The following is a 114,360-nucleotide window of genomic DNA, read 5'->3' on the forward strand; positions in this document are numbered from 1 at the left end:
CCTACGCTGACCCCTCAATATATTTTTATGTATACCCGGGGCTGCCCGCCGGCCGCCTACGCCCCCCACCGGTGGGGCGGCGGTTATCCCCGCCCGCACCTTTTTGTCCGAGCATCGGATTGCCAAAACCGCTTTGGACTTGGGTCAGCTGGAAATAACCGGAGACGATCATGTCGCGCATCGGAATCCACTCATTCGTCTGGTCGGCGAGCTCGGCGCAGGGCGACCTCGAGCGGACGCTGGCCAACACCAGGGAAGCCGGCTTCGACCTGATCGAATTCTCCTATCTCGACCCCGCCAATGTCGACATTGACGGCTTGGCCAAGCGGATCGCCGATCTCGGCCTCGGCGTTGCGATCAGCATTGGACTGCCGGCCGACGGCGATATTTCGAGCGCCGACAAAACGATTGCCGCGCACGGCGTCGAAATCCTGGAACGTACGATCGCGCTGACCCGCGATCTCGGCGGCCAGAAGGTTGCGGGCATACTCAGCACCAGCCACGGCTTGCAGAGCGAGGCGCCGACGCGTGACCAGTGGAACCGCAGCGCCGGCACGCTGGCCGAGGTGGCGGACACGGCAAAATCAGCCGGCGTCACCCTCAACCTCGAAATCGTCAACCGCTTCGAAAGCAATCTGCTCAACACCGCCGCGCAAGGCATGGCCTTCATCGCGGACAGCGGCTCCGACAACATCTTCCTGCATCTCGACAGCTTCCATATGAACATCGAGGAGGCCGATGTCGGCCTGGCCATTCGCAATGCGGTCGGGAAGATCGGCTATGTCCATATCGGCGAGAGCCATCGCGGCTTCCTCGGCACCGGCAATATCGATTTTGCCGCGATATTCGACGCGCTGACCGCCATCGGCTACAGCGACGACCTCAGCTTCGAATCTTTCTCGTCGGAAATCGTCGACGAGAACCTGTCGCGGAAAACCGCGATCTGGCGCAATCTGTGGACCGACAATATGGAGCTGGCCAAGCATGCGCGCCGCTTCATTGCGCTGGGACTGGAGACGGCGCGACGCAAGGCCGAGCTTGTTTCCGCAACGCACCGGCCCTGAGCCCTCGCAGTTCCGAAATCGATCTGGTTAGGCCAGAGGCGCTATATTAGCCGGCAAAACGCGGCCCAAGTTCCTCGATGCGGCGGATCATCGCCTGGAAATCCTCCAAAATGCGCTGGTGCAAGTGAACCGCCAGTTCCGGGTATTCCTCGAGGATGCGGCGGAACATCTTGCGGCTGAGCCGCAGCACTTCCGAATCGATTTCGGCGGAGGCGCTGGTCAGCCGGTTGGTGTCGGCGATCAGCGCCAGTTCGCTGAGTATGGTGCCGGGGCCGGCGGTGCCGATCGGGATGCGCTCGCCGTCGTGCTCGCGGTAGAGGACGATGCGGCCGCTGACCACGATGTAGGCCGAATCAGCCTCGTCGTCCTCGCGGTAAAGCTTGTGGTCGGCTTTCAACATGGTGGTTTCGGCGCCGAAGGCGAGCAGACGCAGCTGTTCCTGCGTAAAGCCCTCGAAGAGCCTCACGGTGGACAGGATGCGGATGTCGTCATCCAGCGCCATCTAGCTATGTCCCCGAACCGTCAGTCCGACTCCTCCCCTACGAGGCCGATCCAAAACCACCTCCAGCCTCAGGACCGTACCCGAAAAGCGCCCCGCCCGGATCGCTTATTTGAATAATGAAATGTTTAAGGAACCAGCTTGTAGCCGCCGCTTTCTGTCACGAGAATTTCCGCGTTGGAAGGATCGCGCTCGATCTTCTGGCGCAGCCGGTAGACGTGAGTTTCGAGCGTATGCGTGGTGACGCCGGAATTGTAGCCCCAGACTTCCTCCAGCAGCACGTCGCGGGTCACCACCTTCTGGTCGGCACGGTAGAGATATTTGATGATCGAGGCTTCCTTTTCGGTCAACCGCACCTTGGCGCCGCGCGGGTCGATCAGAAGCTTCTGGCTGGGCTTGAACGTGTAGGGGCCGACCGAGAAAGTGGCGTCCTCGCTCTGTTCGTGCTGGCGCAACTGCGCGCGGATGCGGGCCAGCAGCACGGCAAAACGGAACGGCTTCGTCACATAGTCGTTGGCGCCGGCCTCGAGGCCAAGGATGGTGTCGGAATCGGTATCATGGCCGGTCAGCATGATGATCGGCGCCTTGTAGCCGCCCTTGCGCAATATCTTTACCGCCTCGCGGCCATCCATGTCGGGCAGGCCGACATCCATGATGAGCAGGTCGATGAGCCCGCCACGCGCCGTGGCGACGCCTTTGGCGGCGGTCGCTTCCTGCAGGACATCGAATTCCTCATAAAGCGACAATTGCTCGACAAGGGTGCCGCGCAGGTCGTCATCGTCGTCGACGATCAGAATGGTGCGTGAAGTCATGGATCAATCCGTTGTTTTGAAAAGAGATTTCAGTTGACCGCTGCCTGTTTATGCGGAAGCTGACCGGCACAACAGCCGTTCACAGTGATTTGTTCCGTGGCACGATCATACAAGAAAAAACACGATCGCAATGCAGTCGGCGCAATTTTGCCGAAAGGGCTCACCGTGCTCACCGTGCGCGCGCGCCCCGGCCAACCCAGCCAGGGCTTTCTGCAGGCCGGCAAACTCGTGTTTCCATGTGCGCTGGGGCATGGCGGCATCTCGGCCGGCAAGCGCGAGGGCGACGGCGCCACGCCGCTTGCCTCGATGCGGATATTGTCGGGATATTTTCGCGGCGACCGTTTTGCCGGCGGCCGCCGGACGCGGCTGGCGATGATGCCGATCGGCCGCGACCTCGGCTGGTGCGAAGTGCCTGGGGACCGCAACTACAACCGCCCGGTCAAAATCCCCTATGGCGCCAGCCATGAGCGGATGCTGCGCACCGACGATCTCTATGACGCCTGCCTGGTGCTGGACTGGAACATTGTGCCGCGCCGGCGCGGGCGCGGCAGCGCCATCTTCTTCCACCTGGCGCGCCCCGGCTTCGCGCCGACGCAAGGCTGCGTCGCGGTAACGGCCCGCACCATGGCACGGCTGCTGCCGCTGCTGTCGGAGCGGACGGTGGTAAGGGTGGTGAGGTAGTGAATAGTGAATAGTGAATAGTGAATAGTGAATGGTGAGTGGTGAGAAGCGATCGATAGGGACATGTGCAGGCGCACCGCCTAGCTTCCCATTCACCATTCACCATTCACTACTGCCCTATCCGCTTCCTCGGCCTCTGCCACCCTATGTCGAGAAGGCCGAGCCGGCCGAGTTCGCGGTCCATGGCGCGTGCGATGTCCTTGCGTTCGCCGCCGATGTCGCGCAGCTGGCGATCGGAGAGATCCTCGACATTCTCGCAGGGGAGATTGACGGCGATTTTTGCATGGCGAAACCAGTCAAGCACGGCGCGCAGCCAGGCCGGGCGGAGGGTTACCGAGCGCAAGGCGATGTCAGACATGGTGCAATCCGCTTCTCCGGACATCAAATCCGGTTTGATGTTTCTTCGATGCTCAGAGCATGGCGGATTGAAATTCAAACGGGAAACGAGTAGTTTTTTCTACATCTTCAAGTTTTGTTTGATGATTGGAATGCTCGACCGAACCCTCCTCGTCTGGCACTGATGGCGCGCCTGCTGCCTGGAACCCGTGCGCTGCGGACGCTGGAGGCAGCGGCGCGGCACCTCAATTTCACCCGCGCCGCCGACGAGCTCGGCCTGACGCCGGCAGCGGTCAGCCATCAGATCAAGGAAATCGAGGATCAGCTCGGCATCGTGCTGTTCACACGCACCAGCCGCACGATCCGGCTGACCGAGGCTGGCGCGGTGCTGTTCGAAGCTTCGACCGATGCGCTCGACCTGCTTGGCCGGGCCGTCTAACGGGCGCAGAAGACGGCGCGCGGATCGGCGCTGCTGAAGGTCACCCTCGATGCGCAATTCGCGACGAAGTGGCTGATGCGGCGCGTCGACGATTTTCGCAAGCAGCATCCGGCAATCGAGCTGCGTTTCGACATCAGTTACGAGGTGCGCGACTTCGATCGCGACGACGTCGATCTCGGCATCCGTTTCGGCACCGGCAAATATCCGGGGCTTCGCTCGCACCGGCTGTTCGAAAACGTCATCATCCCCGTCTGCAGCCCGGCCTTGCTGCGGGCGGGGCCGCGGCTGAAAGAGCCGCGCGACCTGTTTCATCATACGCTGGCCCATATCGAGTGGTCGCGCCAGGGCGTCACCTGGCCCAACTGGAGCATGTGGATGGCGGCGGCGGGCGTCGACGATTTCGACGGCAGCCGGACCATCGTGTTCGGCAACTCGACCGATGCCGTCCAGGCCGCGCTCGACGGCAACGCGGTCGCGCTCGCCGATTTCGCCATGGTGGCAAACGACCTGTCCGAAGGCAGGCTGATCCGACCGTTCGAACTCGGCATCAAGGTGGCGCCTGAATTCGCCTATTTCCTGGTCTATCCGGAGACCGCGGCGAATGATCCGCGCATCGTCGCCTTTCGCGATTGGCTTCTCGAGGAAATCGCCAAGACGCCGAGCTGACGGTCAGCCCGCCGCCGCGCCGAACCAGCCGATCACCGCGCCGATGAGAAGCAGCACGCCGAGCCAGTGACCAACATCGATGAGCGTCAGATCCCAGCCGAAACCTTCGTAGCGATGGTTGACCGAAAGCGTGGTGGCGACGAACCCCAGCCAGAGAACGAAGCCGAAGATCACCCCGGCAAGCAGGCTCGGCTCGCCGCCGGTTACGGCGCCGATGATCAGCGACATGACCAGCGCCATGACGAGCTCCGCGATGAAGGAGACGACGAAGGGTAGCATCGATTTACTCATCGTCGCCGGATCAAGCTTGGCGGCCTTCAGCCACGGCTTGCTCAAGCCCATGTACCAGGCCGCGCCGAACAGCCACGCCACGACGGCAGCAACGATTACCGCCAGCCAATTGATTGCTGAAAAATCCATGGTTCCCTCCGGTCGATTGCGCGATGGAACGCCTGTTCGGCGATGCCGTCAAGCAAGGCGCCAGACGGTGGTGCGCTTGACCTCGGCGTCCTCCAGCGCCCGGGTCACCGCCACTTCATAGACGGCAAGCGGCTCCAGCCCGGTCTTCGGCAGATAGGAACGGCCGGGATCGCCGACGAGAATGTCGCCGCCGCGCGCCTTCAGCGCGACGAACCACGGCATCAGCCTGTCGGCGAAAGTTTTGTCGTAGAAGACGTCGCCGGCCAGCACCAAGTCCCAGCCGGCATCGCTGCCGATGCAGTCGCCGATGAGGAATTTTATCTCGGTCCCATTTGCCTCGGCATTGAGGCGGATCGCGGTCGCGCAGAATGGGTCGATATCGGCGGCGATCACCTCGGCAGCTCCGGCCTTCACCGCGGCAATGGCGACAAGGCCGGAGCCGGAGGCGAAGTCCAGCACGCGCTTGCCGCGCACCGCCGCCGGATTGTCGAGGATGTAGCGGGCAAGGCCTTGGCCGCCGGCCCAGGCAAAAGCCCAGAAGGGCGGCGGCAGGCCGATTTCGGTCAGCTCGTCCTCGGTCCGCTGCCATAGTTCATGTGCCTCGTCGGCCAGGTGCAGGCGGATCTCCGGCACATGCGGCGGCGCCATCAGCGCCGTGTTGTCGAGGATGAATTTCCTGGCGCTGTCCGGCGTCAGCGCCGTCATGGCGCCGGCGTCAGGCCGCCCATGCGGCAAACCTCTTGCCATTCGGCCGGCGTCACCGGCTGCACAGACAGCCGCCCGAGCCGCACCAGCGCCATGTCGGCCAGCTTTGGATTGGCCTTGGCTTGCTCCAGCGTCACCGGCTTCGGCATGGCCTTGAAGGCGCGGATGTCGACGCACTCCCAGCGGGGATCGTCGGTGGTGCTGTCCTGATGGGCCAGAGCGCAGACTTCGGCGATGCCGACGATGTCCAGCCCGTCATTGGAATGGTAGAAGAAGCCGAGATCGCCGATCTGCATCGCCTTCATGTTGTTGCGCGCCGCATAATTGCGCACGCCGTCCCATTGCGTGCCGGCCTTGCCCTTGGCCTTGAGGTCCTCGAAGGAGAAGACCGAAGGTTCGGATTTGAACAGCCAGTAGTTCATTGTGTTGCTCCTCCTCAGGGTGCCGCCGCGACTAAAAGCGCGTCGCGTTCGACCGGCCTCATGCGACGCGCTTTAGGTTCTTGTTGTATGCATGTCGTTATCACAAAACCGCTGCACACTTTTGCGCGACATGCATCAGATATCCGCCGGCTTGTTGAAGCTCCAGTTCCACTGCCGGATTTCGACGCTTTCGAACAGCCCTGCCTTGGTATAGGGATCGGACGCCGACAGGGCTCTTGCCGCAGCCAGATCGGGCGCCTCGACAACGGCGAGAGCGCCGTTCGGCTTGCCGTCGGCGTCGAGGAACGGGCCGGCGAAGGCCAATTTCTTGTCGCCGTTCAGCCCTTCCAGGAAGGCAAGGTGCTTGGGCCGCGTATCGAGCCGCACCTGCAGCCTTCCTGGCTTGTCCTTGCAAATCAACGCAAACAGCATCTTTCCATCTCCGCAATCGTTCGCGATTACATGTCGGTTTCGGTCTTGAGTGGCCTTGTCATCAACGCCGACACAGCCTGGTCTATGGTTATGGTGCCGTCCAGTATGGCGGCGACGGCGGCGATGATCGGCGCGTCGATCCGGCGCTCGCCGGCGATGCGGGCGGCGATTGCCGCCGTCGGCACGCCTTCGGCCAAAGGCAGGCCGGCAAGCGGCTTGCCTTGCCCCAGCGCCAGCCCATAGGCGAAATTGCGCGACTGCGCGGACGAGCAGGTGAGCAGCAGGTCGCCGAGGCCGGAAAGCCCCATCAGCGTCTCCGGCTTGGCGCCAAAGGCGGCGCCGATGCGGCGCAATTCGACGAAGCCGCGCGTCACCATCGCCGCCTGGGCGCTGGCACCGAGCCCGGCGCCGGTGACGGCACCCGCGGCAATGGCAAAGACGTTCTTCAGCGCGCCGCCGATCTCGACGCCGATTAGATCGTCGCTCGAATAACAGCGCAGATTTTCCGCCGAAAAGCGGGCGGCAAGGTCGGTGGCCAGAGCCTCGTCGCGGGCGGCGACCACGACGGCCGTCGGCAGGCCCCTGGCGACGTCGGTGGCAAAGCTTGGGCCGGACAAAGCGGCGACCGGATTTGCCGGCAGTATTTCCTCGGTGATGGACGATAGCAGCGCGCCGGTGTCGCGCTCGATGCCCTTGGCGCAGAGGACCAGCGGGATGCCTTTCGGCATATGGCTGGACGCGGCCGTCAGCATAATCCGCAACGATTGCGCCGGCGCTACCGCCAGAACGCAGTCGGCACCGTCGAGCGCCGCCTCGATGTCGCTCGTCGCCACGATGCCGGGATCGAGCGCGATGCCCGGCAGATAGCGCGGATTTTCGCCACGGTCGACCGCCGCGACGGTCTCCGGGTCGCGCGCGTAGAGGCGGACGAAATGACCGGCGCGCAGCGTGGCCAGCGCCAGCGCCGTGCCCCAGGCGCCGCCGCCGAGCACGGCGACGCGCCAGCCGCTTGGCGCCTTGTGCCCGCTGCCGGTCATGCCTTGGCCCCACGCCGGCCCGAGCCGACCATCGGGGCCGAGACGCTGTCCAGCGGCCAGCGCGAGCGCGGCACGAAATCGGCGGCGTTTTCACCTGATATGCCGGCGCGCAAGCGCTCGATGCCGGCCCAGGCGATCATCGCCGCATTGTCGGTGCAGAGGTTGAGCGGCGGCGCGACGAAGCTGAACCCGGCCTGCTCGCACAGGCCCTGCAATGTCGCCTTGATGGTCCGATTGGCGGCCACGCCGCCGGCGACAACCAATGCAGGCTCGGCCTTGTCCGGGAATTGCTGACGGAACCGGGTCAGCGCCCGCGCAACACGGTCGCCCAGCGCATCCGCCACCGCCGCCTGGAACGAGGCGCAGATATCGGCAACATCCTGGTCGCTCAGCGGGGCGATCGCGGTGGCTGCCTGGCGGACCGCGGTCTTGAGGCCGGAGAAGGAAAAATCGGGCTGCACCGAGCCCTTCATCGGGCGCGGAAAGGCAAAACGGGCCGCATCGCCATTTGCCGCCGCCTTCTCGACATTCGGTCCGCCCGGATAGGGCAGGCCGAGCATCTTGGCCGTCTTGTCGAAGGCCTCGCCAAGCGCGTCATCGATCGTCGTCGCCCAGCGCTGGTAGTCGCCGACGCCGCGTACGGCGACGATCTGGGTATGGCCGCCGGAGACCAGCAGCAAGAGGTAGGGAAAGTCGAGCCCATCGGTCAATCTGGCCGTCAGCGCGTGGCCTTCGAGATGGTTGATGGCGATCAGCGGTTTTTTGGCTGCCGCGGCGATTGCTTTTGCCGTCATCAGGCCGACGATCAGCCCGCCGACAAGACCGGGACCGGCGGTGGCGGCAATCGCATCGATGTCGGCGAGGTCGACGCCGGAATCGGCGAGCGCTGCCTCGATGATGCCGTCGAGCGCCTCGACATGGGCGCGCGCGGCGATCTCCGGCACGACGCCGCCGAAAGCAGCATGCTCCTCGATCTGGCTGAGCACGATGTTCGACAGGATTTGCGGCGTGCTGCGACCGTCCAGCGTCACCACGCTGGCGGCGGTCTCGTCGCAACTCGTCTCGATGCCCAGAACGCGGATCAATTCGTCGCTGTCCAAAAATCGTACAGATTGTACTGTCGGCCTTTCCCCGATAGGAGAAAACCCGAAAACCTGCCGGGGGTTATCACGGACGGCGCGTCATGCAAACAACCTTGAAAATCGGAACACGCGGCAGCCCGCTGGCGCTGGCGCAGGCGCATGAAACGCAGGCGCGACTGATGGCGGCGCATGGCATGCCGGCGGAAGCTTTCGAGGTGGTCGTCATCTCGACCAGCGGCGACCGCATCCAGGACCGACCGCTGTCGGAAGCCGGCGGCAAGGGCCTGTTCACCAAGGAGATCGAGGAGGCGCTGCTGGCGCGCCGCATCGACATCGCCGTGCATTCGTCGAAGGACATGCCGACGCTGTTGCCCGAGGGGCTGGAACTGTCCGCGTTCCTGCCGCGCGAGGACGCGCGCGATGCCTTCATCGGCAAGGCGGCGCGAACGATTGCCGGCCTGCCGCAAGGCGCCAGGATCGGTTCGTCGTCGCTGCGGCGCCAGGCGCTGATCCGGCGGATGCGGCCGGACGTCGAAGTGGTGATGTTTCGCGGCAATGTGCAGACGCGGCTGCGCAAGCTCGACGACGGCATCGCCGACGGCACCATCCTCGCCTATGCCGGGCTGAAGCGGCTCGGGCTCGAAGACGTCGTCACCGACCTGATGCCGCTCGAGGTCTTTCCGCCGGCGCCGGGGCAAGGCGCGATCTGCATCGAAAGCCGCATCGGAGACCGCGACGTGGAACAGATGCTGGCAGCGATCCACGACGGGCCGACCGGCGAGGCGCTGGCCTGCGAGCGCGCCTTCCTGGCGGCGCTCGACGGGTCCTGCCGCACGCCGATCGCCGGACATGCGACGATATCGGGCGGAACGGTTTCCTTTGCCGGGCTGATCATCTCGCCCGATGGCACGCAGTCGCATGAAGTCAGGCTGCAAGGGCCGGCGCAGGAGGCGGCGCGCATTGGCGCGGAAGCCGCGGCGACCGTTCGGGCCAAGGCCGGCGAAACATTCTTCGATGGCTGGACCTGACATGCTCCGCGTCCTTGTGACGAGGCCCGAACCAGGCGCGTCGCGCACGGGGCGCCGGCTTGCGGATGCCGGCTTTCAGCCGATCCTGCTGCCATTGACCGGAACCGTGGCGCTGCCGGTCGATGCCGGCGCGCTCGCTGACGCCGCGGCGGTCGCGGTCACCAGCGCCAATGCCGTTCGCCATGCGCCGAAAGAGGTCATCGCGGCGTTCGCCGGCTTGCCGTGCCACGCCGTCGGCAGGATGACGGCGGAAGCCGCCCGCGCTGCCGGGTTTCTGTCGGTCAGCGAAGGCCCGGGCAATGCCGAGGCGCTGGCCGATGCGCTTGCTGGCGGTTACGCGGGGCAGACGATCGTCTATCTCTGCGGGCGGGTGCGATTTCCCGGCTTCGAGGAAGGGCTGTTGGCGTCGGGCGTTCAGGTCCGCGCCGTCGAGACCTACGACACCGTTGTCCTGGATTACTCCGATGAGGCCGTTCTTGCGCGCCTGTCCGCCCGGCCGGTCGAGGCGGTGCTGCTCTATTCGGCCAAGGCGGCCACCGCTATGCAGGCCCTGGCTAGCCGGCCGGTGCTGCGCGGTGTTTTTGAAAAAACGCGCTTTTTCGGATTATCGGGGCGCATCGCCGCGGCCTTGGGCGATGTCGCCGAGATCCGGATTGCGCCTGAGCCCAGCGAGGACGCGCTGCTGGGACTTTTGCAGGCGTCGCGCTGACCGGCATCCGCCGCTGCTCTGTGCCAGCTTGTTCCAAAGGTTGGCGCCGCCCCTCACCTGCCTGCCGGCATCGTCTCCCCGTATAGTGACGGGGAGAGGGTGCCTTCGCCGAGGATTTCGCCAACCTCCAGCGTTGCAGAAGAAGCGTCTGGACTCGTGAGAGCCCTTCTCCCCGTCACTATACGGGGAGAAGTGCCCGGCAGGGTGATGAGGGGCAGTGCCAACGTGGATGACTGCGCTCGGGCACATTTTGTTCTTGCTTTGTGCCGGCAGCTATGCTACTAATCTAGTTATGGTGCTAATTGGCTCCAACGACCCGCCCGCCGAGGCGGGTTTTTTGTGTGCCGAGCATGGGCCTTGGCTTGAAACGTGGATTCGGCCCTGCGGCGTTTTGCCAAAACTGAACTCCAGGCCGTGGCGTCATCACGCCGCCCCTTTTCACCGCTTGGTGATGTGCTAGACCCTTCAAACCATCCCGAAGCGAATTTTGCGGAGCCCGAGCATGGTCAAGACGCCGAAGATGCGGCATTCCAAGAGCCGCCGTGAGCCGGTGACCATCGAGCTTGAGCCTGGCGCCGTCTCGCGAGTCGCCGACGAACAGGATGCCGTGACCTCGCAGACCGACGAGGCGCGGGCCGAGGAAGCGGCGAACGCCTCGCAGCCGGAGCCACCTGAAGAGCCGGTGCATGCGGACCAGACCGATCTCGAGCCATGGGAACATGCCGACGCAGCCGCGCCGGCCGGCACGCAAGAGCCGGCGGATGCCGGCGTCGATTCTGCCAGGGAAGCGGAAACCCCTTATCCCGCCGGTTCGGATGCGCCGGCCGGGCGCTCCACGGTTTCCGACTACAGTTTCGAAGATGCATCCAGCGGAACCGGGGCCAACGAACCGGGGATCCCAGGTTCCGGCGAGAAGACAGCTGAGACGAGGGACGACCATATGGCAGCGCAGCCGAAGCGAAGCGGCATCAACGGCATCGCCGCCGGTATTATCGGCGGCGTCATCGCCCTCGCCGCGGCCGGCGGGCTGCAATTTGCCGGCCTGCTCGGTGCGCCGGGGTCGGGCGGCGTGTCGCTCGACGCGGTCAATGGTGAGATCGTTTCGCTGAAACGCGAGGTCGCGGACCTCAGACAGGCCGGCGCCAACAATGACGCATCGGCCAAGGTGGACGGGCTGTCGTCGGCGCTGGATCAGGTAAGGGCGGACGTTGCGACGTTGAAGTCGGCCGTCGAGCAAGGCGGTGCCGGCGGCAATGCCGGCCTGGCAGCACTTGGCGACAAGGTAAGGCAGATCGAGACGGCGGTTGCGGCCCTCGGCAAGGCCGGCGGTACGGCGCCGGTCGATCTCGGCCCGCTCAACGAAAGGCTGGCCGCGCTCGATGCGCTGGTGAAATCGGCCGGCGAGACGACAAAGGCGCAGGACAGCCGGCTTGCGGCCCTGGAACAGTCGGTTTCACAGATCTCGGGCAAGGTCGATGCACAGGCTTCGCAGCCGAAGATCGCACTGGCCATTGCCGCTTCGGCGCTCAAGGCAGCGCTCGACCGTGGTGCACCGTTCGGCGCCGAGCTCGAAACCTTTGCCGCGATCTCACCCGATGCGCCCGAGATCGCGACGTTGCGCACCTATGCCGAAAAGGGCGTCCCGATGCGCTCCGAGATCGCCGCCGAAGCGGACGGCGCCGCCAACGCGATGGTCGCTGCCGCGACGCCCATCGACCAGAATGCCGGCATCCTGCAGAAGCTGCTGTCCAGCGCCGAATCGCTGGTCAAGGTCAGGCCGATCGGCGCCGTCGAAGGCACCGGCGTTCCGGAAACCGTCGCGCGCATGGAGGTCGCGGTCAACCAGGGCGACTACGCCAAGGCGCTCAGCGAATACGAAACCCTGCCTGAGGCGGCCAAGGCCGCCGGCGCCGACTTTGCCGGCAAGCTGAAAGCGCGGATGGAGGTCGAGACGCAGATCGATTCGCTCATCGCCGGCGCGATGAAGGCGTGAGGAACCCAATGATCCGCATCCTCGCCTTCCTTGCCGTCGTCTTTGCGCTCGGGCTCGGCTTCGCCTGGCTGGCCGACCGGCCGGGCGAAATGCTCGTCACCTTCAACGGCTATCAATACCAGGTCAGCCTGATGGTCGCGGCGGTGGCGGTCGTTGCCGTGGTTGCCGCGGTGATGATCGTCTGGTGGCTGGTCAAGGCGCTGTGGAACAGCCCCTATACGATCTCGCGCTATTTCCGCGTGCGTCGCCGCGACCGCGGCTACCAGGCGCTGTCGACCGGGATGATCGCCGCCGGCGCCGGTGACGGCGCGCTCGCCCGCAAGAAGACCAAGGAAGCGGCAAAGCTGATCCGCTCCGATCAGGAGCCACTGATCCAGCTGCTCGACGCGCAGGCCTCGCTGCTCGAAGGCGACCATGAAGGCGCCCGCGAAAAGTTCGAGACCATGCTCGATGATCCCGAAATGCGGCTGCTCGGCCTGCGCGGACTTTATCTCGAGGCCGAGCGGCTCGGCGACCGCAACGCAGCCCGCCACTATGCCGGCCGTGCCGCGGCGGTGGCGCCGCAACTGGCCTGGGCGGCCGAATCGACGCTGGAAGACCTGACCGGACGCGGCGACTGGGATGGCGCGCTGAAACTGGTCGACGCCCAGAAGTCGACCCGGCAGATCGAGCGTGACGCCGCCAACCGGCGCCGCGCCGTGCTGCTGACCGCCAAGGCGCAGGCGCTGATCGACAGCGATGCCAATGCCGCAAGGGCGGCGGCGCTCGAAGCCAACCGGCTGCGGCCGGATTTTGCACCGGCGGCGGTCGTCGCGGCGAAATTGCTGTTTAGGCAGAACGACGTGCGCAAAGGCTCGAAAATCCTCGAGGCGGCGTGGAAGGCCGAGCCCCATCCGGAGATCGCCGAGCTCTACAGCCATGCCAGGCCGGGCGATGCCGTGCTCGACCGGCTGAACCGGGCAAAGAAGCTGCAGGAGCTGAAGAAGAACCATGCCGAGTCCTCGCTTGCCGTGGCGCGCGCCGCGCTAGATGCGCAGGAGTTTTCAACCGCCCGCCGGGAGGCTGAAGCCGCCATCCGCATCGATCGCCGCGAAGGCGCTTATCTGCTGCTGGCCGATATCGAGGAGGCCGAAACCGCCGACCAGGGCAAGGTGCGGCAGTTGCTGTCGAAAGCGGTGAGAGCGCCGCGCGACCCGGCTTGGGTCGCCGACGGCGTCGTCTCCGAGCGCTGGGCTCCGATATCGCCGATCACCGGCAGGCTCGACGCATTCGAATGGCGGGCGCCGATGGAGCGGCTCGGACAGTTGATCGACGGTCATGAGGATACGCCGGAGGCGCCGGTGCCGGCCATCGCGGCTCCAGCCAGGCCGGTACAGGAAAGAGCCGGGACGATCGAGCACACGGCGGAGACACCGGGCACAGCGACCGAGGAGAAGACGGACGACCGTGCCGGCGAGGATCATGTGACACCAATCACCGCGGCGGCGTTTGCCCAAGTGCCGGAAGATGCCGAGGCCGTCGAGCCGGCGCAGGAGCTGACGCGGCTGCCCGACGACCCCGGCGTCGATCCAGACGACGCGGCGGATAAATCGACGCGCCGGTTTCGTTTGTTCTGATCAGGGTCAAGTGGACCCGGGCTTATTGGGAATGATTTGATGTTCGAACGCGTTTTGTCGTTTCTAAGGGATCTGCCGTCCGGTGGTGGCGCCAGCCCCAGCGCCGACGATCCGCGCATTGCCGCGTCCGCCCTGCTTTTCCACGTGATGAACGCCGACGGGGTGCGACAGGATACCGAATGGGAACGGTTCAAGAAGGTGCTGGCTGAAAGCTACTCGATCAGCGGCGACGAACTCGACGCATTGGCGGCTGCCGGCGAGCGGGCCGACAATGAGGCGATCGACCTCTACGCTTTCACCAGCGTGCTCAAGCGCCATCTCGACGCCGAGGCGCGAAAGGCCTTCATCGGCCTGATGTGGGAGATCGTCTATGCCGATGGCGAGCTGCACGAGCTCGAGGACAATACCGTGTGGCGGGTCGCCGAGCTGATCGGCGTCGAACGTCGCGACCGTGTCGAGGCGCGCCTCAAGGCGGCCGCCGCGGCTCCTGGTGCCGCCGGAACCTCAAGCGACGAATAGACAGGATCCCGCCTTCCAATGCCGCCCAAGCCAAGTCCGAGACCAAAGATCCTGATCGTGCTGCATCAGGAGCATTCGAGCCCCGGACGGGTCGGCCATATGCTTATCGAGGAAGGCTTCGACCTCGACATCCGCCGACCGCCGCTCGGCGAGGCCTTGCCGCAGACGCTGGATGGCCATGCCGGCGCCGTGGTGTTCGGCGGGCCGATGAGCGCCAATGACGGCGACGAGTTCGTCCGCCGCGAGACCGACTGGCTCAAAATTCCGCTCAACGAGAACCGGCCGCTGCTTGGCATCTGCCTCGGCGCGCAAATGCTGGTCAAGCATCTTGGCGGCAGGGTCGAGGGCCATGGCGAGGGCCTCGTCGAAATCGGCTGGTATCCGCTGAAGGCGACCGAAGCGGGCAGCAGGCTGATGCATTGGCCGGAGATGGTCTATCAGTTCCATCGCGAAGGGTTTTCGCTGCCGAAGGACGCGACGCTTTTGGCGACGGCCGAAACCTATCCCAACCAGGCCTTCCGCTATGGCGACAATGCCTGGGGCATTCAGTTCCATGGCGAATTGACCCGGGCGATGATGCAGCGCTGGGTGGTGCGCGGCGCGCACCGCTTCGAACTGCCCGGCGCGCAGCCCGGCCGCGACCATCTCGGCGGCCGGCTGATCTGGGACATCCACCTCAAGCGCTGGCTCGGCGAGTTCCTGCCGATGATTTTCGGCAAGCCGGCGCTGCGGTAATCAGTTTCGCCCCCTGAGATGACGCACCTTGCGCAGCTGCGGGAACAGCACCGCCCATAGGCCGGCAACAGCGATCGCCCCGACACCCCCGACCACCACGGCCGGAACCGTGCCGATCAACGCCGCCATGGTACCGGCGCGGAATTCGCCGAGCTCATTGGAAGCGCCGACAAACACCTGGTTGACAGCGTTGACGCGGCCGCGAACGTCGTCCGGCGTCCACAGCTGGATCAGCGTCTCGCGGATATAGACGCTGAACATGTCGGTGGCGCCGAGCAGCGCAAGGGCCGCAATCGACAGCCAGGTGATGGTCGAGAGGCCGAACAGAACCGTGAACGCGCCGAACAGCGCGACGAAGCCGAGCATGACAAGGCCGGCATGGTTGCGGATCGGGTGTCCGGCCAGCCAGATGGCGACGCAGATGGCGCCGACGCCGGGCGCCGAGCGCAACAGGCCGAGCCCCCATGGGCCGAGTTCGAGGATATCGCGCGCGTAGACCGGCAGCAGCGCCGAGGCGCCGGACAGGAGCACCGCAAACAGATCGAGCGAAATCGCGCCGAGCACGATCTTTTCGCTCCAGATATAGCCGAAGCCGGCGAACAGGGTCTGTACCGTCGGCCTGTCGGTCCGGCTGCGCTGGGCAGGCTTAGGGATGGTGAAGATCAGCACGGCGGCAACCAGCATCAGCACGGCGGCGGTGGTGTACGCGGCTTCGGCTGAAAGCCCGTAGAGCAGGCCGCCGGCGACCGGCCCGACGATGGTTGCCGTCTGCCAGGCGGACGAGTTCCAGGCGATGGCGTTGGCGAAATCCTCGGGCGGCACCAGATTGGCGAACAGCGATGAGGAGGCCGGCCCGAAGAAGGCGCGCGCGATGCCGAACATGGCGAGCACGATGAAGACCGGCATCGGCCCGGAGAGGCCGCGTAGCGTCAGCAGCAGCAGGGCCAAGGCGCAGCCCGCCTCGACCAGCACCGCCAGCGCCATGATCAGCCGGCGCCCGAAACGATCGGCAACGTCGCCGGTGACCAGCACCAGCAGCAGCGAAGGCAGGAACTGAACGATGCCGACAAGGCCGAGGTCGAACGGGTCGCGGGTGAGATCGTAGATCTGCCAGCCGACGGCGACCGACACGATCTGGGTGGAGAATGTCGAGAGGAAGCGCGCCGCCCAGTAGCTCAGGAACGGCCGGTGGCGAAAGGCGGCATAGCGCTGGTCGGATGGTACTTGGGATTCTGTGGTCATGGAATAAGGCCCCGTGGCGGCGATGTCGGCCGGCGGGGCACTTCCACGATGGGCGCTGGTCCGGCCAAAAGAGCCTTTAGCGCAGTTCGGCCGGAGGCGCGCGCAAAAATCCGGCCTGGATCAACAATTTCGTCGTGGCAGATAACAAGCGCATGGCAAATTGCAAACCTTCGAGACTAGCCGAAACACCTCTCGCTTCGTCATCCCAGGGCGGAGCAAGGAGCGAAGCGACGCGGCGCAGACCCTGGGATCCATGCCGTTACCTCAGTCGAAGAATGCAGCGGTTCAGAACGGCACTTGTGTCGGCATTGGCGTCAGCTACCCTTCAACCATGACCGGCTATGTCTACATGACCGCGAGCCAGAAGCGCGGCACGATCTACATCGGCGTCACCAACGATCTCGGCCGCCGCATGCCGGAGCACAAGACCGGCCAAGGCTCGCGCTTCACCAGCCGCTACGGCGTGCAGCGCCTGGTCTGGTACGAGGAACATTTCGACATTCGTGACGCCATTCAGCGCGAGAAGTCGCTGAAGCGCTGGCCGCGGCAGTGGAAGATCGAGCTGATCGAGAAGACCAATCCAGAGTGGTTCGAGCTTTTTCGCGGGACGGGGTGGTAGCGTACGGTTCTGGTCCGCAGGCGCACTGCCGCGAGGTAACGGCATGGATCCCAGGGTCTGCGCCGCGTCGCTTCGCTCCTTGCTCCGCCCTGGGATGACGAAGTGGAGGGGTGTTCGGCCAATCTCGAAAGCTTGTAATTCGCCATCAATCGTCGTCCGATACACCGGACGAGCTGCCACTCTCCGACATCAGCGATTAGCCTTCAGCCATCCTTACCTTCGTCCTAGGGCGGAGCAAGGAGCGAAGCGACGCGGCGCAGACCCTAGGATGCTATGCCGTTAGCTTCGAGCGTCGCAGCTTCCGCTGAACACCAACAGACCGATCAGCAGAACGCGTTCAATGTGCATCCCGCTCGATCCAATGGTATCAAGCCGTCGCCTTGGCCTTCCTGCCCCGGCCCTTGACGGGCGCGGGCGGGGCGGCTTTGCGGCCGAGGCCGATCGCCTTGGCCAGTTGCGAACGCGAGGCCGCGTAGTTGGGGGCGACCATCGGGTAGTCCGACGGCAGGCCCCATTTGGCGCGATAGGCGTCGGGCGTCAGCCCGAAATGAACGCCGATATGGCGCTTCAAGGATTTGAACTTCTTGCCGTCCTCGAGACAGATGATGTAGTCCGGCGTCACCGATTTCTTGGGATTGACGGCGGGCGTCAGCGGCGCGGCGACCGGCACTGCCGGTTGCCCGAGCTCGCCTATGGCAGCGCTGACGCTGGCGATGAGGTCGCCGAGGCCGGAAGCCGGCAAGCGGTTCTTCTCGACATAGGCGGACACGATATGGGCGGTCAGCTCGAGCAGGTCGATATTTTTGCGAGCGTTGTTGCTGTCGTCGGTCAATCTATTTCTCCGTCCGTGGGGGTCGCAGAAATTCCTAGTCGGCAAATCTGCGCAATGCAATGACGCCGCACCACGTCACACATTATTTTGAATAATAATACTAACGGCAGCGCGGGATTAACAACCCTGAGCCGGTGCTCGATAATATCAGACAATCAGCAATATCAAATAATCAGGGATTTGTCGCGCCATAGTCGAAATCCGCCCTCGAAGGCGCGTGTGTTGTCGCCGCGTCTGCAATCGGCGGGCAAGTCGGTGAGTTCGTCGACATTGCCGCCGCCGATGACCACGTAATCCGGCTGCATGGCGGCGCGAAGCCGGTCGACCACGTCGAAGACGTGTTTGCGCCATTTCTTCTTGCCGCGCTTTTGCAGGCCGCGTTCGCCGACATAGTCTTCGAAACTGCCGCGCTTCTTGTAGGGAAGATGGGCAAGCTCCATCGGCTGGGCAACGTTATCAACGATCATCGCGGCCCCCAGGCCGGTGCCGAGGCCAAGGAACAGCATGCGGCCGCCCTCATAACTGCCGATGGCCTGCATGAGCGCATCGTTAACGACCTTGACCGGTTTGCCGAACTCGGCGGCGAAATCGCAGCCGACCCAGCCCTTGCCGAGATTGGCGGGTTCGGTCAGCGGCCGGTTGTGATGCACCGGGCCCGGATAGCCCATCGAGACGACATCGTAGTGCAGCCCTTCGGCGAGCGTCTTCACCGCCGCGACCATCTGCTGCGGCGTAAGCTCCGGTCCGGAAGCGGTCTTGCGCTCGTCGCCGCCGGCGCTGGTGCGGATCTTGACATGCGAGCCGCCGATATCGATCGCAAGCACGATCTTTTCTTCCTCCGATGCCGGTTGCTTCATCGCCTTGGCCATCGCTTTCGCCTCCCAGAAATCATTTCGCTGGATTGATCCAGCCGTTCTGCGGCCCGAATCCAGCCATGGCTTCGGCCGGCCCCCAGGTCTTTGGCGCGTAGACAAGGGGCGGCGTGGTGTCGCCGAGCACCGGGCCGACGATGCGCCAGGCGAGCTCGCTGGCGTCCTGGCGGGTGAACAGCTGGCCGTTGCCGTTCATGGCGTCGCCGATCAACCGCTCGTAAGGCGGCATGTCGCCCTTCGAATCGTCCAGCGCGGTGAGCTCGACCTGCTCACCGACCATGTCATCGCCGGGCGCCTTGCGCCGGGCTCCGATCGAGATCGCCACCTGAGGATCGATGCGGAAGCGCACGTGATTGCAGTCGCCGGGCTTGATCGGATCGAAGACGTCGAGCGGCGGCCGCTTCAGCCGCACGATGACCTCGGTGGCGTGCACCGGCAGGGATTTGCCGGCGCGAATGAAGAACGGCACATCCTGCCAGCGCCAGGTATCGACGAAAAAGCGCACCGCCGCGAAGGTCTCGACCGGCGAGTTCGGCGCCACGCCCGGCTCCTTGAGATAGCCGTCGAACTGGCCGCGCACCACATCGTCCCTGGTCAGCGTCCGGATCGCCCGCAGGACCTGCACCTTCTCGTCGATGAGATCGTCGGCCGAGCGGCCGACCGGCGGTTCCATGGCGAGCAGCAAGAGGATGTTGAGCAGATGGTTTTCGATGACGTCGCGAATGCAGCCGACCTCGTCATAGAAGCGGCCGCGGCCCTCGACGCCGAAATCCTCGGCCATGGTGATCTGCACGCTCTCGACGTAATTGCGGTTCCAGATCGGCTCGAGGAAGGAATTGGCGAAGCGGAAATAGAGCAGGTTCTGGATCGCCTCCTTGCCGAGATAATGGTCGATGCGGAAGATCGACTTCTCGTCGAAGACCAGATGCAGCACCCGGTTCAGCCAGCGCGCCGATTGCAGATCGTGGCCGAACGGCTTTTCCACCATCAGGCGCGCGCCCTGGGCGGCGCCCGACTGCTCCAGCCCCTGGACGACCACCTCGAACATCGCCGGCGGCACCGCCAGATAGTGCAGCGGCCGCTCAGCGCTGCCGAGCGCGGTCTTCAGCTTCTCGAAGGTCGCAGGCGCCCGATAGTCGCCGCTGACATAGCGCAGCAGCGATGCAAGCCTGGCAAAGATCTTGTCGTCGATGCTGCCCAAGGCGTTGACGATGCCGTCGCGGGCGCGCGCCTGCAGCTTGGCGAGGTCCCAGGGATCGAAGGCGACGCCGATCACCGGCTCGTTCAGCGTCCCTTTGGCCACCATGGCGTAAAGGGCGGGGAAGATCTTCTTGTGGGCGAGATCGCCGGTGGCGCCGAAAAGCACCAGCGTGTCCGATCGTTCCTGGCTCATGGGCGTGCCTCCCTGTCGCCCGTCACGAGCCGGCTTTGGGTTTTTCGACATGGCCGCCAAAGGCATAGCGCATGGCGGACAGAAGCTTGTCGGCGAATTCGGATTCGCCTTGCGAGGAGAACCTGTCGAACAGCGCCGAGGACAGCACCGGCGCCGGCACGCCGGTGTCGATCGCCGCCTTCAGCGTCCAGCGGCCTTCGCCGGAATCCGAGACCCGCCCGCCGAACTGCGTCAACGACGAATCGGCCTTCAGTACGCCGGCCGTCAGGTCGAGCAGCCACGAGCCGATGACGCTGCCGTGCCGCCAGACCTCGGCCACTTCAGCGATGTCGATGTCGAACTGGTAATATTGCGGGTTTTCCAGCGGGCTGGTTTCGGCGTCGGCGGTGCGCTGCCGTTTGCCGGCATTCGCCGACTTCAGGATGTTCATGCCTTCGGCATAGGCGGCCATGACGCCATATTCGATGCCGTTATGGACCATCTTGACGAAATGGCCGGCGCCGCTTGGTCCGCAGTGGAGATAGCCGAAGGGAGCGGTTCCGGCATCCTTGGCAGGGGCGGGCGAAGCGGCGTCGGCGCCCGGCGCCAGCGTTGCGAAGACCGGATCGAGATGCTGGACCGCGCTGTCGGGGCCGCCGATCATCAGGCAGTAGCCGCGCTCGAGGCCCCAGACGCCGCCGCTGGTGCCGACATCGACATAGCTCAAGCCTTTCAAGGCGAGGCGCGCGGCGTGGTCGACGGCCTCGTGATAATAGGAATTGCCGCCGTCTATGATGATGTCGCCCGGCTCCATCAGGGCAGCCACCTGGTCGACGATCTTGCCGGTGATCGCCGCCGGCAGCATCAGCCAGGCGCTGCGCGGCTTCGCCAGCTTGCCGACGAACTCCTCCATCGAGGCGGCTCCGACCGCGCCGGCGCTCACAAGCGCGGCGACGCTCGCCGGGTTAATATCGTAGACGACGCATTCGTGGCCATCACGCAGCAGGCGCCGAACCATGTTGGCGCCCATCCGGCCCAGTCCCATCATTCCTATCTGCATGGTCTCGTCCTGCCTTACTTGAGGGATCGATGATCTAGTGGCGCTGTGATTGAAGCATGATCTTTTCCGAAAACCGGTCTCCACTTTGCGGGATCATGCTCTATCCGGTATCGCCGATGCCGACAGAAAAGTCAGCATTCTCCCAATGGTCGCTATCGGGCCAGAAGAAAGTGAAGACAATGCTATTGCCCGGAGCAATCTCGGCAACCTGCAATTCCGCAAGATGGATGCCGAAAGCATTCGCGGTGGTCTCGGTGTCATGGACGGTTGCCCAATTGTCGCTGCTCCAATGAACCACCGCCCGGGCCAGAAGTTCGATGCGCAGCGCCTTGCCTGCCGGGATGGTACGGATCTTGTGGTTGAAGCGCCATGCCCTGAAGCGCGACACCGTCCTGCCCTCGATATAGCGCTTGACGCCTTGCGGCGGCATGTCGAACACCGTGCCGTCGCGCAGCGACCGCAGCAGCTTGATGTGCTCGGAATGCGCCCAGACCAGCGGCTTGGCGCTGCCGGAGGGCCCGCCATGCCGCAATTCGCGCTCCGGCATGTCGGGACCGTCCCAGACCTGCTCCGGTAGCAGGCCGCCCGGTCCGGCAGAGTTCTCGAACGTCCTGAGCAGGCTTGCCGCACTATCCCTACGGCCTGCCGCCAGCTCGTAATGAGCGCGCTCGCCGACCAGCAGCGGCCAGGGCCGGCCCCGGCCGGTTCCATCGAAGGGCGCGCCGTCGGCATGCTCGCCATAGCCATCGCCATTGTAGCGGTACCAGAGCGGGCCCTGCGGCAGTTCGCAGCGCAATTGCGCGTCGATGACCTTGACCGTGTCGAGGATGCGCGGATCGTCGGCTGCCCTGAGGCCGAAGCGGACCAGCGCCAGCGCATCGGGGCTGACGATCGCCTTGGCCGGCCGGTCCGTATCCGCCGGCGGGCGGTTCTTGATCGGGACGTAGCCGTCTTTCGGCGATGCCGCGCCGGCTTTGTCGGGCGGCGCAATGCGGACATAGTAGCCTTCGACGCTGGATTGCTCGCATGCGGCGGTGCCGGCGACGTAGGTCCAGCGTTCGATCTGATCGTTCCAGACATCGGCGGTTTCGCGCAGATAGTTTGCCGGCTCTGTTTTGCCGGCGGCATCGAAGATGTCCGCAGCCGCTAGCAATGCGGCGATCTCGACGGCAAGCGTGAACGGGCTGTAGCCGGCGTCCTCTTCCCAGCGGTCCTCGCCGGTGACCGGACCGTTGCGCACGACATAGGCGGCAGCGCGCTCGATCATCGGCATGAAGGAGGAGAGTGCGGCGGGCGGCAAATGGCCGGCGCGGCGCAGTGCGTCGGCAAGCAGCAGCGGGAAGGCGCATTCGTCCATCTGGATGCCCGGCCAATAGGCCGATCCGTCGAGCCAGGCGTTCTGCGGCCAACGGCCGTCCGGCTCCTGGATCGCGCGCAGATAGCCAAGGATGCGCAAGGCTTCCGCCGGGTCGCCGGCGGCGAGGAAGCCGCCGGCGGTTTCGACCAGATCGCGCGGCCAGACCAGGTGATAGCCGCCGAGGTCGTCGTCGCCCTTGTTGAAGCCCCACGGGATCGACAGGCTGGCGACGGCTGCTCCGGCAGACGACCGATGTGTCGCCAGCACCGCCGTGCTGAGGCGGTAGGGATTGAGGCCGGACGCCGCGTGCCGGTCCAGCGGCAGCAGGCCGGCCTGCCATTTGCGCCATTTTTCGATGTAGGATCTGGCCGCGGGCTCAAAACCTTGCCTCAGGCTGGCGAAAGCAGTTTCCGCCGCCTGTTGCGGCGTCGCGCCGAAGCCCAGTGCCAGCAATATTTTTGGGTTCGCAGCCGAAAAGGCGATCTCGCCGGTCAGCGCGACATTGCCGTCCTCGGCCCTGCGGCAGGCCGGATCGAGCCGGCCGCCTTGACGAAGCTGCTGCCAGCCGTCGGAGACGCCGACATAACCGGCCGAGCACGCCTTCCACGGCAGCGACGAGGCGAGCGCCAGGCAGGTGCCGCGTCCCGATGCAAACAGGACAGGCTGTCCTTCATGGTCGTCGATCCAGGCGGTGTTGCCCATGCCGGCGTTGACGAGGTGCGGTGCCAGCAGCGCGTAGACGCGGTAGTCGGCGGCCGCGCCTTTGAGCGGCGTGAACATAATCTCCTGCAGCAAGACGGGACGTTCCGGATCCGTCAGGATGCGCTTTTCGATCCTGTAGGTTCCATCGCTTGCGGTGTTGACCAGCCGGTAGGCAGGCACCCCGTCCGCCAGGGGTTCGATACTGTGTTCGGCGTCGCGTTTTTCTTCCGAGAAATAGCCGTCGGGTCCGGTGACGATCAGCCCCAGATCGCGGGTGCAGGCGCTGTCGAGGCGCGGGTAGTAGATCTCGTTGAGGATACCGTGGCTGATGGTGAACCAGATCGGGCAGGCCGGCGAGAGCGCGGTGCCGACGCCGCTCTTGGCGCTCGAGGTCCAGCGCGCCGGAATGCCGGGTGCACCCGGAGCAAGGTTCGTCGCCATTCAATCGGTCTCCAGTGCCATCCCTAGACCAGGAGTCGAACCGGTTTCAATGATTGCACCGCAAGTTGATCGCCGGCCATGGATTGCTGTTGACAGCTTGCCGCCTATCTGCATTTGTCTGATAATAGATAAAAAACAAGATTGTGAGCGTATCAGCCAATACCCACCAGCCAGCCATTAACCACCAGTAAGACAGCAACTCACGGGAGGAGTATGACATGAGGAAAATATTCGTTTTGGGGGCTCTTGCGGCGATGCTCGCCGCAGGTACAGCGCTTGCCGACACCAGCGGCAAGAAAATCGCCTTCTCCAACAATTACGCCGGCAATTCCTGGCGGCAGGCGATGCTGGACAGCTACGCCATCGTTACCAAGAAGGCGGTTGCCGACAAGGTGGTCGGCGCCGCGGACGTCTTCACGACGGCCGACAAGGAAGTGCCGACGCAAGCAGCCCAGGTGCAGAACCTGATCCTGCAGGGCTATGACGCGATCGTCATCAACGCGGCGTCTCCGGATGCGCTCAACGGCGCCATCAAGCAGGCCTGCGACGCCGGCATCGTCGTCGTCTCCTTCGACGGCATCGTCACCGAACCCTGCGCCTACCGCGTCGTTGTCGACTTCAAGGACATGGGCAAGCAGGAAGTCGAGCAGATGGCCAAGTTCCAGCCCAAGGGCGGCAACCTGCTGGAAATCCGCGGCCTCGCCGGCACCTCGATCGACGATGCCATCCATGCCGGCATCCTCGAAGGCGTCGCTGCCCATCCCGAGTTCAAGATCGTCGGCTCGGTGACCGGCGACTGGGACCAGACCACGGCACAGAAAGCCGTAGCGACGATCCTGCCTTCGCTGCCGGATGTTGTCGGGGTCGTCGACCAGGGCGGTGACGGCTACGGCGCGGCGCAGGCTTTCGCCGCCGCCGGCAAGCCACGCCCGACCATCATCATGGGCAATCGCCAGGACGAGTTGCAGTGGTGGAAGGAGCAGAAGGAAAAGGACGGTTACCAGACCTGGTCGGCATCGATCGCACCGGGCGTATCGACGCTTGCCTTCTGGGTGGCGCAGCAGGTGCTCGACGGCCGCACCGACGTGCCGCACGACCTGCTGGTGCCCTATCTTGCCTTCACCCAGGACGATTTCGAGGCCGCGCTGCCGAAGATTCCGAAGGGCGGCGTCGCCAGCCACGAATACACGCAGGAAGACGCCATCGCGGCGATCAAGGCCAACATCAAGTGAGCATGGCACTATTGTTGCCGCCACGGATAAACGGGTATCGTTGAGGGATGCCCGAGGCCAATGCAGACATCATCATGCCGGACGGCGCCGAAAAGCTTTTCGGCGCCGTCAGTTTGGACATCATAAGACTGGACGGAGCCGAAAAACATTTCGGCGCCGTCAGGGCGCTCGCCGGTGTCGATTTCAGCGTTTGTGCCGGAGAATGCGTCGGTCTCGTCGGCCATAACGGCGCCGGAAAATCGACGCTCATGCATATGGTGGCGGGCACGCTTGCCCCCGACAGCGGGCAGATCGCAGTCCGCGGCGGTGTCGAGGCAAGTTATTCGGTGCCGCGCGCGCAGCAGCTCGGCATACGCTGTGTGTTCCAGGAGCTGTCGCTCTGCCCGAACCTCAGCGTCGCCGAGAACACGCGGATCAACCACGCGTCGCTGCATGGCTTCGGCTGGCGGCGCAAGGCGGCCGATCTGATCGCCGCCAAGCTCGACGAGATCTTCCCCGGCCACAGCATCTCGGCATCCGACATCGTCGGTGATCTTTCCATCACCAGCCGGCAGATGGTGGAGGTGGCGCGCGCCTTCACGGTCACGCAGGAGCCGCTCGAGCTGGTTATCCTCGACGAGCCGACATCCTCGCTCGACGCGCATACCGCCGGCCAGCTGCTGGCGTTCGTGCGCCGCTTCATCGCCGCCGGCAAGAGCTGCATCCTGATCTCGCATGTGTTGGGCGAAGTGCTCGGAAATGCCGACCGCATCGTGGTGATGCGCGACGGCAAGGTGGTCGCCGCCGGGCAGGCCGACGCCTTCGACCGCGACAGGCTGGTGACGGCGATGGGCGGAGCGGAGGCGCGCGAGAAGACCGCCGCAGAGATTGCGAGCGGCAAGCCGGAGCCCGGCCCGCTGCGGGTCCGGGCGCGTCCGGCGCGACAGCAGGACGGCAACGAGCTTGTCGCCCGTGCCGGTGAAATCATCGGCCTTGCCGGGCTTGCCGGGCATGGGCAGACGGACCTTTTGCTGGCGATCTTTGCCGCGGCTTCCCGTGCCAAGACCGGCATCGAGGTCACCGCGCCGGTGGCGCTGGTTGCCGGCGACCGCCAGTCGGACGGGATTTTTCCGCAATGGTCGATTGCCGAGAACATTGGCATCCGTTCGCTGGCGCGATTGCGCAACGGCCTCTTGATCTCGCCGCAGCGCGAAGCCGAGCTCGCCGAGTTGTGGCAGCGGAAAATCGGCATCCGTACGCCCGACATGAACAACAACATCTTCTCGCTGTCCGGCGGCAACCAGCAGAAGGCGCTGTTCGCGCGGGCGCTCGGCTCCGACGCCAAGATCGTGCTGATGGACGATCCGATGCGCGGCGTCGACATCGGCACCAAGCTCGAAGTCTACGACCTGGTGCGCGAGGAGGCTCGCCATGGCCGCACTTTCCTCTGGTACACCACCGAAACCGAAGAGCTCGACAATTGCGACCACATCTATGTGTTCAAGAACGGCCGGATCGTCGCCAACCTTCGTCGCGACGAACTGACGGAGGAAAAGATCATCCAGTCGTCGTTCGGCGATGCGGCCTGAGATGACAGCGGTATCCGTCGAGAATGGGCTAAAATCTTCGGCTCGCGCCACCAGGCGGGCGCGCATGCTGCGCAGCCTGCTGCCGGCACTGTCGCTGGCGCTGGTGCTCATCGCCATCGCCTGGCTCAACCCGCGCGCCATCAGCTATTTCGGTTTCAGCCTGATGCTCAATCTGGCGATCCCGATCGCTCTGGCGACGATCGCGCAGATGTTCGTCATCGCCGGCAACGAGCTCGATCTGTCGATTGGCACCTTTGTCGGCTTCGTCGGCTGCGTGACGGCGACATGGCTGAAGGACGCGCCGCTGCTCGGCGTCGTGATCCTGCTCGGGTCGATCGGCGTCTACGCGCTGCTCGGCGCGCTGATCCATCTGCGCAACCTGCCCTCTATCGTGGTGACGCTCGGCATGAGTTTTGTCTGGCAGGGCATGGCCATCCTCATCCTGCCCAAGCCCGGCGGCAAGGCGCCGGACTGGCTGCTGGCGCTGATGGCCTTCAAGCCACCCTTCATTCCGTTCCCGATCATCGCGGCATTGCTGATCGCAGCCGTCGTCCACTTTGGCCTGATGCGCACCTCCTACGGCGTCATCCTGCGTGGATCGGGCGGCAATTCAGCCGCACTCAAGCGCGCCGGCTGGTCGCTGCTGCGCACCAAGATCGCGCTGTTTGCGCTGACCGGCCTGTTCGGCGTTTTGTCCGGCATGGCGCTGATCGGCATCACCACCTCGGCCGATGCCAATATCGGCAATGGCTATACGCTGCTTTCGATCGCCGGCGTCATCCTCGGCGGCGGTGAGTTCGTCGGCGGCCGGGTGTCGCCGATCGGCGCCGTCATCGGCGCGCTGACGCTGGCGCTGGCGGCATCGCCCCTCTTGACGTTCATGCACATTCCGCCCGACTGGCAGGTCGCCGCCAATGGCGCCATCCTGATCATCGTGCTGGCGGCGCGGGTGCTGATCAGCCGCAGGGAGAGGTGAGCATGGCATCGCTGCGGACACTGCTTGCCAGACCCTGGATCTGGTCGTTCTTCGGGGCGCTGCTGGTGTGGCTGGCGACCATCGCCTTCACCGGCGGCTACGGCGGCGGCGGCATGATCACGGCGGCGCTGTCGCTCGCCGTCTTCACGGTCATCGTCGGCGTCGGGCAGATGTTCGTCATCACGCTCGGGCCGGGCAATGTCGACCTGTCGCTGCCGGCCAATATCGGCCTTGCCAGCGCCGTCGCCATGAAGGTCATGGACGGCAATGATGCGATGATCGCGGTCGGCCTGCTGGCAGCGCTTGCCTGCGGCATGGCGATCGGCGCCGTCAACTATCTGCTGATCTGGGCGCTGCGCATTCCGCCGATCATCGCGACGCTGTCGGCCAGCTTCGTCATCCAGTCGGTCGATATCAGCTATGGGCGGGGCCTGCAGATCAAGCCGCCGCCGGGCTTTGCCGATTTCACCAACTGGCAGGTCTTCGGCATCCCGGTGCTGGCGATCCTCACCGTGCTGTTCACCATCGGCGCCGGCATCGTTTTGCAGCGCATGATCTACGGCCGCTCGGTGCTGGCGATCGGCCAGAACATCCGCGCTGCCTGGCTGGCCGGCGTCAATGTCGGCCGCACCCGCTTCCTCACCTACACGCTGTCGGGCGCGCTCGGCGGCCTCGACGGCGCACTGCTCGCCGGCTATTTCCGCGGCGCCAATGTCGATATCGGCAATGAATATCTGCTGGCCTCAATCGCGGTCGTCGTCATCGGCGGCACGTCGGTGGCGGGCGGCAAGGCCAATGTGCCGGGGGTCTGGGGCGCGGCGCTGTTCCTGGTGCTGCTGTTGACCATGCTCAACACATTCGGCGTCAGCGTCGGCGTCCGCCTGGTGCTGACAGGGCTGATCATCGTCGGCGTCATCACCGCCGCCGGTGGGCAGAAGGCGCTGCGCTAAGGCAAGGCCACCCGGCGGCGAGGGGATATCGATCCGGCCCGCAAAACACGTGGTTCCCATCCGCATGCCAGCGCTGTAAATCCCGTCGCGCTATTGGCCAACATCATTGCGTGAGGTTTGCGTGTCCGATTTCGTCAGCACTACAAGGCACGGCAACGTCGCGGTGGTGAGCATCGACAATCCGCCGGTCAACGCGCTGAGCTTCCATGTGCGCGAGCCGCTGATGCAGGCGCTCGTTTCCCTGCGCGACGAGCCGTCGGTCCGAGCAATCGTGATAGCATGTGCCGGGCGGACCTTCGTCGCCGGCGCCGACATCACCGAATTCGGCAAGCCGGCGCGGCAACCGGACCTGGGCGCCCTAGTCGCCATGCTGGAAACCATCGCCAAGCCGACGGTCGCGGCCATTCACGGCACTGCGCTCGGCGGCGGCCTGGAACTGGCGCTCGGCTGCCATTTCCGTGTTGCCGACCGAACGGCAAGGCTCGGCCTGCCGGAAGTCAAGCTCGGCCTGCTGCCGGGCGGCGGCGGCACGGTTCGCCTGCCGCGCTTGGTTGGTCCGCTGAAGGCACTCAGCATGATCGTTTCGGGAACGCCGATCGGTGCGGCCGAGGCGCTCGCCGCCGGCCTGGTGGATGCCGTCTTCGATGGCGACCTGACCGCGCAAGCGGTGAATTTCGCCAACGAAACGGCCGCGAAAGGCGGTCCGTTCACGCCGGTGCGCGACCGCAATGATCGCCTCGACCAGGCCGACTTGCCGGCGTTCGACAAGGAAGCGGCAGTGCTTGCCGGCAAAGCACGCGGCCTCGAGGCGCCGATCGCCTGTGCGCAGTCGATCCGCAACGCCCTGACGCTGCCCTTCGACGAAGCGCTGGCGGCGGAGCGCGACCTGTTCGTCAAGCTTGTCGCCGGGGACCAATCACGCGCGCAGCGGCATTTGTTCTTCGCTGAACGTGAGGCGGCAAAGATTGCCGGCAAGGACGTCGTCAGGCGCAAGATCGCCCGGGTCGGCGTCATCGGCGCCGGCACGATGGGCGGCGGCATCGCCATGGCGTTCGCCAACGGCGGCGTCCCCGTGACCTTGCTGGAAGCGACACACGAGGCCTTGCAGCGCGGGCTGGCGACGATCAACAAGAATTATGCCGTTTCCGTCATCCGCGGCTCGCTGAGCGAAGACGCCAAGCGCCAACGGCTTGGGTTGTTCAAGGGTTCCACCGACTATGCCGATCTTGCCGATTGCGACCTGATCGTCGAGGCCGTGTTCGAGGAGATGGCGGTCAAGAAGGATGTCTTCGGCAGGCTCGATGCCGTGGCCAAACCGGGCGCGATCCTCGCCACCAACACCTCCTATCTCGACGTCAACGAAATCGCCGGTTCGACGTCGCGGCCGCAAGATCTCCTCGGCATGCATTTCTTTTCGCCGGCTAACGTCATGAAGCTTTTGGAAATCGTCCGCGCCGACAAGACTTCGCCCGACGTGCTGGCGACCATCGTCGATCTGGCACGGCGGATCGGCAAGGTGCCGGTCGTTGTCGGCGTCTGCCACGGCTTCGTCGGCAACCGCATGCTGGCGGCGCGCGGTGCGGAACTGGAGACGCTTCTGCTGGAAGGCGCAATGCCGCGCCAGGTCGACCAGGTGTTCACCGATTTCGGCTGGCCGATGGGGCCGTTCGAGATGAGCGATCTCGCCGGCCTCGACATAGGCTGGCGCAACCGCAAGGCGCGTGGCCAGACGGCCGTGATCGCCGATGCGTTGTGCGAACAGGGACATTTCGGCCAGAAGACCGGCAGCGGCTTCTATCGCTACGAAGGCGGTTCGCGCACGCCGCTGCCCGATCCCGATGTCGAGGCGCTGATCCGCAACAAGGCTGCCGAGCGCGATATTGCACCGCGCGCGATCGGCGCCGAGGAGATCATCGAGCGGACGCTCTATCCGATGATCAACGAGGGCGCCAAAATCCTCAAGGAAAAGATTGCCGCCCGCGCCTCCGATATCGACGTCGTCTGGGTCAACGGCTACGGCTTCCCGGTCGGCAAGGGCGGGCCGATGTTCTGGGCGAGCCTCGAAGGCGTGGACAAGATCATCCGGCGGCTGGATCACTGGCACCAGCAGACCGGCAAGGATGTCTTTCGAGTGGCACCCCGGCTCAGGCAGATGGCCGAAACCGGTTCCTGGGACGGCGCTGCCGGCTGAACTTGGGACTACCGAATCCGTGCGTCCATGATCTCGACAAAACGCGCGAACAGACCCGCCTGCGACTTTATCTTGAGCTTGCGGTAAATGTTGCGGCGATGAACTTTTACGGTTCCCGGCACGATGCGCATCGCCCTGGCAATCGATTCCGTGGAATGGCCCTGAAGCACCAGATCGACGACATGCTGTTCGCGCGGCGTGAGTGAAAGGCTCTTCCAGATGTGAGCACGTTCGAAGTCACTGACCGGAGCAATCGCCTCGTCTTGCTTCGTCCCAACCGGTCCGTCAGCCGGAAGGGTAGGCCAGCGCAGCCTGACGAGGCTGATCACCGCAGGCGCCATGTCGCGCAGCAACCTGGCATCGGCGGTTCCGAACGGCCCCGAAGCGCGCAATCGCATTAGCGAGACCACCAGCGCGTCCTTTCCCGGCAGCGGCACGAAAAAGCCGACCTCCTCCGCAAGCCTGGTCTGGCTGTAATAGGAGCGGTAATATTCGCTGGCATAGAAGCGATCCGGCGCCAATTCGCGCATGCGCCAAAAGCCTTCCTTGCGCTCGACTGCCGCATGGTGGAACGGATCGAGCAGATAAGGCCCTTCCTGATAGAGCGCGACGAAGACGTGGCTTTCGGCCGGCGAGAATGTCTCGAACAGCAGCGGCGGGCGTGAGGCGCCGCGATAGCCGAAGATCACGCAATGATCGAAACTGACATGCTGGCGGAGCCAGGCGACCATCGCCTTGCCGAAAAGCTCGCCGCTCGTCTCCCGCGTCGCTGCGATGAGCGCAGCGAGCCGGCTGTATTCATCGCTGCGTGAAACGCCCAATTCATACCCCTCCAGACGAGAAAATAGACGAAATATACCACCTGGGAGGTATATACTAGCCGCCATTGGCTCTGATAGCGTTTCGAGACCAACTAGCCGCTGGAGCCCGCAGCTTTGACCGCAGTGCCCGACATCGAGTTTCGCGGGGTCACCAAACGCTACGGCAGCGTGATCGCGGTCAGCGGCATCGATCTTGCCATCCCGCCGTCTGCCTTTGTCGCGTTGCTCGGGCCGTCCGGCTGCGGCAAGACAACCTGTTTGCGCATGATCGGCGGTTTCGAACAGCCAAGCGAAGGTGTGGTATTCATCCGTGGCCGCGACATGGCCGGCACGCCGCCCTATCGGCGGCCGGTCAACATGGTGTTCCAGCAATATGCGTTGTTTCCGCATCTGGATGTGGCGGACAACGTCGCCTATGGCCTACGCCAGGCGCGGCCGCGCCTGTCGTCGCGGGAGATCAGCCTGAAGGCAGGCGAGGCGCTCGCCATGGTTCGGCTCGCCGGCTATGGACGCCGCAAGATCCATGAGCTTTCCGGCGGCCAGCAGCAGCGTGTCGCCCTGGCGCGGGCGCTGGTCAACAAGCCGGCGGTGCTGCTGCTCGACGAGCCCCTGGCGGCGCTCGACAAGAAGCTGCGCACCGACATGCAGATAGAGCTGCAGAACCTGCAGCGCGAGATCGGCATCACCTTCGTCCTGGTCACCCACGATCAGGAAGAGGCACTGTCGATGAGCGATTTCGTCTGCGTCATGAATGGCGGGCGCATCGTCCAGCTTGGGCAGCCGAGCGAAATCTACGACGAACCCGCCGACCTCTTCGTCGCCGATTTCGTCGGCAAGACCAATCTCTTGAGCGGCAAGGTCGTCGGGCTCTCGGGCAAGCTCGTCGAGGTAGCGCTTGCCGACGGCACCGTCATCGCCGCGCGCAAGCGCACTTCGCTAGCCCAGGGCGAAGCCGTCTCGGTCAGCCTGCGTCCTGAATCCTTAAGTCTCGGCGCGCCCGGAAGCGGCCGGCTGAACGGGCTTGTCCGCAACCGGATCTTTCTCGGTTCCACCGCGGAATATGCAATCGAGGTCCAAGGCATCGGGACACTGCTCGCCAAGGCCGACCATCTGGTTGGCGGTGGAAATCTCTTCAAGCCGGGTGAACCCGTCGCCGTCGGCTTTACAGCCGGAACGCCGCTGGCGTTTCCGGAGAATAACGGGACCAACCAGAGGGAAAACAAAAATGTCGAAATCGTATCGTGACGGACTGCCGATAAGCCCTGAAAAATTCATCGACCAGTTGATGCGCCTCAAGCGCGGTTCCATCGGCCGCCGCGAGTTCCTTGGCCTCACCGGCCTAGGCATCGCAACGGCAGTAATGGCCCGCGAACTCGGCATCATGCCGTCGCCGGCCTTCGCCCAGGAGGGGCTTGGCGACCGCATGTCGATTGCCACCTGGCCCAATTATCACGACCCGGCGACGTTCGAGAATTTCAAGGCCGAAACCGGCGTTGCCGTCGAGGTGAACGTGTTCGGGTCAAACGAGGAGATGCTGGCCAAGCTGCAGGCCGGCGCCTCGGGCTGGAGCCTTTTCGTTCCGACCAACTACACGATCTCGACTTACAAGAAGCTTGGCATCATCGAAGCGCTGGATATGGCCAAGCTTGCCAATTATGACGGCTCGCAAGAAGACCCGCGCTTCACTGGGGAAGGCACCATCGACGGGGTGACCTACGCTGTGCCGAAGAATTGGGGCACCACCGGATTTGCCGTCAACACCAAGAAACTGACCAAGCCGATGACGAGCTGGAAGGAATTCTGGGACACGGCCATGGCGGAGGGTGACGGCCGGACCATGGTTCATGATTACCAACTGACCACGATCGGCAACGCGCTGAAATATTTCGGCTTCTCGTTCAACTCGCTGAAGCCGGACGAACTCGCCAAGGCGGAGGAATTGCTGCTGAAGGTCAAGCCGCATCTGTTCGCGGTCTCCAGCGACTACCAGCCGTCGATGCGTGCCGGCGACGCCTGGATGACGATGTGCTGGACCAATGACGGGGCGCAGCTCCACCGCGACATCCCCGAAATCGCCTACGTGCTTGGCAAGGAAGGCGGCGAGATCTGGACCGACTTCTACGCAATACCCAAGGATGCGCCGAACAAGCCTGCCGGCTATGCCTTGCTCAACTATTTGATGAACCCGAAAGTCGCGGTCAAGGAGCACCTGGCCAACGGTGCGCCTTCCACCGATGCGCGGGTCAATGCGCTGCTGCCCAAGGAGGTGCTGGACAATCCGATCCTCTATCCGGCGGCGGATCTGCTGAAGCCGCTCGAATTCGGTGCGGCTGCAACGCTAACCGATCCGGGCCGGGCCGAATTGATGGCACGCTTCAAGTCGGCTTGAACCGGGCAGGCCACAGGCTCGATGCAGGCAACTCACCCGGCGGGCAGATGTCCGCCGGCACCGGGCGGCTTTTTCAATGCGCAGCAATGTCCTTCGTCACAATCTCCTGACCGCCCTGCTGCTCGGTCCAGCAACGGCGTGGCTGGTGGTGTTTTTAGTTTTGCCGTTCGTGGCGATCGCCGTTTTCAGCGTCGGCGAGCGGGCGCCGGAAGGCGGCTATCAGGCCGCTTTCACCTTGGCGCAGTATGCCAATCTTCCGGCGCGGGCGACTGCCTTCTGGAACACCATGGTGCTGGCGCCGGCGGGCGCACTGGCCTGTCTTCTCGTTGCCTATCCGGTCGCCTATTACCTCGCTTTGCGCGCGCCGGAACGGTGGCGGCTGATCCTGCTGGCGCTTGTCGTCATCCCGTTCTGGACCAGCCTGCTGATGCGAACCTATGCCTGGATGTATGTGCTTGGCGGGCGCGGCATCCCAGCTCTGCTGGCCTATGTCGGGCTGGAGGACGTGCGGCTGATCAACACGCCGGGAGCGGTTCTGCTCGGTATCGTCTATGGTTATCTGCCGCTGATGATCCTGCCGATCTATGTCAGCCTCGAGCGGCTCGACCGCCGGCTACTGGAGGCCTCCGCCGATCTCGGCGCGACGCCGATCTCGACATTCCTCGGCGTGACGCTGCGGCTGTCGCTGCCAGGTGTGATGACCGGCTTCTCGCTGGTCATGATCCTGCTGCTCGGCGAATATCTGATCCCGACGCTACTCGGCGGCGGCAAGGTCTTCTTCATCGGCAACGCGCTGGTCGATCTGTTCCTGCAATCGCGCAACTGGCCATTTGGATCGGCAATCGCCATCACACTTGTGGCGGTTTCAGTGGTCGTGCTGCTTGCCGCGAACCGCATTTCGACCCGGCTTTCGGGTGCCCGCCGGGTGGACCTGATCTGATGCGTGCCTTCGTCGTTGCGGTCTTTGCCTTTCTCTACCTGCCGATCGCGCTGGTGGTGCTGTTTTCGTTTAACGCCGGCCACCACGCCAGCGAGTTCACTGGCTTCTCGGTGCAATGGTACGGCAAGGCCCTGGCAAACCCGTTCCTGGTCGAAGCGCTGAAGAACAGCCTGTTCATCGCCACGACCAGCGCCTTGCTGGCGGCGCTGTGCGGCACGGCGGCCGCGCTTGGCCTGGCGCGTGTCGGCGCGCGGACGCGAGCCGTCTTCGATGCGCTTTTGGGTGCTGCGATCGTCGTTCCTGGCGTCGTCATCGGCATCTCGACGCTGGTCGCGCTGGTCCAGCTATTCGGGGTGGTCAACCCGTTTGTCGCTTCGCTGTGGCCGAACGACCAGCCACCGCGCCTGGCGCTCGGCTATGGCTCGATCATCGCCGCGCACGGGCTGTTTTCGATGGCGCTGGTGGCGATGATTGTCGGCACGCGCCTCGGCAGCCTCGACCGCAATCTGGTCGAGGCCTCGAGCGATCTTTACGCTACCCCGCTGACGACGTTCCGCAGCATCGTGTTGCCGCAGATCATGCCGGCGGTGATCGCCGGCTTCCTGCTCGCCTTCACATTCTCCTTCGACGATTTCATTGTCGCTTTCTTCGTCGCCGGCGCACAGACGACATTGCCGATCTATGTCTTCGCCTCGATCCGGCGCGGGGTCACGCCGGAGATCAATGCCATCGCGACGATCGTGCTCGTCGCCTCCGTTTTGCTCGTGGTGCTTGCCCAATGGCAACTGCGCCAACGAAAACCATCACACTGAAAGATAAAAAAACATGATTCTGAGAGATCGCATCGCCGTGGTGACGGGTGCCGGGTCGGGGATCGGGCGTGCCGGCGCCATGATGATGGCCAGGGAAGGCGCGCTCGTGGTGATCGCCGACAGGGACCAGGCGGCGGGGGAAGCAACCGCTTCCGACATTCGTGCGGCCGGCGGTCGGGCCGAGGCCGTCGCCACCGACGTCGGCGAGGATGCGGCGGTCGAGCAGCTCATTGCGGGAACGCTGGGCCGGCATCGGCGGATCGACATCCTGCACAATCATGCCGGGATCCAGGTCGGCGGCACGCTGACCGAAGTCGGCGCCGACGGCATGGATGCCTCCTGGCGGATCAATGTGCGGGCGCAGTTCCTCGCGGCCAGGCTGGTCATGCCGTCGATGATCGCGCAAGGCGGCGGGGTGATCCTGAATACCGCCTCGAATTCGGGTGTGTTCTACGACCGCGAAATGATCGCCTACGCAACGTCAAAACATGCAGTGGTGGCGATGACCCGGCAGATGTCGCTCGACTATGCCAAACACAATGTCCGCATCAACGCGCTGTGCCCCGGCTGGGTCGATACGCCCTTCAACGAGCCGTTCATCGCGCAGATGGGCGGGCGGGCGGCGATCGAGAACTATGTCCGCACCAAGATTCCCATGCAGCGCTGGGCCAGCGCGGAGGAAATCGCCGAAGCGATCCTGTTCCTCGTCTCCGACCGCTCGTCCTTCATGACCGGTCAGGCGCTGGTGATCGACGGTGGAGAAAGCATCGGCTGATCCGCCGCTCCCGGCGGGCGGCAGCTGAAATTCTCTTTGGACTAACGGCCGGCGGCGAGATGTGCTTTCGTCTCAAGGAGAATGCGGCCAACATGGCTGGGTCGGGAGCAGAAATCATCAGCGCAAACGGGAAGGCTGCATAATGGCCGAGGCCTATATCTGCGACTACATCCGCACGCCGATCGGACGCTTCGGCGGTTCGTTGTCGGCGGTCCGTACCGACGATCTCGGCGCGATACCTCTGAGGGCGCTGATCGAGCGCAATCCAGGCATTGATTGGGCTGCCATCGACGACATCGTCTATGGCTGCGCCAACCAGGCCGGCGAGGACAACCGCAATGTGGCGCGCATGGCGCTGCTGCTGGCCGGCCTGCCGAAGGAGGTTTCGGGCTCGACCGTCAACCGTCTCTGCGGTTCGGGCATGGATGCGGTGATGATTGCTGCCCGCGCCATCAAGGCCGGCGAGGCGGAGCTGATGATATCAGGCGGCGTCGAATCGATGAGCCGCGCTCCGTTCGTGCTGCCGAAGGCAGAGACCGCCTTTTCGCGCAATGCCGAGATTTACGACACCACGATCGGCTGGCGCTTCATCAATCCGCTGATGAAGAAGCAATACGGCGTCGATTCGATGCCGGAGACCGGCGAGAACGTGGCGGAAGAGTTCGCTGTCTCCCGCGCCGACCAGGACGCATTTGCCGTGCGCAGCCAGGACAAGGCTGTAGCCGCACAAGCCAGCGGCCGGCTGGCAAAGGAAATCACGCCGGTGACGATCGCGCAGCGCAAGGGCGATCCGGTCGTTGTCGACAGAGATGAGCATCCCCGCGGGGGCACGTCGATCGAAGCGTTGGCCAAGTTGCCGACGCCGTTCCGGCAAGGCGGCACGGTTACGGCCGGCAATGCTTCGGGCGTCAATGACGGCGCCGCGGCGCTGATCGTCGCCTCGGAAGCAGCCGCGAAAAGATACGGGTTGACGCCGATCGCCCGTATTCTGGGCGGTGCCACCGCCGGCGTCGCTCCGCGCATCATGGGCATCGGTCCGGTGCCGGCCACGCAGAAGCTGTGTGCCCGGCTCGGCCTGGAGCCGCAACAGTTCGACGTCGTCGAGCTCAACGAGGCCTTCGCCTCGCAAGGCATCGCCGTGCTGCGCCAGCTCGGCATTGCCGAGGATGCGGAGCACGTCAACCCGAATGGCGGTGCCATCGCGCTCGGCCATCCGCTCGGCATGTCGGGTGCGCGCATATCAGGCACGGCGGCGCTGGAGCTGCGTGAACGCGGCGCCAGATACGCGCTCGCCACCATGTGCATCGGTGTCGGCCAGGGCATCGCCGTGGCGCTCGAACGCGTTTGATCTTTTGGCCGCCCTGGGGCAGAGCCCTGGCGCCGCCTATCTCGTTTGCCCGATATGCGAAAGACGCTCTGGTCAATGGGCGATCCTTGCGAAATGATGGACACCGTTGCGCCTAGGCCGGGAAAGTGTGGCCCTTGCAAGAAAGCTGTTTGAATTGAGCGATCCTCAACCCATTACCAACGATACAATCCTCATAATTCTGCATTATGTTCTCGTCGAAATTCGAGGGACTGACAAACCGGAAAAGGCACGGATGCTCGCGGACGCCTTTCACAACGCGCCGAGCTTGATCGCAAATGGCCATGAACCGCAAAAAACGTGGGAAAGCATTCTTTCAACCGCGCGAAGGCTTGAAATAGAGCCTTACGTCCTTCGGCTATTGCGGCACGTTCAATCGCGTCAAATTTCAAACTGAGACATTACCCGAAATTTGACCATGTGGACAAAGGTCCGGCGTCGTTCCATAGTTCCCTGTCTTTATATTTTCCGAACAGCCGGCTCGACATGGCTGTCGAACAGAGGGGCATGCAATGGACAACAAAAAGAGCAGAATCCAATCGAAACGCGAAGGGCTTTCGCGCCGCAACGTGCTGGAGTTGGGCGCGCTCGGCCTGGCGGCGGCGATGCTGCCGGGCAGCGCCTTTGCCAAGACCAAGAAGCTGAAAGTGGCGGCGATCTTCGCCACGCCGATCGAGGAGCCGTGGGACAACCAGATCCACGTTGCCCTGCAGAAGGCCGAGAAGGAACTCGGCATCGAATACAAATGGTCGGAGAAGGTGCAGACGGCCGATTTCAGCCGCGTCATGCGCGAATATGCGCAGGGCGGCTATGAGCTGGTGCTGGGCGATGCCTTCGCCGCCGAGCGCGAATCGCGCAGGACCGCCAAGCAGTTCCCGAAGACCGCCTTCCTGTTCGGCTCCGGCGCCGGGCCGGCCGAGCCGAATTTCGGCGTCTTCGACAACTGGATTCACGAGCCGGCCTATCTGTCCGGCATGATCGCCGGAAAGATGTCGAAGTCAGGCACGGTCGGCGCCGTCGCGGCGATGGGCATTCCGGAAGTGAACCGGCTGGTCAACGCTTTCTTTGCCGGCGCCAGGGAGGTCAATCCCGACATCAAGAAGAAGGTCGCCTTCATCGGCTCGTTCTTCGATCCGCCAAAAGCAAAGGAAGCGGCCGTCGCCCAGATCGATGCCGGCGTCGACGTCATCTATGCCGAGCGCTTCGGCGTCATCGAAGCGGCGGCGGAGAAGAAGATCCTCGCCATCTCCAACATGTCGGACCAGTCGAGCCTCGGCCCCGACACCGTGATCACCGGGCCGGTCTGGGACATGTATCCGACCGTCGAGCAGGCGATCAAGCTGGTCAAGGCCGGCGTCTTCACCGCGCAGGATTACGGCGATTTCTCGCGCATGGCCAAGGGCGGCTCCTACCTCGCGCCCTACCACAAGTTCGACAAGACGCTGCCGGCCGAGGTCAAGGAACTGGTCGAGAAGAAGAAGGCAGAGATCCTCGACGGCAATTTCCGCGTCGACGTCGATGAGAATACGCCGGTCTCGGATTAGGGCTCTGTCTTTTGGGGTTGGTGCTTGTCGCACCCCCCTCTGGCCTGCCGGCCATCTCCCCCTCAAGGGGGGAGATTAGCAGCTTCGCCGACAGCGCCCTCCTCTTCAGCGCTGACGATTTGCGAAAGCCGAAGTGACATCCGATCTCCCCCCTTGAGGGGGAGATGGCCGGCAGGCCAGAGGGGGGTGCAGCGCATTCCCGTCGATCAAAGCTGAATCGTAAAGCCAATTCCGATCGGGAGCACCCTTGTCAACGCCTGCCCCTCTCATCGAAATGCGCGGCATCTCCAAGAGCTTTGGCGCCGTCAAGGCGAACGAGGCCGTCGATCTCAGCGTCGCGCCGGGTGAAATCCTCGGGCTGCTCGGCGAAAACGGCGCCGGCAAGACGACGCTGATGAACGTGCTGTTCGGCGCCTATGCGCCCGATGCCGGCGAGATCCTGGTGCAGGGCCGGTCGGTGGCGATCAACAGTTCGGCCGATGCGCTGGCCGCCGGCATCGGCATGGTGCACCAGCATTTTCATCTCGCACCGCGGCTTTCGGTGCTGGAGAACCTCTTGATCGGCATTCCCGGCAGATCGGGCCGGATCGACCGCGCCGGCGGGCTGGCGCGGCTCGCCGAGATCGGCCGCCAGCACGGGCTGACGCTCGACCCGGACCTCCCCGTCTCGGCGCTGTCGGTCGGCGAGCAACAGCGGCTCGAAATCGTCAAGGCGCTGTTTCGCGGCGCAAGGCTGCTGATCCTCGACGAGCCGACGGCGGTGTTGGCACCAACCGAGGTCGACGGGCTGTTTTCGGCGCTGCGCTCGATGGCGGCACAAGGGCTCGGCATCATCTTCATCTCGCATAAGCTCACCGAGGTGCGGGCGCTGACGCATCGCTGCGTCGTGCTCCGGCATGGGCGCGTTGCCGGCCGCGTCGATGCGCCGGCCAGCACCACGTCCTCGGAGATGGCGCGGCTGATGTGCGGCCACGAGATCGTGCCTCCGGCCAGAGGACCGTCGATGCCCGGTGCGGCCGTGCTGACCCTCGACGGTATCTCGACATTGCATCATTCCGGCATGGCGCTGCGCGATGTTTCGCTGTCGGTTCGTGGCGGCGAGATCCTTGGCATCGCCGGCGTCTCCGGCAATGGCCAGCGCGCGCTTGCCGAGGTCATCTCCGGCGTGCGTGCGCCCGATGCCGGGAAGATGACCATAGCCGGCAAAACGGTTTCGCGGTTCTCGCCGAGCACAGTCCAGGCGCTCGGCCTCGGCCGCATCCCGGAAGACCGCATGACGACCGGGCTGGTCACCAATCTGCCGCTTGCCGATTCGATGGTGCTGCCGCGCATCGGCACGGCGGCGTTCAGCCGCAACGGCCTGCTCAAGCCGGATGCGATCCGCGCCTTCGCCGAGGCGCAGATCAAGGCCTACGATATACGTTGCCCCGGGCCGATGACGCGCGCCGGGGCGCTTTCCGGCGGCAATCTGCAAAAGGCGCTTCTGGCGCGCGAACTCGCTTTCGATCCGAAGGTGCTGATCGTTTCGCAGCCGACTCGCGGCCTCGACATCGGCGCTGCGCGCTTCATCCACGAAAAATTCCTCGACATGCGCGCCAAGGGCTGCGGCATCGTCGTCATCGGCGAGGATCTGGAAGAGTTGCTGATGCTCTCGGATCGTATCGCGGTGATGTATGAGGGCCGCATCGTCGGCACGCTGGACAGCGCCGACGCCAGCATCGCCAGACTCGGGTTGATGATGACCGGCGCGGAGGGCCATGCCTGATGTTCCGTCTCGAGGCCCGCACCTCAACGCCCGCCTGGTTCAATCTGGCGCTGCCGCTGCTCGCAATCGGCGCGACGCTGATCCTGTGCAGCGGCCTCATCGCACTGGCCGGCGCCGGCGTCGTCGAGGCCTATGGCGTGATGTTTTCGGCGTCGCTGGGCGACAGCTACGCCGTCACCGAAACGCTGGTGCGTGCCGCGCCGATGATCTTCACCGGACTGGCCGTGGCGGTCGCCTTCCGCGCCAAATTCTGGAACATCGGCGCCGAAGGGCAATTGCTGGCTGGTGCGGTGGCGAGCTGTGCCGTCGGTGCAATCCCGATGCCGGGGCCGCTCGCCATGCTGCTGATGGCGCTGGCGGGCGCTGCCGCCGGCGCGGCCATCGCCCTGATCCCCGCCACGCTGCGGGTAAAATTCAGGGTCGATGACGTGGTCAGCTCACTGCTGCTCAACTCGGTCATTTTCTATGCATTGATGGCGCTGATCGAGGGGCCATGGAAGGACAGTTTCAGCGGCTACCCGATCTCGCCGCCGATCGAGGATACGGCCAATTTTCCGGTGCTGCTCGAAGGCACGCGGCTGCATCTCGGCGTCGTCGCGGCGCTGGTCGCCGCACCGGTGATCTGGTTCGTGGTCGCGCGCACGACGCTCGGCTTCCGCATCAGGGTCACCGGCGAAAACCCCGAGGCGGCGCGCTATGGCGGCATCAATGTCGAGCGGGTGCTGATTTCGACGGCGCTGCTGTCTGGCGCATTGGCCGGCCTTGCGGGCGTCGGCGAGGTCGGCGGCGTGCATTTCCAGGTGATGAGCGACATCTCGCCGGGCTATGGCTATTCCGGCATCGTCGTCGCCATGCTGGCGAGGCTCAATCCGCTCGGCGTGGTGCCGGCGGCGATCTTCCTTGCCGCCGTCATGACCGGCGCCGAGGCGATGTCGCGGGCGACCGGCGTTCCGGCCTTCCTCAGCGATGTCATCCAGGGAACTGCGCTGCTCGCCATGCTGGTGGCGCTGCTGTTCACCGCCTATCGCATCCGTCGCGTGGGAATAGCCAAATGAGCGTGGTGCTGGAACAGATCTTCCAGGTCGGCTTCCTTGCCGCGATCATCCGCATCGCCACGCCGCTAGCCTTCGCGACGCTGGGCGAGATGTTCTCCGAGCGCGCCGGGGTGCTCAATCTCGGCATCGAAGGCATCATGCTTTTGTCGGCGATGACCGGCTTCACCGCGGCGAGCCTCAGCGGCAGCCTCTGGCTTGGCGTGCTAGCGGCGGTGCTGACCGGGGCGCTGATGGGCGCCGTGCACGCGCTGTTCACTGTAGCGCTCGGCCTCAGCCAGCATGTCTGCGGCATCGGCGTGACGCTGTTTAGCTCCGGCCTTGCCTATTTCCTCTACCGGCTGATCTTCGGCCAGCAATCGGTACCGCCGAACATCAAGGGATTCGAGACGCTGCCGATCCCGATCCTGTCCGGCATTCCGGTGCTTGGGCCGGCGGTGTTCAACCAGTTCTCGCTGGTCTACATGGCGATGCTGGCCATACCGCTGGCCGCCTTCGTGCTCTACCGCACGCCTTGGGGCCTGTCGGTGCGCATGGTCGGCGAAAACCCGCGTGCCGCCGATTCTGCCGGCGTCAGCGTCATTGCAACACGCTTCCAGGCGGTGATCCTCGGCGGTGCCTTGATGGGACTGGCCGGTGCCTTCCTGTCGATGGCGCAATTCAACGCCTTCACCTTCGGCGTGGTTTCCGGGCGTGGCTGGGTGGCAATCGCGCTCGTCGTTTTCGGCCGCTGGGATCCGTGGCGATCGGCAGGCGCGGCACTGCTGTTTGCCTTCGTCGACGCCTTGCAGTTGCGCATGCAGGCGAGCGGGCTTGGCCATATCCCCTACGAGGCGTTCCTGATGCTGCCGTTCATCTTCACCATCGTCGCTATGGCGGTGATGTCGCGCAATGCGGTGGCCCCGTCGGCGCTGCTCAAGCCGTTCCGGCGCGAAGAGCGGTAGCGGCGCTTCGCCTTTCACATCGCGGTGAAGCCGTTATCGACGAACAGATGCGCGCCGTTGACGAAGCTGGCCTCGTCGCTGGCCAGGAACAGGGCTGCCTTCGCGACCTCTTCCGGCTCGCCGATCCGCCCTTGTTGCGCCGCCATTGCCGCGTCGGAGACATCGACGCCGAGTTTGTCGAGATCGGCGACCTCGCGCAGGCCATGCGGTGTCCTGATGAAGCCTGGACAGACCGCATTGCAGCGGATGTTGCGGTCGCGGAACTCGACGGCGATGGCACGCGCGAACATATGGCAGGCGCCCTTGGTGGTGTCGTAAAGCACCTCCATCGGCGTCGCCGCCACCGCCGAGATCGACGAGGTGCAGACGATGGAACCGCCGCCGGCGGCGATCATGCCGGGCAGCACGGCACGCGTCATCAGGAACATCGAACGCACATTGACGGCATGCAGCCAGTCCCATTCCTGCAGCGTGGTCTCCAGGAAGGGTTTGATGACGAGGGTGCCGGCGTGGTTGAACAGAACCGTGAACGGGCCGAATTTTTCCGTCGCGCCCTTCACCGCCGCTTCGACCTGCGCCTCATCCGATACGTCGGCGACCCAGTGCTCGGCGACATGGCCGCGTTGCCTGATTGCCGCTGCGGTGGCCGCCGCCGCTTCGCCGTTGCGGTCGACGATCGCCACCTTGGCGCCCTCGGCCGCGAAAAGCTCCGAGGCCGCACCGCCCATTCCCGTCGCGCCGCCCGAAATGATGGCGACCTTGCCGGCCAGTCTTGTGCCCATGGTTTGCTCCCTGCTGCCTTGCCGTGACGTCGCGGCTTTCCGCTGAAGCGATGCTATCCCTCATCCATTGGATGGCCAAGGAGCCACAGACATATGGACCTGACGTTTCCTGCCGTCACCCCGGCATGCCGCGAAAGGCAGCGCTAAGCAGTAAAAGCACTAATTTGTCCGCCGTTTGGAGAAAATTGTTCTAAGGATCGCGCGAAAATAGCACTCGACAAAGTCTACTGATTTTATAGATTAAGCGCCGAGACGGAGGTCGATATGTCCTATAGCCAGAACGCTCAGACTGCCCGCAAAGGCCAAAGGCTGGGTTCCGACCAGGTGTGGCGGCCGGCCTATGCCGGCGCTTTCGCCTATCTCGTCTTTGCCCTTGCGTTTGTATTCACCGGGGCAGTGGTACTGGGGCTTATCCCCTGATTGTCAAGGCTCTGATCATCGAGGCTTCCTCGGGATAGCGGCCTGCCGTTTGCAGAAATTCCGGAGTTGATGAACCGAATGCCGGTGCGCTTTTGCGCGCCCTGATTCCAACGTGATGGAGGAGATGGCAATGCCAATCGAGTTCACGCATGTTCCCGGTAAGATCCACGCTGCCGACGCCAGCTTTTTCTACGACTATGTCGAGACCGCGACGAAGCTGTCACTGATCGAGGATGCCGGATTCCGGAAGATCGTCATCGACGACCAGGCCGGGCTGCTGACCAATATGGACCTTGCCGCCCAGACGCTGGACCGGACCTCGTCCCTGGAGGTCGTGCTCACGCATTGGGCAGGCGTGATCGAACCAACCGTGGCGGCGCGGCAGCTCGCTGCCCTCGACGCGAGAAGCGGTGGCCGGCTGTCGCTCAGGATGCTCAGCGAGCCGCTGAGCGACGACGATGCCGAGGCACGTCCGGCCGGCCATACGGTGGTCTGGCAACGCATCGATGAATATCTGGTGCTGCTGAAGCGGTTGTGGTCGAACGACAGGCCGTTCGACCATGAAGGCACCTTTTACAGCATCAAAGGCGGCTATGTGCCGCGCAAGGGGCCGCATGGTGCCGATGTGACCATCCGCATGGGCGGGCAGTCGGGCACTGCGCTCAGGGTCGCGGGCAGGCATGCGGACGTGTTCGAGCTGGCGCCTGGCTCGCTTGCAGAAATCCGCCAGTCAATGGAGCGCGTACGCGGCGCTGCTGCCGAACACGGCCGGGCCGGCAAGCTGCGTTTCGCGCTTCCCGTCCGAATCCGTACGGAAGACAAACCGGCCGCTTCCTGCCAGAAGGCGCTCGAACTTGCCGGGCCGCCGGCGCAGGTCGCGCTTTCGCTGCTTTCTTACGCCGCTTTGGGGATCAAGGAGTTCATGATCGTCGGCGTCGACAGGCCACGCGAGATTGCGACCGCCGGCCGCGAGGCGATCGCGCTCTTGCGCAATTCGCTGGCACGGCGCGAGGCCGATGTCCCTCAGCCGGGGGCGTTTGCGTCACGCTCGATACAGGGAGCACGCGCCGGCTGCTGAAGCGCCTCCGTCGTCCGCGCCTTGGTGACGGGTCTACACCATTCCGGGAAAGCCGCGTGAGCCGCCCTGGCCAGCGCCGGTATTTCCTGATCGGGAACGGAGCTGTAGGGCCAGAGCAGTCGCGGGCCGAGCGGCGCCCAGCCGCCGGCTGCCGCCATCGCCTTGTCGAGTGCTGCATCACCGACATTGTAACGGGTGCGAAACGGTAGGACATTTGCGGCGAGGAAGGCCTGTATGCGGGCCTCGACCTCGGCAGCGGCGGCCATGTTGGTGCGGATTATCTGCCACCACATCATCGCGCCCTTCGGGTTGAGGCAGGCAACGTTGGAATAGCTGCCATGGGCCCCTCCAGCATAGCCTGTTGCCAGCGTGTGGCCGGGGACGAAGACGGAAAATCCGTCCAGTTTGCGGCGCATGTCGGCATACCAGCCGGCGTCGCCGCCCGGCAGCTTGGCGCCGACCAGCGATGGCACGGCCGCACGCAGACTGGCGATGCCGTCGAGCGTCAGGTGGCGCTTGGCGTGCGGCGGATTGTAGAGCACCAGCGGCGTTTCAGGCGCGGCGTCGCACAGGCCGCCGGCAAAGCGCATGACCTCGTCGTCGCTGGGCGGCCACCAGTCGGGCAGCGTGAACTGCACCGCCGCCGGGCGAAGTCCGGCGACCCGCGTCAGTCGCTCCAGCGCGACGCGCGGAGTGGACTGGCTGATGCCGATCTGGAAAGGAAGGCGCGCGCGGCCGGCTATGGTTGCGACCAACTCACAAAGCCGGTCAAATTCGGGCTCGGTCTGGCAATGGAATTCGCAGGCCGTTCCATTGGAATAGACGCCGTCGACGCCTGAGGCGCAGAGCCGGGCGATCGTCTCTTCCGTCGCCTGCCAGTCGATCGCTCCGCGATCGTCGATGGCCAGCATCACCGCGCCCCAGATGCCGCGCGGTGCGTGTGCGGGCAAGCGGGCCAGATGGTCGTCGAGGTCAGCGTCCACCGGCGATCTCGTGTTCGCGGCGGGTTTCGTTCGACGCGAAGGCAGCCTCGATAATAGCGATGATCTTGCGCGCATAGATGCCGTCGACCGGCACAGGCGTGTCATCGGCAATGGCATCGCGCATTGCGTTCCATTCGCGCACCAGCGCGTTATGCATCCAGTTCGGCTCAAAGGAACCGGGCAGCTCGGTCCAGACCGTCTCGCGGCCAAGCATGGTGCCGCGGTCCATGTCGATGCGCAGCGTTCCCCGCTCGCAGACCAGATCCATGGCATAGGTGGTGGCGCCGGTGCGATAGCCGACGCTCTGCACCTGGCCGATGCCGCCGCCGGCGAAGCGCAATCCGAGCAGAGCGCTGTCGTCTGCTTCCTGGTCATGGAACTTGGCGCCGAGCATGCCGCTCACCGACACGACATCGTCATCCATCAGCCAGACCAGGCGATCGACCGCGTGGATGCCGGCCGTCAACAGCATGCCGCCGCCGGTCGCCTTGCGCAGATGCCAGTCGCGGCGATTGTGCTCCATCCACAGCTTGATGATCCAGCTCGATCCGGCGAGCGGCCGGCCGAGCTCGCCTTCCTCCAGAATTTGCCTGGCCGCCATGCAGGGCAGGGCGAAATGCATGAGGTGGGCGACCATCAGCTTGATGCCACCCTTGGCCACGGCGGCGTTGATCGCATCGCAGGCAGCCACCGTCGGCGCCATCGGTTTTTCGAGCAGGATATGCTTGCCGGCCTTTGCCGCGCCGATGGCCATTTCGGCATGGAGATGGTGCGGGCTGGCAATGAGGACCGCATCGACCTCCTTGTCGTCCAGCAGCCTTCGCCAGTCCGCGTAGCCGCGGCCGCCATGTTCAGCGGTGAATTGCTGCAGTGCGTCGGCATTTCCTCGAGAGGCGGCGACGAGGCGAATATTTCCAACCTCGCGGATTGCCCGCGCATGGGCTGCGCCGAAATCGCCGGCGCCGATAATTCCTATTCCAATCATGGTCCTGCCTTTTGATAAGCGGCGTCGATCAGCGACATCGCCGCAACATAATCTTCGATGGACACCGGCGGAGGCGCCTTTCTGGCCAGCCGGTCAAGCGTATCGCGCATGAACAGACGATAGCGCGTTGCCGGCAGTTCGACCGGCAAGTCGACGATTGCCGCGTCGTCGAGCGTTGCGCAGATAACATGGTCGCCATGATCGATGAGGGTGGCATTGGCACTGACGATGCGCCACTCGAAGTCACCGCCGGGGCGCATCGAAGCAAAGGTGTAACCGGCCTCGACGATGAACAGCGCGCCGGCCTCGTCTTCCAGCACCAGAAGTGCGTGATCCTCGACCGGGCCGGGATGAATGCGGTTCGCGATCGAAACACTTTTCAGGCCGAGCTTGCCGGTTGCGAGGCTGAGTGCCGCGTCGACGCCGTGTATGCCGAGATTCCTCAATGCACCCCCGCCACCAACCGCCGGGTCGAGCACCCAGGCGACACCGTCGGCGATGTAGCGTTGCGGCGGGCCGTTGACCAGCCGGAACTGGCAATGCGCCACGGGGCCGGCGCGACCTTGCCGGCGCAGCCGTTCAAGGCCGGCAACGGCCGGCCCGAAACGGTTGGGCAGGGGAACAGCGACAAAAGTCTGGTACTGCCTGGCAAGGTCGCGCAGCGCCATCAGTTCCCTAGTATGGCTGGCCGCCGGCTTCTCCAGGATCAGCGGTATCCTTGCCGCGATGATCGCACGTGCCCGCGCCGGCACCATCGAAGGGTGCCCCATCAACAGGATCACATCCGGCGGGCTGGAGAGTATCTCCTTGAAATCTTCGATAAACGGCAGGTCGTGGTGCGCGGCGAACGCTTGCGCTTGGCCAGGATCCTCGTCCCAGATACCGGCGATCTCCGTGCCGTAAAAGCGTGCGGCGTCGAGGTGTATTTCGGCGTGCCAGTGGCTCGAGCCGGCGAGGGTAATCTTCATTCGGAGGCAGCAGCTTTGTTATGGGCTTGCAGGATATCCTACAAGTGGCTATACGACAAGCAGCGGGCAAGCTTCAGCGGATGATGAAGGCAGTGGGATGGCGGAACTGAAGTCGATCGAACCGTTGAGCAGACCGCCGCTGCTTCACGTCACCGTGCAGGAAAGCCTCAGGGCCTATATCGAAAGCAACCAGCTCAAGGCAGGCGATCCCCTGCCGCCGGAGACGTTCCTGGCGCAGCGGCTCGGCGTCGGCCGCAACTCCGTGCGGGAAGCCATCAAGGCGCTGGAATCGATCGGCATCCTGGAGACACGACGCGGCATCGGCGTGTTCGTCAAGGAGTTCTCGTTCAAGCCGCTGCTGGATAACCTGGCCTACGGTTTGCAGGATTCGCTGCGCGATGTCGAAGAGCTGCGCGAAATCCGTCGGGTGCTGGAAACCGGCCTCATCGCCAAGACGATCGAGATGATCAGTGCCGAGGACATCGAGGCGCTGCGCCAGTTGACCGAGCGCATGCGGCAACGTGCCGAGCGCCATGAGAGCTTCGCCGAAGAGGACCAGCAATTCCATCAGCTGCTGTTCCGCTGCCAGAACAATCACATGCTGAGCGCGCTGATCGACATCTTCTGGACGGCGTTCAACAAGGCCTCGAATTTCACCAATCTCGATAATCCGACGCCGCTGGCGACATGGCGCGACCATCACGAGATCGTCGAGGCTGTCGCCGCCAAGGACGTCGGCCAGGCGCGTCGGCGACTCGACGACCATTACCGGGGGATCCAGCAGGTTATCGCAAAAAACCGAACAAGCTGAAGAACAACCTGACTATGCCAAGGGAGGAAACCATGCGTATCAGGACCATCGCATTCTCAGTCGCCGGGCTGCTGCTCGCCAGCATTGCCCCATTGACCAGTGTCCAGGCACAAAGCGCCAAGACCATTGCGGGCGGCTTCGACGTCGGCCCCGGCGGTTTTCCCAAGAACTTCAACCCGCTGGTGGCGACCGGCGGCTACACCTGGCTCAGCACCTATTTTGAACCGCTGGTCATCTACAATGCCGGGCTGGCCGATATCGAAGGCGACCTCGCCAAGGACTACAAGATCAGCGACGACCAGCTGAGCTATACGTTCAACCTGGTCAACGAGACCTGGCATGACGGCAAACCGTTCACCTCGAAGGACGTCAAGTTCACCCTCGAGCTTGCCAAGAACAAGGCCTCCGGCAGCCTGTTTGCCGCCCGCCTCGCCAACATCGCCTCGGTCGATGCCCCGGATGACCACACCGCAGTGGTGAAGCTATCGAAACCGAACGGCTCGTTTCTATCCATCCTCTCGCAGCTGATGATCCTGCCGGAGCATGCCCTGGCCGCTCTGCCGCCGGAATCGCTGGCGACAAGCACCTGGTGGTCGACCACACCGGTCGGCACCGGCCCGTTCAAGTTCAAGCGCTACGTGACCGACCAATATGTCGAACTGGCAGCCGATGACGATTATCGCGGCGGCAAGCCGAAGGTAGACGTGCTCATCAACCGCTATTTCGAGTCGCCGGCGGCGGCCGTTGCCGCACTCCGTGCCGGCGAAATCCAGTTCACCTATGTCGAGCCCGACGATGCGGCATCGTTCAAGAGCGACAGCAATTTCAAGGTGATCGAAGGTGCCTCGTACGTGGTCAACTATATCGGCCTGAACCAGAAGGTCGACCTGTTTAGGGATATCCGTGTCCGCCAGGCGATCATGTACGCGATCGATCGCAACGCCATCATCGACAGCCTCTACGGCGGTGCCGCCGAGCCAGCCAATTGCGGCTATGTCGCGCCGCATCTCGTTCCCGCAGGCCTCGAACCCTATGCCTACGATCCGGCAAAGGCCAAGGCGCTGCTGAGCGAGGCCGGCTGGGACAAGATCAACGGCGACAAGCCGATCACCTTGCTGACCTATTACGGCTCGCCGCAAGCGGCCAATGTGATGGCCGCTGTCCAGTCGATGCTGGCCGAGGTCGGCATCAATGTGGTGCCGCGGGTCGTCGATACGCCGACCTACAACGGCATCGTCTACAAGCAAGGCACGCCGGACTGGAACGCCTTTCCGATGGTCTATGCCGGCCTGCAGAACGGCCCCAACCCGGCCGGCCTCAATCCCGGCCTCAACAAGTCGCAGATCCCGCCGGCAGGCTTCAACACCATGCGCATCGAGTTCGACGATCTGAGCACCGCATTGGACGCCGCGCTAGGCCAAACCGATCCGGCCAAGCTCGATCAATCCTGGCAGGGGGTCTGCAAGGTGATGAACAAGGAGCTACCCTGGGCGACGTTGTGGGTGGCCAACCGCTATGGCGTAGCCTCCAACAAGCTGCATGACTTCGTCTGGACGCCGGCGCCGGGCGGCGGCCCCTACGCAGCTCACCCCGAGCGCTGGGACATCCAGTAAGAAACCCGCAACCAAGCGAGCAGGCGGGACCACTTTGGCGCCGCCTGCCACCGCCACGGAAAGCCCATGTTGAGCTTCATCGCCCGCCGCAGCGCCACAGGATTGCTGATGCTGGTCGCGCTCAGCGTCCTCATCTTCATCCTGTTGCGGCTGGCGCCGGGCGATCCGATCGACGCCTATATCAACCCATCGGTCCCCATGTCGGCTTCCGACCTCGAGGGCCTGCGCGAACGGCTCGGGCTCGATCGGCCGCTTCCCGTGCAATATCTCGCCTGGCTGCGCGCGGCGCTGAGCGGTGACTTCGGCTATTCGATCCAGCGCAGCGGCGTTGCCGTGCTGCCACTGGTCATGGAACGCATCGGCCCGACGGCGCTGCTGATGGGTACGGGCCTGGCGATCGCCATCGTGCTCGGCATTTCCGCCGGCATTTTCAGCGCGGTGCGCCGTAACGAACCATCCGACATCGCGCTGTCGGTGCTGTCGTTTATCGGTATCTCCAGCCCGGCTTTTCTGACAGCGCTGCTCGGTCTCTATTTCTTCTCGGTGCTGCTGCGCTGGGCGCCGTCCGGCGGCATGCAGACCGCGGGTGCGCCGTTCTCGGCGACGGATGTGCTTGCGCACCTCGTCCTGCCCGCCTGCCTGCTGTCCGTCGGCCATGCCGCGCTGATCATGCGTTACATGCGCGCCTCGCTGCTGGAAGTGCTCAACCAGGATTACGTGCGGACGGCGCGTGCCAAGGGCGTGCGCGAGTTCTGGGTTATCATCAAGCACGCGACCCGCAATGCGCTCTTGCCGGTCATTACCTTGATCGGCTCGACTGTCGGCATCGCCATCGGCGGCGCCATCTTCCTGGAAAGCGTGTTCAACTGGCCGGGCATGGGACTGCTTCTGGTCAACGCCGTCGGCACCCGCGATTACCCGGTGATCATGGGCGCTACCCTGGTGATCGGCGTTTGCGTCATCCTGGTCAACCTCTTGACCGACGTCGTCTATGCCGTCGTCGACCCGCGCATTCAGGTGGCATGATGGCAATCACGGCGCCAGATCCTACAGTTGACCCGACAGCCGTGCCGCAAACCAAAGGCCCGCTTCGCCGCGCGCTCGACCGCTTTTTTGAAAACCGCGCGGCGCGTGCCGGGCTTTTGATCGTCATCCCGATCCTGCTGGCGGTTTCGACGTATCCTTTGTGGTGGCCGTTCGGTCCTAACACCATCGACCTCCGAGCAATGAACAAGGCGCCGTCGGCCATTCATTGGCTGGGCAGCGACGGCGTCGGGCGCGACGTCATGGCCCGGTTGCTGCAAGGCGGGCGGATCTCATTGCTGGTTGCCGTCAGCTCGGTCGCCATCTCCACCGTCATCGGCTTCCTGGTCGGCGCCGTCGCCAGCTTTGGCGGGCGCCTCGTCGACGGCACGGTGATGCGCCTGGTCGATCTGGCGATGACGCTGCCGCCGGTGATCTTCCTGCTGGTGCTGGCTTCGATCGCCGGCACCGGCATCGCGCCGACCATACTGGTGATCTCGCTGCTCTCCTGGCCGGTGCTGTCGCGCATGGTGCGCGCCCGGCTGCTCGAACTGCGCGAGCGCGATTTCGTCGTTGCCGCCCGCGGCATGGGGGCAGGGCTGCCGCATCTGCTGTTCCGGCACGGCCTGCCCAATTGCATCGATATCCTGGTCGTCTACGCCACCTTGCAGATCGCCAACGCCATCCTGCTCGAGGCCGGCCTGTCCTTCCTCGGCCTCGGCATCGCACCGCCCGAAGCCAGCTGGGGCAACATGCTCAATCTCGCCCGCTCCACCGTCGTGCTTGAAAATTACCCCTGGCAATGGATGTTCCCGGGCGCCGCACTGGTGCTCACCGTGCTCGCCATCAACTTCATCGGCGACGGCTTGCGCGACGCATTCGACCCCCGCTCCGATCTCAACTGACCTCAAAGGTTCATCAAAATGCCCCTGTTTACCGGCGTCGTGCCACCTGTCGTCACCCCGCTCAATGCCGATTTCAGCATCGACTTTCCGTCGTTCACCCGCACCATCGAGAACCTGCTCGACGGCGGCGTTCACGGGCTGTTCGTGCTCGGCTCGACCAGCGAGGTGGTCTTCCACGACGAGGCGGGCCGCAGGGCCGTCCTCGAGCACGCGGTCAAGGTCAATAACGGCCGGGTTCCGATCTTCGCCGGGGTCATCGACCCGACGACCGACCGCGTCATCAACCACGCCCGGATCGCCAGATCGGCCGGCGCCGACGCCATCGTCGTCACCGCGCCGTTTTATACCCGCACCAGCCAGCCGGAGATCGGCGACCACTTCCGCTATATCAAGGATGCGATCGACATTCCGGTCATCGCCTACGACATCCCGGTCTGCGTCCACGTCAAGCTGGAGCGCAAGACCACGGTCGGCCTCGCCAGGGAAGGCGCCATCGCGGGCATCAAGGATTCCAGCGGCGATGACGGCAATCTGCGTTACGTGCTCAAGGACATGGCCGACGACCCCGGCTTCTTCGGCATGACCGGCTCCGAGATACTGGTCGATAGCGTGCTGGCGATGGGTGCGCATGGCGTCGTGCCGGGGCTCGCCAATGTCGACCCGCATGGTTATGTCAGGCTGTGGAAGCTGACGCAGGCGGGCCAGCATGCCGAAGCCCGCCTGGAGCAGGAGCGGTTGTTGAAACTGTTCGAGATCGTCTGGATCTCGCTCGGCAGGACCAGCGCCGGCTCGGCCGGCGTCGGCGCCTTCAAGGCGGCGATGAAGAGCCTCGGCATCATCGCCTCGAACACCATGGCGCGGCCGCAGCGCAGCCTGAACGACGAGGAAACCGCAAAGATCGACATGATCCTTCGCGATGTGGGGCTGCTCCGCTGAGTGCCGCGCCGATCCTCTCGATTTCCGGCCTCCGCTCGGTGTTCCGCATCGCGGGGCGCGACATCGCGGCGGTAACGGATGTCGACCTGACGATCGGCTCCGGCGAGACGGTGGCGCTCGTCGGCGAATCCGGATCCGGCAAATCCGTCACCAGCCTGTCGATCATCGGCCTGTTGCCGAAAAGGGTCGGACATATTGCCGAGGGATCGATCGCGCTGCGGCGCAAGAACGGCACGCTCACCGAGCTGACCAGCCTCGATGCCGAGTCGCTGCGCAAGATACGCGGCAACGAGATCGGCATGGTGTTCCAGGAGCCGATGACCAGCCTCAACCCGGTCTACACGATCGGCGAGCAGATCGCCGAACCGATCCGCATCCATCTCGGCAAATCGCACCGCGAGGCAGAAGCAGACGCGGTGCGGCTGCTGGTACAGGTCGGCATTCCCGATCCGAAGCGGCGGGCGCGGCAATATCCACACGAACTTTCGGGCGGGATGCGCCAGCGCGCTACCATAGCCATGGCCCTGTCCTGCGATCCAGGCTTGCTGATCGCCGACGAGCCGACGACCGCGCTGGACGTCACCATACAGGCCCAGATCCTCGATCTTTTGGCCGAACTGCGGGCGCAGCGCGGCATGGGCATCCTGTTCGTCACCCACAATCTCGGCGTCGTCGCCGAAATCGCCGACCGGGTAGCGGTGATGTATGCGGGGCGTATCGTCGAAACAGGTCCGGTGAGCGAAGTGTTCACCCGTCCGCGTCATCCCTACACCGCCGGGTTGATGCGCTCGGTGCCGCGGCTCGGACAGGCCACGGCGCTGAAGGCGGCGGGAACGCCGCTGCCGACCATTGCCGGAAATGTTCCGTCGCTCGCCTTGCTGCCCAAAGGCTGTTCCTTCGCGCCGCGTTGCCCGATGGCTATCGCTGCCTGCCGCGCCGCGGTCCCTCCATTGTTTGCGGCAACGCGGACCCAGCAAAGCCGCTGCCTGCGTTGGGAGGAGCTCTGATGGCCGACGTTCCTTTCCTTTCGGTCAAAAACCTGACCAAGCATTTTGCGCCGACAGCGTTCTCGCGCGGACCCGTCGTAAGGGCGTTGGAGGATATTTCTTTCGATATCGGGCGTGGCCAGGTGGTCGGCCTGGTCGGCGAATCCGGGTCCGGCAAGACGACGATCGGCCGCTCGGTGCTGCGTCTGATCGAGCCGACATCCGGCCAAATCAACTATGACGGCACCGACATCACCAGGCTGGGTGCCGCCCAGTTGCGCCGCCAGCGCCGCAAGATGCAGTATATTTTCCAGGATCCCTTCGCCAGCCTGTCGCCGCGCATGACGATCGGGCAGATCCTCACCGAAGGCCTGGACATTCAAGGCATCGGCAAGAAGTCCGAGCGGCGGGCGAAGGCCGAGAAGGCACTTGCCGCGGTCGAGTTGCCGGTCGACGCCTATGACCGCTACGCCCATGAATTTTCGGGCGGCCAGCGCCAGCGCATCGGCATCGCCCGGGCGCTGACGCTCGAGCCGGAATTCATCGTTGCCGATGAGCCGGTCTCGGCACTCGACGTCTCGATCCAGGCGCAAATCATCAATCTGTTGCGCGACCTGCAGCTCCGGCTCGGCCTGACTATGCTGTTCATTTCGCACGATCTGGCTGTCGTCGAGTACATCTGCGACACGGTCATCGTGCTCTATCTCGGGCGCATCATGGAGGTTGCGCCGGCGGCCGAGCTTTATGCCCGGCCGCAGCATCCCTACACGCGCGCGCTGCTGTCAGCCATTCCGTCGCTCGATCCGCTAGCCAGGCAAGACCGACAAGTGCTCAAGGGCGATATTCCAAGCCCGGCAAACCCGCCGTCGGGCTGCGTTTTCCGAACCCGTTGCCCGTTCGCGCTGGAGGCTTGCGCCGGGGCTGTACCGCCACTGAGGGCGACAGCCGACGGCCATCTGAAGGCCTGCATTCGCGACGACATCGCGTAGGTTTTTTGCCCTGTGCCTACGGGAGAACTTGGGCGAGATGGACAAGGTCGTCGGCCACAAAGTCCCAGCTCTCAAGAGGCGAGAGATCGGTCGTCTGCGCCGGGCCATGCTCTTTTGGCCGAGCAACAAAGGCGGTTCCGATACCGCATTTTCGTGCCGCAGCCAGGTCGTCATTATGCGCGGCGACTAACACGGCCTCCGAAGGTCGCACCACCAGGATCTCCACTGCGCGGAGATAAGCCTGCGGCGCAGGCTTGTAGGTGCCGAACACATCCGAGCCAAGGACGGTGTCCCAAGGCAGGCCGGCGCGCTTGGCCATATCCAGCAACAGCCGGGTATTAGCCCCTGACAAGGGCACGATGATGAAGCGTTCCTTTAGCCTCGCAAGGCCTTTCAGCGAATCGGGCCACGGCTCCAGCCGGTGCCAGGCGAGGTTGAGTTCCTCAAGTTCGGCGGTCGGCAGCTCGGATGGGGCCAGCCCGAACTGGACGAGGGTGGCGTCCAGATTCTCCCTGTTGATCACGTCAAGTGAAACGAAAGGGCGGTGCCCCGTCCGCACCGCCTCGGTCGAGGCGTCATAGCGCGACGCCCACGCATCGGCGAATTCACCGGGATCGACCTGCTCTGCACCAACTCGCGCGAGGAAGGCGCCGGCCTCCCTTGCGATGCCGCTGCGCCAGTCAACGACGGTTCCCAGAACATCGAAGAATAGGACTCGAGTGGCGGTCATATTGAGCTTTCCGGTCGGGTTGCGGTGGCTGTCCTGCCGCATCAGTCGCGATAGGACGGATCGACCTCGTCGAGCTGCTGATCAGATAGTCGAAATGTTTAAAAGCCTGATCGCGAAGGTGGTTCCCCCGGGGCTCATTGAAACGTCGTCGATGCCAACCCATATGCAATTCGCGTCGGATGTTTCCTCCCATTCGTTCGGCGCGTTCCCCTCTGAAGGTTTCGACCTTCACATCTTGGCCGGGCTTTTCAGCCCGGCCTTTTTTCTAGGGTGGATCAGCGAGCCGAGATCACGGCGCAGGCGTGCCCAGCGTATCGATGCGTTTCGCCAGCTCCGCGGGATCGCCAAGCACGCGCAGCGTCTTCAGCCGAGCGGTGCCGCCGGCGACGATCGAGACGGCCGAAGCGGCCACGCCAAGCGCCTTGGCGACCAGCCTTTCCAGCGCTCGATTGGCGGCGCCGTTTTCCGGCACGGCGCGGACGCGAGCCTTCAGATGGCTTCGCCCATCCGCGGTCGTTTCGGGCCCCTCGAGCCTGTCCATCGCTGATTTCGGCGTCAGCCGGACGAACAGGTCGATGCCGTCGGCGCGAAGTCGAAAGAAACGGTTCGTCCCGTGACTCACATCGATCCGATACCGAACATCGGCTGAACGGTCGTGTCTAGGAACACGCTGATAAATGTCAGCGCAAGCAACAGGATGATCGGCGAGATATCGATCCCGCCAAGGTCCGGGAGGACGCGGCGGATCGGCCGCAATGCCGGCTCGGTCAGCCGATAAAGCATGTTGCCAAGAGAGTCGACAAGCTGGTTGCGCGAGTTGACGACGTTGAAGGCGTAAAGCCACGAGAAGATAGCCGCACCAATCACAATATACCAATAGATATTAATCGCGGCATGCAGCGTATAAAAGACTGCGATCATCGGTTGCTCCTTGCGAACGCCCGACATGTAGCCACTGTAGGTGAAAGCGGCAAGAGCCGCCTTCCGCCGCATGGCGAAGCCGGACGAACGGCCGAACGGCATTTCGGCAGCACGCGCAGCCTTGACAGGAAACCGCAGCGGCCGATAAAAGCCCCATCCGCTGGACGGGGCTGTAGCTCAGCTGGGAGAGCGCGTCGTTCGCAATGACGAGGTCAGGAGTTCGATCCTCCTCAGCTCCACCAGCGGATTTTTTCGCACCCTTTGCCTGGATGAATTCCAAGGAAATCCTCCTTGGCTTCACGGCGTCTCTCAGATGAAGCTCGCGAACGCATTGCAGCCTGCTGGCGGCTTGGCACTATCGTTGCCGGGTGGATTCACATCGGCGACGTAAAGACCCTCTACACCAGTAGCGTATGCGGCCTATTGCCACTGCGCCTCGTCCTTGCCAGACTTGGTCCGTCTTCAAAACCGAGGGGAATTCACCATGACCAGCGCGACAAGGCGTGATTTTGTAGGTCTTACAGGAATGGCAGCGACTGCCCTGGCCGGTGCTGTTGCAACACGAGCTACCGCTGCGGAAAGCGACGTATCGCCATCGTTCGATGAGGTTCTTCAAGAGTACAATCAAAACAACACAGAAAGGACCAGATCAAAGCTGGCGATCTATGTGGTGCTTTCTCATCTGCACGCCAGCCTCGAGGACGAATTTAGTGACCTTGGGCTAGAGCTGCCTTTAGGAAAAAAGGCCTTGCCATCGAATCTGCCGGCCAATTTCGAGGACGCGCAGGTTGCACCCCTTCCTTGGCTCTTCAAGCCCTCGGAAGTTACCGACCACGAACGAAACGGCTATGCGGCGATTGCAATGCGAATGAACGCAGTGATGGCAAGACACACCGCCGACGTGAGTGTCGGGGTTTCGCATATCATGTCGCACAAGGGATAACCGCGACCTTGCCGGCGAGCACGGCACGTCAGGCGAGCACAACGCCGGCCGGCGATTTGTTGTTGCGGGCGAACCGATTACCTGTTTTCGCGAGGCGACTGCGCTGCGAGAGTCCTCACAATGGATAAATCCTTCCGGGACGCGCCGCGCGAGATAGCAAAGCTCTCGGCACCCCGGCCAGTGGGAATTGTCAGCCGTCCGCGCGTAGTGGCGCTGCTTTCGCAGGCCCTCGACAGTGGTGCATGCTGGCTGGCTGCGCCTGGTGGATACGGCAAGACGACCGCGGTGATCGACTTTCTGGAACACGGCGGGCTGGAACAAGGCGGCCTGAAGCAAGGCGAATCGGCGTATAACTGGTATCGGGTCGACACCGAGGACCAGGACGTTGCGCGCCTTTTCCACTATCTGACGCTGTCACTCGACGGCAGGCATGCCGGCATGCCGGTCTTTGGTCCGGAATATGCCGACAATTCCGACGATTTCGCGCGGCTGTTCTTCCGCACCTATTTCTCGCGGCTTGATCCGGGCACGATCCTGGTCCTCGACGATCTGCATCGTGCCGATGCGCCAGGCTTTCGCCGGACGCTGGCGATCCTGTTGCGCGAACGCCCCAACACCGTCCGCTGCATCTGCACATCGCGGATGCTGCCCGAGGGCGATGTCGCCGACCTCCTGCTGTCGGGACAGTTGCCGGTGCTCAACCAAACGCTGCTGGAGTTTTCGCCTGCGGAGGCTCGCAACCTCGTCACCGCCCGCTCGCAATCGCCGTCCGAGGTCGGCGACATTTCGGAGGCGCGCGGCTGGGCGGTGGGCCTTCTCCTGCTGGCCAACGCCGGAATGTACTACCCGCTTTCGCAGACCGGCCTTGCCGGAGGCGCCGGCCTTCGGGAGATTGTCGGACGTTATTTCCTGCGCGACATCGCGCCGGAGGACCAGGATCTGCTTATCAGGCTCAACGTTCTGCCGGAGATCAGCACGGAGCTTGCCGATGCGTTCCTGGGCTCGCCGCAGGCTGCTCGCCTGCTGGTGCGGCTGCAGCATCGCCAGCTGCTGATCACGCGCGACGGTCCGGGCGGCGCCGCCTTCCAGCTGCATGACTTGTTGCGCGAATACCTTGCCGGCCTACTGGACCGGCGCGTGACGGAAGCGGACCGTTCCAGGCTGCGCGAGCAGGCAGCAAAGGTCCTGCACGAGGCAGACAAAACCGACGCGGCAATCGTGCTGGCGTTGCAGGCGGGCGCCTGGCCGCTGGCACGCCAGCTCATTCTGGAGTGCGCTAACGGCGTTCTCTCGCAAGGGCGCAGGGCCAGCTTCGTCGAATGGTGCAACAGGCTGCCCCCCGACCAGATGGACGGGTGGGTCCATTATTGGCTGGGCGTCGCCTTCGCATCGGACGATGCGAAGGCCGAACCGCACTTCTCCAAGGCATGGCAAGCATTCGAGAACACCGACATGCGCGGCCAATGCCTGACGGTCGCGCGGGCGGTCGTAGTCAAGACCGCCAGCTGGCGTACGCATGAGGGGCTGGCGGATTGGACGCGCCGAGCCTCACAGGTTCTTGCCAAGGGATTGCCGGAGTTGGATCCGGAGGAACTCATGATGGTCAGGCTCGGCATCCTGCGGGCCGTCGATTTCGCCGAACCTGGCGAATTCGACGCCCATGACGCGAAGCGCCTCGTGAATGATATCCAGCAGCGCCTGACACATCTGCCGATCGAGGATTCGGTCGAGTTGCGCCTGCTGGCAAGCGAAGCGCTCATCGACTACGCGACCTCGTCGGGGCAGCGCGACATTTTTGCCAATGCCGTGGACAGCGTTGCCGCCGATCTCGAACATCCGGATATCCCGCCGCTGGTGCTCGGCATGTGGCTGGTGTCCTTTGGCTCGGCCAGCGGCCGTTACTTCCCCTATTCGCGGCGCGGTTTTGTCTATGCCTCGGCCGAGGATGCGTTGCGACGCGCAACGGCGATAGGCGAGCAGCACGCCTTACGGGGCGTCGAGTTCAGCGCCCTCTATCAGCTTCAATTGCTGATGAAGCTTCACAACAGGTTCTCGGAATTCAATGCGCTCGTCTCCCGGCTGGGCGAGATCGCGGACAGCAGGTTCACAACCCAGGTCGCTGTAGTCGCCGACTGCCACGCGGCGATGCACACGCGCAACGGCGACTTCGTCAAGGCTTATCTCGACTGCGATGCCTTCATGGATGCGATCGAGCGGGCGAATGAGCCGATGATCGAACGCTGGCCGCATTACGTCACCAAATACCAGGTCCTGCTGGCCGATCGGCGTCCAGCGGAGGCCATTGCGCTACTCCAGGAGATCGTCGAAAGGCTGAGCGGCGGCCCTCGCCAGCGCGTCGAACTCAACATTCTGGCCGCTCAGGCCCTGGAGCAGAAGTGGAACGGCGGCGCGTCCTATGGCAGTCGTCTGGCTGAATTCATGGAGGCGTTGCGCCAGGTCAACCCCTCCGCAATCCTGCTCAACCTGCCGGACCTAGTGGCCGATCTGGTCGCCGATGCGCTGGAGCGAAAGATCGACGTCGATCTCTGCCGCCGCGTCGTTCGGGCGCGATATCTGGTCCCGCCCGCTGGCCGACCCGCCCAGTGGCCTTGGCCGCTCAGGATCCACTTGATGGGAGGCTTCCGCCTCGAGATCGATGGCGCCGAGGTCGCGCCCGGTGCCAAACCTACCCGCGCTCTCGACATATTGCGCATTATCTGCCTGTCGAGGGACCAGGTCTGTTCGGTGGAAACCCTGCAGGATTGGCTCTGGCCCGACCTCGACGGCGACCAGGCCAAAGCGGCCTTGGAGCAGGCGCTGCATCGTCTGCGCAAATTGCTCGGGCAAGGCGAACTCGTAACGCTGAGAGAAGGCCGTTTGCGGCTCGCTGCCGACAAGGTCTGGATCGATCTGCAGGATTGGGAAGACCGGCTGAAACCCGTTCTGTCGGGCCAAAGAGACAGCGCAATCGAGGAGCAGGAGATGCTGCTGGAAGGCTTTGTCGGCCCGCTTTTCTCGAATGGCCCGACGCCCGCCTGGTCGAACGCCGCGGCCGACCGGGTGCGGGACGGGTTGGTGGAGCTTGCCGTGCGGATCGCCAAACACTGGCAGAGCCAAGGCAACGCGGATCGGGCACGCCAGGCGTGCCGGCGTGCGCTCGATTTCTACCCGGAATCGGCCAAACTCCATGGCACGCTCATCCAGGAGAGCCTCTCCAGGAACGACCATGCCGGCGCCATCGAGGATTACCGGCGCTATGAACGCGCGCTCGCTTCGACCGGCGATGACGAGCCCTCGCCTTTGCTGCGTTCGCTCGTGCGCCCGTTTCTCTAGACCGGTTCATCGTTTCACGGAAACGCCGAACCGCTCTATCTCTTTATTTTTGCGCAATTCCGGACGGAAAACCGTTCCACACTTTTCCTGGAATTGCTCTGGCGCAGCTCGGAACTCCGTAAGCCGTCCGTAAGTCGCGGTCTGGGAACCTCGGCCCGTCGATCAAAACCGATCGCCGGAGGCCTGAAGCCCCCGATACCAACACTCACAGGAAGGAAAAGGTCATGCCGTATACTGCCAGAGCAACTTCGAGAATGCGTGCCGGCACCATCCGCGCTGGAGCCACAAGACTTTCCGACCAGCTCAGGATCGGGCCTTGGTCGCTCCTCTCGCCCGAAGCTGTCATACAGCAAAAGTACAACTCCCTTGGAGGCGCCGGCTTCGCCGAGATCGACAGGAAGGACACTGGAAAAGCCTGGTATCTCAAGTACGGCTCATGCATTTGTTACAACGATGCCATGCACGACGCCTTTGAGATCCATGGCGAAATCTACAGGAAGTGGATTGCGCTTGGCGGTCTCGCGTGGGGCATTCCCTGCACCGACGAAACCGGCACTCCCGACGGCGTCGGCCGATACAATCACTTCAACAACAATACCGCTTCGATCTACTGGACACCGAACACCGGTGCTCAAGCGATTTGGGGGGCAATTCGCGGCAAATGGGCAGCAATGGGCTGGGAGCGCTCGGTTCTCGGCTATCCGGTCACCGACGAAACCGGAACTCCCGACGGCGTCGGGCGCTACAACCATTTTGCCAATGCCGGCTCGATCTACTGGACACCGAACACAGGAGCCAACGTGGTGTACGGTGACATCCGCAAGAAGTGGGAGAGCCTGGGCTGGGAACAGTCATATCTGGGCTATCCCACGACCGACGAGACCGAATTTGCCGAAGGAGGCCGCGCCAATCTGTTTGAAAACGGCGGCATATACTGGTGGCCCGACACCGGCGCGATCGACCTTCGAGACGTCGTCGTCCACTATACCGGCCTCCATTGCTTCGGCGAGACCGACTGGGATCAGGGGCCGGGTGGTGCGGACGAGCCCTATGTCATCGTCAGCGTGGCAACGCCGCGGATCGCCGACACCAAGCGCAGCCAGGTCTATGGCGACGTCGATGCGGGAGATACGAGACCCGACCTGATGGAGGTCTATCGAGGTAAGCCCTACGGCATCAATATCGGTACGGTGCTGATGGAAAATGATTTCGGCGATCCGAACAAGTACAAGGACGAAGTGCAGAAGGTCGTGATGGGCGTCCATACGGCGGGTACGCTGGCTTTGGGCCTCATTCCGGTGGCAGGACCTATCATTGCCGCGATAGCCGGCCCGGCCCTGGGATCCTTGATGCCATCGATCGGCGGCGCCATCAGCGATCTCTTCGATTGGGGCGATGACAGGATCGGGAGCGCGACAGTGACCATCTCCGCAAAGCAGATGGTGTTGCTCGCGGCACGTACGAACAATACCACCTTCAGCGGGATTGGGTTCAAAGTGGAAACGCCCCTGATTTCCGGCGAGGGGGCTTCCTACAAAGCCTATTTTGGCTTTGTGCCTGCCTAGGCCAATCGCCCCGGCAAAAAAGCTTGCCGGGACAATCAACTTACCAGCCCCGCCTCCGTTGGCGGGGCTGACGTTCGCGACTGAGAGATTTATTTCCGTAGCGGTCGTCGCAAGGCGCGGTCCGGATGCGGCAGCGGCCGATCAGCATAGCGGGCAAGCTGTCGTTGCCTGCCCCGCACAGCCCGTAGCGCCGCCATGAACGCGGCTCCTTCGGCCGGAACGATGGAGACCGCATTAAGTGCAGTCACCTCAACGACGCGGCCGCAGCCAACGAGGCCGAACGGGACCGGCGGAAACCGGATCAGGCGGTGCGCAACCCGCCGCCATGACAGCCGAGATCAATCAGGATGGAAAGAGAACGGTGACAAGAGCGGGCATGCATCACACCAGCCCGCGCTTGGCCATCATCGCTTCCGGGGAAGGCATCTTGCCGCGGAAGGCGGTGTAGAGTTCTTCCGGGTCCTTTGAACCGCCGGCGGCGTAGATGTTCTTGCGCAGCCGCTCGGCCAGCGCCGGGTTGAAGGGATCGCCCGTCTCCTCGAAGGCGGCGAAGGCGTCGGCGTCAAGCACTTCCGACCACATGTATGAATAATAGCCGGCCGAATAGCCATCGCCGGCAAAGATGTGGCCGAAATGCGGGGTGCGGTGACGCATGGCGATGGTGTCGGGCATGTTGAGCTTTTCGAGCGTTTCGGCTTCGAAACGAAGCGGCTGATCCGCCGCGTCCGGCCGCGCGTGGTAGGCCATGTCGACCAACGCCGAGGCGGTGAACTCGACGGTGGCGAAGCCGGCGCCGAAGGTGCGCGCCGCCAGCATCTTGTCGACCAGCGCCTTTGGCATCGGCTTGCCGGTCTTAATATGCAGCGCATGCTTTTCCAGCACCGCCGGCACCGTCAGCCAGTGTTCATAGAGCTGCGACGGCAGCTCGACGAAATCGCGGCTGACCGAGGTGCCAGCGACCGATGGCCAGGTAACGTCGGTCAGCATGCCGTGCAGCGCGTGACCGAATTCGTGGAACAGGGTCTTGGCCTCGTCGACCGACAGCAAGGCTGCCTCGCCGGCCGGCGGCTTGGCGAAATTCATGATGTTGTAAATGACCGGCTTGGAGCCATCGCCTAGCTTGTAGCCGGATTTCAGCGCGCTCATCCATGCGCCGGAGCGCTTCGAGGGTCGCGCGAAATAATCGGCGAGGAACAGGCCGCGCTCGCTGCCGTTGGCATTCTTCACGACGAAAACCCGAGCGTCCGGATGCCACGTGGCAATGCCCTTCTTTTCCTCGAAAGAAATGCCGAACAATCGTGTTGTAACGTCGAAACAGGCGTCGATGATGCGGTCGAGCTGCAGATACGGCTTCAGCTCGGCCTCGTCGAAGGCGAATTTCTCTGCGCGCAGCTTCTCCTGATAGAAGCGCCAGTCCCAGGCGGCGAATTTCTCGTTGCTGCCGGCCTCGGCCGCCAGCCGCTGCAATTCGGTCTGGTCGCTTGCGGCCTTTTCCACCGCCTTTTCCCAGACTGGATCAAGCAGCGCGTGCACCGCCTCCGGCGTCTTGGCCATGGTATCGTCGAGCTTCAATGCGGCGTAGGAAGCATAGCCGAGCAGCTTCGCCTTCTCGGCGCGCAGGCGCAGCATGTCGCGCACCACTTCCGTGTTGTCGGTGGCGCCGCCATTCTGACCACGCATGATGAAGGCGCGGAACGCCGTCTCGCGCAGATCGCGCCGTTCTGAGAAGGTCGAGAACGGCTCGTAGATCGAACGCGACAAAGTGACGGCGTAGCGGCCCTTCTGGCCGCGCATCTCGGCGGCTTCCGCCATCGAGCTTTTCAGGAATTCCGGCAGGCCGGCAAGGTCGGCCTCACCGAGGAACAGCACCCAGTCGCGCTCGTCGGCAAGCACGTTCTGGCCGAAATTGGTGCCGAGCGACGACAACTCCTCGTTGATCGATGCAAGCCGCTTCTTGCCTTCGGCGTCGAGCCTGGCGCCGGAGCGGACGAAATTTTTCCAGGTCTTTTCCAGCACCCGCAGCGTTTCGGCATCGAGCTTCAAAGCCTCGCGGCGCTGATAGAGATCGTCGATGCGGGCAAACAGTCGCTCATTCATCGAAATCGCCGAGTAATGCCGCGACATCTTTGGCGAGATGTCGCGCTCCAGCGCCTGGATCGCTTCATTGGTGTGGGCGCCGGCGCGGCACCAGAAGATCGAGGAGACATGGTCGAGCGCCTCGCCGGCAAGCTCGAGCGAGGCAAGCGTGTTTTCGATCGTCGGTGTCCCGGTGTTGCCGGCAATCGCCTCGATCTCGGCCTCATGCGCCTTGAGGGCCTCATCGAAGACCGGAGAAAAATCACCGTCGCCGATGCGCGTGAAATCGGGCAGGCCGAGCGGCCCTTGCCATGCGGTCAGCGGATGAGCGGCGAGGTCGACGGTGGACGGCATGGGCAAACTTTCGCTGAGTGGCGGGAGAAGATGGATCGTCACCGATGTAAGGCGCCGGCCGGTTGCGCGCAACAGCGGGTCCCGTTCATGGTTCCGTCAGTAGCCGTCGCAATTTTCGGCGATCGCGGCCTGCGAACTGGCGGTGATCTGGTCGTTGGCGACCGCAAAGGTCTCCTGCATCAGCATGTCGTTGCTGGGAAAATCATAGCAGGCGATGACAGTGGTGACGCCGCCCTCCGTCTTCTCGATCCGATGGCGGATTTCGGCCCCGGCGACGGCGCCTTGCCACTCGGCGATCGAGGCGATGAATTCCTGCTTGCTTTGCACGACGCCGAGGTCGTCGAGCTTGATGCGGACGTTGTCGGCGAGCAGGTCCGACAATTCGCTGCGGTCGGCGACGAGGAGTGCCGAATACCAGCGATCGATGATCGCGCTATCGTCGGCACGGGCAAAATCTGCCGAGCACAGCAGTGCCGCAGCCGCGAACGCGTCCCGAAGTCGCGTCATGCCTTGTCTCCTACTCCGTCTCCGGCCGCTCGAAATCGCCGGTGTCCTTGTTCATCACCCAAAGCTCGCCGGTCGAGATATCGAACCAGGCACCGTGCAGCGACAGCCGCCCCTTGCCTTCGAGGATCGAGACGCAAGGGAAGGTACGCAGATTGGCGATGGAATAGCGGATCGAGATGCGCTCCAGCGCCGTCTGGCGTTCGGTCGCGGTCATGAAGGTGCTCGACGATACGGTCTCGGCCGCGGGCGCGATCAGGCTCATCCACTTGCCGATGAAATCGCCCGGCGACAAGGGTGCGGCCGTGGTGTCGAGTGCCGCGCGGATGCCGCCGCAGCGGCCGTGGCCCATCACCACGATGTTCTTGACCTTGAGGCTCTGCACGGCAAATTCGAGCGCCGCCGATGTCGAGTGGAACTGATCGTCGGGCGCATAGGGCGGCACCAGATTGCCGACATTGCGCAGCACGAACAGCTCGCCGGGCCCGGCATCGAAGATCGCTTCGGGCGCGGCCCGCGAATCGCAGCAGGCGACGATCATCGTTTCCGGTGCCTGGCCCTCCCGCGCCAGCGAGCGATAACGGCCGCTTTCGGTGAGATAGCGGCCGCTCATGAAACTGCGGTAGCCGGTGAGAAGATGCTCGGGAAGATGGGGCATGGGCAGCTGTGGGAGCCTTTCCGGGTTGAAGGCAGCTCGGTTCAATCCCGAAAGGCTCTAGCGCATCGGCCTGAAAATCGGAACCGATTTTCGGAAGGCGGGATGGCGTGGTTTCGACGTGCCAGCCCGTATTGTGACACAGGTGAACGAATGCCGCCATTAATCGGCCTCAGAACCGCAGATTGGCGCCGGCGCGCAGTAGAAGCCAGTAGAACAGGCCGGTCGCGCCAACCGCCAGCAGCATCGCCAGGAAGAAGCCGCTGGGACTCTCGGCAAATGGCAGTCCGCCTGTGTTCATGCCGAAAATGCCGACGATCAGCGTTCCTGGCAAAAGCAGCGCGCTCATCACCGCCAGCGCCTTGAGGCTACGGTTAGATTCGTCGGCAAGCTCAGCCGCAAGCTCCTCCTGCAGCAGCCTTGCCCGGTCGTTGATCATGACGACCTCGCGGTCGAGCCGTTCAAGGCGCGCAGCAAGCCGGCGCAGAACTTCATGTGCGCCGGCGGAAAGGTTCCAGGCGGAACGGTCTTCGTCCTGGAAAAGCGCTGCCAGGGCCGAGATCGGCCGATGCAGGGACACGGCAAGGCGGCGCACATCCTTCAGCTGCCGTCTTTCGTCGGCAAGCCGCTCGGTCACGAGATGATCCTCGACTGCATCCAGCCGCTTCGTTGCCGCGGCGAGCCGCAGGCTGGTGGTCTTGCAAAAAGCCATGACTAGCATTTCGAACAGCTCGAATGCCGTGGCCGGCCGCAGCCCCGCGGTAAGGGCCGTGTGCACTTCCTCCACTGCCGCCAGCGGATGCCGGCGGCCGGTGACCAGCAGCCGTTCCGAGACCGCAAAATGCAATCTGCCGATGGTCGTCGACTGGTGGGTGATCTCGCCATGCAGATCGGCCGAAATGCCGTGGACGACGCCATTCTCATGCGCCAGCACTAGGCTGTCCTCATGTCCTTCGAGGATTGCATGAGCCGACGCCGGCAGCGCGCAGGCATGGCTGACCCAGGAATGGGCGCGCCGGTCGACAAGGTCGACATGCAGCCAGACCCAGCCGCCCGCTGAGGCCAGCGCGGCCTCTATGTCTCGGGGCGCCAGCGGTTCGGGAGCTTTGCCGGGAGCGGCATGATAGGCCCAGACCAGCCCGGGAGCATGATGCTGGTCGTCCGCGGCAAGCAATGTCAGATGCGATGCGTCATTCATGGCCGCCGCCTAAATAATGCACGTTCAGGTGATCAGGGCGGCGCCGGGGCCGGTGCCGCGACATTCTGGTCAAACCCTGCCCCCGCTCAGAACACCTGGCGGAAGATGACGAACAACACGAAGGCAAGACAGATGGAGACCGGAAGGGTCAGTATCCAGGCCATCAGCATGTTGCGCACCGTCGACCATTGCAGGCCAGAGCCGTTCGCCGCCATGGTGCCGGCAACGCCCGAGGACAGCACATGGGTGGTTGAGACCGGCAGTCCGAGATAGTCGGCCGATGCGATCGTCGCCATCGCGACAAGCTCGGCGGACGCACCCTGACCGTAGGTCAAATGGCTTTTGCCGATCTTCTCGCCGACGGTGACGACGATGCGCTTCCAGCCGACCATGGTGCCGAGGCCGAGCGCCAGCGCGATGGCGACCTTGACCCAGAGCGGGATGAACTTCGTCGCGTTGTCGACCGCCTTATGGTAGGTCGTCACCGCCTTCAGGTCGTCTGCCTCCATCGGCAGCAGCTTCTTCTTGTCGATCAGCTTCAGCGCTTCACCGATAAGATAGATGTTGTTGCGGGCGTTGCTGACCAGCGTTGTCGGCAGCTTTTCCACGGACGGATAGGGCGACAACATGGCGCTGGTGTCGTGGATGAAGCTCTGCAAGGCAGGCGTGGTCTCGTCCTTCCAGGTCTTGGTGCGAACGGCGTCGCCGACCGCGGTCGCCGCGTCAGTCACGACGACGCCGGGCCTGACGTATTTGCCGAGTACCGTTTCGACCTGCGTCGCCGCCGATTTGTAAGCTTCGAGATAGTTCACGTCCGGTGTGCGGTTGAGCGCGAAGGCGGTCGGCACGACGCCGATCAGGATGAGCATGATGAGGCCCATGCCCTTTTGCCCGTCATTGGAGCCGTGGGCAAAGCTGACGCCGGTGCAGGTGAAAATAAGCAGCGCCCGAATCCACAGCGGCGGCGGCGCGCTCGACTTGGGCGCCTCGTAGAGCTCGCGGTTCCTGACCAGCAGCTTCATCACCAGAAGCAGCAGTGCAGCCAGGCCAAAACCGACCAGCGGCGAGATCAGGAGCGACAGGCCGACATTGGACGCCTGCGACCAGTCGACGCCGCTGGTGACGGAGCCGGCCGGGGCCATGAACTGGTTGGCGAGACCGACGCCAATGATCGAACCGATCAGCGTGTGCGAGCTCGAGGCCGGCAGGCCGAGATACCAGGTTCCGAGATTCCACATGATCGCTGCGACCAGCAGCGCGAAGACCATGGCTAGCCCCGCGCTCGATCCGACCTGAAGGATCAATTCGACCGGCAGCAGCGATATGATGCCGAAGGCGACCGCCCCGCTGGCGGTAAGCACGCCGAGGAAGTTGAAGAAGCCGGACCACATCACTGCAAGCTCGGCCGGCATGGAATGCGTGTAGATCACCGTTGCCACCGCATTGGCAGTGTCGTGAAAACCGTTGACGAATTCGAAGCCGAGCGCGATCAGCAGCGCCAGCCCAAGCAGGATCCACGGCACCGCGACGGTGCTGGTCAGGTCCTGGCTGAGCGCGTAGCCGACATAGGCAAGGCCGCCTAGAATGATGACGGCAAAGGCCGGCAGAAACCATTTACCGGTGCCGTTTGGCCGGTCAAGCGGATGCTCCGGTCTTGGAATCCCTGCCTCGCTTGAAACAATATCGACCATACCCCACTCCTCCTGCGTTGCAGCAAAGAATGGGAGGACGCTATGTCGGCACGATGAAGGCTGTGTGACGGCGGGCACTTTGGGTTGACGCAAACGGGCGATCGAAGCGAGCGAGGCAACTGAACCCAGCCGGCGTAGACTATTCCGCGATGTCCAGCAGGGTCGATATCAGCAGCCGGCGCTCTTCGGCGGAGAGAATGTCCGAACCGAACAGGTTCATGCTGCGAAGCCCTTCGATGGCGAGATAGCAGACCAGCAGCGCCCTAAGGTTCGGCGTTTCCTGCTTCAGCCGCTCGAATAGCTGCCGCCTGAACGATTTTATCGGCGTCAGGAAATCAGGATCCTCGGCAATCGCCGAAAATATCCAGGATGCCGACGGTTTCGATTCCTCGGCATGCTCGGCCGACAGCTTGATATAAGTTGCAAGCGGGCTTTCGCCGTTGACGCCGGCCGTGCGGGCGGACTCCAGGGCCTGCTCGAAGGCGCGCAGGTAATCCTCTACCAGCGCCTGCATCAATTTCGCCTTGGTCGGGAAATTGTAGAGAAGACCACCCTTCGACACGCCGGCACGGCTGGCGACCGCATCCAGCGACAGGCTGCCAGGACCCGTCTCGCGCGCCACGGCGGCGGCGGCGGCGAGAATTTTTTCGCGCGAATTTGCTCTGCGGACCTTCATCAATTGTTCCCCATTCATTAGCTTAGGCGGAATTGACAAGACCGTCCAGACGGTACAGTAAGATCGCCGTCATTTGAAATTGGGACCAGTCACAGGTATGTGTTCCGGTCATCCGACCGTTATGCTGGGCCGTGGCCGAGGGACTGTTCGTGATCAAGCGCTTCATCATCGCCTTCATTCTGCTCGTGCTGGTGTGCGGCGGCATCGTCGGCTTCAACCTGTTTCGCGACAATGCGATCAAACAGTTCTTCGCCACCATGAAGCCGCCGGCCGCGACCGTGTCGACGGTCATCGTCAAACCGATGTCCTGGACGCCCGGCATCGAGGCGATCGGCACTGTCAGTGCCGTACGCGGCGTCGACCTGACGGTCGAAACCGCGGGCATCGTCAAGGACATCCTGTTCCATGCCAATCAGAAGGTCGCCGCCAACGCCGTGCTGCTGCAGCTCGACGATGAAGTCGAGCGAGCCGACCTCGTGGCATCGAAGGCGCAAGCCACCTCCGACCAGACGACGCTGATGCGCGCTCTTGAGCTGCAGAAGCGCGGGGTCGGCACCGACGCTACGCTCGACACGGCGCAGGCAGCAGCATCGGTCTCCGCCGCGCAGGTAAACAAGCTGCAAGCGGTGCTCGACCAAAAGCAGTTGACGGCCCCCTTCAAGGGTACCGTCGGTATTCCGAAAATCGACCTTGGCCAGTATCTCACACCCGGCACCGCCGTGGTGACCTTGCAGGACATGGACACGATGCGTGTCGATTTCACCGTGCCGGAGCAGCAGCTTCCGCAGCTGAAGATCGGACAGACGGTGCGGTTGGGCGTCGGCGGCGGCGACATGCCGTTCACCGGCAGCATCCGCGGTATCGATCCGAAGATCGACCCGACGAGCCGGCTGGTGACGGTGAGGGCGGAGGTCGGCAATCCCGAAGGCAAGCTGACGCCCGGTCAGTTCGTCCAGGTGCGCGTCGAACTGCCCGAGGAGAACGACGTGCTGGCGCTGCCGCAGACGGCGCTGACTTCCAGCCTGTACGGCGACTTCGTCTTCGTGGTGCGCCCGGCCAAATCCGCCGAAGCCAACGGCACGGCGCCCGAGGCAAAGCCGGAAGACAAGCCGGCTGCAGATGCTGCCAAGCCTGCAGCCGAAGCACCCGCGGCAAAACCCGAAGAAAAGCCGGCTGCTACCCCAGCCAAACCGGCAGAGAAAGCCAAGCCGGCAGCGGAAGAACAGAAGCCGCAGCTCGTGCTCGCCCAGGTGTTCGTCAAGCCAGGCCGCCGCAACGCCGGCCTGGTCGAGATCCTGGAGGGCATCGCGCCCGGCGACGAAGTCGTTACCGCCGGCCAGAACCGGCTCTCCAACGGCATGTCCGTTGCCGTCGACAACACGATCGATCCGAGCAAGCCGGGCAACCAGCAGGCAGCCCAGCAATGAGCTTTTCCGACCTCTTCATCCGCCGCCCGGTCCTTTCGACCGTGCTTGCTTGCATGATCCTGCTTCTGGGTTTCCAAGGCATCTTCAACCTTTCGATCCGGCAGTATCCAGAGGTTGAAGAAACGGCCATCACCATCACCACTGCCTATCCCGGCGCCAGCGCCGACCTGATCCAGGGGTTCATTTCCGCGCCGATCGCGCGTGCCGTCGCGTCGACCGAAAACATAGATTATGTGACATCGGCGAGCCGGCCGTCATCCAGCACCGTAACGGTGCAGATGAAGCTCGGCTCCGACCCCGACGTCGCGCTGAACGAAGTCTTGTCGAAGGTGCAGAGCGTTCGCGGCGATCTGCCGGACGAAACCAAAGACCCGGTGATCGTCAAGGGCACCGGCCAGCAGTTCGCGATGATGTACATCTCGATGCAGAACCCGAACATGACGCCGGAACAGCTCACCGAATATATCGAGCGCGTCGTGCGGCCGCGTATCTCGACGGTCGAAGGTGTTGCCGACGTGCAGATCTTCGGCGCAGCCGAATATTCGATGCGGGTCTGGATCGACCCGATCAAACTGGCGGCGCGCGGCGTGACGGCGGCGGAAGTGCTGGCCGCCATCAACGAATCGAATTTCCTTTCCGCGCCCGGCGACACCGAAAACGAATATGTGGTTTCCTCGATCACCGTTCGCTCGACGCTGCAGACCCCGGAGGCTTTCGCTGCCCTTCCGCTCCGCTCGAAAGACGGCAATGTGGTGAGACTGCGCGACGTGGCCCGCGTCGAACTCGCCGCGGCGAACACCGACACCAGGGTCAGCTTCAACGGCAAGCCCGGCATCTTTCTCGCTATCTTTCCGACGCCGGCCGCCAATCCGCTGACCACCGCGGCGGCAATCCACAAGATTGTGCCGACCATTCAGGAGACGCTGCCGCTCGGCATGACGATGGAGATCGTCTACGACTCAACCGAGCAGATCAGCGCGTCGATCGAGGAGGTATTCAAGACCATCGGCGAGGCGGTCGCCATCGTCATCGTCGTCATCCTGCTCTTCCTCGGCTCGTTCCGCTCGGTGCTGATGCCGATCGTGACCATTCCGCTGTCGCTGATCGGCGTCTGTTTCCTGCTGTTTTCAGTGGGCTATTCGATCAATCTTTTGTCGTTGCTGGCCATGGTGCTGGCGATCGGACTTGTCGTCGACGATGCCATCGTGGTGGTGGAAAACATCCACCGCCATATGGAGGAAGACGGCTTGTCGCCGATGCAGGCGGCGTTCAACGGCATGCGCGAGATCTCGTCCGCCGTCGTCGCCATGACGATAACATTGGCCGCCGTGTTCGCGCCGCTGGCCTTCACCGGCGGCCTGACAGGCGCACTATTTCGCGAATTCGCGGTGACGCTTGCCGGCTCGGTGGTGCTTTCGGGTGTCGTCGCCCTCACCATCACACCGATGATGTCGGCACGTATCCTGAGGTCCGGCTCGCACAGCCGCTTCCAGCGCATTGTCGACAATACGTTCGGGCGCGTCGAACACATCTATGAGCGGCTCGTCACCGGTTCGTTGAACTATCGCCCGGTGACGCTGATGATCGTCCTCGCGCTGGTCGCCACGACCGGTTTCATGTTCACCAAGACCGCGAGCGAACTGGCGCCGGAAGAGGACCAGGGTTTCCTGCTTTCGCTGGTGACCGCGCCGCGGTACGCGACGTCGGACTATACCGAAACCTACGTCAATCAGATACTCGGCCTGGTCAAGGATCTGCCTGAGACGCGGGCACAGTTCTCCGCGGTCGCCTTCGGTGGTGGCCAGACGAACAGCGCTTTCGTCGGCTTTGCGTTCAAGGACTGGGCTGACCGCACGCGCAACTCGAAGGAAATCCAGCAAGACATTACGGCCCGCCTGAGCAAGGTGGCGGGCGTCGAAGCTTTCGTCTTCGCGCCGCCGACGCTGCCCGGCTCCGGCGGCGGCCTGCCGATAACGATGGTCGTGCGCTCGACCGGCGACGCCTCGCAGGTGTACGAGGCGGCCGAAGACATCAAGAACAAGGCGCAGGCCTCCGGCCGCTTCATCGTCGTGCAGAATTCGATGACCTTCGACGCGCCGCAAGTGACAGTGACGATTGACCGCGATCGCGCCGCCGCGCTCAACCTGCCGATAGCCGACATCGGCCGGACGCTGACGCTCCTGGTCGGTGGCGCCGAAGTGGCGCAATTCGACCGCGAATCCAATAGCTACGACATCATTCCGCAGGTGCCGCAGCAATTCCGCGACAATCCCGAAAAACTGGGCGAGTATTTCGTGCGCAGCGTATCGGGCGAGATGGTGCCGCTCTCGGCGGTGGTGAAGATCTCGACCAACGCGTCGCCGGCCGCCATCGAGCAGTTCAACCAGCTCAACTCGGCGACGATCTCTGCCTTGCCGCGGCCCGGCATCACCACCGGGGATGGGCTACAGGCGATCGAGGACATTGCCAAGCAAAGCCTGCCCGACACCTTCTTCATCGACTATACCGGTCAATCGCGGCAGGAGAAGGAACAGGGCTACACGATCATCATCGCCTTCGCGGCGGCGGTGCTCGTCATCTATCTGGTGCTGGCGGCGCAATTCGAAAGTTTCCGCGATCCGCTGATCATCATGATGGCGGTGCCGCTGTCGATCTTCGGCGCGATCGTGCCGCTTAATATTGGGCTCGGCACGCTCAACATCTACACCCAGGTCGGCTTGATCACGCTGATCGGCCTGATCACCAAGCACGGCATCCTTCTGGTCGAGTTCGCCAACCAGCAGCGTGAAATGCACGGCATGCGGCGGCGTGATGCGATCATCGCCTCGGCCAAGGTGCGGCTACGGCCGATCCTGATGACGACGGCGGCGATGGCGCTCGGCGTGGTGCCGCTGATCATCTCCAGCGGCGCCGGTGCGGCGGCACGCTATTCGATGGGCTTGGTGATCTTCACCGGCATCCTGGTCGGAACCATGTTCACGCTGTTCGTGGTGCCGATGTTCTACACCTTTATCGCCAGCAAGGACCTGCCGCATCACGCCGAAAAGCCGGATCCGAAGCTGATGCCGGTAATGCCGGATTAGACTGCGCTAATTTCCGGCCCCTGGGAGCGACGAGAAGCATCGCTCACTTGACGATGACGATGCAGGTGTTGGCCGGGCCGAAGACCTCGACGAGCTGGTAGAAATCGGCGGCGTTGTCCGGATGCAGACGCACGCAGCCATGCGAGGCTGGCTGGCCGAGGCGCTTGATGGCGCTTGTCGCAGTACGGCGTAGCCGCCGCTGAAGAACACCGAATGCGGCATCGGGGCGTTGTCGTATTTCTTCGAATACCAAATTTCATGCATGCGGGTCGGCTTGAACGAACCGGTCGGCGTGACGTGCGTCCTGTCGCCGGTCGAGACCTTCCAGGCGAATGTCGGCCGGCCGTCGACCAGGATTTCCATGGTCTGCTGCGATAGCGACACACGCGCGACGATCTTGTTGGCGGCGGCGTGGGCTGCGCCGTTGCCGGCACTGACAAGCAAGGCAGTACCGGTGATGAGGGCGGCGGCGATGTTGATGAGCTTGGCGGAAATGGCAGTGTACATGATGTCTCCCCTATTCTGCCGGTCGGGGCCGGCTCAATTCGATGACCGGCTTATCGGGGCGTCATGTTTCAAGTCGATTTCGCTACGTGCTCGTTTGTGTTTCGATTCTGTTTCCCCTGGTTAACAGAAAAGGTCCGTGCAAAGCAGCTTGCAGTTGCACGACGTCGTCATGACGGTGGCGTGTTTGCCTAGGCGGATCGGCCAAACCGCGGCGCGAATACGCGATTGCCTTTCGTTTGATAGGAATTCACCTGACTCCGAAACCGAGCTGCAACAAAGCGCAGCCTCGGCGGCATGATCCGGATACAGCGAACAGGCAAAGTTGACCTAACGAAAACAGCGGTCAACGAACGATCGGAAGCCAACACTGTTTTCGCTACGGTCTGGATTGGTCTGGACAGTTTCCAGCCTGCGCGTCGACCGGCTCAAGCCCCCTCTGGCGGGGGCGGCTTAGGGCCGTTGAGGATGCGCGGCGCCTCCGGCAACTTGCAGCCGAGAGGACCGAAGGCCCGCGCCGCAACGGGGGGCTCCGCTGGCGGCGCGGGCGCTTCGGGGGTTCCCCTGAAGTGCCCGTAAATTCCAATTTTGAGGAACGAACAGGATGAAAACGAAATTCGCCGCTTCCGTGCTTTCCGCCCTGCTCTACGTGCAGGGGCTGCTCGGCATTGCCGGCCTCGCCACCGTGCTGCTGAAGGAACGTGCCCATGCCGGCGAGGTCAGCACGAACAGTGACATGCCGTCCGGCCCGTCGCTTCTCGTGGTGCGCTGAAGAGCATCGGACCCCAAAGTGGAAACCGGTTTTGGGAAAATCCGATGCTCAAGACAAAAGGGTGGCCGTCCTGCCTTCAATCGGCGAATTGCGTGGGCGGATCGAACCGGTAGCCCGCACCCCGTATGGTGGTGATGGTTTCGGTATCGAGCTTGCGGCGCAGCCGCACGATGCGCGAATCGATCGACCGATCGAAGGCTTCGGCATTTTCGGCGGGCGCGGCGGCGATGATGTCGTCCCGCGTCAGCACCTTGCGCGGGCTGGCCAGGAACAGCCTGAGCAGCGCCACCTGCCCGGGGGACAGCTGTTCTTCCGTGCCCGAGCGGTGCATGACGATGGCCGATCGGAGATCGACGGTCGCGTTCTCCAGCACGATCAGTTCCCCGGCGCTCCTGCCGCGCCGAGCCAGAAGGCCGCCGACGCGAGCGGCAAGCTCCCTGACATTGAGCGGGCTTTCGACGACGTCGGCGGCGCCGAGTTCGAGCGCCAGAACCTTGTCGACCAGATCGGCCGGGCGGCAGATCAGGATGAAATCCGGTCCACCTTCGCCGCCGTGTCGCCTGAGCAGGTCGCGCCCCTCCGCCTGGCTGACGCTGTCGCCGACAACCACGACATCGATACCCTTTTCCGAAAGCAGCGATTCGGCCTCCCACGGCTGTCGCGCCGCGCGGACGTCATGACCGCGCCGCTCGAGATGATCGGCGAGATCGGTCGCAACTACTTCAGCGACGGAAACAAGCGCGATAACGGATCGTGCAGCCATGTTTTTCTACCCCGCATACGGCAACCCAAGAAGAGTGCTGGACATCATGTTTATACCCAATCTACTTTCCGCTGAAAGCGGGAGCGAAAGCATCGTGCGGGCACGAATTGTCATTGTCGAGGACGAGCCCGACCTGAGGGATGCGGTCGCCGAGTATCTCGGCGCCAGCGGCTATGATGTGGCCACGGCCGAAAGTGCGGCGGCGGCGCGCGACCTTTTGGAAACCCAGTCCTTCCATCTGGCCATTCTCGACATCGCCATGCCGGGCGAGGACGGCCTGTCGCTCGGCCGCTGGATGCGGTCGAAAATGCCGATCGGCATCATCTATGCGACGGCGGCCGGTACCGCGCTGGACCGCATCGTCGGACTGGAGCTCGGCGCTGACGACTACATCGTCAAGCCTTACGAATTGCGCGAAGTGCTGGCCAGGGTGCGCAGCGTGCTGCGCCGCGTTCCGGAGCCGACCGAGCCACAAAAGGCCAAGGCTGAAACATCCGGCGGCCGCCGGTCCGTGAGCTTCGGACCCTTTCACGCCGATCTCGACGGCAGGCTCGTCACCGGCGCCAACGGCGCGGTCATCGACATGGCCAAGAGCGAGTTCGACGTGCTGGAGGTGTTCCTGACGCGCGCCAACCGGCTGTTGACGCGGGCGGCGATCTCCGAGGCGATCGGTTTCGTCGAGGACCCGGAGTCGTCCCGCGCCGTCGACATCCGCATCATGCGGCTGAGAAAGAAGATCGAGGCGGATCCGGCCAATCCGAAATTCCTGCGCACGGTGCGCGGCGAAGGCTATATCTTCTCGCTGCCAGTCGGGGAAAACAACTAAGGCCCGGCGGCTTGAGCAAGCCACGGCCAGGAAATGACGGCTGACCATGACGGCTGAAACAACACGCGCGGACATGCAGGGCGCCAGGCAGGGCGCGGCGATGGCGGCCGTGCATGTGGTTCGCCGGTTGCGCGAAGCCGGCGACTGGCAACGCGAAATGGAGGGTATTCTCCAGACGCTTTGCGAAGCCATGGATTGTCACCGCGGCATCCTGTTTCGCCTGCGCGAACTGCCCGGCCAGGGCTTCGCCCAGTCGGTCGCCGCTTATTGGATCGCTCCCCGGTTTGGCGGCGAACTGGCGTCACCGACCGTCATCATGCAGTCGGTCGTCGATTCGGACCCATTGCTGGAACGGCTGGCGGAGGACGAGCGTCAAGGCAAGATCTTCGCCGGGCACACACGCGATCTCGAAGGCTTTCTGCGGACGGATTTCGAAAAGCAGAACATCAAGTCGTTCCTGTCGGTGTCGGTGTTTTCGCACGGCAATTTGTGGGGCACGCTGGCGGTCAACGACTGCATCCACGAACGCGAATGGACCGACCAGGAAGAGGCGGCGCTGCACATGGTGGCACTCGCCATCGGCGATGCCATCGAACGGTCGCCCTCCGACGCGCATGCCAGCGACGTCATTCGCCGCACCATGCTGCAGGCCTCTCTCGACGCCATCATCGTCATCGACGAGACCGGCTCGATCATCGAATTCAATCCGGCCGCCGAGAAGATGTTCGGCTATCGGCGCAGCGATATCCTCGGCAAGGACCTGCTCGATACGGTCGTGCCGGAATATTACCGCAAGGGCTATGCGTCGGGTGCCGAATACATGTCGGGCCGCGGCGCGCCGATGGTCGGCCAACGGCTTGAAACGGTCACCCAGAATGCCGCCGGCGAGGTTTTTCCGATCGAGCTGACGGCAACCGAGATGCGGGTCGCCGATCGCCAGCTGATCTTCGGCTCCATCCGCGACCTGCGCGACAAGTTGCGGGCCGAGGAGGAAATCAACCGCCAGCGCGAAAAACTGCACCAGAACGAGAAGATGGCGGCAATGGGCTCGCTGCTTGCCGGCGTTTCGCACGAGCTCAACAATCCGCTGGCCGTGGTTGTCGCCCAGTCGACGCTGCTGCACGAATTCGCCGCCGATCCCCAGACCAAGGTGCGCGCCGAAAAGGTGCGCGCCGCTGCCGAGCGCTGCGGCCGTATCGTCAAGAGCTTCCTGTCGATGGTCCGCCTGCACCCGGCCGCACAAGCCGAAACCGACCTCAACCAGGTGATCCGCGCCGCACTCGAAGTGACCGCCTATGGTGCACGGTCGAGCGGCATCATCATCGACACCGATTTCGCCAGCGGCCCGCTGCTGGCCATGGCCGATGCCGACCACGTGACGCAGGTGGCCGCCAACTTCCTCATCAACAGCCAGCACTCCTTGGCCGGCGTTGCCGGCGACCGCCGGATCAAGGTCCGGACGTTTCGCAGTGACCGCGGCAATCCCGGATTCTCGGTCGAGGACAACGGGCCAGGCGTGCCGGAAGCGATACGCTCACGCATATTCGAATCCTATTTCACCACCAAGCCGGTCGGTGTCGGTACCGGCATCGGCCTGTCGATCTCGAAATCGATCATCGAGCGGCACAATGGCAATATCTGGTTCGAGGAGGTTTCGCCGAGAGGTGTGCGTTTTGTCGTGCAGCTGCCGGCGATCGCTGCCGGCGCGGCCGCCGCCGGCGAAGCTCCGTCGCGGTCGAGCGGCTTGCGTCACGCGCTGATCATAGACGATGAGCCGGATGTCGCCGCGTCGCTGTCCGATATTCTGGAGCTGATGGGCATCAAGTCGCGGGTCGTGCCGGCCTGGGTCTCGGCCGCCGCGACGCTGAGCGGCCATGTGCCGCCGGACATCGTGTTTTCCGATTTGCGCATGCCCGGCACCAGCGGCATAGCCGCCTATCGCGAGCTACTCGCCGAAATGCCGGGTCTGGCGCGGCGCTTCGTGCTTGTCACCGGCGATCTGATCGGCGCGAAAGGCGAGATCGAAGCGCTGCCGGCGCAGCAGCGACCGCCGATCCTCGAAAAACCGTTCAGCACGCTGGATGTGCGCGGCGTGCTCTCGGCCATTGCCGAGCAGGCCGCTCTGGGCGGCTAGACTCCGCGATCTCGCCCCGGAAGAAAAAGGCTCCCGGCCGACATTGCGGCGGGAGCCTGACTGGAGTGCTGGAGGGCGCTCGCAAAAAAATCAAAAAACGTTCGGCGTATCAGCCAGCGGGGCGGCATTGGCGATCATGCGGACCGGTCGTGCCTTGCCCGACTGGGCAGCGATGACGCGCAGGCAATCCAGGCTCTCGGCGCCCCAGGCCTGCCCCTTGCAGGCAAAATCGATCTCCGGCATCGGCAGGCGCGCCGTCTTGGTGGTGGTTGTCGCGCCATCGATGAGGTTGGCCGGCGGGTTCAGTGAGGCGAAGGCCGGACCGACGGTCGGCGTCAACGCCATGCCGGCAAATGCGGCAGCCGCCAGCAGCATGAACATCGCCATCGGATGATCACTGGCGCGCTGGCGCAGCGCCAGCTTCGGGCGCCGGTCGTTACGCTGGGGACCCTGCTGGCGAAGGTCGGTATCGGTGATCTGGATTTTCGTACGCATCGTCGTTTCCTTCGGTCTTCTTCTTTTCCCTGTTGAAACGAACTTAATCGCACCTTGTAACCGGCCAACGATGATGGATTATCGATTGTGTAACCGGCATGAAACCAAGCCGGCGGCCATTCCTGGGCAAACCGATCCGGCGTACCTGACAGCACCGGTGGCATTCTGTGCTCGTTTTCCGCTACCCACGGCACCAGATCCACGTCGCTTTTCCAGGCCCACAGAGCGTCGGGCGCTCAACACGTGTAAGGGGATTAACGTCTGGAATTCCCGGGATTTTCCCGGCTTCGATCATTCGGACTGGGCTCTCGAATCCCGCTCGATTTCCCGTAAAGAATTCGCCCCATTTTCCCAAGCCATTGCATTTCAACGGAAAATATGCTTTTATTGAACGAGCATTCAATAAATAAAGAGCCTTTTATGAACCCGCATCTGCGTGACGTGGCAATCCCCAACGATTGGGATCGGCGGGGGCTGCCTGGCTGGAGCTATCATTCCGACGCCTTGCTCGAACTCGAGAAAGAGCACGTCTTCCGCAACCATTGGCAGATCGCCGGCCATGTCTGCGACGTGCCGAACGCCGGCGACTATCTGACGATGGATGTGGTCGGCGAGCGGGCGCTGATCGTGCGCGGCAAGGATGGCGTTGTGCGCGCCTTCAACAATATGTGCCGCCACCGCGGCAGTCGCGTCGTTGCCGACAGCCAGGGCACTTGCAAGAATGCGCTGGTCTGCCCCTTTCATGGCTGGGTCTACAATCTCGACGGCACGCTGCGCGGTGCTGCCCGCCCCCGTTCCTTCCCCGACCTCGACAAGACCGAATTCGGCCTGATGCCGCTCGAGCTCGAAATCTGGATGGGCTTCATCTTCATCCGTTTCCGCAAGGGTGGGCCGCAGCCATCGGTGGCCGAGCTGTTGAAGCCGATCGAAGCCGAGATTGCCCATTACGGCGTCGCCGAGATGGTGCCGTCCTGGGGCATCTGGACCCAAAAGACGCCGGTCAACTGGAAGTCGGTGCGCGATGTCGACAATGAAGGCTACCACGTCGCCATGGCGCATCCGGCGCTGCAGGACCTTTACGGTGCGACCTATTTCGACGAGCCGTTCGTCAACGGCGTGTCGCGCTCGTTCGCCACCTACAATCCGTATGCCGGACGGCGCTGGAGCGTCGCGCAATACATCAAGCTCGCACCCGAGGCGAAGCACCTGCCGGAACACCTGCGCAAGGCCTGGATCTACTACGGCATCTTCCCGAACAACGCGCTGTCGATCATGCCGGAATCGGTGCAGTTCTATCAGGAATTTCCGCTGTCGACGGGTGAGACGCTGCTGCGCGGCGCCATCTACCGCTATAGCGACGAGACCAGGCGACAGGCGGCAGCCCGCTACCTATCCTACCGCATCGACCGCGACACGTTGGCCGAGGACGTACAGCTTTCGATATGGTCCAACGAATCCATGCTGTCCGAAGCCTTCGGAGGTTTTTACCTCTCCGATCTCGAATATGGCGTGCGCACCCACCACGACCATTTGCGCAAGCAAGTTCCCGTGCTCGGATTGGAGACCGCGCCCGAGGAGAAGGATATGTGGGCACTCAACGAGGCGCTCAGATCACGCTCCTGACGCCCTGGTCCTCAGGCCCAAATGGCGACGGGAATGCCGAAACGATCGGCGAGCGGCGGATCCGGAAACGGCATTGCCTCGCCTTTGACGATGCGTCCGGCAACCAGCATCATCGCAGCGGCATCGAGGAAATCGTCGGCGGCCGCGCCGCGCGGCGGCGCGTGGTCGAGAAAATCCTGGCTATAACCATGCCGGGCAAGCAGCGCCTTGCGTTCGGCCATGCCGGCCGGATTGATGTTGCCCCTGATCTTCTTTGGCAGGCGCATCGCCCGGTCGCCGTTCAGTTTGCAGAAGGCAACTTCCGGATGCGATTCGAACACGCGGCTGCGTAGTTCGGGGCGCGCGATCAGCAGCGAATCGACCTCACGGATCTTGGCGAAGATGCCGAAGGCCTGGATCGAGACACCGCGCGGCGGATCTGAGGTCGTCTTGGCTACCTCACTTGCCTTGCGATGTGCGGCGTACCAGGCGTCGACCGTGGTGAAGGCTTCGATCTCCGCGTAGAGCGCGGCGCGGGAGGGGATGGCAAAGACACTGGACTGCCGGGCCCCAAGCAGCGGCCGCACCAGCGCCTCCGGGCCGCGACCGCCTCTTTGGGAGAAATCGGGCAGGCCGATTGGCATATCGACCGCTACCAACGAGTCGGCGGGCAGTCGGTCGAGCAACGCCGCGAAGCTTGGGAAAACGGCTGTCGACGGTGCCGCACCGGGATCGCGGCGGACGGCTATCCAGCCGGCCTTGCAACCGTCGACGCCGACAAGCACAACACCCCAGGGCATAACATCGTCGGGCGCAACATCCTTGGGCGCACCATCCTGGGGCACGGCGTCTTCGGCCTGCGTCACGCCCGGCGGTCCCGTTCCGGATGCAGGAGATGGCGAAGCTGCACCATCGCCATCGGGTGCGACAGGCTCTGGGCATCGGTCTCGAGCTGCAACTCGTCGCCGCCGCGCTTGGCGGTCCGCGCCAGGATCTCGTAGACCGCCGCCGTGGTCGATTGCAGCGCCTTGGCGGCCGGCTGGCCGGACAGGATCCGCGCCAGGTAGACGGCCGCCGTCAGGTCGCCGAGCCCATTCGGCGGCTTGTCGATGAGCCGGTGTTCGGCAAGCAGCGCCTCCCTGCCTGTGAGCAGCAAATTGCCGGTGCCGCCGGCCATCATCGCCGGCGCCGAAGTGACCAACATGGCCGGTGGGCCGGCCTGCAGGGCTGCAGCCATTGCCGATTTCAGGTCTGGCAGCGGCGCTCCGGCCATCCATTCCAGCTCGTAGCGGTTGGGCGTGGCGATATCGGCGATCGGCATCAGCCGGTCGCGCATGGCGATTGAGGTCGGCTCAGGTACGTAGAGCCCGCCCGAATCGCCCATCACCGGATCGCAGATATAGAGGGCGTCCGGCGTCTTCGCCTTCACTGCGCCGACCAGCGAAGCGACGGCTTCGGCCTGGCCAGCCTCGCCGAGATAGCCGGACAGCACGGCGCCGACCTCGCCCAGCCACGGCGCGCGCTCGAGGTCGGCCATCAGCGCCTTGAACTGGTCCAGCGGCGGCACGATGCGGGTGGCCCGGCCATGGCCCGGATGCCAGGGCAGGATGACGGTCGGCACCGCCCAAACCGGAAAGCCGAGCGTCTCCAGCGCAAAGACAGCGGCACGGTTGCCGACCGAGCCACGGGCGACATGGCTGGAGACGACGATGACCGCGCGCGGCGCCTCGGTTTTTTCGGCACTCATTGATTTTCCTAACTGCCCCTGGTGACGAAAAGCACGAGCCAGATCAACAGGCCGATGGCAATAAGCAAGCCCGCTGCCCGACCGATGCGGGTGCCCCAATATTCGATCGGGTCCGACCGGTCGGCATCGGCCGCGGTGACGTGGTCGCGCGCACCTCTGGTTGTTCGCGCGAGGAACGAGGTGCCGCCCGGGTCGGTCTCGCGCGCCACCCGTTCGATGATGCGGCGCGATTCCGCGTCGCTGTCGTGGCGTTTCGCCATGGTGATGTCCCGTTTTATGCCGAGCTTAACCCGTTCGCCTCGTCTGTCACAGGGCCCGACGGCGAATGGCAGAAACCAGTAACACTTCTCGGCCGAAGTCATTTTCTTACGCAAGGATTGTGCTAATGCTTCGCCTGCCAATGCTATCGAGGGGACTTATCATGCTTGCCCAGCGCCTTTCTTCGCCGCCAATCTTTCGTAATTTAGCTGCGTTCCTGGTCATGGCCGTCATGCTGCCGCTGCTTGCCGGCTGCGGCTACAACACCATTCCGACGGCTGAGGAAAACGCCAAGGCCGCATGGAGCGAGGTGTTGAATCAATACCAGCGCCGCGCCGATCTCATCCCCAATCTTGTCAACACGGTCAAGGGCTACGCCGCGCACGAGAAGGACACGCTCGATGCCGTGGTCGAAGCGCGCGCCAAGGCGACGCAGGTGACCGTGACGCCGGAAACGCTGAACAATCCGGAAGCCTTCAAGAAATTCCAGGACAGCCAGGCCGGCCTGACCAGCGCGCTGTCGCGCCTGCTGGCGGTGGTGGAGAACTATCCCGATCTCAAGGCCAATCAGAACTTTCTGGCGCTGCAAGCACAACTCGAAGGCACCGAGAACCGGATCACGGTCGCCCGCCGCGACTATATCCAGGCAGTGAGAGAGTACAATCTGACGCTGAGGACCTTCCCGTCGGTGATCTGGGCGACCTTGTGGTTCCGCGGCAACCAGCCGTTTGCGAATTTCACCATCGAGGAGGATAAGATGCAGCCGCCGAAGGTCGATTTCGGCACCAACACCACGCAAGGCGGGTGAAGAACAGCCGGTGAGCGTGGTCCCTATTGGCCTTGCACTCCGTAGCGCCCCCCTCTGCCCTACCGGGCATCTCCCCCTCAAGGGGGGAGATTGGCAGCTTTGGCCTCACCGCCCATCCTGCAACGTTGGAGATTGGCGAAAACAGCCGTGACAGCCGATCTCCCCCCTTGAGGGGGAGATGTCCGGCAGGACAGAGGGGGGCGCGACAGAACGCCAGCCTGGCCTTCCTGCTCGTCTTCCAAAGCCTTCTCCTCCTCCCTCTCATCGCCTTCGCCGCCGCACTGCCGGCGCTGACCGGACGGGTCGTCGACAATGCCGGCATCATCGATGCCGCGACCGAGGCGGCGCTGACGCAGAAGCTTGCCGAGTTCGAGACCAAAGGGTCCGACCAGATCGTCGTCGCGACCATCCCCAGCCTCGACGGCGAGGAGATCGAGCCTTACGCCAACCGGCTGTTCCGCGCCTGGAGACTCGGCCAGGCGAAGGAGAACAACGGCGTCCTGCTTCTGGTGGCGCCGAACGACCGCAAGATGCGCATCGAGGTCGGCTATGGGCTGGAAGGCACGCTGACCGACCTGCACACCAAGCTGATCATCGAAAACGACATGGTGCCGGCCTTCCGTGCCGGCGATTTCTCCGGTGGTATCAGCAAGGCCGTCGACGACATGATCATGGTGCTGGAAGGCAATCCCGAAGAACTGGAGGCGCGCGGCGAACGCAACCAGCAGCCGCCGTTCAACAGCGACGATCTGTTCTTCACGATCTTCATAGCCATCTGGGCAATCATCTTTTTCGGCGGCCTCGCAGCCTCCATCCTGCCGCCGATCTTCGGCCAGAAGATCGGTCCCGGCCGCTATCGCTGGCTGGGCATGACCTTCGAGCCAAACCGGCGGTCGTCCGGCGGCTGGTCGGGAGGTTCCGGCGGGGGATGGTCGTCGGGTTCAAGCGGTGGCGGGTTTTCCGGCGGCGGCGGTTCGTCCGGCGGCGGCGGCTCCTCGGGAAGTTGGTGACGAGATGACAAGACACGCCATCAGCCCGGTGGAATCCGGCCGTTTCATCAAAATGATCGGCACCGCGCTGTTGGCCATGGCGGTGCTGCTGGTCGGCTTCGCGGCCTTCGCCGCCGCACTGCCGGCGCTGACCGGACGGGTCGTCGACAATGCCGGCATCATCGATGCCGCGACCGAGGCGGCGCTGACGCAGAAGCTTGCCGAGTTCGAGACGAAAGGGTCCGACCAGATCGTCGTCGCGACCATCCCCAGCCTCGACGGCGAGGAGATCGAGCCTTACGCCAACCGGCTGTTCCGCGCCTGGAAACTCGGCCAGGCGAAGGAGAACAACGGCGTCCTGCTTCTGGTGGCGCCGAACGACCGCAAGATGCGCATCGAGGTCGGCTATGGGCTGGAAGGCACGCTGACCGACCTGCACACCAAGCTGATCATCGAAAACGACATGGTGCCGGCCTTCCGTGCCGGCGATTTCTCCGGCGGCATCAGCAAGGCCGTCGACGACATGATCATGGTGCTGGAAGGCAATCCCGAAGAACTGGAGGCGCGCGGCAAGCGCAATCCGGCGAATGACAATCCTGTCGATCCCATCTTCATGCTGTTCATTGTCCTGTGGGCGACGATGTTCTTCGGCGGCTTGGCAATGGCGTTCCTGCCGCCGATCTTCGGCACGAAACTGTCGCCGGGCGTGTACAAGTGGCTGGGCATGACGTTTCGCTACGGCCGTGGGCCAGCTTCGTCATCCTCCGGTGGCGGTGGCTGGACGTCGGGGACCTCGTCCGGCAGTGGCTGGTCGTCTGGAAGTTCCGGCAGCAGTTGGTCGTCCGGAAGTTCCGGCGGCGGGTTTTCAGGCGGCGGCGGTTCGTCCGGCGGCGGCGGTTCTTCAGGAAGCTGGTGAGACATCAATCATGGCAACACGACCGATCAGCCCCGAGGATCATGAGCGCATCGCCGATGCGATCCGCGCTGCCGAATCAAAGACCGACGGCGAGATCTACTGCGTCGTGGCGCATGCCAGCGACGGCTATTTCTTTCCGGCCGCTTTCATGGCGATGCTCGGCATGCTCGTCGTCAGCCTCGCCGTCGGTTATGGGCTGGAAGCCTGGTGGCTGTCGATCCGCTTGCCGCATTTCGTCATCGCCGAGCTTCTGGCGCTTGCCAGTGTGCTCATCCTGTTGTGGGCATTGCCGGCATTGCGCATCCATTTGGTGCCGAGGCGGCTGCGCTACCAGGCCGCCCACGCCAATGCGATGAAGCAGTTCCTCGCCCGCAACGTCCACCGCACCACGGCGCGCACTGGCGTGCTGGTGTTCGTCTCGATTGCCGAGCGCTACGCCGAGGTGGTCGCCGACAGCGGGATCGATTCTTGTGTCGGCCAGCATGTCTGGGACGGTGTCGTCCGCGACCTTACGGCGCATGCCGGCGACGATCGGCTTGCCGAGGGGTTCGTCAAGGCGATCCAAGCAGTCGGTGCGGTACTGGCCGAGCATTTTCCGGTCTCGACCGGCGACAGCAACGAACTGGACGACCCTCTGGTCGAGATTTGATCTCGCCAAAGGCGGTTTCGCAGCGTCTCAAGGACGCACCGTCCGGCTGTGTGAAAGCATCGCGGCGGTTGACCGGACTCTTGCAATCGGGCGCGGCGGGTTTATGGTTAACCAATCATGAATACGCTGAGCATCGACATCAGGAAAGCCGAACCGCGCGATGCAGCCGCCATCGCCGACGTGCATCTCGAGGCCTGGCGCGGCGCCTATTCGGGCATCATCCCGCACCGCACGCTGACATCGATGATCAACCGCCGCGGCGCCGACTGGTGGGCGAATGCCATTCGCCGCGCTGCCACCGTCCTGGTCGTCGAAATCGGCGGCAAAATTGCCGGCTATGCGACGATCGGCAAGAACCGCGCCCGCGAACTCAGGCAGCAGGGCGAGATCTACGAACTTTACCTGCGGCCGGAATATCAAGGCATCGGGCTCGGCAGCCAGCTGTTCTCGGCCGCGCGGGCACGGCTGGCCGACCATGGCCTGAAAGGCATGGTGGTCTGGGCGCTGGAAGACAATCAGAACGCACTTGCCTTCTATGCCGGCGCCGGTGGCCGCGATGTTGCCGAAGGCGTCGAGATATTCGAGCAGAAGGCGCTGAAGAAGGTCGCTTTCGTCTGGGAATGACGGCCAGCGCATGATCCGGCCGTTTTTCGGTTCGGACGATCTCCCGTACCATTCGCCGCATTGCACCATTCGCCGTCGCCCGCTATCGATCTCCAATCGAGAGAGGGATAAAGCGATGCGTATCGAAGCGATTGCCAGCGGAAAGAACCCGCCCGAGGACGTCAACGTCATTATCGAGGTGCCGATCGGCGGCGAGCCGATCAAGTACGAGATGGACAAGGAAGCCGGCACCCTGTTCGTCGACCGCTTCCTTCACACTTCGATGCGCTATCCCGGCAATTACGGTTTCGTACCGCACACGCTGTCGGGCGACGGCGACCCGATCGACGTGCTAGTCTGCAACACGCGCGCGCTGGTGCCAGGCTGCGTCATCAATGTGCGGCCGATCGGCGTGCTGGTGATGGAGGACAATGCGGGCCAGGACGAGAAGGTGATCGCGGTGCCTTCGCCCAAGCTGACCTTGCGTTACGAGGACGTCCACGAATACACGCAATTGCCCGACATCACCCGCCAGCAAGTGCAGCACTTTTTCGAGCACTACAAGGATCTCGAACCCGGCAAATGGGTCAAGATCGAAGGCTGGTACGATGCGGCCTATGCCAAGAAGATGATCGTCGAGGCAATCGAGCGGGCCAGGCGCAAGTAATTGTCGGGCGCAAATAATCAGTTGTCGACGCGGCCGAAAGCGGGCGCGTCGCCAAGCACCTCACGCTTGTCCTTGCCGCAGGCGAAGGTGCGTGCCTTCTCGTCGGCAAGCTTGCGCGCCTGATCGTTGGCGGCGGGATTGCCGGTGGCGAGCACAAGGCCGATCGTGCAGCCTTCGTGGGCGTCAGGCTGGGCAACCTTGGCGACGATCAGCACTTCCGTCGACTTGTTCTCGCCCTCGGTATCGCTGATCGAGCGACGATGAATGACGGCGAAGGGAATGGCAGTTTTGCCGTTGGTTTCGATCCGCCATTCGACTTTGGGTCCAGCCGAATTGAGGCCGGAAAAGCTTTCCCAGACCGTGGTCATATCGCCAGGTGGAAAGCCGTAGAACAGCGATTCCCGCGCATCGTCGTAGGAAACCAGCACCGGGTAACCGCGGTAGCCCGAACAGGCGAGATCGGCCCAGTCCCCGTCGCCTTCTTCCGCGTGGGCATAGGTGACGCAGTCCTTCTCCCAATCGAGATCGGTATAGACGCTGGATATGTCGCCGGCCCGGGCCGCCTGGCAGAAACCGGCGAGGGCAAGCGGGATCAAGAGAGCGCGCATGGCGGAACAACTCAGTTCGGGGGGCGCAGCGTACCGTCAAATTTAGCAGCAGCCTAGAGGAAGTCAGGCTGCGCACAGTGGTCTGGTAAAACGGAACACTATCTCTTCAAACTTGCCTCTATCAGAAGATCGGCGTTGCGGGCCACCGACTGCGCCGGTCCGCCGGCACCGAACAGCTGGCCGCTGATATAGGCGCCCTCGATCAGCAGCAGCAGCCCGTCGCCCAGCGTCTCGGCGTCGCCGGCGCCCATCGCCGCCGCCATGGCACGCAAGCGCCGGCGCAATTCCTGCTTGTTGGCCTCGCTCACGACGCGGGCCGGATGGCCAGGTTCGGGATATTCGACCGCGGCATTGGTCATGCCGCAGCCGCGATAGTCGGGCTTTTGCGTGCGCTTGCCGACACGCGTCAGGAAAGCGACGATCTGCGCGCGCGGATCGCCGGGATGGGCATCCACCGCCTCGTCGAAACGCTCCCAGAATTCGAGGTCATAGTGCCGGAGGTAGGATGCGGCCAGCTCGTCCTTGGACGGAAAGCTGCGGTAGAGGCTGGGCTTGGTGACGCCGGCACGCCGCACGATCTCGTCGACGCCGATCGCCCTGATGCCTTGCCGGTAGAACAGGTCGCGCGCGACCTGGAGAATCCGTTCGGCGGCGCGAGGCGGCGGTGCGTCATTCGCCTTGATCGTTGGTTCAATGCTTTTCATGCCTGGTCTGCCGGTTAGCTGGTTGACAATGTTACCGGTCGGTACGTATGTTTCGCGCTCCTGCAACGTACCGGTCAGTAACATGATAGCTCAATCCCGCCCGTTTGGCCAGCGCTACGCTTTCGTCGTGGTCGCCGTCATCTTCCTCTGCCTGCTGATCGCAGCGGGCCTGCGTTCGGCGCCGGCAGTCATGATGCTGCCGCTGGAGAACAGTTTCGGCTGGCGGCGCGACGTGGTGTCGCTGGCGGCGGCCACCGGCATCTTCCTCTACGGCCTGACCGGGCCGTTTGCCGCGGCGCTGATGGAGCGGATCGGGCTGCGCCGCACCTTGCTTGCCGCGCTGCTGTTGATGTCGGGATCGACCGCGCTCAGCCTGTTGATGACCAAACCGTGGCATCTGCTCCTCACCTGGGGCGTGTTTTCCGGCGTCAGCTCGGGCGCCGTCGCCACCGTGCTCGGCGCGACCATCGTCAACCGCTGGTTCAAGACCAATCGCGGCCTGGTGATGGGACTGATGTCGGCGTCCAGTGCCACCGGGCTGCTGGTCTTCCTGCCGCTGCTCGCCTCGCTCGCCCAGTCGGGCGGCTGGAGGCCGATTGTCATCGCGGTCTCGGTTGCCACCGCCTGCCTGCTGCCGCTGGTCTGGCTGCTGGTGCCGGAGCGGCCGGCCTCCATCGGCATGGTGCGCTATGGCGCCGAGCTCGACGACGTGCCCCCGTCACCACCTGCCGCGCAAGGCAATTTCCTCGCGCATACGATGAGCACGCTGCGCCGCGCCGCCGGCACGCGCGTCTTTTGGTATCTGTTCGCCACCTTCTTCGTTTGCGGCTTCACCACCAACGGGTTGGTTGGCACGCACCTGATCGCCTTTTGCGGCGATATGGGCATCGGCGAAGTGCAGGCTGCAGGCCTGCTCTCGATGATGGGCATCTTCGATCTTATCGGCACAACGCTGTCGGGCTGGCTCACCGACCGTTTCGACCCGCGCAAGCTGCTCGGCGTCTATTACGGTATTCGCGGCCTGTCGCTGATCTATTTGCCCTATTCCGGCTTCTCGGCGACCAGCCTGATCATCTTCGCCGTGTTTTACGGACTGGACTGGATCGCGACGGTGCCGCCGACGCTCAGGCTTTCCAACGAGGCGTTCGGCGACCGCAGCGGGCCGATCGTCTTCGGCTGGATCGTCGCCGGCCATCAGGTGGGTGCGGCAACCGCCGCTGCCTTCGGTGGCACCATGCGTGAGCTTCAGGGCAACTATCAGCTTGCCTTCCTGATCGCCGGCATGACGGCAATAGCCGCCGCCTGCATCTCGCTGCTGATCAACACCAGCCGCCCGGCGTTTGATCCGGAACCGCAGGCGGCGTAGGGCGCAATCGGCCGTGCTAATCTCCCCCCTTGAGGGGGAGATGGCCGCGACGCGGCCAGAGGGGGTCGGTCCGACTGGGCTCGGCCCCTTATCGCCGATGCAAGAGGTCGGTGCTCCATGCGAGACGACCCCCTTCTGTCGCCTTCGGCGACATCTCCCCCTCAAGGAGGGAGATTCGCCAGCCTGTTCACTGTTATCAAACCTTCATCGTTTCGAAATGTGCCTGAAACATTGAAGCTGGAGCTTGGCGGCGACGTTCAATGCCATCCAGGAGACAGCCATGAACAAGATTTCGATGACGCGACGCGCTTTCGTCACGTCGGCCAGCGCCGTTGGCCTGGTCGGCGCCTCGGGCCTCGCCCTTCCCTATTACTCGCGCGCCAATCAGCGCCCGGCTTTCACCCATGGCATCCAGTCCGGCGACGTCGACGCCACCAGCGGCATGGTCTGGACACGCACCGACCGGCCGTCGCGCGTCATGTTCGAGGTGTCGCCGACCGAAAGCTTCACCAATGCCGTCCGCCTGGCGCCGCTCGATACCTCGCCGGCCAGCGATTATACGGTGAAGCGGCTGCTTACCGATCTCGCCTCCGACCAGGACATCTTCTACCGCATGGTCGCGGCCGATCTTGCCGACATCAACGCCGTTTCCGAGCCGGTCGTCGGCCGCTTCCGCACGGCACCTGCCTCGAAGCGCGACATTCGCTTTGCCTGGTCGGGCGACACCGCCGGCCAAGGCTGGGGCATCGACGAGACCGGCATGAAGACCTACGCCACCATTGCCAAGCACACGCCCGACTTCTTCCTGCATTCGGGCGATACGATCTATGCCGATGGTGCGATGAAGGACGAGGTCGACCTGCCCAACGGCGGCAAGTGGAAAAACAAAGTGCTGATCGACGAGAAGCGCAGGGTTGCCGAGACGCTGGACGAATACCGGGCGCAGTGGAAATACAACATGATGGACAGGCATTTGCTGGCGCTCAGCGCCATCTGTCCGACCTTCTATCAGTGGGATGACCACGAGGTGCTGAACAACTGGTCGGAATCGAAGGACCTGAGCGCCGACGATCGCTACACTGAAAAATCCATCCATGTGCTGGCGGCACGTGCGGCGCGCGCCTTCCACGAAATGACGACGATCCGTTACGAGCCGTCGGAGCCGGGCCGCGTCTACCGCAAGATCGCCTATGGTCCGCTGCTCGACGTGTTCTTCCTCGACATGCGTTCCTACCGCGGCCCCAACGGTCCGGATATGCAGGAGACGATGACGCCGCAATCGCGCATCCTCGGTGAACAGCAGATCAAGTGGCTGAAGCGTGAACTGGCGAATTCCAACGCAACCTGGAAAATCATCGCCGCCGACATGCCGCTCGGCCTCGTCGTCTGGAACGACGGCACCAAGAAGGTAGGGGCCGAGGCGGTCAGCAATGGCGACAATGGCCCGGCCAAAGGGCGTGAGCTGGAAATTGCCGACCTTCTTCGCTATATAAAGAATGCGGGTATCAGCAACACTGTCTGGCTCACCGCAGACGTGCATTACACAGCCGCGCATTACTACAATCCGGACAAGGCGCAGTTCCAGGACTTCAATCCGTTTTGGGAATTCGTTTCGGGTCCGATCCATTCCGGCACGTTCGGGCCTAATGGTTTCGATATGACATTCGGCCCGGAGCTGAAGTTCATAAAGGCACCAACTGCCGAACAGGGTCAAAACCTGGCGCCTTCGGCCGGCCTGCAGTTCTTCGGGCTCGTCGAAATCGATGGCGCCACCGAGCAGTTGACGGTGCGGCTGATGGATCGCGACGACAGCGAACTCTACAAGGTCACGCTCGATCCGGTGCGGTCGGCGTGAGCGACGGCGCCACTACCCTCGGGCCAGCCCGAGGGTAGGACGTATATCAATCGGGATAGCAGACGACGGGAATGTTGGGCCAGACGGCGCTGTCGCATCCGGCATTTTGCTGCCGCTGCTTGAAGGCGGCGCTGACCGGCCCGGTCACCACCGGATCGACGCCATCGGGAGCATCGGCAAAAAGCTGCTCCGCCGACGGCTTGTCGGACGACAAAGCAGACCGCGTCTCCTTGAACGACGCCGCCGACTGCGCCGCGCCGGCCGCGAGGAGGACGGCGAGCGCGGTACATGCCAAAATCGGCCGGAGTTTGATGCCTATCTCGATCATGAAATTCGAACTGTCCGGACCATGAAAGGTTCCGCCTTGGTTAATAATTCCACTTCACACCAAGACATTTAAGATTTGGTGACTTTATTTGGTGGCTCGCCTCCTCTTTCGCAATTGCGAAAAACCCTGTATGAGCCGCCCAACCGAAAGAGGCAGCGCCTTTTGGCCTGCTGCCTGCAACGCTCCCGAGACCGAAACATGAAAATCCGCAATATCGCGATCATCGCGCACGTCGACCATGGAAAAACCACCCTCGTCGACCAGCTTCTGAAACAGTCTGGCTCGTTCCGCGACAACCAGCGCGTCGCCGAGCGCGCCATGGATTCGAACGACCTCGAAAAGGAACGCGGCATCACCATCCTGGCCAAGGCGACCTCGGTCGACTGGAAGGACACCCGCATCAACATCGTCGACACGCCCGGCCACGCCGACTTCGGCGGCGAGGTCGAGCGCATTCTGTCGATGGTGGATTCGGCCATCGTGCTGGTCGACGCCGCCGAGGGGCCGATGCCGCAGACCAAATTCGTGGTCGGCAAGGCACTCAAGGTTGGACTGAAGCCGATCGTCGTCATCAACAAGATCGACCGGCCAGATGCCCGCCACGTCGAAGTGGTCAACGAGGTGTTCGATCTTTTTGCAGCACTTGACGCTACCGACGAGCAGCTCGACTTCCCTATCCTTTACGGTTCAGGCCGCGACGGCTGGGTCTCGGAAAACCCCGAAGGTCCGAAGGACCAGGCTCTGGCGCCGCTGTTCGACCTCGTCATCAAGCACGTGCCAGCGCCGACCGTTCATCCCGGCCCGTTCCGCATGATCGGCACCATCCTGGAAGCCAATCCGTTCCTCGGCCGCATCATCACCGGCCGTATCGAATCCGGCACGCTGAAATCCAACCAGGCGGTCAAGGTGCTGCACCATGACGGCACCCAGGTCGAAACCGGCCGAATCTCGAAGATCCTCGCTTTCCGCGGGCTCGAGCGCCAGCCCATCGACGAGGCGCAGGCGGGCGACATCGTCGCTATTGCCGGTCTGTCGAAGGGCACCGTCGCCGACACGTTCTGCGACCCGTCGGTGACGGAACCGCTGCATGCGCAGCCGATCGATCCGCCGACCGTGACGATGTCGTTCCTGGTCAATGATTCCCCGCTGGCCGGCACCGAAGGCGACAAGGTGACCAGCCGCGTCATCCGCGACCGCCTGCTGCGCGAGGCCGAAGGCAATGTCGCGCTGAAGATCGAGGAATCGCCGGACAAGGATTCGTTCTTCGTCTCCGGCCGCGGCGAATTGCAGCTGGCCGTGCTGATCGAGACGATGCGCCGCGAAGGTTTTGAGATCGCCGTGTCGCGGCCGCGCGTCGTCATGCAGAAGGGCGACAGCGGCGAATTGCTGGAGCCGGTCGAGGAAGTCGTCATCGACGTCGACGAGGAGCATGCCGGCGTCGTCGTGCAGAAGATGTCGGAGCGCAAGGCCGAGATGGTCGAGCTTCGCCCTTCGGGCGGCAATCGCCAGCGCATCGTCTTTCACGCACCGACGCGCGGCCTGATCGGCTACCAGTCGGAACTGTTGACCGACACGCGCGGCACCGCTGTGATGAACCGGCTGTTCCATGCCTATGAACCTTACAAGGGTGAGCTGCCGGGCCGTACCAACGGCGTGCTGATCTCCAATGAACAGGGTGAATCGGTGGCGTACGCCATGTGGAACCTGGAAGACCGCGGCCCGATGGTCATCGACCCCGGCGTCAAGGTCTATCAGGGCATGATCATCGGCATCCATTCCAGGGACAACGACCTCGAAGTCAACGTGCTCAAGGGCAAGAAGCTGACCAACATCCGCGCCGCCGGCAAGGACGAGGCGGTGAAGCTGACACCGCCGATCCGCATGACGCTGGAACGCGCGCTGGCCTGGATCCAGGACGACGAGCTGGTCGAAGTGACGCCGAAGACCATCCGCCTGCGCAAGCTCTATCTCGATCCGAACGAGCGCAAGCGTTTTGAGAAGTCGGCGAAAGTGGTCGGCGCGGCATAAAGGGCAATACCGCGCAATGAGCGGTAAACTCGTCACGGCTGGCATATACGACAATCGACCCGAGGCCGAAGTTTGCGTGTCGATGCTCGACGCGTATGGAATTTATGCTCTCGCGAATTATCTTCTCGACACGGGCAGGCTTGGCTTGATCCATGTGCAAGTCGCCGACAGCGATCTCGATGCGGCCAAGGGTTTGATTGGCTCGGCCTCCAAAGAGGGCGACTGACCCTGGCCGTAACTGTCTCTGATTACGGATTCCCTTGCCGTCGCCTCATCCACCGGCAGCCGAGATGATGGCTTCCCGGTCGGGCTCGCCGACGAGATAGACGCGGATCGTCGTTCCCGCTCGAGCCGGCTTGCGCAAGGCTTTGCCCCCGTCCGGACCAATGACCAGCAATCGTTTCTCTTCCCAAACCTGAAGCCGCGATCGCGAGACACCGAGTTCGTTGGCGAGCAACCGGTCGAGCCGCAGCGCTGTCGGCATTTCGAGCCAGAGCTGAAGTTCGAGCGCGCTGGTATTTTCCGGTCTATCCCCGAGCACCTGCTTATGAACGACGGCTTCGGGAAACTCCTCGACGCGCCCGATCCTGCTTCGCAATGCGGCAACATCGAAGGCATGGCGCCGCGCCAGGACCGGATCATTGCTTTCGAGCACCTGCAATATTGCCGGTTCGATATCGCGGCGGCTGCAGCGCTCCAGAATGCCGAAATTCCAGGAATTGTCGCAGTCGATGCAGCGGTAGATCAACCAGGCGTCAATGCGCTTGCCGTTGGCATTGACCCGGAATTTGCCGCTGCAGCGATAGGCTTTCAGGCCGCCGCAGCGATTGCAGTTGAGGTGAGGTCGAGGTGCGGTCTTGGGTGTGATCGCCCAGCGGATACGCAGTATCGAAGGCATGCCGAAAAGCCCTTCCCGTCGGGAAGTTCGTCAGATCGGCGATATCGAGAACCCTTGCGGGCACGGCGTGGCGAGAGACTGCGGCAGTTGGAAATCAGGTGTCGCGGGTGGTTATGCGCGACAGCGGTTCAGCAGTGCCAAACCGGTCTCGAACCGCCACCCGAGGAACACATGATGTGAAAACAGGCATCGCGACTGCGACGCCCTGCTCTGTGTTGGGGGAGTTGACGAGACCGGCGGTTACGTAGGCAAAGTGAAGCTCGGAAAGGATTTCGGAACGACATCTCTAGCCGTGAGGTGCCTGGCCGACAAGCCTTCTTTCGGTAGACGCTACCGTCGCCGGAACAGTTGGGTTATGTTGAACGACCCAAACATGTCAAACGAGACCGCGTCATGCATTTCACGTCGCTGCTGATTTTTGCCGGCGCCCTGCTTGTTGCAGCCGGCTCGCCCGGCCCATCGATCGCCGCTCTTGTGGCGCGGGTCATCTCGAAAGGGTTTCGCGACGTGTTTCCGTTCCTGCTTGCCATGTGGATCGGCGAAGCGATCTGGCTGTCCCTGGCGGTGTTTGGCCTCGCCGTGGTGGCGCAGACGTTCCATTTTGCTTTCGTCGTCGTGAAGTGGGTCGGCGTCGCCTATCTCGCCTGGCTGGCCTGGAAGATGTGGACGGCGCCGGTCGAGGCAAAAGAAGGTTCGCTGCCGCGCGAAGATTCGCCCACCAAGCTGTTCTTTGCCGGCATGGCGGTGACGCTCGGCAACCCGAAGATCATGATGTTCTACCTGGCGCTGCTGCCGACCATCATCGACCTCGGTTCGGTCAGCATGATCGGCTGGGTCGAGCTGACCGCGACCATGGCCATTGTCCTGGTCGCTATCGATTTGACCTGGGTGCTCGCCGCATCACAGGCGCGCAAGCTGCTCAAAAGCAAGCGGGCGATGAAGATCGCCAACCGCGTCAGCGCCGGAACCATGGCCGGCGCTGCGGCGGCTATCGCGGCGCGGTCCTGAGCCGGCGCGTCAACCCATTTCGATTATCGGCGCAATCTCGACGCTGAAACCCGGGTCCGTCAGGATAGGACAATCCTTGGCTTTGCCGACGGCATCGTCGATGTCTTTCGCTTCGATGATGGTGTAACCGGCGGTCGGATTGCTACCGCCATTGTTCTCGACCTTGCCGCCGGGCAGCAGGGTCTTCGACATGCCGACTGGATTGCCACCGTCGACCACGGCTGAGCCAAGCTTGCCGTACCAGCCGTTCCAGGCATCCATCGCTGCCTGGTTCGGCCTCCTCGGTCGGCATCTTGCCCGAGCCGTGATAGACGTAGAGAAATTTCGCCATGTTCTCCTCCTTTGATCGGCGGCATCGAACCGGCATGCGGTCATGCCGCATGCCGATCATCGGACCAAACCGGCAAACAAGCAACGAGAATGCGAAGTAGCTAATATAATGTGTGGTTGGCTCGCAACGGCGGTGCCTATCGCGCCATCGCATGGTATTCATCGTTCGGCCGCATGTCGATTGCCGATGCAAGCCGGTTCGACATGTTGAAGAACGCCGCGGTCGAGGCGACGTCCCAGATGTCGCGGTCGGAAAAGCCGACTTGCCGCAGCGCCGCCCGGTCCGCTTCGACGATCTTTGCCGGTTGCCCGGTCAGCTTCACCGCGAATTCGAGCATGGCGCGTTGCCTGTCCGACAGCTCGGCGGCGCGAAAATTCATCACCATCATCTCGCCGAAGGCCGGGTCGCCGGAAAGCTGGCGCACCGCCGCGCCATGCGCGACCAGGCAATAGTAGCAATGGTTGACCGACGAGACGGCCACCGCGATCATCTCGCGCTCGAGTTTCGACAGGCCGGATTCACCCAGCATCAAATCATTGTACATGTCGGTGAAAGCGCGCAGCTTCTTCTCGTCGAAGGCATAGGCGAGCAGCACATTGGGAACGAGGCCGAGCTTCTCCCGGCACTTGGCGAAATAGGCCTTGGTCGCGTCGCTCAGCTCCGCCGGTGCCAGGTCAAGCGCGGTAATTTTCTCCGTCATGGCGGATTTCTCCTCGTTTTCGCCAGGCTGCCGGTGAATTCCGACATTTCGTCGCAAGCCGTCAAACCTTTGTCGCCAAATACCCGTCATCTGTTAGCATAGCCGCAAAAACATGTGACGGGAGGGACTCATGGCCAGCGTAAAGTCAGCGAGCCGGTTGAAAAAAGCCGGCGTGACGAGGGGTGAAGCCGCGGGTGGCGAAAAGCCCGGCAGGCTTGCCGACTACCTGCTGGCCCGAGCTCCGGCCGAAGATGTCGCCGCCTACGACGTCATCGATCTCGAACGCGCTGCCGAACTCGCCGGCCGCGCAGTGTCCAGGCACAAGAAGGACGACTGCGTCGTTGCCATAGACGTCGATTCCGGTGTCGTCCGCCAGGGCCGGCCGATGACGGTGATCACCGTCGTCAACGACAACATGCCGTTCCTGTTCGATTCCGTCCTCGGCGAGATTACAGAAAGCGCCGGCGAGCCGCTGCTGGTTACCCATCCGGTCATAGTCGTCAGGCACGGCAAGAACGGCGTCGACGAAATCCTCGGCGATGGCGGTTATGCCAAGGGCGACCACAGCCATGACCGACTGAGCGTCATCCATGTCCATATCGGCCGCCTTTCGGCCGAGCAGGCCGAAGGCCTGGCCGCACGCCTGACGAAGCTGCTCGGCCAGGTGCGAGCCGCCGTCACCGACTGGAAGCCGATGCTTGCCCGCCTCGACCAGGCGATCTCGGAATTCCGCTACTCGCCAGTGCCGCTCGACAAGGCCCATGTCACCGAGGCGATCGCCTTCCTCGAATGGCTGCGCGACGACAATTTCACCTTTCTCGGCATGCGCGAATTCAACTACACTGGCGGCGAGACGAGCGGCATGCTCGAGCGCGCCGAAAAGCCCGGCCTCGGCATCCTTTCCGATCCCGACGTGCTGGTGCTCAGGCGCGGCACCGAAGCGGTGAGCACGACGCCGGAAATCCGTGCCTTCCTGCATGGGCCGGAACCGCTGATCGTCACCAAGGCCAACGCCAAGTCATCGGTGCACCGCCGCATCTACCTCGACTACATTGGCGTCAAGACCTACACCGGCAAAGGCGTGCTTTCAGGCGAGCTCCGTATCGTCGGCCTGTTCACCTCGACTGCCTATACGCGCTCGGTGATGAAAATCCCCTACCTGCGCTCGAAGGCGGAAACCGTCATTGCCAAATCCGGCTTCAATCCAAGCGACCATTCCGGCAAAGCTTTGATCAACGTGCTGGAGAGCTATCCGCGCGACGAGCTGTTCCAGGTTCCGGTGCCGATCCTGCGCAAGCATGCCGAAGCCATACTGGGCTTGATCGAGCGACCGCGCGTCAGGGCATTGGTGCGTGTCGACCAGTTCGACCGCTTCGTCTCCGTGCTCGTCTTCGTGCCGCGCGACCGCTACGACAGCGTCGTGCGCGAGAAGATCGGCACCTATCTGAAGACCGTCTTCGAAGGCCGGCTGTCGGCCTATTATCCGGCCTTCCCGGAAGGCGGGCTGGCGCGCGTCCATTTCATCATCGGCCGCTCCGGCGGCAAGACGCCGAAGGTCGAGCAGGCGACGATCGAGGCGGCGATCCGCGACATCGTACGGACGTGGGACGATGCACTGCGCGGGACCGCGACAGAGACCGGCGCCGATGCGAGACTCACGGCCATCGCCTCGCGTTTTTCGGAAAGTTATCGCGACAGTTTTCCGCCGGCCGTGGCGCTGGCCGATGCCGGGCGCATCGCCAAGCTCGATGCGTCAAATCCGATCGCCATCGACTATTACCGTCACACCGTCCAGAAGCCGCATCAGGCGGCGCTGAAGATCTATCACCATGGCAGCCCGGTGGCGCTGTCGCGGCGCGTGCCCGTGCTGGAAAACATCGGTTTCCGCGTCATCAGCGAGCGCACTTTCGAGGTCGGCGACATTCAATCCGGCATGGTCTTCATCCACGACATGGAACTCGAGAACAGCTACGGCAGGCCGATCGACCTCGGCAATGGCGGCGCGCTGTTCGAGGATGCGTTCCTTTCCGTCTGGCGCGGCGATGTCGACAATGACGGCTATAACGGCCTTGCCCAGACCGCCGGCCTGTGGTCGGGCGAGATCACCGTCCTGCGCGCCTATGGCCGCTATCTGCAGCAGGCCGGCATCCCGCAGAGCCAGGATTTCATCGCCGCCGCACTCAACCGTTATCCCGAGATCGCCCGCGGCCTACATGCGCTGTTTGTCGCCCGCCTCAGCCCGACGGCCGAGACGGAAGGCGTCGTTCAGGCCAAACATCTGAAAGCCAAGATCACGGATGCGCTGGAAGACGTTCCCAACATTGACGACGACACCATCATCCGCCGTTATCTGAATCTGATCGAAGCCTCGCTGCGCACCAATCATTTCGTTGCCGATACGAAACGGAAAGGCCAATCGCTGGCGATCAAGCTCGATTCGCAATCGGTCGACGGGCTGCCGGCGCCGCGGCCATGGCGGGAGATCTTCGTCTACGGCTCCGAGGTCGAGGGTGTGCATCTGCGCTTCGGCCCGGTCGCGCGCGGCGGCCTGCGCTGGTCGGACCGTGCGCAGGACTATCGCACCGAGGTGCTCGGCCTGGTCAAGGCACAGCAGGTCAAGAATGCGGTGATCGTGCCGGTTGGCGCCAAGGGCGGCTTCTACCCGAAAAAGCTGCCGATGAGCGCCGGGCGCGACGCAATTTTCGAGGCCGGCACGGCCGCCTACAAGAATTACGTTTCCAGCCTGTTGTCGATCACCGACAATATCGGGCTGGACGGCGTCATCCCGCCAGCCGGCGTCGTGCGGCGCGATCAGGATGATCCGTATTTCGTCGTCGCCGCGGACAAGGGCACGGCGACCTTCTCGGACATTGCCAACGCCATCAGCGAAAGGCACGGCTTCTGGCTCGACGACGCTTTCGCCAGCGGCGGTTCGGCCGGCTACGACCACAAGAAGATGGGCATCACCGCCAAGGGCGCCTGGGAAGCGGTCAAGCGGCATTTCCGCGAGATGAACCGCGACATCCAAACCACGCCGTTCACCGTCGTCGGCGTTGGCGACATGTCGGGCGACGTGTTCGGCAACGGCATGCTGCTGTCGGAGCAGACCCGGCTGATCGCCGCCTTCGATCATCGCGACATCTTCATCGATCCCGATCCCGACATGGCCGCTTCGATGGCCGAGCGCCGGCGTATGTTCGCTCTCGCCCGCTCAAGCTGGCAGGATTACGACAAGACGAAGCTGTCCGAAGGCGGCATCATCGTCTCGCGCAGCCAGAAGTCGATCACCTTGCCGGCCGCCGCGGCTGCAGCTATCGGCCTCGGCAAGACAACGGCCACGCCGGTCGAGATCATGAGTGCCATCCTCAAGGCGCCGGCAGATCTTTTGTGGTTCGGCGGCATCGGCACCTATGTCAGGGCATCGAGCGAGACCAACCAGGACGTCGGCGACCGTGCCAATGACGCGATCCGCATCACCGCGCTCGACCTGCGTGCCAAGGTCATCGGTGAAGGCGCCAATCTCGGCGTCACGCAGCGGGCGCGCATCGAATTCGGATTGAATGGCGGCCGCTGCAACTCAGATGCGATCGACAATTCGGGCGGCGTGAACTGCTCAGACGTCGAGGTCAACATCAAGATCGCGCTGGCTTCCGCCATGCGGAAGGGATCGCTGACGCGGCCGTCGCGCAACAAATTGCTGGCCGAGATGACCGACGAGGTCAGCGCCCTGGTGCTGTCCAACAATTACCAGCAGACGCTGGCGCTGTCCCTTGCTCGCAAGCGCGGCCTTGCCGACATTGCCCATCAGAGCCGCTTCATGGAGGCGCTCGAGGCGCGCGGGCTGCTCGACCGTGCCGTCGAGACGCTGCCGTCGCCGGCGGCTCTTGCCGAGCGCGATGCGCGCGGCGAGCCGCTCACCCGGGCCGAGCTCGGCGTGCTGCTTGCCTATGCCAAGATCGTGCTGTTTTCCGATATCGTCGCCAGCGACGTGCCGGACGATCCGCATTTCGACCGCGACCTGATGGGTTACTTTCCCGACCGCATGGCAAAGAAATATGCGGCGGAAATCCACGGCCATCGCCTGCGCCGCGAGATCATCGCTCGTGTCGTCGCCAATGATCTGGTCAATCGCGGCGGCCCGTCCTTCGTCAACAGGCTGCAGGAAGCGACCGGGCGCAGTGCCGCCGATGTCGTGCGCACCTTCGCCGTGGTGCGGGATGGCTTTGCACTGCCGGCGCTCTATCGCCAGATCGACGCGCTCGATAACCAGATCGACGGACAGATCCAGCTCGACCTCTATCAGGCGGTCAGCCGGCTGATCTATGTGACGAGCGGCTGGTACCTGAAGAACGATGCCGGCACTGCACTGCTCGGGCAGCGGATTGCCGAGTTGCAGGATGCGCGCAAGGCGCTTGAGCCGAAGCTCGTTTCGCTGCTGCCGGCCTTCTCGCGCGAGCGGATCGAGGAGCGGCGGCACAGCCTGTCGAAGGGCGGCGCGCCCGAGAGCCTTGCCGAGCAACTGGCGTTGACCGATGTGGCGGAACTCATCCCCGACATAGCGCTGACGGCGCGGACGGCAAATGCCGGCATCGTCGCTGCCGCCAAGGCGTTTTTTGCAGTCAGTGATGTCTTCCGCATACCGCGCGTCGAAGATGCGGCACGCTCGATCACGCCCTCGGATTATTACGATCAACTGGCGCTTTCCCGCGCCACCGACACGATCGGCGCGGCCAGGCGCGGCATCGCCGTGGCGGCACTCACCAGTCATGCCGAGGCGGCGGATCCGGTGTCGGCATGGTTGGAGGCCGGCGGCGAACGGGTCGGACGCATCCGCGAGCGGTTGCAGGCGCTGACCGAGGGCGGCGACATCACCGTGTCGCGGCTGTCGGTGGCATCCGGCCTGATGAGTGATCTGACGCAGCTGTGAGACGTCTTCCATATCGCGCGGGATTGCCGGGAAGAACTGCGCTATAGAGCGAACGGCGCCCTGCTTTGGGGGGGCGCCGGAGCATGATCCCAAAAAGTGACGATCGGCTTTTGGACAAGATCGTGCTCAACAAGAAGACGGAGCGTCATTCCGATTCGATCGGCATGGAGCAAGCTCCAGCGGAGGGGACATGGCTGAGATGGCAGTGCAGCGGGCATCGGGACGCGGCATCTGGGGATGGATGCTGTTCGACTGGGCGGCACAGCCGTTTTTCACGGTCGTTACCACCTTCATCTTCGGTCCTTATTTCGTCTCGCGCATGGCCAGCAATCCGGAGACCGGGCAAGCGGCCTGGGGCTACGGCATTGCCGCCGCCGGCCTCGTCATTGCCGTTTTGTCGCCGGTCCTCGGCTCGATCGCCGATCAGACCGGACCACGCAAACCGTGGATAGCCCTCTTCGCCGCGGTTAAAATCACCTGCCTCACCCTGCTGTGGTTCGCCGCGCCCGGCTCTAATCTTTTTCTGGTCGTGGCGTTGTTCTCGCTGGCGTCGGTCGCGGCGGAATTCTCGACTGTGTTCAATGATTCGATGATGCCCCGCCTGGTGCCGAAGAGCGACATCGGCAGGATCTCGAACATGGCCTGGGGACTCGGCTATCTCGGCGGCATGATCGCACTGATCTTCGTCGTTACCGTCATGGCCGGCTCGCCTGAAACCGGCAAGACCGTCGTTGGGCTCGACCCGATCTTCGGCCTCGACCCCAGGCTCGGCGAGGACGCGCGCGCTACCGGGCCGTTGTCGGCGGCCTGGTATTTCCTGTTCATCCTGCCGATGTTCTTCTTCACGCCTGATGCGATCAAAGGCATTCCAATCGGGCCGGCGGTGCGCGAAGGCCTGTCGGAACTGAAGTCGACGCTGGCCGAAGTGCGCAAGCGCAGCGGCATTTTTCGCTTTCTCGTCGCCCGTATGATCTATCAGGACGGCGTCAATGCACTGCTGGCGCTGGGCGGAACGTTTGCGGCGGCAATGTTCCATTGGTCGATTACCGAGATCGGCCTGTTCGGCATCATCCTCAACGTCGTTGCCATCGTCGGCTGCCTGGTTGCCGCACGCCTCGACACAGCGCTGGGTTCCAAGACCATAGTGATGATTTCGCTGGTCATGCTGAGCATTGCCACGATCGGCATCGTTTCGACCGGACCGGGCTATACGCTGTTCGGCGCCTGGGTGATGCCCGGACTGGATGGTGGCGGATTGTTCGGCACGGCGGCGGAAAAAGCCTACATTTTCTACGGCCTGCTGATCGGGCTTGCTTTCGGCCCGGTGCAGGCATCGTCGCGCTCCTACATGGCGCGCAGCGTCTCCGCTGCCGAATCGGGCCGCTATTTCGGCATCTATGCGCTGGCCGGCCGGGCAACCAGTTTTGCCGCACCCTTCATGGTGGCCACGATCACCCTGGCCAGCGGCTCGGCGCGGCTCGGCATGGCGGCGATCGTGCTGTTCCTTGGCGCCGGCATGGCGATCCTGATCGGCACGCCCTATCCGGCAGATCGGCCGGCGGAGTGAGCTGCTCTTGCCTTCTCCCACAGCGGGAGGGTAACGCGTTCAATGCCGGAAATGCCTCACTCCGGTGAAGACCATGGCAATGCCGTGAGCGTCGGCGGCGGCGATGACATCGTCGTCGCGCATCGAGCCGCCGGGCTGGATGACGGCGGTGGCGCCGGCTTCGATTGCCGACAAAAGCCCGTCCGCGAACGGGAAAAAGGCATCCGAGGCGACGACCGAGCCCCTGGTCAAAGGCTCCGTCAGGCCGGCAGCCTCGGCCGCGTCGAGCGCCTTGCGCGCCGCGATGCGCGAGGAATCGACCCGGCTCATCTGGCCGGCGCCGATGCCGACTGTAGCGCCATCCCTGGCATAGACGATGGCGTTCGACTTGACGTGCTTTGCCACGCGAAAAGCGAATTTCAGATCGGCCAATTCGGCCGGCGTCGGAGCGCGCCTGGTCACCACTTTCAGCTCGAGGTCATCCACCACCGCGTTGTCGCGGCCCTGGACCAGCAAACCGCCGGCAACCGATTTCAAGCCAAGGCCCGCCGCGCGCGGGTCGGGCAGGCCGCCGGTGACCAGCAGGCGTAGGTTCTTCTTGGCGGCAATGATGCGGACTGCTTCTTCGGACGCCTCCGGTGCGATGATCACTTCGGTAAAGGTCTTGACGATCTCTTCGGCGGTTCCGGCATCGAGGATGCGGTTCATGGCGACGATGCCGCCGAAGGCCGAGACCGGGTCGCAGGCCAGCGCCTTGGCATAGGCCGCCTGCAGCGAAGCGTCCTCAGCGACGCCGCACGGGTTGGCGTGCTTGATGATGGCAATTGCTGCGGAGCGCGACGGGTCGAACTCGCCGACCAGCTCGAAGGCAGCGTCGGTGTCGTTGATGTTGTTGTAGGAAAGCTGCTTGCCCTGAAGCTGGCGCGCCGTGGCGACGCCCGGCCGCCTGTCGCCGTTGACATAGAAGCCGGCGCCCTGATGCGGGTTTTCGCCATAGCGCATCACCGACTGCAGCTTGCCGCCGAAGGCGCGCCATGTCGGATGCTCGATCTCAAGCGCCTCGGCGAACCATCCCGAGATCGCCGCATCGTAGGTGGCGGTGCGGGCAAAGGCCTTGGCTGCCAGCTTCTTGCGGAAATCCAGCGACAACGACCCGAAATTCATCTCCAGCGCGTTGAGCACCGAGGCATAGTCATCGGGATCGGTGACGATGCCGACATAGGCGTGGTTCTTGGCCGAGGCACGGATCATCGCCGGGCCGCCGATGTCGATGTTCTCGACGATCGCCGCGTAGTCGGCGCCGGAGCGACGCACCTCTTCGAACGGATAGAGATTGGAGACGACGAGATCGATCGGCTCGATGCCGTGGTCGCGCATCGCTGCGGCGTGCTCGGGATCGTCGCGCACGCCAAGCAGTGCGCCATGCACCGACGGGTGCAGCGTCTTGACGCGGCCGTCCATGATCTCGGGAAAGCCGGTGAGCTCGGACACGTCGCGCACCGCCATGCCGGCCTCGGCAAGGGCCCTCGCGGTGCCGCCGGTCGAGACTAGCTCGACGCCGGCCGAAGCCAGCGCCCTGGCGAAATCGATCAGGCCGGTCTTATCAAAGACGGAAAGGAGCGCGCGACGGATGGGTACAAGGTCGGGCGCGGGAATGTTCTTGGCGGCGACGGCCATGGGCTGGCGGCCTTTCCAGTTCTGGTTGGAGAGCGTCCGCGGGCCGTAGCATATGAGGCCCGGAAATCAAGCCGCAAGACTTGATCAGTGTCTGCCGTTGCCACCGGCTTCAGCTTTTTCCGGACGGCCGGCGATAATGGTGCGCGTCAATTGCCAGTGGACCTCGGAAATTTCCGAGGCCTTGAACGCAAGCACGATCTGGCGGCTGCGGCGCGGGCCGCCAAGCCCTGCGAAATAGATCGATTCCTCGACCTCGGGCACCACTTCGGTAGAGGTAAACACCCAGGTGTCGGCATGGTCGGCGGCCAGCACCAGACGGTCATGCTCATCCTGGAGCAGCCTTATATCGGGATGGACATGGAAACGCACCGTGACGAAGTCACGGCCATTGTTGCGGATAGAAGCGCCGCCCGGGCGCAGGAAACATTCCTTGCCGGCAAGCACATTGCCTTCGGTCGATAATTTCAGCTCGCGCTCATGCAGGAAGCCGAAGCGCGCCACATAGCCGTCATGGCGGGCGATGAAGCCCTGGCTGCCCTTCTGGTCGGTGCGCTTGCAAGGCACATGCTGCGGCCCGCCGATCAAAGGCGTGCCGAGCAGGTCGTTGACGCGCAAGGAGTGATTGAAGCGCGCCGACGACGTGTCGTTGATGGTGGCGGTCGAGTGGGCGGCGGTGGCGCGGGCAAGCGGCCGGAACTCGGCGGCGCCATAAGTATCTATTCCGGCGTTGACGATATAGTGCTGGCGGCCCGACGACAATTCGAAGGCGAGGCATCCGGCGTGAGCGGCATTGGATACTTCGACGGGGGGCGGCGGGCCGGTATCGGCGATCACAGTGACACCGCCCATCGACAGGCGCTCATAACCCGAATGCGGCGCGTGCAGCAACGGTGCGCCGGCGGTGTCGTCGTGATGCAGGATGCTGGCGATACGGTCGTGAATGGTGGCGCCCATGCCGTTGAAGCGGGCAAGGCTGCCGTCCTGATGGCGAAAGAAGCGCAGTGCCGGCAGCATCCGGTCGATGGCTCCGATCAGGGCGGCCGGCGGCGTCTCGGCCTGATTGGCGTATGTCTGGCGCAACGGCAGAAGGTCGGCGAGGATTTCAAGCACGGTCATCGGATTACGCGAGATATGGCCGCCGTCAGGCAGGATCTGGCGGTCGAGCTCCTCGGCGAGATTGCGGGTAGCACCGCGTAGCGCCGAGGCCGGCGCCGGCAGCGACAAAGCGGCAAAGGCCAGCGCAATGCGGGCGCGCAGCCTGTCCTTGCCGTCCGGCATCTCGCGCACCATGGCGCGCAGATAGCGGATCTGGACGGCGAGCGATTTCAAGAACGCGCGGTAGAACGGAAATTCGGCGCCCTGCAACACGATCGAGGAATGCTGCAGCCAGGCAATGACACGCTTGGCCGTCGTGCCGGGCTCCCAGGCGACGCCGGAAATATGGCTGCCATGGATTGCAATCCAGTCGGAAACCAACGCCCGCGCGTTGGCGGCGGCGAGCTCGGTACCGGCGGCACGCATATGGCGCAGCCAGCGAAAGCCATGCAGCGTTTTTTGCCAGCCGGGATTGGGCACGTCGATCTGGAAGGGCGATTTGCCGCCGGTCTCGACCAGATGCCCCGAAAGCGGATAGCGGCCGTAATAGATCTCGAGCGCGATCTGAGGATCGGCGAGCCGCAGGTCCGGTGGGGCGATCAGGACGCGCTCCGGCGTGCGGCCTGAGTAGCGCCAGCGATAGAGTGGCCCGGCGCGCAAGCGCCGGCGCGTCTTGCGCCAGAACTCCCTCGCGACAAGCGTCCAAAGACGCGTCGTGTTACCGGCAGCGATTGCCAAAACCCCTCCTGATCGTCCTCACCCAAGCACAAGTTTATATGATTCAAGAACTTGTGCGAAGGCGAATTCCGCGGCAGTGGGGCCGTTCAGCCTGTTTTCCATGCCTCCTCGCCCCAAGAAGCCGGACGGCGCTTCAAGATCGGCCCTTAGCCGGCTCTGCGCATGCGGGCGGCGAAGAAGCCGTCCAGCCCGGAGCGGCCCGGCGAGCCTAGCTCCAGATCGGCAGGCGTGGTGCGCAACGTGCCTTGCGGCGTCAGAAACGGGTCGATGCCGGCGATCTCACCCGGCCGAAGCGGGTCGTCGACAATCTCCGCATTGCCGGCGAGAAAGTCGCGATAGAGCTCTTCGCCTTCCATCGGATCGAGCGAACAGTTGGAAAAGACGATGCGTCCACCAGGCTTGACCAGGGTGACGGCGCGGGCAAGCAGCCGGCGTTGCAGGTCGGCCAGTTTTTCGACGTCGGCCGCCGTCTTCGTCCAGGGAACGTCGGGATGCCGCCGCACCGTGCCGGTCGAAGAGCAAGGTGGGTCGAGGAGGACGGCGTCGAAGAGGTCCTTCGGCTCGTATTTGAGCAGATCGGTCTGGACGATCTCGGCGGCCAGACCGAGCCGTTCGAGGTTCTGCGTCAGCCGTGCCAGCCGCGTTTTGGACATGTCGAGCGCGGTGACGTGGGCGCCGGCGAGGATCAGCTGGGCGGTCTTGCCGCCCGGCGCGGCACAGAGGTCGGCGATTCGCAAACCATTGATGTCGCCGAACAGCCGGGCCGGCAGGCTGGCCGCTGCATCCTGAACCCACCAGGCGCCTTCCCCAAAGCCGGGCAGTTCGGTCACGGAAGCGCTGAGCTTTTCCACCCGCACCGTGCCGGTCGGCAAGACAAAGCCGCCGAGCCGTTCGGCCCACAGCGCCGGGTCCGACTTGACCGAGAAATCGACCGGTGCCTCATGGCGATGGGCGAGCAGTATCTGCCTGGCCTTGTCGAGGCCGTAGACCGTTTTCAAACGGTCGGAAAACCATTTTGGCGCCTCGTCGGTAGCGGCAAGTGCTGCCGCGAGCTCGTCCTGCTTGGCCCGCGCCAGCGTGCGCAGCACGCCATTGACGAGGCCGGAAAAGCGCGCCGTGCGCGGATCGGACTTGGCGTGTGTCACGGCGAGGTCGACGGCGGCGCTGTCGGGAACATCGAGGAACAGGATCTGCGCTGCCGCCACATGCAAAATGTGCGAAAGCGCCGTGGCGTTGGGCGGCAGCGGCTTTTCCAGGCGACGGGCCAAAAGGCCTGATATGGTCATGCGGTAGCGCAGGGCGGTGACCAGAATGGCGCGCACCAAGGCGCGGTCGCGCAGGTCGAGCGCCTTGTATTGTGGATGGCCGTTTTCATGGTCGGTCAGCCCGTCGAGCGGCGTTTTCGCGTCAATGACGGCGGCAAGCAGGCGCGCAGCTGCCTTGCGCGCGGCGAGACCGCGAGCTTCTGAAGCCTCACTGTGAGTTGGCCTCATTGTGTCGGCGATCGGTTGACTAGTTTAAATATGGCGCTGACAAAATCTTCTTTGCTTCCTAGGGGGGAGATCACCTGAATGTAGTCTTTCTCAACCGTGCCGACATAGTCCGCGACTTGCTTTGGAGATGCACCATCCCCGACAAGTCGGACGATGTGGCGAAGATAGGTGTCATATTCATCTTCAGGAAGTGGGCGAAAGCCCAGGTCACTTGATGTTGCTATGCTCGCCATCGGTATTCCGATAGGGTTCCAGTGCCTTGCACAAAGATCGCGCATTTCCGCCAGCGAGATCCCGCCTTTTTTGTCTGTCGCGCTCGTCACGACCACGGACCTTTGGGTCCGGTCGGATTGCGTCCCCAGGGATTGGGTCTCGGCTTGGCCGGCTCAGGCGGCCTCTCGGGCCGCACGGCCCTGTCCCACGGACCAGACGGCTGCTGCCCGGTCCCTTCCGGCGCCGGCCTTGGCGTCGCGGCCTCTTCGGGTGCGCCGGCCATTTCGCTCGCCATCCTCTGCAACGCGGCGATGCGGTTTTCTGTGCTCGGGTGAGTGGAAAACAAACTGTCCATGCGCTCGCCGGAAAGAGGATTGATGATGAAGAGATGGGCGGTTGCCGGATTGCGCTCGGCATCCGGGTTGCGGATGCGTTCGGCGCCCCGCGCGATCTTGTCAAGTGCCGAGGCGAGCCACAGCGGGTGTCCACAGATTTCGGCACCGCGCCGGTCGGCCTCATATTCGCGGGTGCGGCTCACCGCCATCTGCACGATCATGGCGGCCAGGGGCGCGACTATCATCGCCACCAGCACGCCGACGATGCCAAAGGAATTGTTATTGTCGCGGTTGCCGCCGAAAAAGAAGGCGAAATTGCCGAGCATCGAAATTGCGCCGGCAAAGGTGGCGACGATCGTCATGGTCAGCGTATCGCGGTGCTGCACATGGGCGAGCTCGTGTGCCATCACCGCCGCGACTTCTTCATGCGATAGCCGCTCGAGCAGGCCGGTGCTGGCGGCGACAGCGGCATTTTGCGGATTGCGGCCGGTGGCGAAGGCATTGGGCTGCGGATTGTCGATGAGATAGGTTCTCGGCATCGGCAGGCCGGCACGTTGCGCGAGACCCTTCACGATGGCGTAATATTCAGGCGCGTTGCGTTCGTCGACTTCGATCGCACGGTGCATCGACAGCACCATCTTGTCGGCGTTCCAATAGCTGAACAAATTGGTGCCGGCGGCGATCAGCAAGGCAATCATCATGCCGCCGGATCCGCCGATGAGATAGCCGACGCCCATGAACAGGGCCGTCATTGCGGCCAAAAGCATGGCGGTGCGAAGGGTGTTCATCGTCTGCTCCATTTTGGCCCAACAAAGGGGTCGATCCTTGTGGGCCCATCGCTATATGATGGGAAACAGCGGTTCCCGTTTCAATCGGGGCCTGTTTCAATCTAGCGGAAGATCGCATGATCGACAAAACCAGCCAAACGCATGCTAACGGCTCGCCGCAAAAGCCGCTGACCCCGGCAGCCAGGCGCGCCTTGGTCGAGGCCGAGGCCCGGCGGGAGAAATATCGCGAGCAGGAAGCCACGCTGCCGAGGGAGATCGGCGGGCGCGGCGGCAAGGAGCCTGGCCGCTATGGCGACTGGGAGGTCAAGGGCCTGACCAGCGACTTTTAGCGCAAGCAGGGTGCTAGTTAAGCAGGCTGTGCGGTCCGTTCCGCTTCGATGGCAATCCAGCCGTTGTCATCGACGGCGATGCCGATCGCGCCATAGCCGGTGATGGCGGCATGCGGCGTCTCCAACGGATGCCGGTGCGTGGCGCTGATCACCACGATTGCAGCGCCCGCGGCTTCGGCCGCCGCTATGCCGGCCGGCGCGTCCTCGAAGACGAGGCAGTCGCCCACATCGACGCCGAGCCGTTCGGCCGCCAGCCGGAAGCAGTCGGGCGCCGGCTTGCCGCGCGATACATCCTCCGCCGCAACAATCACGGCGGGAGCCGGAATACCCGCGGCCTGCAGGCGCAGCAGGGCGAGCTCGCGCGGTGCCGAAGTGGCGATCGCCCAGCTTCCAGGCGGCAGCGACGCCAGGAAGGCCGCGGCGCCGGCAATCGGGCGAATGCCCTCGACATCGGCCGCCTCGGCCTGCAAAAGCGAATCGGCTTCGCGGGCAGGATCGACGCCTGGGAGCGCCAGCCGGCCGATGGTCTCGATCGCCCGCACGCCGTGGATGGTCGGCAGGAATGCGGCGACGTCAAGACCTTGCCGATGCGCCCACGCTGCCCAGACCCTTTCCGCTGCGGCGATCGAATTGAGAATCGTGCCGTCCATATCGAACAGGAAGGCCGCGAATTTTCTGCCTGCAAACATCGGTTTCCCGGGGTCATCTTGGAGGGATTATTTCGAAAGACGCGTGTCAATCGACCGTAACGTTGCCGCGTCCGTATGGGAAGCCGCGAGGCGTCGTTTTTGACGACCACAAGGAACCGCCACGCACTGTCCCGCGTTGATCGGCACTATCTTCCATGACGATCGCAGGGGAGGGCGATGCTGATTCGGCTCGGCTATGAAATTGCCATTGAATGCGTTGCAGCAACGCCGGTCGTTTCATTGCTCGATATCCACGGGGATCGCCAGGCCGACATCAAGCGGCAGACGCGCGTGCTGACCTCGCCGTCGGTCCCGACCAGGGTCTACCACGACCTTTTCGGCAATAGCTGCCGCCGCTTCACGGCGCCGGCCGGAAGCTTTCGCATCCTTTATGACGCGGTGGTCGAGGACAGCGGCGAGACGGACGAAGTCAACACGCTGGCGAGAGAAGTCCCGGTTGCCGAATTGCCGGACGAGGTGCTCGGCTATCTGCTCGGCAGCCGTTACTGCGAGACCGACCATCTCGGCGACCTGGCCTGGCAACTTTTCGGCCAGCTTCCACCGGGCTGGGCGCGGGTGCAGGCCATCGTCGACTATGTCCACAACCGCCTGTCCTTCGGCTACGGCTATGCGCGCTCGACCCGCACGGCGGCGCAGGCGCATGAGGAACGCGTCGGCGTCTGCCGCGACTTTGCCCATCTGGCGATCACGCTCTGCCGCTGCATGAACATCCCGGCCCGCTACGTGAACGGCTATCTCGGCGATATCGGCGTGCCCGCCGATCCGGCGCCGATGGATTTCTCGGCGTGGGTGGAAGTGTTCCTCGACGGCAGGTGGTACACTTTCGATCCTCGCCACAATGTGCCGAGGATCGGCCGCGTCGTCATCGCCCGCGGCCGCGACGCCACCGACGTGCCGCTGCTGCACAGTTTTGGCCCGCATCGGCTCACCCTGTTCAAGGTCTGGACGCACGAGCAGGAAGGTAATCTGTTCAAGCCGCCTTATCGTGGCGTCGACAAGACGGTCAGCACACGGATGCTGGCCTAGTCTTTCGGGACACATTCACAGTCCGTGTTTCCATTTCCCGCCACCGCGATCGTGCTGAACCGGTTCGATACATCTCGTCTGTACCGGATTGGGACGCAGTCCAGTCGTCCTGAATTGCGAGCCTGTTCGTGGTAAGCGCTTTGTCAACAAAGCCGTGCCGGCGCAGCTTTCGTTTACCCCCTGTTTACCCTGCCGCCGCTCGAAACCGTTTGGAAACAATGACCTGATCGCGGGCCGGTCGCTTTCCCGGGCCTGGCGGCGCGATCCGGCCGGATTCCTGCAATGCGCGTTCGGACAGCTGCAGGCTGTAGCGAATGGAGGCGGAAGGAATGCGGCGTTTCGGGGGTCTTGTTCAGACGATCGGCGGCTTTGCCGGGGATCGCAGCGGAAATTTCGCGGTCCTGTTTGGGATAATCGGCTCAGTGCTGGCACTGAGTGTCGGCTTTGCGGTCAACGTGTCCCAACTCTACAATGTAAAATCGAGCCTGCAAGGCGTGGTCGATGCAGCGGTCACCTCGACGGCCCGCGACCTGACAACCGGCGTCATCAGCGAGGCCGACGCCAGCAAATCGGTGCAGGCCTTTCTCGATGCCAACAGCACGGCGGGTATCCTCCAGGACAACCAGATCGTCCTCGACAATCTGGTTGTCGACAGGACAGCCAAGACTGTCCAGGCGGACGTCCATGTCAACGTCAACTACTATTTCCCGCTTTTCAGCACGGGTGGCATGCAACGCGTCCCCGCATCGACGACGGCGCTCTATTCGGACAAGCAGATCGAAGTCGCGATGATGCTGGACGTGACCGGGTCGATGGCCGGCCAGAAAATCATCGATCTGCGGGCGGCCGCGGCGAATGCTGTCGACAGCTTCCTGGGCGGCCAGGACCCCTCCAAGCCACGTGTGCGGGTTGCCATCGTGCCTTATGCCAATTCGGTGAATGCCGGTACACTTGCCGCCAGCAGCGTCTATGTGGAAACCACCGCCAGTCAACGCAAACAGGCGCCGGCCAATGACGCCGTGCAGTATGTCTCGGGCTTTATCCGTCCCGATAATTGCGCCACCGAGCGCAAGGGGACCTATCAGTATTCGGATGCGGGCCCCGACGTCAGCATGGTCAATCGCGACTACCTGCTGTCATCCTTCGCCTGGCAGACCGGCACCGCCGCCTGCCCGATCGCCGCGCTGATGCCGCTGACAGCGGATGCGACGGCGCTCAAGACGGTCATCAAGAATTTCGTCGCCTCCGGCGGCACCGCCGGCCATATCGGCG

Annotated in this window: 104 protein-coding genes, 1 tRNA gene and 3 pseudogenes (1 of these 108 only partly in view); 61 read left to right on the forward strand and 47 right to left on the reverse strand. The window is 63.6% G+C overall.

The genetic code is table 11. From position 1 onward, the window contains the following. Positions 1–170: 170 nt before the first annotated feature. Positions 171–1,064, forward strand: coding sequence for a sugar phosphate isomerase/epimerase family protein (locus NKI29_RS12885; RefSeq protein ID WP_352594143.1), 894 nt, complete (start codon positions 171–173; stop codon positions 1,062–1,064). 46 nt (positions 1,065–1,110) lie between these two features. Here the strand turns inward: NKI29_RS12885 and NKI29_RS12890 are convergent, their stop codons facing one another. Next, entirely contained in the window at positions 1,111–1,566 is a 456-nt protein-coding gene (locus tag NKI29_RS12890) for a Crp/Fnr family transcriptional regulator (RefSeq protein WP_023680480.1), read from the reverse strand. A gap of 125 nt (positions 1,567–1,691) precedes the next feature. Continuing rightward, on the reverse strand, positions 1,692–2,375 hold the full coding sequence (locus tag NKI29_RS12895; RefSeq protein ID WP_023680479.1) for a response regulator transcription factor: 684 nt from the start codon (positions 2,373–2,375) through the stop codon (positions 1,692–1,694). Positions 2,376–2,519: 144 nt separating this feature from the next. On the opposite strand from NKI29_RS12895, the gene NKI29_RS12900 reads away from it, so the two are divergent. Continuing rightward, positions 2,520–3,056 (forward strand): L,D-transpeptidase family protein, encoded by a 537-nt coding sequence (locus NKI29_RS12900; RefSeq protein ID WP_352594151.1) that lies wholly within the window; start codon positions 2,520–2,522, stop codon positions 3,054–3,056. A 109-nt stretch (positions 3,057–3,165) separates the two neighbouring features. On the opposite strand, the gene NKI29_RS12905 is transcribed toward NKI29_RS12900, so the two are convergent. Continuing rightward, positions 3,166–3,414, reverse strand: a complete 249-nt coding sequence (locus NKI29_RS12905) for a hypothetical protein (protein WP_352696959.1) — start codon at positions 3,412–3,414, stop codon at positions 3,166–3,168. Positions 3,415–3,576: 162 nt separating this feature from the next. Here NKI29_RS12905 and gcvA point away from each other — a divergent pair. After that, positions 3,577–4,497 (forward strand): annotated as a pseudogene (gcvA, locus tag NKI29_RS12910) (transcriptional regulator GcvA). A gap of 3 nt (positions 4,498–4,500) precedes the next feature. Here gcvA and NKI29_RS12915 read toward each other — a convergent pair. The 6 genes from NKI29_RS12915 to tsaD form a co-directional block, all read right to left on the reverse strand. Further along, positions 4,501–4,917, reverse strand: coding sequence for a DUF1761 domain-containing protein (locus NKI29_RS12915; protein ID WP_023680475.1), 417 nt, complete (start codon positions 4,915–4,917; stop codon positions 4,501–4,503). A gap of 48 nt (positions 4,918–4,965) precedes the next feature. Then, positions 4,966–5,622 carry a class I SAM-dependent methyltransferase gene (locus NKI29_RS12920; RefSeq protein WP_023680474.1) on the reverse strand — a complete coding sequence of 219 codons (657 nt, stop codon included), beginning with the start codon at positions 5,620–5,622 and terminating at the stop codon, positions 4,966–4,968. Beyond that, a complete protein-coding gene (locus tag NKI29_RS12925; RefSeq protein WP_023680473.1) occupies positions 5,619–6,044 on the reverse strand; it encodes an EVE domain-containing protein in 426 nt (141 codons plus the stop codon). Before NKI29_RS12925 ends, NKI29_RS12920 begins: the two co-directional genes overlap by 4 nt. 135 nt (positions 6,045–6,179) lie before the next feature. Next, entirely contained in the window at positions 6,180–6,476 is a 297-nt protein-coding gene (locus tag NKI29_RS12930) for a YciI-like protein (RefSeq protein WP_352796400.1), read from the reverse strand. 26 nt (positions 6,477–6,502) lie between these two features. Beyond that, the gene (locus NKI29_RS12935; protein ID WP_352569453.1) at positions 6,503–7,513 is read right to left on the reverse strand and encodes an NAD(P)H-dependent glycerol-3-phosphate dehydrogenase; all 1,011 of its coding nucleotides are present in this window, start codon (positions 7,511–7,513) and stop codon (positions 6,503–6,505) included. Beyond that, positions 7,510–8,595: a tRNA (adenosine(37)-N6)-threonylcarbamoyltransferase complex transferase subunit TsaD gene (tsaD, locus tag NKI29_RS12940; RefSeq protein ID WP_031212083.1), complete on the reverse strand. Its 1,086-nt coding sequence runs from the start codon at positions 8,593–8,595 to the stop codon at positions 7,510–7,512. The genes NKI29_RS12935 and tsaD overlap by 4 nt, the downstream gene beginning before the upstream one ends. 101 nt (positions 8,596–8,696) lie before the next feature. On the opposite strand from tsaD, the gene hemC reads away from it, so the two are divergent. The 6 genes from hemC to NKI29_RS12970 all read left to right on the forward strand — a co-directional run bounded on the left by hemC (position 8,697) and on the right by NKI29_RS12970 (position 15,195). Continuing rightward, entirely contained in the window at positions 8,697–9,623 is a 927-nt protein-coding gene (gene hemC, locus NKI29_RS12945) for a hydroxymethylbilane synthase (protein WP_023678204.1), read from the forward strand. A gap of 1 nt (position 9,624) precedes the next feature. Further along, entirely contained in the window at positions 9,625–10,332 is a 708-nt protein-coding gene (locus NKI29_RS12950) for a uroporphyrinogen-III synthase (protein WP_023678203.1), read from the forward strand. A gap of 502 nt (positions 10,333–10,834) precedes the next feature. Then, on the forward strand, positions 10,835–12,325 hold the full coding sequence (locus NKI29_RS12955) for a COG4223 family protein (RefSeq protein ID WP_023678202.1): 1,491 nt from the start codon (positions 10,835–10,837) through the stop codon (positions 12,323–12,325). Positions 12,326–12,333: 8 nt separating this feature from the next. Then, positions 12,334–13,941, forward strand: coding sequence for a heme biosynthesis protein HemY (locus NKI29_RS12960; RefSeq protein ID WP_023678201.1), 1,608 nt, complete (start codon positions 12,334–12,336; stop codon positions 13,939–13,941). Positions 13,942–13,980: 39 nt separating this feature from the next. After that, complete coding sequence (locus NKI29_RS12965) at positions 13,981–14,460, forward strand: tellurite resistance TerB family protein (protein WP_023678200.1); 480 nt, start codon at positions 13,981–13,983, stop codon at positions 14,458–14,460. A gap of 18 nt (positions 14,461–14,478) precedes the next feature. Continuing rightward, positions 14,479–15,195 carry a glutamine amidotransferase gene (locus tag NKI29_RS12970; protein WP_023678199.1) on the forward strand — a complete coding sequence of 239 codons (717 nt, stop codon included), beginning with the start codon at positions 14,479–14,481 and terminating at the stop codon, positions 15,193–15,195. Here the strand turns inward: NKI29_RS12970 and NKI29_RS12975 are convergent, their stop codons facing one another. Continuing rightward, a complete protein-coding gene (locus NKI29_RS12975) occupies positions 15,196–16,437 on the reverse strand; it encodes an MFS transporter (protein WP_023678198.1) in 1,242 nt (413 codons plus the stop codon). Between the two features lie 331 nt (positions 16,438–16,768). On the opposite strand from NKI29_RS12975, the gene NKI29_RS12980 reads away from it, so the two are divergent. Beyond that, entirely contained in the window at positions 16,769–17,056 is a 288-nt protein-coding gene (locus NKI29_RS12980; protein WP_352456363.1) for a GIY-YIG nuclease family protein, read from the forward strand. Positions 17,057–17,423: 367 nt separating this feature from the next. On the opposite strand, the gene NKI29_RS12985 is transcribed toward NKI29_RS12980, so the two are convergent. The 5 genes from NKI29_RS12985 to NKI29_RS13005 all read right to left on the reverse strand — a co-directional run bounded on the left by NKI29_RS12985 (position 17,424) and on the right by NKI29_RS13005 (position 23,692). Then, a complete protein-coding gene (locus NKI29_RS12985; RefSeq protein WP_352796401.1) occupies positions 17,424–17,888 on the reverse strand; it encodes a Ros/MucR family transcriptional regulator in 465 nt (154 codons plus the stop codon). 164 nt (positions 17,889–18,052) lie between these two features. Beyond that, positions 18,053–18,757, reverse strand: coding sequence for an ROK family protein (locus NKI29_RS12990; RefSeq protein ID WP_352569458.1), 705 nt, complete (start codon positions 18,755–18,757; stop codon positions 18,053–18,055). A 19-nt stretch (positions 18,758–18,776) separates the two neighbouring features. Further along, a complete protein-coding gene (gene zwf / locus NKI29_RS12995; RefSeq protein WP_352569459.1) occupies positions 18,777–20,153 on the reverse strand; it encodes a glucose-6-phosphate dehydrogenase in 1,377 nt (458 codons plus the stop codon). A gap of 22 nt (positions 20,154–20,175) precedes the next feature. After that, positions 20,176–21,192, reverse strand: coding sequence for a phosphogluconate dehydrogenase (NAD(+)-dependent, decarboxylating) (gene gnd, locus NKI29_RS13000; protein WP_023678194.1), 1,017 nt, complete (start codon positions 21,190–21,192; stop codon positions 20,176–20,178). Positions 21,193–21,292: 100 nt separating this feature from the next. Then, a complete protein-coding gene (locus NKI29_RS13005) occupies positions 21,293–23,692 on the reverse strand; it encodes a glucan 1,4-alpha-glucosidase (protein ID WP_352796403.1) in 2,400 nt (799 codons plus the stop codon). Positions 23,693–23,910: 218 nt separating this feature from the next. On the opposite strand from NKI29_RS13005, the gene NKI29_RS13010 reads away from it, so the two are divergent. The 5 genes from NKI29_RS13010 to NKI29_RS13030 all read left to right on the forward strand — a co-directional run bounded on the left by NKI29_RS13010 (position 23,911) and on the right by NKI29_RS13030 (position 30,609). Then, complete coding sequence (locus NKI29_RS13010; RefSeq protein WP_352574532.1) at positions 23,911–24,924, forward strand: ABC transporter substrate-binding protein; 1,014 nt, start codon at positions 23,911–23,913, stop codon at positions 24,922–24,924. 74 nt (positions 24,925–24,998) lie between these two features. Further along, on the forward strand, positions 24,999–26,492 hold the full coding sequence (locus NKI29_RS13015) for a sugar ABC transporter ATP-binding protein (protein ID WP_352574915.1): 1,494 nt from the start codon (positions 24,999–25,001) through the stop codon (positions 26,490–26,492). A gap of 1 nt (position 26,493) precedes the next feature. Further along, on the forward strand, positions 26,494–27,468 hold the full coding sequence (locus NKI29_RS13020) for an ABC transporter permease (protein ID WP_023678190.1): 975 nt from the start codon (positions 26,494–26,496) through the stop codon (positions 27,466–27,468). 2 nt (positions 27,469–27,470) lie between these two features. Then, the gene (locus tag NKI29_RS13025) at positions 27,471–28,418 is read left to right on the forward strand and encodes an ABC transporter permease (protein ID WP_023678189.1); all 948 of its coding nucleotides are present in this window, start codon (positions 27,471–27,473) and stop codon (positions 28,416–28,418) included. Positions 28,419–28,539: 121 nt separating this feature from the next. Beyond that, positions 28,540–30,609 (forward strand): 3-hydroxyacyl-CoA dehydrogenase NAD-binding domain-containing protein, encoded by a 2,070-nt coding sequence (locus NKI29_RS13030; protein ID WP_352569466.1) that lies wholly within the window; start codon positions 28,540–28,542, stop codon positions 30,607–30,609. Between the two features lie 8 nt (positions 30,610–30,617). On the opposite strand, the gene NKI29_RS13035 is transcribed toward NKI29_RS13030, so the two are convergent. Then, on the reverse strand, positions 30,618–31,430 hold the full coding sequence (locus NKI29_RS13035) for a helix-turn-helix domain-containing protein (RefSeq protein ID WP_023678188.1): 813 nt from the start codon (positions 31,428–31,430) through the stop codon (positions 30,618–30,620). 114 nt (positions 31,431–31,544) lie between these two features. Between NKI29_RS13035 and NKI29_RS13040 the strand changes: the two genes are divergently transcribed. From NKI29_RS13040 to NKI29_RS13085, 10 genes are all read left to right on the forward strand, one after another. After that, positions 31,545–32,675 carry an ABC transporter ATP-binding protein gene (locus NKI29_RS13040; protein WP_023678187.1) on the forward strand — a complete coding sequence of 377 codons (1,131 nt, stop codon included), beginning with the start codon at positions 31,545–31,547 and terminating at the stop codon, positions 32,673–32,675. Beyond that, a complete protein-coding gene (locus NKI29_RS13045) occupies positions 32,656–33,819 on the forward strand; it encodes an ABC transporter substrate-binding protein (protein WP_023678186.1) in 1,164 nt (387 codons plus the stop codon). Before NKI29_RS13040 ends, NKI29_RS13045 begins: the two co-directional genes overlap by 20 nt. Positions 33,820–33,895: 76 nt before the next feature. Beyond that, positions 33,896–34,759, forward strand: a complete 864-nt coding sequence (locus NKI29_RS13050; protein ID WP_023678185.1) for an ABC transporter permease — start codon at positions 33,896–33,898, stop codon at positions 34,757–34,759. After that, on the forward strand, positions 34,759–35,571 hold the full coding sequence (locus NKI29_RS13055) for an ABC transporter permease (protein ID WP_292657203.1): 813 nt from the start codon (positions 34,759–34,761) through the stop codon (positions 35,569–35,571). Before NKI29_RS13050 ends, NKI29_RS13055 begins: the two co-directional genes overlap by 1 nt. 13 nt (positions 35,572–35,584) lie before the next feature. After that, positions 35,585–36,346, forward strand: coding sequence for an SDR family NAD(P)-dependent oxidoreductase (locus NKI29_RS13060; protein WP_023678183.1), 762 nt, complete (start codon positions 35,585–35,587; stop codon positions 36,344–36,346). 142 nt (positions 36,347–36,488) lie between these two features. Beyond that, positions 36,489–37,694 carry a 3-oxoadipyl-CoA thiolase gene (gene pcaF, locus NKI29_RS13065; RefSeq protein WP_023678182.1) on the forward strand — a complete coding sequence of 402 codons (1,206 nt, stop codon included), beginning with the start codon at positions 36,489–36,491 and terminating at the stop codon, positions 37,692–37,694. A gap of 530 nt (positions 37,695–38,224) precedes the next feature. Beyond that, positions 38,225–39,256 (forward strand): BMP family protein, encoded by a 1,032-nt coding sequence (locus tag NKI29_RS13070; protein ID WP_023678180.1) that lies wholly within the window; start codon positions 38,225–38,227, stop codon positions 39,254–39,256. A gap of 274 nt (positions 39,257–39,530) precedes the next feature. Beyond that, on the forward strand, positions 39,531–41,021 hold the full coding sequence (locus NKI29_RS13075) for an ABC transporter ATP-binding protein (protein ID WP_502896697.1): 1,491 nt from the start codon (positions 39,531–39,533) through the stop codon (positions 41,019–41,021). Then, positions 41,021–42,076, forward strand: coding sequence for an ABC transporter permease (locus tag NKI29_RS13080; protein WP_352796404.1), 1,056 nt, complete (start codon positions 41,021–41,023; stop codon positions 42,074–42,076). The genes NKI29_RS13075 and NKI29_RS13080 overlap by 1 nt, the downstream gene beginning before the upstream one ends. Then, on the forward strand, positions 42,073–43,017 hold the full coding sequence (locus tag NKI29_RS13085; RefSeq protein ID WP_352574549.1) for an ABC transporter permease: 945 nt from the start codon (positions 42,073–42,075) through the stop codon (positions 43,015–43,017). The genes NKI29_RS13080 and NKI29_RS13085 overlap by 4 nt, the downstream gene beginning before the upstream one ends. 14 nt (positions 43,018–43,031) lie before the next feature. Here the strand turns inward: NKI29_RS13085 and NKI29_RS13090 are convergent, their stop codons facing one another. Then, positions 43,032–43,799 (reverse strand): SDR family NAD(P)-dependent oxidoreductase, encoded by a 768-nt coding sequence (locus NKI29_RS13090; RefSeq protein WP_352696943.1) that lies wholly within the window; start codon positions 43,797–43,799, stop codon positions 43,032–43,034. Between the two features lie 264 nt (positions 43,800–44,063). On the opposite strand from NKI29_RS13090, the gene NKI29_RS13095 reads away from it, so the two are divergent. Beyond that, complete coding sequence (locus NKI29_RS13095) at positions 44,064–44,219, forward strand: hypothetical protein (RefSeq protein ID WP_023678176.1); 156 nt, start codon at positions 44,064–44,066, stop codon at positions 44,217–44,219. A 130-nt stretch (positions 44,220–44,349) separates the two neighbouring features. Then, positions 44,350–45,297: an LLM class flavin-dependent oxidoreductase gene (locus tag NKI29_RS13100; protein ID WP_352696941.1), complete on the forward strand. Its 948-nt coding sequence runs from the start codon at positions 44,350–44,352 to the stop codon at positions 45,295–45,297. Here NKI29_RS13100 and NKI29_RS13105 read toward each other — a convergent pair. Genes NKI29_RS13105 through NKI29_RS13115 form a run of 3 tightly spaced genes read right to left on the reverse strand, consistent with a single transcriptional unit; the run spans position 45,243 to position 48,233 of the window. Further along, the gene (locus NKI29_RS13105) at positions 45,243–46,280 is read right to left on the reverse strand and encodes a dihydrodipicolinate synthase family protein (protein ID WP_352696939.1); all 1,038 of its coding nucleotides are present in this window, start codon (positions 46,278–46,280) and stop codon (positions 45,243–45,245) included. The two genes, NKI29_RS13100 and NKI29_RS13105, sit on opposite strands and share 55 nt — an antisense overlap. Continuing rightward, positions 46,270–47,265 carry a Gfo/Idh/MocA family protein gene (locus tag NKI29_RS13110; RefSeq protein WP_023678173.1) on the reverse strand — a complete coding sequence of 332 codons (996 nt, stop codon included), beginning with the start codon at positions 47,263–47,265 and terminating at the stop codon, positions 46,270–46,272. The genes NKI29_RS13105 and NKI29_RS13110 overlap by 11 nt, the downstream gene beginning before the upstream one ends. Next, positions 47,262–48,233 carry a Gfo/Idh/MocA family protein gene (locus tag NKI29_RS13115; RefSeq protein WP_352696937.1) on the reverse strand — a complete coding sequence of 324 codons (972 nt, stop codon included), beginning with the start codon at positions 48,231–48,233 and terminating at the stop codon, positions 47,262–47,264. The genes NKI29_RS13110 and NKI29_RS13115 overlap by 4 nt, the downstream gene beginning before the upstream one ends. Before the next feature lie 97 nt (positions 48,234–48,330). Here NKI29_RS13115 and NKI29_RS13120 point away from each other — a divergent pair, with 97 nt between their 5' ends. The 7 genes from NKI29_RS13120 to NKI29_RS13150 all read left to right on the forward strand — a co-directional run bounded on the left by NKI29_RS13120 (position 48,331) and on the right by NKI29_RS13150 (position 55,496). Beyond that, positions 48,331–49,044: a FadR/GntR family transcriptional regulator gene (locus NKI29_RS13120; protein ID WP_352696935.1), complete on the forward strand. Its 714-nt coding sequence runs from the start codon at positions 48,331–48,333 to the stop codon at positions 49,042–49,044. Between the two features lie 32 nt (positions 49,045–49,076). Then, positions 49,077–50,657, forward strand: a complete 1,581-nt coding sequence (locus tag NKI29_RS13125; protein WP_023678170.1) for an ABC transporter substrate-binding protein — start codon at positions 49,077–49,079, stop codon at positions 50,655–50,657. A gap of 66 nt (positions 50,658–50,723) precedes the next feature. Further along, positions 50,724–51,683 (forward strand): ABC transporter permease, encoded by a 960-nt coding sequence (locus NKI29_RS13130; RefSeq protein ID WP_023678169.1) that lies wholly within the window; start codon positions 50,724–50,726, stop codon positions 51,681–51,683. Then, a complete protein-coding gene (locus tag NKI29_RS13135; RefSeq protein WP_023678168.1) occupies positions 51,680–52,585 on the forward strand; it encodes an ABC transporter permease in 906 nt (301 codons plus the stop codon). The genes NKI29_RS13130 and NKI29_RS13135 overlap by 4 nt, the downstream gene beginning before the upstream one ends. 18 nt (positions 52,586–52,603) lie before the next feature. Next, on the forward strand, positions 52,604–53,521 hold the full coding sequence (locus NKI29_RS13140; protein WP_352451273.1) for a dihydrodipicolinate synthase family protein: 918 nt from the start codon (positions 52,604–52,606) through the stop codon (positions 53,519–53,521). Then, positions 53,518–54,528 carry an ABC transporter ATP-binding protein gene (locus NKI29_RS13145; protein ID WP_352697076.1) on the forward strand — a complete coding sequence of 337 codons (1,011 nt, stop codon included), beginning with the start codon at positions 53,518–53,520 and terminating at the stop codon, positions 54,526–54,528. Before NKI29_RS13140 ends, NKI29_RS13145 begins: the two co-directional genes overlap by 4 nt. Beyond that, a complete protein-coding gene (locus NKI29_RS13150) occupies positions 54,528–55,496 on the forward strand; it encodes an ABC transporter ATP-binding protein (RefSeq protein ID WP_352796406.1) in 969 nt (322 codons plus the stop codon). Before NKI29_RS13145 ends, NKI29_RS13150 begins: the two co-directional genes overlap by 1 nt. 16 nt (positions 55,497–55,512) lie before the next feature. Here NKI29_RS13150 and NKI29_RS13155 read toward each other — a convergent pair whose 3' ends face one another. The 3 genes from NKI29_RS13155 to NKI29_RS13165 form a co-directional block, all read right to left on the reverse strand. Then, on the reverse strand, positions 55,513–56,226 hold the full coding sequence (locus tag NKI29_RS13155; RefSeq protein ID WP_352796409.1) for a haloacid dehalogenase type II: 714 nt from the start codon (positions 56,224–56,226) through the stop codon (positions 55,513–55,515). Positions 56,227–56,515: 289 nt separating this feature from the next. Next, complete coding sequence (locus tag NKI29_RS13160) at positions 56,516–56,848, reverse strand: DUF167 family protein (RefSeq protein ID WP_352796412.1); 333 nt, start codon at positions 56,846–56,848, stop codon at positions 56,516–56,518. Then, a complete protein-coding gene (locus NKI29_RS13165) occupies positions 56,845–57,147 on the reverse strand; it encodes a YggT family protein (RefSeq protein ID WP_352796414.1) in 303 nt (100 codons plus the stop codon). The genes NKI29_RS13160 and NKI29_RS13165 overlap by 4 nt, the downstream gene beginning before the upstream one ends. Before the next feature lie 166 nt (positions 57,148–57,313). Between NKI29_RS13165 and NKI29_RS13170 the strand changes: the two genes are divergently transcribed. From NKI29_RS13170 to NKI29_RS13185, 4 genes are all read left to right on the forward strand, one after another. Then, positions 57,314–57,389 (forward strand) — tRNA-Ala (locus tag NKI29_RS13170). A 242-nt stretch (positions 57,390–57,631) separates the two neighbouring features. Further along, positions 57,632–58,090 carry a hypothetical protein gene (locus tag NKI29_RS13175; protein ID WP_352782342.1) on the forward strand — a complete coding sequence of 153 codons (459 nt, stop codon included), beginning with the start codon at positions 57,632–57,634 and terminating at the stop codon, positions 58,088–58,090. Between the two features lie 120 nt (positions 58,091–58,210). Continuing rightward, positions 58,211–61,423 carry an AfsR/SARP family transcriptional regulator gene (locus NKI29_RS13180; protein ID WP_352796416.1) on the forward strand — a complete coding sequence of 1,071 codons (3,213 nt, stop codon included), beginning with the start codon at positions 58,211–58,213 and terminating at the stop codon, positions 61,421–61,423. Positions 61,424–61,647: 224 nt separating this feature from the next. Next, entirely contained in the window at positions 61,648–62,988 is a 1,341-nt protein-coding gene (locus NKI29_RS13185) for an LGFP repeat-containing protein (protein WP_352796419.1), read from the forward strand. Positions 62,989–63,369: 381 nt separating this feature from the next. Here NKI29_RS13185 and NKI29_RS13190 read toward each other — a convergent pair whose 3' ends face one another. From NKI29_RS13190 to NKI29_RS13215, 6 genes are all read right to left on the reverse strand, one after another. Further along, positions 63,370–65,424 carry a M3 family metallopeptidase gene (locus tag NKI29_RS13190; RefSeq protein WP_352796560.1) on the reverse strand — a complete coding sequence of 685 codons (2,055 nt, stop codon included), beginning with the start codon at positions 65,422–65,424 and terminating at the stop codon, positions 63,370–63,372. 90 nt (positions 65,425–65,514) lie between these two features. Next, entirely contained in the window at positions 65,515–65,925 is a 411-nt protein-coding gene (locus tag NKI29_RS13195) for a nuclear transport factor 2 family protein (protein ID WP_352681851.1), read from the reverse strand. 10 nt (positions 65,926–65,935) lie between these two features. Then, positions 65,936–66,580, reverse strand: coding sequence for a carbonic anhydrase (locus NKI29_RS13200; RefSeq protein WP_352480025.1), 645 nt, complete (start codon positions 66,578–66,580; stop codon positions 65,936–65,938). A 169-nt stretch (positions 66,581–66,749) separates the two neighbouring features. Further along, positions 66,750–67,775: a transporter gene (locus NKI29_RS13205; RefSeq protein ID WP_352796421.1), complete on the reverse strand. Its 1,026-nt coding sequence runs from the start codon at positions 67,773–67,775 to the stop codon at positions 66,750–66,752. Positions 67,776–67,861: 86 nt separating this feature from the next. Further along, positions 67,862–69,466, reverse strand: a complete 1,605-nt coding sequence (locus NKI29_RS13210) for an inorganic phosphate transporter (RefSeq protein ID WP_352796424.1) — start codon at positions 69,464–69,466, stop codon at positions 67,862–67,864. Positions 69,467–69,605: 139 nt separating this feature from the next. Further along, positions 69,606–70,142, reverse strand: coding sequence for a TetR/AcrR family transcriptional regulator (locus NKI29_RS13215; RefSeq protein WP_352796427.1), 537 nt, complete (start codon positions 70,140–70,142; stop codon positions 69,606–69,608). Positions 70,143–70,291: 149 nt separating this feature from the next. On the opposite strand from NKI29_RS13215, the gene NKI29_RS13220 reads away from it, so the two are divergent. Then, on the forward strand, positions 70,292–71,569 hold the full coding sequence (locus NKI29_RS13220) for an efflux RND transporter periplasmic adaptor subunit (RefSeq protein ID WP_502896692.1): 1,278 nt from the start codon (positions 70,292–70,294) through the stop codon (positions 71,567–71,569). Beyond that, positions 71,566–74,652 carry an efflux RND transporter permease subunit gene (locus NKI29_RS13225; RefSeq protein ID WP_352569488.1) on the forward strand — a complete coding sequence of 1,029 codons (3,087 nt, stop codon included), beginning with the start codon at positions 71,566–71,568 and terminating at the stop codon, positions 74,650–74,652. The genes NKI29_RS13220 and NKI29_RS13225 overlap by 4 nt, the downstream gene beginning before the upstream one ends. Positions 74,653–74,695: 43 nt before the next feature. Here NKI29_RS13225 and NKI29_RS13230 read toward each other — a convergent pair. Beyond that, a pseudogene (locus NKI29_RS13230) lies at positions 74,696–75,159 on the reverse strand (L,D-transpeptidase). 601 nt (positions 75,160–75,760) lie between these two features. Here NKI29_RS13230 and NKI29_RS13235 point away from each other — a divergent pair. Further along, positions 75,761–75,928, forward strand: a complete 168-nt coding sequence (locus NKI29_RS13235; RefSeq protein WP_023721318.1) for a hypothetical protein — start codon at positions 75,761–75,763, stop codon at positions 75,926–75,928. Between the two features lie 76 nt (positions 75,929–76,004). Here the strand turns inward: NKI29_RS13235 and NKI29_RS13240 are convergent, their stop codons facing one another. Further along, positions 76,005–76,691: a winged helix-turn-helix domain-containing protein gene (locus tag NKI29_RS13240; protein WP_352569491.1), complete on the reverse strand. Its 687-nt coding sequence runs from the start codon at positions 76,689–76,691 to the stop codon at positions 76,005–76,007. Between the two features lie 46 nt (positions 76,692–76,737). On the opposite strand from NKI29_RS13240, the gene NKI29_RS13245 reads away from it, so the two are divergent. Together NKI29_RS13245 and NKI29_RS13250 are read left to right on the forward strand one after the other, a co-directional pair. Further along, entirely contained in the window at positions 76,738–77,517 is a 780-nt protein-coding gene (locus NKI29_RS13245; protein WP_198023578.1) for a response regulator, read from the forward strand. A 46-nt stretch (positions 77,518–77,563) separates the two neighbouring features. Next, positions 77,564–79,651 carry a PAS domain S-box protein gene (locus NKI29_RS13250; protein ID WP_352796429.1) on the forward strand — a complete coding sequence of 696 codons (2,088 nt, stop codon included), beginning with the start codon at positions 77,564–77,566 and terminating at the stop codon, positions 79,649–79,651. 90 nt (positions 79,652–79,741) lie between these two features. Here the strand turns inward: NKI29_RS13250 and NKI29_RS13255 are convergent, their stop codons facing one another. Continuing rightward, entirely contained in the window at positions 79,742–80,146 is a 405-nt protein-coding gene (locus tag NKI29_RS13255; RefSeq protein ID WP_023678146.1) for a hypothetical protein, read from the reverse strand. On the opposite strand from NKI29_RS13255, the gene NKI29_RS13260 reads away from it, so the two are divergent. Then, positions 80,124–80,537 (forward strand): hypothetical protein, encoded by a 414-nt coding sequence (locus NKI29_RS13260; protein ID WP_352796431.1) that lies wholly within the window; start codon positions 80,124–80,126, stop codon positions 80,535–80,537. The genes NKI29_RS13255 and NKI29_RS13260 overlap by 23 nt on opposite strands. 29 nt (positions 80,538–80,566) lie before the next feature. After that, positions 80,567–81,769 (forward strand): aromatic ring-hydroxylating oxygenase subunit alpha, encoded by a 1,203-nt coding sequence (locus NKI29_RS13265; RefSeq protein ID WP_352594103.1) that lies wholly within the window; start codon positions 80,567–80,569, stop codon positions 81,767–81,769. A gap of 11 nt (positions 81,770–81,780) precedes the next feature. On the opposite strand, the gene NKI29_RS13270 is transcribed toward NKI29_RS13265, so the two are convergent. The 3 genes from NKI29_RS13270 to NKI29_RS13280 all read right to left on the reverse strand — a co-directional run bounded on the left by NKI29_RS13270 (position 81,781) and on the right by NKI29_RS13280 (position 83,755). After that, positions 81,781–82,548, reverse strand: a complete 768-nt coding sequence (locus tag NKI29_RS13270; RefSeq protein ID WP_352574925.1) for a DUF429 domain-containing protein — start codon at positions 82,546–82,548, stop codon at positions 81,781–81,783. A gap of 62 nt (positions 82,549–82,610) precedes the next feature. Further along, on the reverse strand, positions 82,611–83,495 hold the full coding sequence (gene pdxY, locus NKI29_RS13275) for a pyridoxal kinase PdxY (protein WP_352574585.1): 885 nt from the start codon (positions 83,493–83,495) through the stop codon (positions 82,611–82,613). A gap of 8 nt (positions 83,496–83,503) precedes the next feature. Next, positions 83,504–83,755 carry a hypothetical protein gene (locus tag NKI29_RS13280; RefSeq protein ID WP_352796433.1) on the reverse strand — a complete coding sequence of 84 codons (252 nt, stop codon included), beginning with the start codon at positions 83,753–83,755 and terminating at the stop codon, positions 83,504–83,506. A gap of 161 nt (positions 83,756–83,916) precedes the next feature. On the opposite strand from NKI29_RS13280, the gene NKI29_RS13285 reads away from it, so the two are divergent. The 6 genes from NKI29_RS13285 (at position 83,917) to ppa (ending at position 88,385) form a co-directional block, all read left to right on the forward strand. After that, positions 83,917–84,561: a LemA family protein gene (locus NKI29_RS13285; protein WP_352470713.1), complete on the forward strand. Its 645-nt coding sequence runs from the start codon at positions 83,917–83,919 to the stop codon at positions 84,559–84,561. A gap of 167 nt (positions 84,562–84,728) precedes the next feature. Further along, the gene (locus NKI29_RS13290) at positions 84,729–85,571 is read left to right on the forward strand and encodes a TPM domain-containing protein (protein ID WP_352796436.1); all 843 of its coding nucleotides are present in this window, start codon (positions 84,729–84,731) and stop codon (positions 85,569–85,571) included. Positions 85,572–85,623: 52 nt separating this feature from the next. Beyond that, on the forward strand, positions 85,624–86,466 hold the full coding sequence (locus tag NKI29_RS13295; protein WP_352636960.1) for a TPM domain-containing protein: 843 nt from the start codon (positions 85,624–85,626) through the stop codon (positions 86,464–86,466). Positions 86,467–86,476: 10 nt separating this feature from the next. Then, positions 86,477–87,115 (forward strand): TPM domain-containing protein, encoded by a 639-nt coding sequence (locus tag NKI29_RS13300; protein ID WP_352796439.1) that lies wholly within the window; start codon positions 86,477–86,479, stop codon positions 87,113–87,115. A gap of 117 nt (positions 87,116–87,232) precedes the next feature. Continuing rightward, entirely contained in the window at positions 87,233–87,739 is a 507-nt protein-coding gene (locus NKI29_RS13305; RefSeq protein WP_352594385.1) for a GNAT family N-acetyltransferase, read from the forward strand. A 115-nt stretch (positions 87,740–87,854) separates the two neighbouring features. Next, positions 87,855–88,385 (forward strand): inorganic diphosphatase, encoded by a 531-nt coding sequence (ppa, locus tag NKI29_RS13310; protein ID WP_352451245.1) that lies wholly within the window; start codon positions 87,855–87,857, stop codon positions 88,383–88,385. Between the two features lie 17 nt (positions 88,386–88,402). On the opposite strand, the gene NKI29_RS13315 is transcribed toward ppa, so the two are convergent. Together NKI29_RS13315 and NKI29_RS13320 are read right to left on the reverse strand one after the other, a co-directional pair. Further along, a complete protein-coding gene (locus tag NKI29_RS13315; protein ID WP_352796442.1) occupies positions 88,403–88,993 on the reverse strand; it encodes a hypothetical protein in 591 nt (196 codons plus the stop codon). A gap of 98 nt (positions 88,994–89,091) precedes the next feature. Next, a complete protein-coding gene (locus NKI29_RS13320) occupies positions 89,092–89,697 on the reverse strand; it encodes a TetR/AcrR family transcriptional regulator (protein ID WP_352594383.1) in 606 nt (201 codons plus the stop codon). An 82-nt stretch (positions 89,698–89,779) separates the two neighbouring features. On the opposite strand from NKI29_RS13320, the gene NKI29_RS13325 reads away from it, so the two are divergent. Next, positions 89,780–91,063 carry an MFS transporter gene (locus tag NKI29_RS13325; RefSeq protein ID WP_352754686.1) on the forward strand — a complete coding sequence of 428 codons (1,284 nt, stop codon included), beginning with the start codon at positions 89,780–89,782 and terminating at the stop codon, positions 91,061–91,063. Positions 91,064–91,343: 280 nt separating this feature from the next. After that, entirely contained in the window at positions 91,344–92,918 is a 1,575-nt protein-coding gene (locus tag NKI29_RS13330; RefSeq protein WP_352796445.1) for an alkaline phosphatase D family protein, read from the forward strand. A 46-nt stretch (positions 92,919–92,964) separates the two neighbouring features. Here the strand turns inward: NKI29_RS13330 and NKI29_RS13335 are convergent, their stop codons facing one another. Next, complete coding sequence (locus tag NKI29_RS13335; RefSeq protein WP_352796447.1) at positions 92,965–93,246, reverse strand: hypothetical protein; 282 nt, start codon at positions 93,244–93,246, stop codon at positions 92,965–92,967. A 198-nt stretch (positions 93,247–93,444) separates the two neighbouring features. On the opposite strand from NKI29_RS13335, the gene typA reads away from it, so the two are divergent. Then, the gene (gene typA, locus NKI29_RS13340; protein WP_023678130.1) at positions 93,445–95,274 is read left to right on the forward strand and encodes a translational GTPase TypA; all 1,830 of its coding nucleotides are present in this window, start codon (positions 93,445–93,447) and stop codon (positions 95,272–95,274) included. A gap of 16 nt (positions 95,275–95,290) precedes the next feature. Then, the gene (locus NKI29_RS13345) at positions 95,291–95,500 is read left to right on the forward strand and encodes a hypothetical protein (RefSeq protein ID WP_352458081.1); all 210 of its coding nucleotides are present in this window, start codon (positions 95,291–95,293) and stop codon (positions 95,498–95,500) included. Between the two features lie 45 nt (positions 95,501–95,545). On the opposite strand, the gene NKI29_RS13350 is transcribed toward NKI29_RS13345, so the two are convergent. Beyond that, positions 95,546–96,172, reverse strand: a complete 627-nt coding sequence (locus NKI29_RS13350) for a DUF1062 domain-containing protein (protein WP_352796450.1) — start codon at positions 96,170–96,172, stop codon at positions 95,546–95,548. A gap of 393 nt (positions 96,173–96,565) precedes the next feature. Here NKI29_RS13350 and NKI29_RS13355 point away from each other — a divergent pair, with 393 nt between their 5' ends. Then, on the forward strand, positions 96,566–97,180 hold the full coding sequence (locus NKI29_RS13355) for a LysE family translocator (RefSeq protein WP_352796453.1): 615 nt from the start codon (positions 96,566–96,568) through the stop codon (positions 97,178–97,180). Between the two features lie 9 nt (positions 97,181–97,189). Here the strand turns inward: NKI29_RS13355 and NKI29_RS13360 are convergent. Then, a pseudogene (locus NKI29_RS13360) lies at positions 97,190–97,511 on the reverse strand (YciI family protein). A 136-nt stretch (positions 97,512–97,647) separates the two neighbouring features. After that, on the reverse strand, positions 97,648–98,211 hold the full coding sequence (locus NKI29_RS13365; RefSeq protein WP_352681815.1) for a peroxidase-related enzyme: 564 nt from the start codon (positions 98,209–98,211) through the stop codon (positions 97,648–97,650). 130 nt (positions 98,212–98,341) lie between these two features. Here NKI29_RS13365 and NKI29_RS13370 point away from each other — a divergent pair, with 130 nt between their 5' ends. Both NKI29_RS13370 and NKI29_RS13375 read left to right on the forward strand, forming a co-directional pair. Then, positions 98,342–103,138: an NAD-glutamate dehydrogenase gene (locus NKI29_RS13370; protein ID WP_352796456.1), complete on the forward strand. Its 4,797-nt coding sequence runs from the start codon at positions 98,342–98,344 to the stop codon at positions 103,136–103,138. Positions 103,139–103,328: 190 nt separating this feature from the next. Further along, entirely contained in the window at positions 103,329–104,705 is a 1,377-nt protein-coding gene (locus NKI29_RS13375; protein WP_352796459.1) for an MFS transporter, read from the forward strand. 39 nt (positions 104,706–104,744) lie between these two features. On the opposite strand, the gene purH is transcribed toward NKI29_RS13375, so the two are convergent. The 5 genes from purH to htpX all read right to left on the reverse strand — a co-directional run bounded on the left by purH (position 104,745) and on the right by htpX (position 111,023). Next, positions 104,745–106,361, reverse strand: a complete 1,617-nt coding sequence (gene purH, locus NKI29_RS13380) for a bifunctional phosphoribosylaminoimidazolecarboxamide formyltransferase/IMP cyclohydrolase (RefSeq protein ID WP_023678122.1) — start codon at positions 106,359–106,361, stop codon at positions 104,745–104,747. Positions 106,362–106,445: 84 nt separating this feature from the next. Beyond that, complete coding sequence (locus NKI29_RS13385) at positions 106,446–108,194, reverse strand: heparinase II/III family protein (RefSeq protein WP_352796462.1); 1,749 nt, start codon at positions 108,192–108,194, stop codon at positions 106,446–106,448. A 146-nt stretch (positions 108,195–108,340) separates the two neighbouring features. Further along, positions 108,341–109,687, reverse strand: coding sequence for an RsmB/NOP family class I SAM-dependent RNA methyltransferase (locus NKI29_RS13390; protein WP_352569507.1), 1,347 nt, complete (start codon positions 109,685–109,687; stop codon positions 108,341–108,343). Beyond that, positions 109,684–110,010, reverse strand: a complete 327-nt coding sequence (locus NKI29_RS13395) for a hypothetical protein (RefSeq protein WP_352451231.1) — start codon at positions 110,008–110,010, stop codon at positions 109,684–109,686. Before NKI29_RS13395 ends, NKI29_RS13390 begins: the two co-directional genes overlap by 4 nt. Beyond that, on the reverse strand, positions 110,007–111,023 hold the full coding sequence (gene htpX, locus NKI29_RS13400) for a zinc metalloprotease HtpX (protein WP_352569508.1): 1,017 nt from the start codon (positions 111,021–111,023) through the stop codon (positions 110,007–110,009). Before htpX ends, NKI29_RS13395 begins: the two co-directional genes overlap by 4 nt. Positions 111,024–111,139: 116 nt before the next feature. On the opposite strand from htpX, the gene NKI29_RS13405 reads away from it, so the two are divergent. Next, positions 111,140–111,352 (forward strand): DUF1674 domain-containing protein, encoded by a 213-nt coding sequence (locus NKI29_RS13405; protein WP_352451229.1) that lies wholly within the window; start codon positions 111,140–111,142, stop codon positions 111,350–111,352. A gap of 17 nt (positions 111,353–111,369) precedes the next feature. Here the strand turns inward: NKI29_RS13405 and NKI29_RS13410 are convergent, their stop codons facing one another. Then, positions 111,370–112,041, reverse strand: a complete 672-nt coding sequence (locus tag NKI29_RS13410) for an HAD-IA family hydrolase (RefSeq protein ID WP_352569509.1) — start codon at positions 112,039–112,041, stop codon at positions 111,370–111,372. 177 nt (positions 112,042–112,218) lie between these two features. On the opposite strand from NKI29_RS13410, the gene NKI29_RS13415 reads away from it, so the two are divergent. Both NKI29_RS13415 and NKI29_RS13420 read left to right on the forward strand, forming a co-directional pair. Continuing rightward, on the forward strand, positions 112,219–113,088 hold the full coding sequence (locus tag NKI29_RS13415; protein ID WP_352796466.1) for a transglutaminase-like domain-containing protein: 870 nt from the start codon (positions 112,219–112,221) through the stop codon (positions 113,086–113,088). A 329-nt stretch (positions 113,089–113,417) separates the two neighbouring features. Further along, positions 113,418–114,360: the 5' portion of a pilus assembly protein gene (locus tag NKI29_RS13420; RefSeq protein ID WP_023678115.1), read on the forward strand. It continues 419 nt past the right edge of the window; only the first 943 of its 1,362 coding nucleotides appear in the window; it begins with the start codon at positions 113,418–113,420; its stop codon lies beyond the right edge, outside the window.

Origin of the sequence: Mesorhizobium sp. M0678 (assembly GCF_040320505.1) — a bacterium.
In the GTDB taxonomy this organism is placed as follows: domain Bacteria; phylum Pseudomonadota; class Alphaproteobacteria; order Rhizobiales; family Rhizobiaceae; genus Mesorhizobium.

Coding starts and splice junctions, on each gene's coding strand:
- NKI29_RS13010 (WP_352574532.1), top strand. CDS start 23,911: ATGAGGAAAATATTCGTTTTGGGGGCTCTTGCGGCGATGCTCGCCGCA.
- NKI29_RS13280 (WP_352796433.1), bottom strand. CDS start 83,755: ATGGCGAAACGCCACGACAGCGACGCGGAATCGCGCCGCATCATCGAA.
- NKI29_RS13235 (WP_023721318.1), top strand. CDS start 75,761: ATGAAAACGAAATTCGCCGCTTCCGTGCTTTCCGCCCTGCTCTACGTG.
- NKI29_RS13325 (WP_352754686.1), top strand. CDS start 89,780: ATGATAGCTCAATCCCGCCCGTTTGGCCAGCGCTACGCTTTCGTCGTG.
- NKI29_RS13405 (WP_352451229.1), top strand. CDS start 111,140: ATGATCGACAAAACCAGCCAAACGCATGCTAACGGCTCGCCGCAAAAG.
- NKI29_RS13245 (WP_198023578.1), top strand. CDS start 76,738: ATGTTTATACCCAATCTACTTTCCGCTGAAAGCGGGAGCGAAAGCATC.
- NKI29_RS12990 (WP_352569458.1), bottom strand. CDS start 18,757: ATGGCCAAGGCGATGAAGCAACCGGCATCGGAGGAAGAAAAGATCGTG.
- NKI29_RS12925 (WP_023680473.1), bottom strand. CDS start 6,044: ATGAACTACTGGCTGTTCAAATCCGAACCTTCGGTCTTCTCCTTCGAG.
- NKI29_RS13195 (WP_352681851.1), bottom strand. CDS start 65,925: ATGACGCGACTTCGGGACGCGTTCGCGGCTGCGGCACTGCTGTGCTCG.
- NKI29_RS13130 (WP_023678169.1), top strand. CDS start 50,724: ATGTTGAGCTTCATCGCCCGCCGCAGCGCCACAGGATTGCTGATGCTG.
- NKI29_RS12950 (WP_023678203.1), top strand. CDS start 9,625: ATGCTCCGCGTCCTTGTGACGAGGCCCGAACCAGGCGCGTCGCGCACG.
- NKI29_RS13205 (WP_352796421.1), bottom strand. CDS start 67,775: ATGAATGACGCATCGCATCTGACATTGCTTGCCGCGGACGACCAGCAT.
- NKI29_RS13080 (WP_352796404.1), top strand. CDS start 41,021: ATGTTCCGTCTCGAGGCCCGCACCTCAACGCCCGCCTGGTTCAATCTG.
- NKI29_RS13165 (WP_352796414.1), bottom strand. CDS start 57,147: ATGATCGCAGTCTTTTATACGCTGCATGCCGCGATTAATATCTATTGG.
- NKI29_RS13410 (WP_352569509.1), bottom strand. CDS start 112,041: ATGTTTGCAGGCAGAAAATTCGCGGCCTTCCTGTTCGATATGGACGGC.
- NKI29_RS12915 (WP_023680475.1), bottom strand. CDS start 4,917: ATGGATTTTTCAGCAATCAATTGGCTGGCGGTAATCGTTGCTGCCGTC.
- NKI29_RS12895 (WP_023680479.1), bottom strand. CDS start 2,375: ATGACTTCACGCACCATTCTGATCGTCGACGACGATGACGACCTGCGC.
- NKI29_RS13300 (WP_352796439.1), top strand. CDS start 86,477: ATGGCAACACGACCGATCAGCCCCGAGGATCATGAGCGCATCGCCGAT.
- NKI29_RS13355 (WP_352796453.1), top strand. CDS start 96,566: ATGCATTTCACGTCGCTGCTGATTTTTGCCGGCGCCCTGCTTGTTGCA.
- NKI29_RS13250 (WP_352796429.1), top strand. CDS start 77,564: ATGACGGCTGAAACAACACGCGCGGACATGCAGGGCGCCAGGCAGGGC.
- NKI29_RS13345 (WP_352458081.1), top strand. CDS start 95,291: ATGAGCGGTAAACTCGTCACGGCTGGCATATACGACAATCGACCCGAG.
- NKI29_RS13115 (WP_352696937.1), bottom strand. CDS start 48,233: ATGAAGATTACCCTCGCCGGCTCGAGCCACTGGCACGCCGAAATACAC.
- NKI29_RS12975 (WP_023678198.1), bottom strand. CDS start 16,437: ATGACCACAGAATCCCAAGTACCATCCGACCAGCGCTATGCCGCCTTT.
- NKI29_RS13015 (WP_352574915.1), top strand. CDS start 24,999: ATGCCGGACGGCGCCGAAAAGCTTTTCGGCGCCGTCAGTTTGGACATC.
- zwf (WP_352569459.1), bottom strand. CDS start 20,153: ATGAGCCAGGAACGATCGGACACGCTGGTGCTTTTCGGCGCCACCGGC.
- NKI29_RS13285 (WP_352470713.1), top strand. CDS start 83,917: ATGCTTGCCCAGCGCCTTTCTTCGCCGCCAATCTTTCGTAATTTAGCT.
- htpX (WP_352569508.1), bottom strand. CDS start 111,023: ATGAACACCCTTCGCACCGCCATGCTTTTGGCCGCAATGACGGCCCTG.
- NKI29_RS13020 (WP_023678190.1), top strand. CDS start 26,494: ATGACAGCGGTATCCGTCGAGAATGGGCTAAAATCTTCGGCTCGCGCC.
- NKI29_RS13180 (WP_352796416.1), top strand. CDS start 58,211: ATGGATAAATCCTTCCGGGACGCGCCGCGCGAGATAGCAAAGCTCTCG.
- NKI29_RS13045 (WP_023678186.1), top strand. CDS start 32,656: ATGTCGAAATCGTATCGTGACGGACTGCCGATAAGCCCTGAAAAATTC.
- NKI29_RS13390 (WP_352569507.1), bottom strand. CDS start 109,687: ATGAGGCCAACTCACAGTGAGGCTTCAGAAGCTCGCGGTCTCGCCGCG.
- NKI29_RS13295 (WP_352636960.1), top strand. CDS start 85,624: ATGATCGGCACCGCGCTGTTGGCCATGGCGGTGCTGCTGGTCGGCTTC.
- hemC (WP_023678204.1), top strand. CDS start 8,697: ATGCAAACAACCTTGAAAATCGGAACACGCGGCAGCCCGCTGGCGCTG.
- gnd (WP_023678194.1), bottom strand. CDS start 21,192: ATGCAGATAGGAATGATGGGACTGGGCCGGATGGGCGCCAACATGGTT.
- NKI29_RS13200 (WP_352480025.1), bottom strand. CDS start 66,580: ATGCCCCATCTTCCCGAGCATCTTCTCACCGGCTACCGCAGTTTCATG.
- NKI29_RS13150 (WP_352796406.1), top strand. CDS start 54,528: ATGGCCGACGTTCCTTTCCTTTCGGTCAAAAACCTGACCAAGCATTTT.
- NKI29_RS13100 (WP_352696941.1), top strand. CDS start 44,350: ATGCCAATCGAGTTCACGCATGTTCCCGGTAAGATCCACGCTGCCGAC.
- NKI29_RS13005 (WP_352796403.1), bottom strand. CDS start 23,692: ATGGCGACGAACCTTGCTCCGGGTGCACCCGGCATTCCGGCGCGCTGG.
- NKI29_RS12930 (WP_352796400.1), bottom strand. CDS start 6,476: ATGCTGTTTGCGTTGATTTGCAAGGACAAGCCAGGAAGGCTGCAGGTG.
- NKI29_RS12980 (WP_352456363.1), top strand. CDS start 16,769: ATGACCGGCTATGTCTACATGACCGCGAGCCAGAAGCGCGGCACGATC.
- NKI29_RS13210 (WP_352796424.1), bottom strand. CDS start 69,466: ATGGTCGATATTGTTTCAAGCGAGGCAGGGATTCCAAGACCGGAGCAT.
- NKI29_RS12960 (WP_023678201.1), top strand. CDS start 12,334: ATGATCCGCATCCTCGCCTTCCTTGCCGTCGTCTTTGCGCTCGGGCTC.
- NKI29_RS13090 (WP_352696943.1), bottom strand. CDS start 43,799: ATGGGCACAAGACTGGCCGGCAAGGTCGCCATCATTTCGGGCGGCGCG.
- NKI29_RS13415 (WP_352796466.1), top strand. CDS start 112,219: ATGCTGATTCGGCTCGGCTATGAAATTGCCATTGAATGCGTTGCAGCA.
- NKI29_RS13060 (WP_023678183.1), top strand. CDS start 35,585: ATGATTCTGAGAGATCGCATCGCCGTGGTGACGGGTGCCGGGTCGGGG.
- NKI29_RS13055 (WP_292657203.1), top strand. CDS start 34,759: ATGCGTGCCTTCGTCGTTGCGGTCTTTGCCTTTCTCTACCTGCCGATC.
- NKI29_RS13270 (WP_352574925.1), bottom strand. CDS start 82,548: ATGCCCTGGGGTGTTGTGCTTGTCGGCGTCGACGGTTGCAAGGCCGGC.
- NKI29_RS12935 (WP_352569453.1), bottom strand. CDS start 7,513: ATGACCGGCAGCGGGCACAAGGCGCCAAGCGGCTGGCGCGTCGCCGTG.
- NKI29_RS13320 (WP_352594383.1), bottom strand. CDS start 89,697: ATGAAAAGCATTGAACCAACGATCAAGGCGAATGACGCACCGCCGCCT.
- NKI29_RS13185 (WP_352796419.1), top strand. CDS start 61,648: ATGCCGTATACTGCCAGAGCAACTTCGAGAATGCGTGCCGGCACCATC.
- typA (WP_023678130.1), top strand. CDS start 93,445: ATGAAAATCCGCAATATCGCGATCATCGCGCACGTCGACCATGGAAAA.
- NKI29_RS12920 (WP_023680474.1), bottom strand. CDS start 5,622: ATGACGGCGCTGACGCCGGACAGCGCCAGGAAATTCATCCTCGACAAC.
- NKI29_RS12905 (WP_352696959.1), bottom strand. CDS start 3,414: ATGTCTGACATCGCCTTGCGCTCGGTAACCCTCCGCCCGGCCTGGCTG.
- ppa (WP_352451245.1), top strand. CDS start 87,855: ATGCGTATCGAAGCGATTGCCAGCGGAAAGAACCCGCCCGAGGACGTC.
- NKI29_RS13225 (WP_352569488.1), top strand. CDS start 71,566: ATGAGCTTTTCCGACCTCTTCATCCGCCGCCCGGTCCTTTCGACCGTG.
- NKI29_RS13315 (WP_352796442.1), bottom strand. CDS start 88,993: ATGCGCGCTCTCTTGATCCCGCTTGCCCTCGCCGGTTTCTGCCAGGCG.
- NKI29_RS13365 (WP_352681815.1), bottom strand. CDS start 98,211: ATGACGGAGAAAATTACCGCGCTTGACCTGGCACCGGCGGAGCTGAGC.
- NKI29_RS13120 (WP_352696935.1), top strand. CDS start 48,331: ATGGCGGAACTGAAGTCGATCGAACCGTTGAGCAGACCGCCGCTGCTT.
- NKI29_RS13330 (WP_352796445.1), top strand. CDS start 91,344: ATGAACAAGATTTCGATGACGCGACGCGCTTTCGTCACGTCGGCCAGC.
- pdxY (WP_352574585.1), bottom strand. CDS start 83,495: ATGAGTGCCGAAAAAACCGAGGCGCCGCGCGCGGTCATCGTCGTCTCC.
- NKI29_RS12955 (WP_023678202.1), top strand. CDS start 10,835: ATGGTCAAGACGCCGAAGATGCGGCATTCCAAGAGCCGCCGTGAGCCG.
- NKI29_RS13305 (WP_352594385.1), top strand. CDS start 87,233: ATGAATACGCTGAGCATCGACATCAGGAAAGCCGAACCGCGCGATGCA.
- NKI29_RS13050 (WP_023678185.1), top strand. CDS start 33,896: ATGCGCAGCAATGTCCTTCGTCACAATCTCCTGACCGCCCTGCTGCTC.
- NKI29_RS13215 (WP_352796427.1), bottom strand. CDS start 70,142: ATGAAGGTCCGCAGAGCAAATTCGCGCGAAAAAATTCTCGCCGCCGCC.
- NKI29_RS12965 (WP_023678200.1), top strand. CDS start 13,981: ATGTTCGAACGCGTTTTGTCGTTTCTAAGGGATCTGCCGTCCGGTGGT.
- NKI29_RS13140 (WP_352451273.1), top strand. CDS start 52,604: ATGCCCCTGTTTACCGGCGTCGTGCCACCTGTCGTCACCCCGCTCAAT.
- NKI29_RS13135 (WP_023678168.1), top strand. CDS start 51,680: ATGATGGCAATCACGGCGCCAGATCCTACAGTTGACCCGACAGCCGTG.
- NKI29_RS13240 (WP_352569491.1), bottom strand. CDS start 76,691: ATGGCTGCACGATCCGTTATCGCGCTTGTTTCCGTCGCTGAAGTAGTT.
- purH (WP_023678122.1), bottom strand. CDS start 106,361: ATGGCCGTCGCCGCCAAGAACATTCCCGCGCCCGACCTTGTACCCATC.
- NKI29_RS13375 (WP_352796459.1), top strand. CDS start 103,329: ATGGCTGAGATGGCAGTGCAGCGGGCATCGGGACGCGGCATCTGGGGA.
- NKI29_RS13265 (WP_352594103.1), top strand. CDS start 80,567: ATGAACCCGCATCTGCGTGACGTGGCAATCCCCAACGATTGGGATCGG.
- NKI29_RS12885 (WP_352594143.1), top strand. CDS start 171: ATGTCGCGCATCGGAATCCACTCATTCGTCTGGTCGGCGAGCTCGGCG.
- pcaF (WP_023678182.1), top strand. CDS start 36,489: ATGGCCGAGGCCTATATCTGCGACTACATCCGCACGCCGATCGGACGC.
- NKI29_RS13155 (WP_352796409.1), bottom strand. CDS start 56,226: ATGACCGCCACTCGAGTCCTATTCTTCGATGTTCTGGGAACCGTCGTT.
- NKI29_RS13350 (WP_352796450.1), bottom strand. CDS start 96,172: ATGCCTTCGATACTGCGTATCCGCTGGGCGATCACACCCAAGACCGCA.
- NKI29_RS13075 (WP_502896697.1), top strand. CDS start 39,531: ATGCGCGGCATCTCCAAGAGCTTTGGCGCCGTCAAGGCGAACGAGGCC.
- NKI29_RS13095 (WP_023678176.1), top strand. CDS start 44,064: ATGTCCTATAGCCAGAACGCTCAGACTGCCCGCAAAGGCCAAAGGCTG.
- NKI29_RS13110 (WP_023678173.1), bottom strand. CDS start 47,265: ATGATTGGAATAGGAATTATCGGCGCCGGCGATTTCGGCGCAGCCCAT.
- NKI29_RS12890 (WP_023680480.1), bottom strand. CDS start 1,566: ATGGCGCTGGATGACGACATCCGCATCCTGTCCACCGTGAGGCTCTTC.
- NKI29_RS13070 (WP_023678180.1), top strand. CDS start 38,225: ATGGACAACAAAAAGAGCAGAATCCAATCGAAACGCGAAGGGCTTTCG.
- NKI29_RS13085 (WP_352574549.1), top strand. CDS start 42,073: ATGAGCGTGGTGCTGGAACAGATCTTCCAGGTCGGCTTCCTTGCCGCG.
- NKI29_RS13255 (WP_023678146.1), bottom strand. CDS start 80,146: ATGCGTACGAAAATCCAGATCACCGATACCGACCTTCGCCAGCAGGGT.
- NKI29_RS13370 (WP_352796456.1), top strand. CDS start 98,342: ATGGCCAGCGTAAAGTCAGCGAGCCGGTTGAAAAAAGCCGGCGTGACG.
- NKI29_RS13175 (WP_352782342.1), top strand. CDS start 57,632: ATGACCAGCGCGACAAGGCGTGATTTTGTAGGTCTTACAGGAATGGCA.
- NKI29_RS13335 (WP_352796447.1), bottom strand. CDS start 93,246: ATGATCGAGATAGGCATCAAACTCCGGCCGATTTTGGCATGTACCGCG.
- NKI29_RS13025 (WP_023678189.1), top strand. CDS start 27,471: ATGGCATCGCTGCGGACACTGCTTGCCAGACCCTGGATCTGGTCGTTC.
- NKI29_RS13125 (WP_023678170.1), top strand. CDS start 49,077: ATGCGTATCAGGACCATCGCATTCTCAGTCGCCGGGCTGCTGCTCGCC.
- NKI29_RS12970 (WP_023678199.1), top strand. CDS start 14,479: ATGCCGCCCAAGCCAAGTCCGAGACCAAAGATCCTGATCGTGCTGCAT.